102 protein-coding genes, 1 tRNA gene and 6 pseudogenes (1 of these 109 running past the window's edge) are annotated in these 115,343 nt (G+C 67.3%); 60 read left to right on the forward strand and 49 right to left on the reverse strand.

Annotated features, from left to right (window positions below):
* Positions 1-259: 259 nt before the first annotated feature.
* The 6 genes from E0504_RS31530 to E0504_RS31555 all read right to left on the reverse strand — a co-directional run bounded on the left by E0504_RS31530 (position 260) and on the right by E0504_RS31555 (position 8,235).
* Entirely contained in the window at positions 260-1,381 is a 1,122-nt protein-coding gene (locus E0504_RS31530; protein ID WP_131626322.1) for an ABC transporter substrate-binding protein, read from the reverse strand.
* A 92-nt stretch (positions 1,382-1,473) separates the two neighbouring features.
* On the reverse strand, positions 1,474-2,604 hold the full coding sequence (locus E0504_RS31535) for an ABC transporter substrate-binding protein (RefSeq protein WP_131626323.1): 1,131 nt from the start codon (positions 2,602-2,604) through the stop codon (positions 1,474-1,476).
* Between the two features lie 90 nt (positions 2,605-2,694).
* Entirely contained in the window at positions 2,695-3,567 is an 873-nt protein-coding gene (locus E0504_RS31540; protein WP_131626324.1) for an ABC transporter permease, read from the reverse strand.
* Positions 3,564-4,406 (reverse strand): ABC transporter ATP-binding protein, encoded by an 843-nt coding sequence (locus tag E0504_RS31545; RefSeq protein ID WP_131626325.1) that lies wholly within the window; start codon positions 4,404-4,406, stop codon positions 3,564-3,566. Before E0504_RS31545 ends, E0504_RS31540 begins: the two co-directional genes overlap by 4 nt.
* Before the next feature lie 1,699 nt (positions 4,407-6,105).
* Entirely contained in the window at positions 6,106-7,314 is a 1,209-nt protein-coding gene (locus tag E0504_RS31550; RefSeq protein WP_131626326.1) for an MFS transporter, read from the reverse strand.
* 3 nt (positions 7,315-7,317) lie between these two features.
* On the reverse strand, positions 7,318-8,235 hold the full coding sequence (locus E0504_RS31555; RefSeq protein ID WP_207974619.1) for an NAD(P)-dependent oxidoreductase: 918 nt from the start codon (positions 8,233-8,235) through the stop codon (positions 7,318-7,320).
* 157 nt (positions 8,236-8,392) lie between these two features.
* On the opposite strand from E0504_RS31555, the pseudogene E0504_RS54445 reads away from it, so the two are divergent.
* The 3 genes and pseudogenes from E0504_RS54445 to E0504_RS54455 form a co-directional block, all read left to right on the forward strand.
* Positions 8,393-8,653: pseudogene (locus E0504_RS54445) on the forward strand (IS3 family transposase); the annotation flags it as partial.
* Between the two features lie 95 nt (positions 8,654-8,748).
* Positions 8,749-8,805, forward strand: a pseudogene (locus tag E0504_RS54450) (hypothetical protein); the annotation flags it as partial.
* 62 nt (positions 8,806-8,867) lie between these two features.
* The gene (locus E0504_RS54455) at positions 8,868-9,041 is read left to right on the forward strand and encodes an IS3 family transposase (protein WP_131626329.1); all 174 of its coding nucleotides are present in this window, start codon (positions 8,868-8,870) and stop codon (positions 9,039-9,041) included.
* Between the two features lie 450 nt (positions 9,042-9,491).
* On the opposite strand, the gene E0504_RS31570 is transcribed toward E0504_RS54455, so the two are convergent.
* The 3 genes from E0504_RS31570 to E0504_RS31580 form a co-directional block, all read right to left on the reverse strand.
* On the reverse strand, positions 9,492-10,010 hold the full coding sequence (locus E0504_RS31570) for a transposase family protein (protein WP_131626330.1): 519 nt from the start codon (positions 10,008-10,010) through the stop codon (positions 9,492-9,494).
* Positions 10,011-10,074: 64 nt separating this feature from the next.
* On the reverse strand, positions 10,075-10,476 hold the full coding sequence (locus E0504_RS31575; RefSeq protein WP_131626331.1) for a tautomerase family protein: 402 nt from the start codon (positions 10,474-10,476) through the stop codon (positions 10,075-10,077).
* Between the two features lie 158 nt (positions 10,477-10,634).
* Positions 10,635-11,465, reverse strand: a complete 831-nt coding sequence (locus E0504_RS31580; RefSeq protein WP_207974620.1) for an enoyl-CoA hydratase/isomerase family protein — start codon at positions 11,463-11,465, stop codon at positions 10,635-10,637.
* A gap of 288 nt (positions 11,466-11,753) precedes the next feature.
* On the opposite strand from E0504_RS31580, the gene E0504_RS31585 reads away from it, so the two are divergent.
* Together E0504_RS31585 and E0504_RS31590 are read left to right on the forward strand one after the other, a co-directional pair.
* Positions 11,754-12,719: a dihydrodipicolinate synthase family protein gene (locus tag E0504_RS31585; RefSeq protein WP_131626332.1), complete on the forward strand. Its 966-nt coding sequence runs from the start codon at positions 11,754-11,756 to the stop codon at positions 12,717-12,719.
* A 196-nt stretch (positions 12,720-12,915) separates the two neighbouring features.
* Positions 12,916-13,689, forward strand: a complete 774-nt coding sequence (locus E0504_RS31590) for a FadR/GntR family transcriptional regulator (protein ID WP_131626333.1) — start codon at positions 12,916-12,918, stop codon at positions 13,687-13,689.
* 59 nt (positions 13,690-13,748) lie between these two features.
* Here E0504_RS31590 and E0504_RS31595 read toward each other — a convergent pair whose 3' ends face one another.
* Positions 13,749-13,901, reverse strand: a complete 153-nt coding sequence (locus E0504_RS31595) for a hypothetical protein (protein ID WP_373693960.1) — start codon at positions 13,899-13,901, stop codon at positions 13,749-13,751.
* Positions 13,902-14,164: 263 nt separating this feature from the next.
* On the opposite strand from E0504_RS31595, the gene E0504_RS31600 reads away from it, so the two are divergent.
* From E0504_RS31600 to E0504_RS54460, 4 genes and pseudogenes are all read left to right on the forward strand, one after another.
* Complete coding sequence (locus E0504_RS31600; protein WP_165938663.1) at positions 14,165-14,932, forward strand: transposase; 768 nt, start codon at positions 14,165-14,167, stop codon at positions 14,930-14,932.
* A gap of 35 nt (positions 14,933-14,967) precedes the next feature.
* Positions 14,968-16,034: pseudogene (locus E0504_RS31605) on the forward strand (integrase core domain-containing protein).
* Between the two features lie 122 nt (positions 16,035-16,156).
* Positions 16,157-16,849, forward strand: a complete 693-nt coding sequence (locus tag E0504_RS31610; RefSeq protein ID WP_131626335.1) for an ATP-binding protein — start codon at positions 16,157-16,159, stop codon at positions 16,847-16,849.
* A 703-nt stretch (positions 16,850-17,552) separates the two neighbouring features.
* A pseudogene (locus E0504_RS54460) lies at positions 17,553-17,612 on the forward strand (hypothetical protein); the annotation flags it as partial.
* Positions 17,613-17,663: 51 nt separating this feature from the next.
* On the opposite strand, the gene E0504_RS31625 reads toward E0504_RS54460, so the two are convergent.
* Together E0504_RS31625 and E0504_RS31630 are read right to left on the reverse strand one after the other, a co-directional pair.
* Complete coding sequence (locus tag E0504_RS31625; protein ID WP_131626336.1) at positions 17,664-18,218, reverse strand: GNAT family N-acetyltransferase; 555 nt, start codon at positions 18,216-18,218, stop codon at positions 17,664-17,666.
* Complete coding sequence (locus E0504_RS31630) at positions 18,215-19,528, reverse strand: hypothetical protein (RefSeq protein ID WP_243657694.1); 1,314 nt, start codon at positions 19,526-19,528, stop codon at positions 18,215-18,217. The genes E0504_RS31625 and E0504_RS31630 overlap by 4 nt, the downstream gene beginning before the upstream one ends.
* A gap of 162 nt (positions 19,529-19,690) precedes the next feature.
* Here E0504_RS31630 and E0504_RS31635 point away from each other — a divergent pair, with 162 nt between their 5' ends.
* From E0504_RS31635 to fxlM (E0504_RS31670), 7 genes are all read left to right on the forward strand, one after another.
* Positions 19,691-20,044 (forward strand): hypothetical protein, encoded by a 354-nt coding sequence (locus E0504_RS31635; RefSeq protein ID WP_131626338.1) that lies wholly within the window; start codon positions 19,691-19,693, stop codon positions 20,042-20,044.
* Positions 20,045-20,487: 443 nt separating this feature from the next.
* The gene (gene fxlM, locus E0504_RS31645) at positions 20,488-21,741 is read left to right on the forward strand and encodes a methyltransferase, FxLD system (RefSeq protein WP_131626340.1); all 1,254 of its coding nucleotides are present in this window, start codon (positions 20,488-20,490) and stop codon (positions 21,739-21,741) included.
* Positions 21,741-21,878 (forward strand): FxLD family lanthipeptide, encoded by a 138-nt coding sequence (gene fxlA, locus E0504_RS31650; protein ID WP_131626341.1) that lies wholly within the window; start codon positions 21,741-21,743, stop codon positions 21,876-21,878. The genes fxlM (E0504_RS31645) and fxlA overlap by 1 nt, the downstream gene beginning before the upstream one ends.
* Positions 21,879-21,959: 81 nt before the next feature.
* Positions 21,960-24,707: a lantibiotic dehydratase gene (locus tag E0504_RS31655; RefSeq protein WP_131626342.1), complete on the forward strand. Its 2,748-nt coding sequence runs from the start codon at positions 21,960-21,962 to the stop codon at positions 24,705-24,707.
* Positions 24,704-25,774, forward strand: a complete 1,071-nt coding sequence (locus E0504_RS31660; RefSeq protein ID WP_131626343.1) for a lanthionine synthetase C family protein — start codon at positions 24,704-24,706, stop codon at positions 25,772-25,774. The genes E0504_RS31655 and E0504_RS31660 overlap by 4 nt, the downstream gene beginning before the upstream one ends.
* Positions 25,775-25,790: 16 nt before the next feature.
* Positions 25,791-26,573, forward strand: a complete 783-nt coding sequence (locus tag E0504_RS31665; protein ID WP_131626344.1) for a thiopeptide-type bacteriocin biosynthesis protein — start codon at positions 25,791-25,793, stop codon at positions 26,571-26,573.
* Between the two features lie 143 nt (positions 26,574-26,716).
* A complete protein-coding gene (gene fxlM, locus E0504_RS31670; RefSeq protein ID WP_131626345.1) occupies positions 26,717-27,925 on the forward strand; it encodes a methyltransferase, FxLD system in 1,209 nt (402 codons plus the stop codon).
* Between the two features lie 705 nt (positions 27,926-28,630).
* On the opposite strand, the gene E0504_RS50605 is transcribed toward fxlM (E0504_RS31670), so the two are convergent.
* From E0504_RS50605 to E0504_RS31680, 3 genes are read right to left on the reverse strand one after another with little or no spacing between them, the layout of a single operon-like run.
* On the reverse strand, positions 28,631-28,798 hold the full coding sequence (locus E0504_RS50605) for a hypothetical protein (protein WP_165938664.1): 168 nt from the start codon (positions 28,796-28,798) through the stop codon (positions 28,631-28,633).
* Positions 28,795-29,781, reverse strand: coding sequence for a replication-relaxation family protein (locus tag E0504_RS31675; protein ID WP_131626346.1), 987 nt, complete (start codon positions 29,779-29,781; stop codon positions 28,795-28,797). The genes E0504_RS50605 and E0504_RS31675 overlap by 4 nt, the downstream gene beginning before the upstream one ends.
* The gene (locus E0504_RS31680; protein WP_131626347.1) at positions 29,778-30,368 is read right to left on the reverse strand and encodes a hypothetical protein; all 591 of its coding nucleotides are present in this window, start codon (positions 30,366-30,368) and stop codon (positions 29,778-29,780) included. Before E0504_RS31680 ends, E0504_RS31675 begins: the two co-directional genes overlap by 4 nt.
* Before the next feature lie 1,611 nt (positions 30,369-31,979).
* Here E0504_RS31680 and E0504_RS31685 point away from each other — a divergent pair.
* Positions 31,980-33,746, forward strand: a complete 1,767-nt coding sequence (locus E0504_RS31685) for a recombinase family protein (RefSeq protein WP_131626348.1) — start codon at positions 31,980-31,982, stop codon at positions 33,744-33,746.
* 377 nt (positions 33,747-34,123) lie between these two features.
* Here E0504_RS31685 and E0504_RS31690 read toward each other — a convergent pair whose 3' ends face one another.
* The 3 genes from E0504_RS31690 to E0504_RS31700 form a co-directional block, all read right to left on the reverse strand.
* The gene (locus E0504_RS31690; RefSeq protein WP_131626349.1) at positions 34,124-35,872 is read right to left on the reverse strand and encodes an AIPR family protein; all 1,749 of its coding nucleotides are present in this window, start codon (positions 35,870-35,872) and stop codon (positions 34,124-34,126) included.
* 114 nt (positions 35,873-35,986) lie between these two features.
* Positions 35,987-36,961: a hypothetical protein gene (locus tag E0504_RS31695; RefSeq protein WP_373693961.1), complete on the reverse strand. Its 975-nt coding sequence runs from the start codon at positions 36,959-36,961 to the stop codon at positions 35,987-35,989.
* Positions 36,962-37,134: 173 nt separating this feature from the next.
* Positions 37,135-38,466, reverse strand: a complete 1,332-nt coding sequence (locus tag E0504_RS31700) for a DNA cytosine methyltransferase (protein ID WP_131626351.1) — start codon at positions 38,464-38,466, stop codon at positions 37,135-37,137.
* Between the two features lie 75 nt (positions 38,467-38,541).
* On the opposite strand from E0504_RS31700, the gene E0504_RS31705 reads away from it, so the two are divergent.
* A complete protein-coding gene (locus tag E0504_RS31705) occupies positions 38,542-38,958 on the forward strand; it encodes a very short patch repair endonuclease (protein WP_131626352.1) in 417 nt (138 codons plus the stop codon).
* A 32-nt stretch (positions 38,959-38,990) separates the two neighbouring features.
* Here the strand turns inward: E0504_RS31705 and E0504_RS31710 are convergent, their stop codons facing one another.
* On the reverse strand, positions 38,991-39,221 hold the full coding sequence (locus E0504_RS31710) for an AlpA family transcriptional regulator (RefSeq protein WP_131626353.1): 231 nt from the start codon (positions 39,219-39,221) through the stop codon (positions 38,991-38,993).
* 290 nt (positions 39,222-39,511) lie between these two features.
* On the opposite strand from E0504_RS31710, the gene E0504_RS52430 reads away from it, so the two are divergent.
* The 3 genes from E0504_RS52430 (at position 39,512) to E0504_RS31725 (ending at position 41,186) form a co-directional block, all read left to right on the forward strand.
* On the forward strand, positions 39,512-39,763 hold the full coding sequence (locus tag E0504_RS52430) for a hypothetical protein (protein WP_243657696.1): 252 nt from the start codon (positions 39,512-39,514) through the stop codon (positions 39,761-39,763).
* On the forward strand, positions 39,760-40,005 hold the full coding sequence (locus tag E0504_RS31720; protein ID WP_131626354.1) for a hypothetical protein: 246 nt from the start codon (positions 39,760-39,762) through the stop codon (positions 40,003-40,005). Before E0504_RS52430 ends, E0504_RS31720 begins: the two co-directional genes overlap by 4 nt.
* A 209-nt stretch (positions 40,006-40,214) precedes the next feature.
* The gene (locus tag E0504_RS31725; RefSeq protein ID WP_131626355.1) at positions 40,215-41,186 is read left to right on the forward strand and encodes a hypothetical protein; all 972 of its coding nucleotides are present in this window, start codon (positions 40,215-40,217) and stop codon (positions 41,184-41,186) included.
* Positions 41,187-41,353: 167 nt separating this feature from the next.
* Here E0504_RS31725 and E0504_RS31730 read toward each other — a convergent pair whose 3' ends face one another.
* The 8 genes from E0504_RS31730 to E0504_RS31760 all read right to left on the reverse strand — a co-directional run bounded on the left by E0504_RS31730 (position 41,354) and on the right by E0504_RS31760 (position 47,360).
* Positions 41,354-41,641 carry a hypothetical protein gene (locus E0504_RS31730; protein ID WP_131626356.1) on the reverse strand — a complete coding sequence of 96 codons (288 nt, stop codon included), beginning with the start codon at positions 41,639-41,641 and terminating at the stop codon, positions 41,354-41,356.
* Between the two features lie 55 nt (positions 41,642-41,696).
* On the reverse strand, positions 41,697-42,545 hold the full coding sequence (locus E0504_RS31735; RefSeq protein ID WP_131626357.1) for a DUF2637 domain-containing protein: 849 nt from the start codon (positions 42,543-42,545) through the stop codon (positions 41,697-41,699).
* 23 nt (positions 42,546-42,568) lie between these two features.
* Positions 42,569-43,441 carry a DNA cytosine methyltransferase gene (locus E0504_RS31740; protein ID WP_131626358.1) on the reverse strand — a complete coding sequence of 291 codons (873 nt, stop codon included), beginning with the start codon at positions 43,439-43,441 and terminating at the stop codon, positions 42,569-42,571.
* 370 nt (positions 43,442-43,811) lie between these two features.
* Complete coding sequence (locus tag E0504_RS31745) at positions 43,812-46,010, reverse strand: cell division protein FtsK (protein WP_131626359.1); 2,199 nt, start codon at positions 46,008-46,010, stop codon at positions 43,812-43,814.
* 82 nt (positions 46,011-46,092) lie between these two features.
* Complete coding sequence (locus E0504_RS50610) at positions 46,093-46,260, reverse strand: hypothetical protein (protein ID WP_165938668.1); 168 nt, start codon at positions 46,258-46,260, stop codon at positions 46,093-46,095.
* A 19-nt stretch (positions 46,261-46,279) separates the two neighbouring features.
* Entirely contained in the window at positions 46,280-46,471 is a 192-nt protein-coding gene (locus E0504_RS31750) for a hypothetical protein (RefSeq protein ID WP_131626360.1), read from the reverse strand.
* A gap of 37 nt (positions 46,472-46,508) precedes the next feature.
* Entirely contained in the window at positions 46,509-46,889 is a 381-nt protein-coding gene (locus E0504_RS31755; RefSeq protein ID WP_131626361.1) for a hypothetical protein, read from the reverse strand.
* A gap of 273 nt (positions 46,890-47,162) precedes the next feature.
* Positions 47,163-47,360: a hypothetical protein gene (locus E0504_RS31760; RefSeq protein WP_131626362.1), complete on the reverse strand. Its 198-nt coding sequence runs from the start codon at positions 47,358-47,360 to the stop codon at positions 47,163-47,165.
* A 513-nt stretch (positions 47,361-47,873) separates the two neighbouring features.
* Here E0504_RS31760 and E0504_RS31765 point away from each other — a divergent pair.
* From E0504_RS31765 to E0504_RS31790, 6 genes are all read left to right on the forward strand, one after another.
* Positions 47,874-48,269 (forward strand): hypothetical protein, encoded by a 396-nt coding sequence (locus E0504_RS31765; protein WP_131626363.1) that lies wholly within the window; start codon positions 47,874-47,876, stop codon positions 48,267-48,269.
* 423 nt (positions 48,270-48,692) lie between these two features.
* The gene (locus E0504_RS31770) at positions 48,693-49,391 is read left to right on the forward strand and encodes a trans-aconitate 2-methyltransferase (protein ID WP_207974621.1); all 699 of its coding nucleotides are present in this window, start codon (positions 48,693-48,695) and stop codon (positions 49,389-49,391) included.
* On the forward strand, positions 49,388-52,078 hold the full coding sequence (locus E0504_RS31775; RefSeq protein WP_131626364.1) for an SUMF1/EgtB/PvdO family nonheme iron enzyme: 2,691 nt from the start codon (positions 49,388-49,390) through the stop codon (positions 52,076-52,078). Before E0504_RS31770 ends, E0504_RS31775 begins: the two co-directional genes overlap by 4 nt.
* Positions 52,075-52,353 (forward strand): hypothetical protein, encoded by a 279-nt coding sequence (locus tag E0504_RS31780; protein ID WP_131626365.1) that lies wholly within the window; start codon positions 52,075-52,077, stop codon positions 52,351-52,353. The genes E0504_RS31775 and E0504_RS31780 overlap by 4 nt, the downstream gene beginning before the upstream one ends.
* Positions 52,354-52,562: 209 nt before the next feature.
* Entirely contained in the window at positions 52,563-53,567 is a 1,005-nt protein-coding gene (locus E0504_RS31785; protein WP_131626366.1) for a hypothetical protein, read from the forward strand.
* Positions 53,568-53,886: 319 nt separating this feature from the next.
* Positions 53,887-55,002: a hypothetical protein gene (locus E0504_RS31790; protein ID WP_165938669.1), complete on the forward strand. Its 1,116-nt coding sequence runs from the start codon at positions 53,887-53,889 to the stop codon at positions 55,000-55,002.
* 818 nt (positions 55,003-55,820) lie between these two features.
* Here E0504_RS31790 and E0504_RS31795 read toward each other — a convergent pair.
* From E0504_RS31795 to E0504_RS50615, 3 genes are all read right to left on the reverse strand, one after another.
* The gene (locus E0504_RS31795; protein ID WP_131626368.1) at positions 55,821-57,803 is read right to left on the reverse strand and encodes an ATP-binding protein; all 1,983 of its coding nucleotides are present in this window, start codon (positions 57,801-57,803) and stop codon (positions 55,821-55,823) included.
* Between the two features lie 438 nt (positions 57,804-58,241).
* Entirely contained in the window at positions 58,242-59,189 is a 948-nt protein-coding gene (locus tag E0504_RS31800; RefSeq protein WP_131626369.1) for a tyrosine-type recombinase/integrase, read from the reverse strand.
* An 82-nt stretch (positions 59,190-59,271) separates the two neighbouring features.
* A tRNA-Phe gene (locus E0504_RS50615) sits at positions 59,272-59,385 on the reverse strand.
* A 426-nt stretch (positions 59,386-59,811) separates the two neighbouring features.
* Here E0504_RS50615 and E0504_RS31810 point away from each other — a divergent pair.
* Complete coding sequence (locus tag E0504_RS31810; protein WP_243657719.1) at positions 59,812-60,546, forward strand: hypothetical protein; 735 nt, start codon at positions 59,812-59,814, stop codon at positions 60,544-60,546.
* A gap of 33 nt (positions 60,547-60,579) precedes the next feature.
* Here E0504_RS31810 and E0504_RS31815 read toward each other — a convergent pair whose 3' ends face one another.
* Positions 60,580-60,834: a hypothetical protein gene (locus tag E0504_RS31815; protein ID WP_131626370.1), complete on the reverse strand. Its 255-nt coding sequence runs from the start codon at positions 60,832-60,834 to the stop codon at positions 60,580-60,582.
* Positions 60,835-60,954: 120 nt separating this feature from the next.
* Between E0504_RS31815 and E0504_RS31820 the strand changes: the two genes are divergently transcribed.
* The 9 genes from E0504_RS31820 to E0504_RS31860 all read left to right on the forward strand — a co-directional run bounded on the left by E0504_RS31820 (position 60,955) and on the right by E0504_RS31860 (position 71,100).
* A complete protein-coding gene (locus E0504_RS31820) occupies positions 60,955-61,143 on the forward strand; it encodes a streptamidine-related RiPP repeat protein (protein WP_131626371.1) in 189 nt (62 codons plus the stop codon).
* 78 nt (positions 61,144-61,221) lie between these two features.
* Positions 61,222-62,106 (forward strand): hypothetical protein, encoded by an 885-nt coding sequence (locus E0504_RS50620; protein WP_165938660.1) that lies wholly within the window; start codon positions 61,222-61,224, stop codon positions 62,104-62,106.
* Complete coding sequence (locus E0504_RS31830; RefSeq protein WP_131626373.1) at positions 62,103-63,869, forward strand: CocE/NonD family hydrolase; 1,767 nt, start codon at positions 62,103-62,105, stop codon at positions 63,867-63,869. Before E0504_RS50620 ends, E0504_RS31830 begins: the two co-directional genes overlap by 4 nt.
* The gene (locus tag E0504_RS31835) at positions 63,866-65,236 is read left to right on the forward strand and encodes a YcaO-like family protein (RefSeq protein ID WP_131626374.1); all 1,371 of its coding nucleotides are present in this window, start codon (positions 63,866-63,868) and stop codon (positions 65,234-65,236) included. Before E0504_RS31830 ends, E0504_RS31835 begins: the two co-directional genes overlap by 4 nt.
* 64 nt (positions 65,237-65,300) lie before the next feature.
* Complete coding sequence (locus tag E0504_RS31840) at positions 65,301-66,686, forward strand: YcaO-like family protein (RefSeq protein ID WP_131626375.1); 1,386 nt, start codon at positions 65,301-65,303, stop codon at positions 66,684-66,686.
* 229 nt (positions 66,687-66,915) lie between these two features.
* On the forward strand, positions 66,916-67,935 hold the full coding sequence (locus E0504_RS31845) for an iron ABC transporter permease (RefSeq protein ID WP_131626376.1): 1,020 nt from the start codon (positions 66,916-66,918) through the stop codon (positions 67,933-67,935).
* Positions 67,932-68,804: an ABC transporter ATP-binding protein gene (locus tag E0504_RS31850; RefSeq protein ID WP_131626377.1), complete on the forward strand. Its 873-nt coding sequence runs from the start codon at positions 67,932-67,934 to the stop codon at positions 68,802-68,804. The genes E0504_RS31845 and E0504_RS31850 overlap by 4 nt, the downstream gene beginning before the upstream one ends.
* Positions 68,801-69,808, forward strand: a complete 1,008-nt coding sequence (locus E0504_RS31855) for an ABC transporter substrate-binding protein (RefSeq protein WP_243657697.1) — start codon at positions 68,801-68,803, stop codon at positions 69,806-69,808. Before E0504_RS31850 ends, E0504_RS31855 begins: the two co-directional genes overlap by 4 nt.
* Positions 69,805-71,100 (forward strand): MFS transporter, encoded by a 1,296-nt coding sequence (locus E0504_RS31860; RefSeq protein WP_131626378.1) that lies wholly within the window; start codon positions 69,805-69,807, stop codon positions 71,098-71,100. The genes E0504_RS31855 and E0504_RS31860 overlap by 4 nt, the downstream gene beginning before the upstream one ends.
* Before the next feature lie 341 nt (positions 71,101-71,441).
* Here the strand turns inward: E0504_RS31860 and E0504_RS31865 are convergent, their stop codons facing one another.
* The gene (locus E0504_RS31865; protein ID WP_131626379.1) at positions 71,442-72,158 is read right to left on the reverse strand and encodes a cation transporter; all 717 of its coding nucleotides are present in this window, start codon (positions 72,156-72,158) and stop codon (positions 71,442-71,444) included.
* Between the two features lies 1 nt (position 72,159).
* On the reverse strand, positions 72,160-72,474 hold the full coding sequence (locus E0504_RS31870; protein ID WP_131626480.1) for a helix-turn-helix transcriptional regulator: 315 nt from the start codon (positions 72,472-72,474) through the stop codon (positions 72,160-72,162).
* 178 nt (positions 72,475-72,652) lie between these two features.
* Between E0504_RS31870 and E0504_RS31875 the strand changes: the two genes are divergently transcribed.
* The 3 genes from E0504_RS31875 to E0504_RS31885 are packed head-to-tail and all read left to right on the forward strand — an operon-like array spanning position 72,653 to position 75,350.
* On the forward strand, positions 72,653-73,573 hold the full coding sequence (locus E0504_RS31875) for a metal ABC transporter solute-binding protein, Zn/Mn family (protein ID WP_131626380.1): 921 nt from the start codon (positions 72,653-72,655) through the stop codon (positions 73,571-73,573).
* Positions 73,570-74,370 (forward strand): metal ABC transporter ATP-binding protein, encoded by an 801-nt coding sequence (locus tag E0504_RS31880; RefSeq protein WP_131626381.1) that lies wholly within the window; start codon positions 73,570-73,572, stop codon positions 74,368-74,370. Before E0504_RS31875 ends, E0504_RS31880 begins: the two co-directional genes overlap by 4 nt.
* Positions 74,367-75,350 (forward strand): metal ABC transporter permease, encoded by a 984-nt coding sequence (locus tag E0504_RS31885; RefSeq protein WP_131626382.1) that lies wholly within the window; start codon positions 74,367-74,369, stop codon positions 75,348-75,350. Before E0504_RS31880 ends, E0504_RS31885 begins: the two co-directional genes overlap by 4 nt.
* Positions 75,351-75,452: 102 nt before the next feature.
* Here the strand turns inward: E0504_RS31885 and E0504_RS31890 are convergent, their stop codons facing one another.
* From E0504_RS31890 to E0504_RS31900, 3 genes are all read right to left on the reverse strand, one after another.
* Complete coding sequence (locus E0504_RS31890) at positions 75,453-75,845, reverse strand: SCO5389 family protein (protein WP_131626383.1); 393 nt, start codon at positions 75,843-75,845, stop codon at positions 75,453-75,455.
* A gap of 262 nt (positions 75,846-76,107) precedes the next feature.
* Complete coding sequence (locus tag E0504_RS31895) at positions 76,108-77,076, reverse strand: AAA family ATPase (RefSeq protein ID WP_131626384.1); 969 nt, start codon at positions 77,074-77,076, stop codon at positions 76,108-76,110.
* A gap of 573 nt (positions 77,077-77,649) precedes the next feature.
* The gene (locus E0504_RS31900) at positions 77,650-78,561 is read right to left on the reverse strand and encodes a hypothetical protein (RefSeq protein ID WP_131626385.1); all 912 of its coding nucleotides are present in this window, start codon (positions 78,559-78,561) and stop codon (positions 77,650-77,652) included.
* Between the two features lie 566 nt (positions 78,562-79,127).
* On the opposite strand from E0504_RS31900, the gene E0504_RS31905 reads away from it, so the two are divergent.
* The 4 genes and pseudogenes from E0504_RS31905 to E0504_RS52435 form a co-directional block, all read left to right on the forward strand.
* Positions 79,128-82,538 carry a helicase-related protein gene (locus E0504_RS31905; RefSeq protein ID WP_131626386.1) on the forward strand — a complete coding sequence of 1,137 codons (3,411 nt, stop codon included), beginning with the start codon at positions 79,128-79,130 and terminating at the stop codon, positions 82,536-82,538.
* A 104-nt stretch (positions 82,539-82,642) separates the two neighbouring features.
* Positions 82,643-85,405 carry a DUF1156 domain-containing protein gene (locus E0504_RS31910; protein ID WP_131626481.1) on the forward strand — a complete coding sequence of 921 codons (2,763 nt, stop codon included), beginning with the start codon at positions 82,643-82,645 and terminating at the stop codon, positions 85,403-85,405.
* Between the two features lies 1 nt (position 85,406).
* Complete coding sequence (locus E0504_RS31915) at positions 85,407-88,757, forward strand: Swt1 family HEPN domain-containing protein (RefSeq protein ID WP_131626387.1); 3,351 nt, start codon at positions 85,407-85,409, stop codon at positions 88,755-88,757.
* 381 nt (positions 88,758-89,138) lie between these two features.
* A pseudogene (locus tag E0504_RS52435) lies at positions 89,139-89,357 on the forward strand (hypothetical protein); the annotation flags it as partial.
* Between the two features lie 310 nt (positions 89,358-89,667).
* On the opposite strand, the gene E0504_RS31925 reads toward E0504_RS52435, so the two are convergent.
* Genes E0504_RS31925 through E0504_RS31935 form a run of 3 tightly spaced genes read right to left on the reverse strand, consistent with a single transcriptional unit; the run spans position 89,668 to position 91,750 of the window.
* On the reverse strand, positions 89,668-91,134 hold the full coding sequence (locus tag E0504_RS31925) for a ThiF family adenylyltransferase (protein WP_165938671.1): 1,467 nt from the start codon (positions 91,132-91,134) through the stop codon (positions 89,668-89,670).
* Complete coding sequence (locus E0504_RS31930; RefSeq protein WP_131626389.1) at positions 91,131-91,493, reverse strand: hypothetical protein; 363 nt, start codon at positions 91,491-91,493, stop codon at positions 91,131-91,133. Before E0504_RS31930 ends, E0504_RS31925 begins: the two co-directional genes overlap by 4 nt.
* A complete protein-coding gene (locus tag E0504_RS31935) occupies positions 91,493-91,750 on the reverse strand; it encodes a hypothetical protein (RefSeq protein ID WP_131626390.1) in 258 nt (85 codons plus the stop codon). The genes E0504_RS31930 and E0504_RS31935 overlap by 1 nt, the downstream gene beginning before the upstream one ends.
* Positions 91,751-91,915: 165 nt before the next feature.
* On the opposite strand from E0504_RS31935, the gene E0504_RS31940 reads away from it, so the two are divergent.
* From E0504_RS31940 to E0504_RS31950, 3 genes and pseudogenes are all read left to right on the forward strand, one after another.
* Complete coding sequence (locus E0504_RS31940) at positions 91,916-92,422, forward strand: helix-turn-helix domain-containing protein (protein ID WP_131626391.1); 507 nt, start codon at positions 91,916-91,918, stop codon at positions 92,420-92,422.
* A complete protein-coding gene (locus E0504_RS31945) occupies positions 92,419-92,985 on the forward strand; it encodes an ImmA/IrrE family metallo-endopeptidase (protein WP_131626392.1) in 567 nt (188 codons plus the stop codon). The genes E0504_RS31940 and E0504_RS31945 overlap by 4 nt, the downstream gene beginning before the upstream one ends.
* 184 nt (positions 92,986-93,169) lie before the next feature.
* A pseudogene (locus E0504_RS31950) lies at positions 93,170-93,376 on the forward strand (hypothetical protein); the annotation flags it as partial.
* A gap of 162 nt (positions 93,377-93,538) precedes the next feature.
* Here E0504_RS31950 and E0504_RS31955 read toward each other — a convergent pair.
* The 5 genes from E0504_RS31955 to E0504_RS31975 all read right to left on the reverse strand — a co-directional run bounded on the left by E0504_RS31955 (position 93,539) and on the right by E0504_RS31975 (position 99,622).
* Positions 93,539-94,483, reverse strand: coding sequence for a Shedu anti-phage system protein SduA domain-containing protein (locus tag E0504_RS31955; RefSeq protein WP_165938672.1), 945 nt, complete (start codon positions 94,481-94,483; stop codon positions 93,539-93,541).
* A gap of 150 nt (positions 94,484-94,633) precedes the next feature.
* Positions 94,634-95,929, reverse strand: coding sequence for a hypothetical protein (locus E0504_RS31960; RefSeq protein ID WP_207974622.1), 1,296 nt, complete (start codon positions 95,927-95,929; stop codon positions 94,634-94,636).
* Positions 95,930-96,042: 113 nt separating this feature from the next.
* Positions 96,043-96,468 carry a GIY-YIG nuclease family protein gene (locus E0504_RS50630; protein WP_165938673.1) on the reverse strand — a complete coding sequence of 142 codons (426 nt, stop codon included), beginning with the start codon at positions 96,466-96,468 and terminating at the stop codon, positions 96,043-96,045.
* Between the two features lie 989 nt (positions 96,469-97,457).
* Positions 97,458-98,279, reverse strand: coding sequence for a TIGR02391 family protein (locus tag E0504_RS31970; RefSeq protein WP_131626396.1), 822 nt, complete (start codon positions 98,277-98,279; stop codon positions 97,458-97,460).
* 305 nt (positions 98,280-98,584) lie between these two features.
* Positions 98,585-99,622: a hypothetical protein gene (locus E0504_RS31975; protein WP_207974623.1), complete on the reverse strand. Its 1,038-nt coding sequence runs from the start codon at positions 99,620-99,622 to the stop codon at positions 98,585-98,587.
* Positions 99,623-99,849: 227 nt separating this feature from the next.
* Between E0504_RS31975 and E0504_RS31980 the strand changes: the two genes are divergently transcribed.
* The 3 genes from E0504_RS31980 (at position 99,850) to E0504_RS31990 (ending at position 102,444) form a co-directional block, all read left to right on the forward strand.
* Positions 99,850-100,752 (forward strand): NYN domain-containing protein, encoded by a 903-nt coding sequence (locus tag E0504_RS31980; protein ID WP_131626397.1) that lies wholly within the window; start codon positions 99,850-99,852, stop codon positions 100,750-100,752.
* 83 nt (positions 100,753-100,835) lie between these two features.
* A complete protein-coding gene (locus E0504_RS31985; RefSeq protein ID WP_131626398.1) occupies positions 100,836-101,663 on the forward strand; it encodes an aminoglycoside phosphotransferase in 828 nt (275 codons plus the stop codon).
* A 214-nt stretch (positions 101,664-101,877) separates the two neighbouring features.
* On the forward strand, positions 101,878-102,444 hold the full coding sequence (locus E0504_RS31990) for a putative immunity protein (protein WP_131626482.1): 567 nt from the start codon (positions 101,878-101,880) through the stop codon (positions 102,442-102,444).
* Positions 102,445-102,683: 239 nt separating this feature from the next.
* On the opposite strand, the gene E0504_RS31995 is transcribed toward E0504_RS31990, so the two are convergent.
* On the reverse strand, positions 102,684-104,078 hold the full coding sequence (locus tag E0504_RS31995) for a hypothetical protein (protein ID WP_243657699.1): 1,395 nt from the start codon (positions 104,076-104,078) through the stop codon (positions 102,684-102,686).
* 358 nt (positions 104,079-104,436) lie between these two features.
* Here E0504_RS31995 and E0504_RS32000 point away from each other — a divergent pair, with 358 nt between their 5' ends.
* A complete protein-coding gene (locus tag E0504_RS32000) occupies positions 104,437-105,276 on the forward strand; it encodes a hypothetical protein (protein ID WP_207974625.1) in 840 nt (279 codons plus the stop codon).
* A 183-nt stretch (positions 105,277-105,459) separates the two neighbouring features.
* Here E0504_RS32000 and E0504_RS32005 read toward each other — a convergent pair whose 3' ends face one another.
* Both E0504_RS32005 and E0504_RS32010 read right to left on the reverse strand, forming a co-directional pair.
* A complete protein-coding gene (locus E0504_RS32005; RefSeq protein ID WP_131626401.1) occupies positions 105,460-105,837 on the reverse strand; it encodes a hypothetical protein in 378 nt (125 codons plus the stop codon).
* Positions 105,834-106,199, reverse strand: a complete 366-nt coding sequence (locus E0504_RS32010) for a hypothetical protein (RefSeq protein WP_131626402.1) — start codon at positions 106,197-106,199, stop codon at positions 105,834-105,836. Before E0504_RS32010 ends, E0504_RS32005 begins: the two co-directional genes overlap by 4 nt.
* 287 nt (positions 106,200-106,486) lie before the next feature.
* Between E0504_RS32010 and E0504_RS32015 the strand changes: the two genes are divergently transcribed.
* Entirely contained in the window at positions 106,487-107,056 is a 570-nt protein-coding gene (locus E0504_RS32015; RefSeq protein WP_131626403.1) for a kinase, read from the forward strand.
* 154 nt (positions 107,057-107,210) lie between these two features.
* On the opposite strand, the gene E0504_RS51470 is transcribed toward E0504_RS32015, so the two are convergent.
* Positions 107,211-108,425, reverse strand: a complete 1,215-nt coding sequence (locus tag E0504_RS51470) for a hypothetical protein (protein ID WP_207974629.1) — start codon at positions 108,423-108,425, stop codon at positions 107,211-107,213.
* Here E0504_RS51470 and E0504_RS52440 point away from each other — a divergent pair.
* The 4 genes from E0504_RS52440 to E0504_RS32035 all read left to right on the forward strand — a co-directional run bounded on the left by E0504_RS52440 (position 108,417) and on the right by E0504_RS32035 (position 111,001).
* Entirely contained in the window at positions 108,417-108,608 is a 192-nt protein-coding gene (locus E0504_RS52440; RefSeq protein ID WP_243657700.1) for a hypothetical protein, read from the forward strand. The genes E0504_RS51470 and E0504_RS52440 overlap by 9 nt on opposite strands.
* A 572-nt stretch (positions 108,609-109,180) precedes the next feature.
* The gene (locus E0504_RS32025) at positions 109,181-110,050 is read left to right on the forward strand and encodes an ATP-binding protein (RefSeq protein WP_243657701.1); all 870 of its coding nucleotides are present in this window, start codon (positions 109,181-109,183) and stop codon (positions 110,048-110,050) included.
* A gap of 15 nt (positions 110,051-110,065) precedes the next feature.
* A complete protein-coding gene (locus E0504_RS32030; protein ID WP_131626404.1) occupies positions 110,066-110,422 on the forward strand; it encodes a hypothetical protein in 357 nt (118 codons plus the stop codon).
* Between the two features lie 177 nt (positions 110,423-110,599).
* On the forward strand, positions 110,600-111,001 hold the full coding sequence (locus tag E0504_RS32035) for a hypothetical protein (protein WP_131626405.1): 402 nt from the start codon (positions 110,600-110,602) through the stop codon (positions 110,999-111,001).
* 246 nt (positions 111,002-111,247) lie between these two features.
* Here the strand turns inward: E0504_RS32035 and E0504_RS32040 are convergent, their stop codons facing one another.
* A complete protein-coding gene (locus E0504_RS32040; protein WP_131626406.1) occupies positions 111,248-111,475 on the reverse strand; it encodes a hypothetical protein in 228 nt (75 codons plus the stop codon).
* Between E0504_RS32040 and E0504_RS32045 the strand changes: the two genes are divergently transcribed.
* The 4 genes from E0504_RS32045 to fxlM (E0504_RS32060) form a co-directional block, all read left to right on the forward strand.
* Entirely contained in the window at positions 111,474-111,680 is a 207-nt protein-coding gene (locus E0504_RS32045; protein WP_131626407.1) for a hypothetical protein, read from the forward strand. The two genes, E0504_RS32040 and E0504_RS32045, sit on opposite strands and share 2 nt — an antisense overlap.
* A 342-nt stretch (positions 111,681-112,022) precedes the next feature.
* Positions 112,023-112,904, forward strand: a complete 882-nt coding sequence (locus tag E0504_RS32050; protein WP_306769284.1) for a methyltransferase domain-containing protein — start codon at positions 112,023-112,025, stop codon at positions 112,902-112,904.
* 83 nt (positions 112,905-112,987) lie between these two features.
* On the forward strand, positions 112,988-113,782 hold the full coding sequence (locus E0504_RS32055; protein ID WP_131626409.1) for an SAM-dependent methyltransferase: 795 nt from the start codon (positions 112,988-112,990) through the stop codon (positions 113,780-113,782).
* A gap of 342 nt (positions 113,783-114,124) precedes the next feature.
* A protein-coding gene (gene fxlM, locus E0504_RS32060; protein ID WP_131626410.1) for a methyltransferase, FxLD system crosses the window boundary here: on the forward strand, positions 114,125-115,343 show its 5' portion. 47 nt of this gene lie beyond the right edge of the window; 1,219 of the gene's 1,266 nt are visible here — the first part of the coding sequence; the start codon lies at positions 114,125-114,127; its stop codon lies off the right edge, out of view.

Below are 115,343 nucleotides of genomic sequence, written 5' to 3' on the forward strand. Positions count from 1 at the left end.
GCCGGCGATCACTTAAAGCATGACCATTGGGCTCGCGGGGTGTGGCCATCGGGCACCTCCCACCGGAACAGCCCCAGCCAGATCCACAACCGTACGTCCAGCTTCCCCAACCTGACCAACCAGCGCTAAAACCCCAGGTCACCACCGGTGGCCGAGTTCTGACACCCCACAGGGCCCGCTCAGCTCGGCGGCCTCCGCGTCGCCGAGTTCCTCGAGCGGCCCCTCACCGATCCCAGGAGGGAGCCGCCGCCATTGAGGGTCAGTTCCCGGTCACCGACTCGAGGCTGGGCCGGAGCGGGAGACCTAGCGCCTTCTGCGCTCTCCAAAGGGGCAGCAGGTCGGTGAAGTCCTTCCAATCCGTGCCCTCAGGTGCGGTTTCGAACCGGATACTGTCCTCGATGAACTGGTCCATGTCGGCGACCTCGAATCCGCCGTCGAGCGTGTGGTAATCGGGAGCGTTCTCCTCCTCGTAGGCGGCGACGTACTCCGCCGGCATGTTGAAGTCCTTGGCATTCATGAGGTCGACGACCTCATCTTTGTGCGTGGGGTCATCGACGTACGCGCGGCCTTTGAGAACGGCTGCGAGGAACGCGGCAGCCGTCTCCGGGCTCTCGTTCAGGATGCCCGCGGCCGCCCAGCCGCTCTGCGGAACCTGCCTGAGCGTTTCGAGGAGGATCCTCCCGCCCTCGTTCTCGATCATCTCTCGGTGCCGAATTTGGATGTTCCCGGCGTCGATCGTTCCCGAGAGGATGGCGGTGAGGCGCTCGTTTGAGCCTCCACCGGTCGACACGATATTGACGTCCTTCTCGGGGTCGATGCCGTTGCTCCGCAGCAGCTCGCGGAGGTTGGCATCGTTACGGGAGTTGAACTCCCCTCCACTGATCGTCTTACCGTCGAGGTCTGAGACGGACTCGATGCCCTCACGCACGCCGAGTCCGACGAACTCTCCTCCGAAGGTGACTCCGAGAAATCGGATGCCGGACTCACTCTGCTTGGCAGCGGCCATGATGCTGTCCGTGTCGTAGTTGATGAAGTCGAGCGATCCGCCGATAAGTGCAGGAATCGGGTCGTCGAGGATCTTGATGTCAACCGAGTCGATACCGACCTCCTTGAAGTAGCCCTTCTCGAGGGCGATGAGGATGTCGTTGTGGAACACGTAGTGCGGGTTCAGGACGCCGACGGTGAGATTTTTCTTCACTTTCGATGTGTCGATCGATGTGTCGAGGTCGTCCGCGCTGGCGGGGACCGAGGACGACACGCTGTCCAAGGCCCCTCCGCCGCCGGCCGACGAGGTGCCGCACCCCGCGACGACCATGGCGAGGACTGCCGCAAGCGCCGGGAGGGCCCGGCGGCTCGTTGATGCGCTTGTCAGGTTGAGCATGACAGTTTTCTCTCTTCGTGCCGCTAGCGGGAGCGATCAGCTGGTGAATGGAGCACGGCCGGCGTTGTCGCCCGCCGGCTTCGGCTCGGCGGCTAGAGGTCCGATGGGGCCGGGCGGAGGGGAATTCCGAGCTCCTTCTGTGCCTGCCACAGCGGAAGCAGGTCGGTGAGCTCTCGCCATTTGGTGCCGACCGGCGCGGTCTCGAACTTGATGGAGTCCGCCACGAACGTGTCCATGTCGCCGACCTCGAAGCCCGCATCGACTGTGTGGTAGTCGGGCGCGTTCTCGTCGGCGTAGGCCGCGACGTACTCGGCAGGGATTTCGTAGTCCGCCGCCTCCATCAGTTCGATGACCTCGTCCTGGTGGCTGGGGTTGACGATGTAGGCCCTGGCCTTGAGGACAGCCGCCAGGAACGCCGCGACCGTCTCTGGGCTGTCCACGAGGAGCTGGTCGGCCGCCCAGCCGCTCTGCGGCACGGCCTGGGTCTTCTCCAGCAGGAACTTGCCGCCGACGTCCTCCAGGAACTTGCGGTGACGAATCTGAAGGCTGGCGCCGTCCATGGTCCCTGCGAGGACGGCGGCGAGGCGGTCATTGGCCGTGCCGCCGCTATTCACCACCTTCAGGTCGTCCAGGTCGACACCGTTCTCGGTGAGCAGCTGACGCAGGTTGAAGTCGGTGCGACTGTTGGCCTGGCCGGCTCCGATTTTGGTGCCCACCAGGTCGTCGGTCGTGTCGATGCCTGCCATTACCCCGAGGCCGATGAACTCCTTGCCGAAGTTGACACCGAGGTAGCGCAGATTCGAGCGAGACTGCTGAGCTGCGGAGAAGATCGCGTCGGTGTCGGCGGCCACGAGGTCAAGCGAGCCACCGATGAGCCCTGGAATCGGTTCGTCGAGCACCTTGATGGTGACGTCCTCGATGCCGACTTCGTCGAAGTACCCCTTTTCCTCAGCCACGACGACGTCTTCACTGAAGATATAGTGCGGATTGTCCACACCCACGACCAGAGACTTCTTGACCTTGGCGGGGTCCACAGGAGTGAGGCCCGACTCTAATCGCAGCTGTCCCGATGCGACATTGTTGCCACCACCCTCGGAACCATTCGTCGTAGCGCAGGCCCCAGTCGCGAGAACCAGCGCAACTGTCAGCGCTTGCACAATCGACAACGATCTCTTCACATCCGCCTCCTCGTCGGTTTGGTAGTGGTCTGGTATTCCGGTCATGGGCGCGATGGATCGGTCCCTGAGCCGACGTGGTTCCCGAGAGAGGTCACATCGGACTGGGCTGGTGGGTTTACTGGGACTATCCGAGCCTCACATCTTCGGTATGGCTCTCCATGGAGCAGCACGTCGCTCGAGCACGTTCATGGACTGCACCAGACCCACCGACATCACGGCGAGGATGATCAGGATCGCGTACATCGTGGGCGAGTCGAAGTTGTCTCCAGCCTTGTTCAGCAGGAAGCCGAGGCCTTCGCCCGAGCCACCGAGCAGCTCACCGATGAGCATGCCGACCAGTCCGCGCGCGATGCCTTGGTTAACGCCCGAGATCACGAAGGGAAGCGTGAAGGGAAGGATGATCTTTCTGTACAGCTGCAACCGGCTCGCACCGAATACGTTGCCTGCCCTGATGAGCGACGGATCGACCGTCTTCACCCCTGCCATGCAGTTCACCGTGATCGGGAAGACGGCCGACAGAACGATGATCGTCAGCTGCATGGAGTTACCGAAGCCCAGGATCAGGATCAGCAGAGGGATCAAGGCGACTCGCGGCAGGGAGACCATCGCCCAGACGTACGGGCTGAGGATGAGGTCGGCGCTCCGGCTCGCGCCCATCAGCAGTCCGATGGGAATCCCGATCACGGCCGAGATGACCAGGCCGATCAGCAGATTGGACAGGCTGTGCCACAGCTCCGGAGGGATGGTCCCGTCCACGAGGCCCGTCCACATCGCGGAAAAGATGTCCGACGCCCTCGGGAAGAAGAGCGGGTTGAGCAGCTCAGTGCGTGCCACTAACTCCCAGAGGACGAAGAACGTAGTGAGATTCGCGATCGTGATCGCCGTCGACTTGAACGACGCAAGCCGGCTGACCTCAATGGATTCGGTCTGGGCGGCCTTGGAGATCCCCGGCCCTGTGCCCTTCGTCGAGCCGCCGACACCGGATGCCGTCGTCGTCATGCTCTTCATACTTCATCTCCCTTCGCACCCAGCGCCTCGTCGGCCAGGAGGTTCCACAGGTGCTGGCGAATCTCCTGGAACCGAGGGTGCGACTTCAGATCCTGGTGGGCGAAGCGGGGCCTGGGGAGCTCGACGTCCACGACCTCTCGAATGCTTCCGGGCCGGTTGGACACCACGACCACCCGGTCCCCGAGCATGACCGCCTCATCGATTGAATGCGTGATGAAGACTACGGTCTGCTTTGTCTCCGAGATGATCGACTCGAGCTCGGCCTGCATCGCCTCCCGCGTCATCGCGTCGACGGCACCGAACGGCTCGTCCATCAAGAGGATCTCTGGCTTCGTGACCAGGGCTCGAGCGATGCCGACCCGCTGCTGCATGCCGCCGGAGAGCTCGTGCGGATAGCTCTTCTCGAATCCTCTGAGGCCAACCAGCTCGAGCACCTCGGCGATTCTGTCGCCGCGCTCAGCGTTCGGGACCCGACCACGCCGGTTCTCCATGGCGAAGGCGATGTTGCCTTCGACAGTCCTCCAGGGCAGGAGTGCGTAGTTCTGGAACACCATTGCCCGGTCGGCGCCGGGTCCGGTCACCTTGAGTCCACGAACCTTGACCGACCCGCTGACCGGCTTGACGAATCCGGCAATCATGTTGATGAACGTGGTCTTGCCGCAGCCCGAAGGACCGACGATGGCGAGGAACTCGCCCTTGCGTACGCTCAGCGTGACATCGCGGAGGGCGATGAGTCGCGTCTTCGCACGACGGTTCTCGTACGCAGCCGTTGCGCCGGCCGCTTCGATGAGACCCTCCGCTGGCGCCTCGCCCTCTCGATGTCCCTGATTGATGATCATCCTTCGGGGCGGGTCTTGCACGTTCACCATTGTTGTCCTATCTGGCGAGAGCTGTCTGTGCGCCTCACGAGGGTCAGCGCAGTGGGTAAGCCGAAGGTGCCACCGAGGAAGCGCGGCACCGAGGCATCGGTCCCGCGACCACTCGACGCGCGTCCGCAAGCGTGGACCGAGGTCGCCTGGCCATCGCTCACGAAACACCTCAAGATTGGCCTTGCGGCTATGCCACTTTAGGATGGTGTGAGCGTGGCCACATGTCAAGACCCAGGCCGAACTTCCTCAGGGTCGACGCCATCAGAGACCGATCACAGCCGCTGAAGGTATTCCGGTTGGGTGGCTGCATCTCGGCGGTGTCGCCCTGGGGGTGCTCGGATCGACGCGCGACGGGTCTCGACCGCGTGCCCAAGTTGCCAGGCCACCGCGAAGACCCAATGGTGGAATCCGAGCAGTCGTGCGGCCCCTGGCGGGGCTGAGACACATCCACGAGATCACGAACGCACCTCAGCCGACGGCGCGCCTGCTGTCCGGTCGTTGCGGTCGCTCGTGAACGCCGATCGTTCGACAGCGGATCCCACCGGCCCTTCGAGGCCGGGGGCCGGCTATCGCCGAGCTCACCACCGCGGTGCGACTACGGTCAGCGTGCTCGACCGGCTACTGAGCCACCCGCTGGCACATTGTCGTCACCCACTGGTGCTGCCGACAACGTCAAAACTGAAAGTGATGATGACCAGGGCACCATCCGGCGGGTTCAGGGTCTGACTCGAGATTGACGGGCGCGAGCGGCTACCTTGAATGGGATCCGTCGACCCATCGGCTGGTGTCCGTGGCCATGAAAACGCCACGCCCGACCCGGTCGCGTGCCGCCCATCCCCGGTCAGGAGGACCGGACTGTCATCGCCACCATGTCGCACCAAGACATGGAACGAGAAGTCTTCGCCGGCGTCGATACTCACGCTGACACCCATCACGCCGCGGTCATCGATGCCCTCGGTCGGCGGCTCGCAACCATTAGTTCGCAGCAACCCCGATGGCTACCGTCGGCTGCTGGGCTGGATCCGCACCTTGGGGGCTGTCCAGGCGGTCGGCGTTGCGGGCACGGGTGCCTACGGCGCCGAGCTGGCCCGGGTGTTGCGTGCGGCCGGGGTCACCGTGCTCGAGGTCGACCGACCAGACCGATCCAGCCGCCGGTTCCACGCCAAGGCCGACCCCTCGATGCCTATGTCGCAGCCGCTGCGGTCGCCTCGGGTCGAGCCGCGGGGATCCCGAAGTCACGCGACGGGATCGTGGAGTCGATCCGCTGCCTGCGGGTCGCGCGACGCTCAACGGTCAAGGCCAGAACCCAGTGCACCAACCAGATCCGCGGGCTGCTGGTTCCGGACCGGCCGACCTGCGGGAACTGAGGTGGGCCCCGTCGAGGGCCGAACAATGAGGAACCGGCGCTGGGCCTCACCACCTGGGAGTCGCCGCATCGACTTCGTCGGGAGGGCGGATTGCGTTACGTCGGATGGGACTGGGCAAGCCGAACCCACGACGTCACGGTGCTCGAGGACGATGGCAGCGTGGTGGACCGGGGGCGTTCGGCCATACCGAAGCAGGGTGGACGTCGACATTGCACCGGCTGCTAGGGTGGGAGGATTGAGGAGTCAAGCCGATGGGTACCGGCGCCTCCCGGACGAACCGGGTCGTCCCCTGGGAGCCCCAATCAGGAGGACAACAAGCCACGCTCCCATGCGCGGCGCACGAAGAACCCCACGACCGCGACGACCGCGAGCATGGCCGAGCAGAACAGGAACTGCAGTCCCAGCAGTCCCCGGCTCACGAGTGCGCCACCCGTCGCGGTGGACGCGGCATTCCCAGCGAAGAGGCACGTCGCGAAAAGCGCAACGAACATGGCCCGCTCGGCGGGAAGCACCTGGGTCGCCCACGTCTGCAGCGACGAATGACTCATCCCCCACGTCAAGCCAAGAAGCCCCGCCGCGATCACGCCCGCGAGCAGGGAACCGAGCAGGCCGATCACGGCGGCTCCGCATGCACCGGCCGCGGCACCCACGGCGAGGAACACCGACGCAGGCGTGCGCGTCGAGAGCCGACCGACCACGGTGGCAGTGACCACGACGGCAAGACCGAAGAACATGATCGAGGCCGAGGACACCACCATACTGAGTCCTGTGAACTCCAGGGCGGTCGGAAGGAACGTGAGACATCCGTGGACGCCCGCACCTTCGGCGAAGACCAGCGCGAGAAGCACGAGCGCATACCTGCACCGCAGTGTCCTGGCCAGCGAGACGACCGCAGACGCGCGGCGCGCGGCGGCTGGTGAGGGGTCCCTCAACCGGTACATCATCGTCGCCGCTGCGAGGACGAGGAGAAGGCTGACCACCAAGGCCCATCGCCACCCCATCAGCGTCCCGACCACGCCCGACGCCGCCGTCGCGGTCGTGGTGCCCAGGGCGTTCGCCGTCATCAACGCTGTTAGCCCACGCTGACGCGAAGCATCCGGAAGCGCACTCCCCGTGTAAATAAGGGACGCGGGCACCAGCGCGCTGAGGAGACCGCCACCGACCGCGCGGCTTGCGACGAGCGCGCCCAAGGACGGCGACAGGACCGCCAGCAGGGTCGCGACCACGCCGGCCGTCGCACAGAAGCGCAGGACATGGGCTGGGCCGTACCGGCTCGAGGCGACGCCCCACAGTGGCTGCATCAGCCCGTAGGCGAGGAAGTACGCGCTGACCGCGAAGCTGACCTGGGCCATCGAAGCGTCGAAGTCCGTCGCGATCGCGAGCATCATCGCCGGCATCGTGTAGCGGTCGTAGACACTGGCGAAGTTGCCCAGGCGAAGGATGCGCAGGGCTCGCACATACGGGTCGTCGGGCTCAGCCCCGAGCATGTCGTCCGGATCCTCCTGCGTCAAGGGTCAGTCCTTGAGCTCCAGGCCGGCGCTGCGGGCCTGCTGGACGTAGAGGGAGAGGAAGTCGAGGTCCCGCAGACCGATGCCGATCGCGGACTGGATGAGCTGGTGGACCGACGAGCCGACCGGCATGGGCACCTCCAGCGACCGGGCCTGCGCCAGCCCCAGGTCGAAGTCCTTGCGGAGGAGCTCAGTCGTGAACGTAGGGGTCCAGTCCAGCTCCACCAGGTCCTTGGTGCGCTTGCGCACCCAGTCCGACCCGAGCACGGTTCCGTTGAGGAACGCCAAGAAGGCGGCCCGGTCGGTACCGCCCTTCTCCGCGAGCGCTGTGACCTCGACCAGCGTCTGGACCATCATGCCCAGGTAGAGGTTGTGACAGAGTTTGACGAGCCTGCTCTGCTCCCCGGTACCTGCGTACACCGCCGCCCTGGCGATCTGAGCAAGGTAGGGCTCCGCGGCCCTGAACGTGGCCTCGGGGCCTGAGGCGACGATCGAGGCGCCACCCTCGGCGACGACATGCGGGTTGCCGCTGACCGGCGCGGCCAGGAACTCCACGTCCGCGTCGACCACGAGGCGCCTTACTCTTGCCGAGGTCTCGCTGGACACCGTCGAACAGTCAACGATCATGTTCGGCCGGCTGCCGCCACAAAGCAGCCCGCGAGGGCCCGCGACCACCTCTTCGAGGTCCTTGGGCGTGGAGACCATGACGAAGACGATGTCGGCCTCGCCGAGGTCCGCGATCTCGCCGACTGCAGTGGCACCACTCGCCTCGAGCGGCGCGGTCTTCTCCTTGGTGCGGTTCCACACCATTACGTCGTTCCTGGCGTCGACCAGACGCTGCGCCGTCGCGGCGCCCATGCGTCCGGTGCCCAGCCAACCAAGCTTGTGCATGTCGAGCGGCTCCTTGCCTCGGTTCTGTGTCATGAAATGCTCGTCTGTCGGACCAGCACCGAGAACGCGGAGCTGGCCGCGGCCCGTGCCAGAATCGCCGAACTCGAGACGGAGCTGGCGATCCACCGACGGACGACGGAGCTGCTCGGCACGGTGGTGCCCCAGAAGACGGTTCGAGGCCATCAAAGTGATGGCAGCAGAGGGCCTGCCCGCCCAGAAAGCCACCCGGGTCCTGGGAGTGTCGGAGTCGGGCTACTGCTTCTGGCGCGATCGGCCGCCGTCGGCACGCGCGGTCCGCCACGCCTGGCTGACCGAGCAGATCGAAGCCGTGCACACCATGTCCAACGGCGTCTACGGTGCCCGCCGCGCCCACGCCGAGCTCACCCTCGGCCTGGGTATCAGTGTCGGGCACGGAGCGGTGGAACTGCTGATGCGCAACGCTGGGTTGAAGGGCCTGCCCGGCAACCGCCGCCGACGACCCCGCCATCAGACCCCGACCGCCGGCGACCTGGTGGACCGGCGGTTCACCCGGGAGCGGCCAACTGGTTGTGGGTCACCGACATCACCGAGCATCCAACCCGGGAAGGCGAGGTCTACTGCGCCGTCGTCCTCGACGTCCACTCCCGCCGCGTCGCCGGCTGGTCGATCGATCGTTCTGGGGACGGATGCAGATCGAGTTGCTCAACCGGCGCCGTTGGAAGACCCGGATCGAGCTCGCCAACGCGATCTTTGAATATTTGGAGATCTTCCATAACCGGCAGCGGCGTCACTCGTCGCTCTGCATGCTCACGCCTGTCCAGTTCGAGCTCCAAGCCCAGCCTATCGAACCCGTAGCATGACCACGAACCCTAGCAGCCTGACTCCACGGAACTCGGGGCACATCAGGGTCTCCGGACACGCCGGGGGGCTTCAGAATGCCTGCAGCGCCAGTCGTGTCGGCGCGCCTGGGCGGTCGTACGCCGTCGCTACCAAGCGGTCGCCGTTGGCACGCCTTGAAGCTATTCAGAAACTCTTTTGATTCTCTCGAAGCTCAGCACCCGCTCGGATTGCCGTTCGTTGATTTTCTGGAGTCCGACAGCGGCCTGGATATCGGTGTCGATACGGCTGAGGTCGCTGTGGTAGCGGGTGGTGAGGATCCGCCAGTTCTTCGTGTGGGTGACCCCCCATCAGCGGCGACCCGGACGGATGCGAACTCGGTGTTGAGCTGTCTCTGCCAGCCGGCCAGCGGTATTCCCGGCTTCTTTTCACCGGGGTGTGGAGGGCGGGTTCGCCTTCGTAGCCGAGGTCGGTCATGCAGCCACTGGCACGTCGCACCAGCTGCACCCAGCCGGCCTCGCGGAAGCAGTGCACGTCGTGCCAGCTGCCCGGGAAGGCACGGCTGGCCCGAGGATCCGCCCGTGTAGGTCGACGGCGAGCTGGACGTTGACGCCGTGGCGGCGGTGCTTGCCAGACAGAAGATCTTTGCGGTGGTGCCAGGCGAATGTTGGGATCAGCGTTCCATCGATCAGGCAGACCAGGCCCTTCACCTGCCCGGACAGGGCTTTGGTGGTGGCGCCAAGAGCATCGGCGAGGAAAATGGCCATGATCTGGTGGTAGGTCCAGGCGGTGCTGATCCCGATCCCGAAGTCCTCGGCGAGCTCCTGGTAGGTGGCGTTGCGGCGTAGCCGGCACAGGGCCAGGCGCAGGGCGGAGACCAGGTCCAGATCGCGGGGACGGCCCTGGTGGCGGTGCCAGTCGGGGAAGTGCTGCTCGGCCATCGCGACGACGACGTCGGCAGCTTTCATGCTCAGACCGGGAAGTCGATACACTGGAAGCACCCTCTTCGTGGTCGACGTGTTTTCGACAAAACTCACGTTCCACGAAGAGGGCCTGTCATACCGGGGACGGGTGAAGATTCCCGAAACGTTGTACGGAACGAGGGAAGACTCCCGGTTCGTCGCTGGTCGGGACGTTCTGGCCGGGTTGCCCGCTCTCCTCGACGGCGGGGCTCGGCGCGGGTTCCGATCGAACCGGCCGGTTATCTGCTTTGAAATCTACTATGACGAGTTTCGGAAAAACTTCCTTGTAGCTCTGCGGTGTTCTGTCGACGTACCGTTCCGCGAACGTCTTGCCGCTCTTCATCTTTTCGGTCCACTTGGCCTCGATGATCTGTACGGTGACGACATCCGGGGGACAGTCGAGGTTCTCGACCACGGCCGTGGTGATGGCTTGCATCATGCCCCTCTTCTGGGCGCCGGTACGGCCCTCGGCCATGAACACGTGAACTTCCGGCATACGCGTCTCCTTCCATGCTCCGCCGCGGCCTCGGTAGGCAAGCGACGGGTGGACGCCCTGACGCGGGGGTCAGAGATACTCGCCCCGCGCCGGGGAGATCATCGGGGCGGGCACTGGGCCCGACCGTTCAGTCCTTGTCGAAGTTGTTCCGCCGGCCGTCACGGACGTACCTCACCGTCTCGGAGATCGTGTCCCGGTTGTGGATCGACCTCTGCTTGGCGACGTGGCCAAACATCTGGATGCCGAAGCCGCCGTCCAGGTCGTCGACGATGCGCTTCTTCCACGGACGCCGGACGATCTGAGTCGTGAGCCGGCGAGTGACACGAGGCTGGCTCATGATGTGCTCGGCGATCGCCACCGCTCGGTCCAGAAGCTGCTCGCGGCAGCACCTCGTTGACCATCCCCCACTCGAGCCCCTTCCGAGCCGTGATCGCCTCACCGGTGAGCAGTGCGTACGCCGCCCGCTTCACTCCGAGCAGCTCCTGGAAGCAGCTGTGGATTCCGTCGCCCGGGACCGAGCCGATGTCATAGTGGAGGTCGAAGATGGTCGCGTCTTCGGCACAGAGAGTGATGTCACACATCAGCACGATCTCACTGTGGAACCCGGGGCCGTTGAAGATGCCGATAGTAGGGATCTCGAGGTCGTTGATGAGCGAACTGATGTTGATCCGGCCGTCCTTGTAGGCGTATTCGTACGCCCAGTTCGGCAGGTCCTGCTCTTCCAGTTCGAAACCCTCGGGATCGGAGTCCATCATGAACTCCTCGCCGCTGCCGGTCAGGATCAGGACCTCGTTCTCGGGATCTGCGCCAAGGGTCTTGAGTATCTGGCCAAGGGCGCGGTGGTTCTGGACACTCAACTGGATCGGGCCGCCGACAGTGTGCGCGGCGGCGGCGACCACACCGTCGTCGCGCTGCAGGTCGAAGAAGTCGCGGAACGACTCGCGGTAGTCCTCGAACGTGGGGGTGGGGATGAACTCCTGCAACGACATCTGCCTGGTCCTCGGCTGGTCGGTCCGGCGCTTGCCACGAGCCGGTAGCTGAGGCACTCCGCGCGAGACGGAGTGAATAAGTGGCTTTGCCAGTATGCATCAGAAGGGTGCGCCGCTGTCAAGCGAGGAGGAGCGCAGGCTTCGACCGAAGCACCCATTGGAACTTCTTGAACGTCGACACCGCAGGCCTTCCGCGCTGGTTGCGCACGGGCCCCCGTTGACAGACGCCATCTCAGAGTCCACACTTAATTGGACTAGCCAGATGGCCACTGACAGCTGGGGAGCTAGATGAAGTACGCGCGGGCAGACGCCAAGCAGGCCGCTCGTGAGCAGTTCACGGGACTATGGGCGGCCGTCACGACACCGTTCACGGCCGCCGGCCAGGTGGACGCCGACGCGACGGCCAGCGACATCGGCCACGTTGCGGACCGCCTGGGTGTGGGCGGCATCTTCTGCACCGGCGTGATGGCAGAGTTCTGGTGCCTGACAACGGAGGAGCGCAAGCGCGCAGTCGAGACGGTGGTCGAGGCCGCGACCGGGAAGGTCCCCGTGCTCGCGCACACCGGACACCACTCCGCACGCGAGACCGTCGAGCTGACCCGGCATGCCGAGCAGGCTGGAGCGGACTTCGCGGTGGTGATCACCCCCTACTACCCGGTGAGCTCCTATCAGGGTCTGCGGGCCTGGTTCCACGAGGTGCTGTCCGCGGTCGACATCGGCGTTTGGCTCTTCGACACCAGCTACTCCGGCGTGACGCTGCCCATGGACCTCATCGACGAACTCGCTGACCTCGAGAATGTCTGCGGGATCAAGGTGGGTCACGACCACGACCGGTACCTCGAGACCCTACAGCGGGTGGGTGACCGGATGCTGGTGTGCGAGGCCAACGAGGCAATGTGGCTCGAGAACATGCGCGACCACGGCCAGACCGTCTACATGTCCTCCGCCATCCCGTTCCTCTTCCAAACACCGAGTCAACAACCCATGCGCCGGTACACCGAGCTCGCTCTCGCTGGCGAGTTCGAGAAGGCCGCGGAGGTGGCGGCGACGCTGGAGCCACTTCGCACCCTCGGCTCCAAGTGGCTCCACGGACAGTGGCTGCGGGACCGGACCGTGCCCGTGCCGTTCATCAAGGCATGGGCAGGGCTCCTCGGCATGTCCGGCGGTGACCCGCGAGCGCCTCTGACCCGCCTGACAACAGAACAGCGCACCGAACTCGAAGCGGATCTGGCCGCGGTCGGTCTGCTCGAGTAGCGATCGAGCGGGGGTCGGGTTTCCGTCGTGCCTAGCACCCGGGCGATGCGGCCGGTCGCGCGGGTAACCGCAAGGACCGAACCGACACGCGCCCCTCGAGCCAGCCCTGGGTGTTAAGTCACTTAGCCGTTTGACCAATAGGACCTGGATGCGAAACCATCGAGCCGACCAGAATCTCCACTGAAGAGGTGCTTGGATGACCCGGGAGCTGCGAGCCACCGGCGAGACGAACGAGATCGACTTCGGCGAGTTCAAGCCGGTCCCCACGCCACCCCGGCTCTCCGACACCATCGCCGAACGTATCCGGGACTTCATCATCCGCCAGAACCTTGTGGAAGGCACCCGGCTGCCTTCCGAGCGCGCCCTTGCGGAACGGTTCGGCACAAGCCGGCCAACGGTGAGCCAATCGATCAGGACCCTGTCGCTGATGGGGCTTGTGGAGAGCCGCCGCGGGTCCGGTGCATACGTCCTGCGGCGGCCTGACATGGCCGTGGGCACTCAAGCCGGGTCGCTGCTGTCCCCCACCGCCGGCAACCTCGAGCACCTGGTGAACCTGCGGCTGGGGCTGGAAGGCCTCGGGGTTCAAGGTGCCATCGGTCGCGGAGCCGAAGCTGGCCTCGAACAGGCCAGATCCGCTCTGGCCCGACTCGTTGACAGCGTCGGCGAGACCTCGACCTGGATCGCGGCCGACACCGTGTTCCACGCCACGGTGGTGGGGCTCGCCGGTAACCCGGTGCTGACAGCCCTCTACGAGCAGGTCCACACCTCCCTGCTGGAGTACGAGTACGAGCACTGGGTGGAGGCCGACCGGGTTCCGCGTTGGCTCGCCCCCAGGGAGGCGGAGTCCCAGCTGGCCCTGCACGCCCCCATTATTGAGGCCTTGGAGCGCTCCGACCTGGAGGCCACCATCGCCGCAGTACGCCGACACAATGACGTGATGCGGGAGCATCTGCTGAGCCGCGAGGACTGAGTAACTGGCTGGTCAGGTATTTCTTTGATCTTTGGTTGGGGTCAGGCTGGTATGGGCGTTCAGGGGCTGCCCTCGGCCAGGTAGACCAGGGCGGGGAACAGGCCGATGCCGTGTTTGGCGGCGGTGGACAGGTAGCTTCGGATCGCGCAGAACTGACGGGCACCGGTCAGGGTGCGGAGACACCCGGATACTTTCTGCCGTAGCTTGATCATGCGGATGTCGCGTTCAGACCTAGATCGGCCAGTAGGGCATCGGACCTGCGGGTCTGCGGCGCGTCGAACGTGAGCAGGTGCCTGTCACGCAAGGAGAATCGGGGTTGCGAAGCCAACCGAAGCTCAGCGCGAAAGGCACCTGCCGGGTGAGCAGATTACGCGCGACGAAAGCGAGACGGAAGCAGCGCTGCCCGCCGGGCCGGCCGCGGTTACGGTTCGGCCTGCCGGATGCGTCCCTGACGGACCGTTCGGGGCTGGCGGCGGTGACCGCCCTGGTCGACCGGCTGGGGTTTATCGAGGCGTTGGACCTGCAGGTCGGTGAGGTCAAGCAGCGGGCGCGGGGCCTGTCGGCCGGCGAGTTCCTGGTTGGGCTGGCGTGTGCGCAGCTTGCGGGGCAGGCCACCCTGTCCGGGTTGGACCGGTTGCGGTTGGACGAGGCCGGCGGGCAGTTGGCGCCGGCGCCGTTCGCGCCGCCGCGGACCGCGGGGCGCACCGCGGCCCTGTTCGCCCAGGCCCACCTGTCCGGCGTCGAGGCGGCCGTCGCCGAGGTGACCGGTCGGTGGCTGGCGCGGCTGCCGGCGCAGCGGCGCTGCGAGCTGTCGCGGCGCCGGCCCACGATCGACCTGGACTCCACCGATGTGGAGGTCTACGGCCGGACGAAGCGGGGGGTGGCCCGCACCTACGAGGGAAACTGGCTGGCCGGCCGCATCTGGCGAGCTGGGCAGAAGCCGGGGCTGGTGCTGGCCGGTGACCTGCTCTCGGGTGACGAGGATACGCGGCCCCGCTGCGTGGATCTGCTGCGCTGGGCGTTGGCCGCCCTGCCCGCGGCGGTGTGCGCACCTCCGGTCGTGCGCGCCGACGCCGGCTTCTTCACCGGCGAACTCGCGCACGCCGCCGTCACCGCGGGCTGTGACTTCGCGATCGCGGCGAAACGCAACACCGCGCTGTGGAGGTCCTACGCCGCCGTCCCCGAGAACGCCTGGAGTCCTGTGGGGTGCCAGAAGTCGGCTTGGGCCTGTGACCTGGGATGATGCGGCGGAGCGGGCTGCCGGCATGATGGTCAGCTATGTCCATCCGCCTGCTCTATCTGATCTTCGTTCGGATGTGCGGCTGGCTGGTCCTCTTCGGTCGTTCGTCGGCGTCGAAGGACATCGAGCTGCTCGTGTTACGGCACGAGGTCGCGCTGCTGCGCCGTACCCAGCCCAAGTCCCAGTGGGACTGGCAGACCAGGCGATTCTCGCCGCACTGATCCGACTCCTGCCCAAGACGTTGCGAGCCCACCGGCTGATCACCCCTGGCACCGTCCTGCGGTGGCACCGCCGTCTGATCACAAAGAAGTGGACCTACCCGCAGCGGACGGGCCGACCTCCGACCAGCACGGAGATCGCCATCCTCATCGAGCGGCTCGCGACCGAGAACACGACATGGGGCTACCGGCAGATCCAAGGGGAGCCCCTCACACTCGGCCACCAGGTCAGCGCGTCCACGATCCGCCGGATCCTGAAGACCCTCGGGCTCCCCCCGGCGCCCCAGCGGCAGACCGACACGACGCGGCGGCAATTCCTGCGCACCCAGGCCTCGACCATGCTGGCCGTCGACTTCTTCCACGTGGACTGCGCCGTGACGCTGCGACGTCTGTACTGCTTCTTCGTCCTGGAAGTCGGCTCCCGCACCGTCCACATCCTCGGGGTCACCGCCCACCCGGACGGACCGTGGACCACCCAACAAGCCCGGAACCTCCTCATGGACCTCGGCGACCGGATGGCCGACTTCCAATTTCTGGTTCGTGACCGGGCCGGCCAGTTCACCGCCTCCTTCAACGCGGTCCTCGCCGACGCCGGCATCACCACCGTCACGATCCCACCCCGGACGCCCCGCGCGAACGCCTACGCCGAACGGTTCGTCCGAACAGTCCGGACCGAGGTCACCGACCGGATGCTGATCTTCGGCGAGCGGCACCTGCCCACCGTCCTGACCGCGTACGCCGCCCACTACAACGGACGACGACCCCACCGCGGCCGCAACCTTCAGCCACCACCGCCCGAGCACCCCATCGCCGACCTGACGAAGAAACGGATCAAGCGCCGACCCATCCTCGGCGGCCTGATCAACGAATACGAACGAGCCGCCTAAAACCCCAGGTCAACACCGGTGACCGAATTCTGGCACCCCACACGCAGGCTCGTCTCCGTACCGCCCGCGTCCCCGCTGCGCGAAGGCGAGCCCAGACCCGATCCCCTCAGCCGGAGAGCCGAATGACCACTGCCCTCGCCGCCACCCCACCCACAACCCCCGAACCGCCTGACCACCCGCTGCCGCACCGCGTCTGGCACTACCCGGCCGCCCCGCGTTCCGCCTCCGACGTTCGCCACGACGTCGCCGCCCAACTCCAATGCTGGGGCCTCGGCAGGTTGACCGACACGGTCACGATCGTGGCCTCGGAGCTGGTCACCAACGCGCTCGCCGCCAGTCACCGCGCACGCCAGGACGGGGACGAGGACCTGACGTCCCGGATCGCGATGCGCCTGACCTACAGCCACCGGGATGTGATCGTCGAAGTGTGGGACGGGGGTACGGGCCGCCCGACCCGCCGGGCCGCCGCCCCCGACGCCGAGGACGGCCGCGGCCTGCTCCTGGTCGCCACGCTGACCCGCGACGCCGGCCACTACCAGGCCCGCGTCCGCACCGCCTCCGGATACCGGACGAAAGGCAAGGTCGTCTGGGCGGCCCTGCCTCACAACACCCCACCCGTCCGCCTCGCCCCGGACCCCTCGACCGAGGATCTCCCGCGACGTGACCCGTCCCCCGCCCGTGAGGAGACCACGCAGACCCCGGACGTCTTCGACCTCGCGCTGCTGCAACGGGTGCGCGACGGCCTGCGCAACCTGGACGACTGGACGTCCCCCACCACGCCGACCCACTCCGACCGCCACGCCCTACCGACCTAGAACAGGAGGCAGCCCATGACCGCCCCCGTTGACCGTTCCTGCCCACCGTGGTGCGAGCAGCCCGCCGGCCACCTGTTCGTCGAACCTGCGGGCCCCGGCGATTACCACATCTCCGCATTCACCGTCATCGACCTGCCGCAACTCCCCGGCCTGCGCGACACAACCGCGATCCAGGTCGCAATCGAGCAGTACATCACCGCGAGAAATAGTCAAGACTGGGAGGGTATGACCGTGCGGCTCACCGGCTCTGGGGCAAGACCGACACCCTCGACGCCGAGGCCGCCGCCCGCGCAGTGCTGGCTGGGCAAGCCACCACAACCGCGAAGACCGGCAACGGATCGGTCGAGATGGCGCGAATTTTCCGGCTGGCCAGGCTCTCCGCGGTCAAGGCCCACACCCACGCCTTTCATCAACTACACGCCGTCCTGCTCTGCGCTGACACCCAGGTACGGGAGTCCCTGGCCGGGGCTCGGCAGAGCCCGGCTGGTCCGCCACTGCGCCGCGCTCGACCCGCAGGATCCCACCGACTCCGCCAGCGCCGCGATCTACACGCTGCGCAGACTGGCCACACGGACCCTCACCCTCACCCTCACCGACGAGATCGACGATCTCAACCAGCAGCTGAAGGCCGTACTCACCCGCCACGCCCCCCGACCTTCTGGCGCAGCCCGGTCTTGGCCCGGACACCACCGCCGCGCTCCTCATCACCGCCGGCGACAACCCCGACCAGTTGGTCAGCGAGGCGTCCTTCGCCGCCCTGTGCGGCACCAGCCCCGTCGCGGCATCCTCCGGCAAAATCCAACGGCACCGCGGCTCAGCATCGGCTCGACCACTTGGTTCGGCTGATCGCGTAGATGTTCCGTGGTTCGCCGTCCCGATCTACCGGGCCTTCGGCGAGCGTGAGACCGAGTTTCTCGGCGACACGGATCGAACCTTTGTTCTCCGGGTGGATGATGCTGATGACCCGCTCGCGACCGGTCTCAGCGAACGCGAACTTTAGCGCGGCTGCGCCGCCCTCGGTCGCGATGCCCTGCCCCCACCGGTCCCGTCGGACAGTCCAGGCCACCTCGATGTCCGGCCAGCCGTACTCCTCGTACAGGCCGGCCCGCCCTAGGAACTCACCCGTCGTTCGATCCTCGATGATCCACATTCCGAACTGGTTCAGGGCCCAGTGGCCGATCTGAAACGCGGTCATGCTCCAGACCGACCCGATGCGGCTCGGCGAGCTGGTGTAGATCGACATGTCTGGATGCCGCGCCATGTCCAGGTACGGCTCGACATCCTCCAGCCGCCACGCGCGGAGCCTCAGGCGTTCGGTGAGGACAGACGGGATGGTGATGACGTCGGGCGGGCCGAACTCGAGAGTCATGCGGGGCTCCCAGGCAGAGCGAGGCGGGATTGCTGGACCAGCGTGCCGAGCGCGTGGACGTCAGGATCCGATGCCCATGGGCCGAGGTCCCTGACGACCTCGGTCATGGCAGAGACGACGCTGGCGGCGAGATGCCCGTCAGGTACCGCCGCGGCGGCCCGGCTCGCTGCAACCGCCGCTGCAGGATCCGGCCGGTCCTGAAGGAGTAGGCCGGACGCCAGGCAGAGGTAGGCGTGGCCGCGCTCCTCATGCGCTCGGGGGTCAATGAGATCGACTGCTTCGCGAGCACGGCGCCTGGCCTCGACGCCGTCTCCAAGCTCGATGGCGCACACCGCGCTGAACATCGCCGCGCTGCCGGCGGTGAACGGGGACGACCCGGGCCGGGGCATCATCGCCGCGCCAGCTGTTTCTCTCATCGCGACCAGGGCCCTCTCCGTCTCGCGGACCCGACCAAGGCGGGCTTGACTCCGCGCCTCATAGGCTGCGAGGCGGGCGGCTAGGTACGGCGGTGCGCCTTGCCGAGCGCGCGCCGCGGCGATGGCGGCCTCGTCCCATCGGTGCGTGTAATAGGCGATGCTGGACCGCAGCGCGGCGAGGGAACCAGTCAGAGTGTCGTCGCCAACCTGGTCCGCGTACCGGTCGGACAGATCGCAGAACCGGCGGGCGTCCCGGTAGTGACCGCCGGCGAACGCAAGCCGGCCAAGGTAGTAGGTCAGCTGGCCGCCGAGGCGAGTAGTCCGCAGACTGTCGGTCACGCTCAAGCGGCGGTCGAGCATGCCCTCGACTTGACGCCATCGGTTTGCGATCTCAGCGATGAGTACCCGGTGTGAGGTGGCGTCGTAGCCGGCGGCGATGTCGTCCAGGTCGTCCTCGAGCTCGCCGAGGGTAGGTGCCGCGCTGGAGGTGTCGATCCGGCGAGTCGTCTCGATCGCAAGAGCGGACAACGCTGCGATCGCGACGAGCTGGCGTCGGTCCGTCCCGTTCACCTCCTCGTCTGACTCTGCGGGCTGCGGCTCGGGTGTGTCTACCCCCGCCGCGGCGCTCAGGTTGCTTAGCCGTACCGCCTTCTGCGCTGCGCGGATCCGGTCACCCAGATCCGTCAGCTCGCTGCCGGTCCCGAACTCGTGGTCGTAGGCCCGGAGGATGTCGCGGGTGGGGAGCCGCCCGCCGTTACGAACGGCGGAAACGTTCTTCCGATCATGAGTAGTGCGTTTCTCTAGCTCCGTGCCCGACAGCGCGTGTTCATCCTGAAGCTGGCGGAAGCGTGCAGCCAGCTTCGCCTTCAGTGCCTCGACACCATCAGGTTGCACGACGTTTCCCCTCGACCGCCAGTGCGCCACGGGTGAGACATTTTTTCCCACCCCTGGGGCAGAAGATCTCACCCTCCCACGGAGGTGTCACGCGCTGTGTGATGGGTCCTGCACGGCGGGAAACACGCCGGCCACCGTCCCGGACCAGCAGAGGAGCGCATCGTGCATTTGTCCACGGAAGCGCCAGGCGGGTCCGTCGGCCGGACGCCCGCCGACATCGGCAGCACCGATCCCCCCGGGCCCGACAACGCACCCGGGCAGCTCGGCGCGGCCGAGGGAAGGGAGTCCGGACCGGCCGGCGACGTGGCTCCCTCCCCAATCCTCCCGCGCCGGACACCACACCCAGACTGGGCCGTGGTCGAGCTGGACCCGGACGGCAGGGTGGTCCGGGTCATCGTCGGCCAGCCCGAGTTTCGTAACCCTGCCGACGCCGATCTGTACGCCCGCGGCCGGGGGCTGCCTCATCACCGCGTCGCGCCGGTCGACCTCGGCCGCCGTGTGCCAACCGGGCCCTGAAACGGGGGCCGCCCTTCCCACAAGCGGCCCGTCCACCACCCCGCCCGCGTTGCCTGGCCGTGCCGCGGGCGGGGTGGCCATGACCGCCGCCTGCCCTGGTGCCGACCAGCTCCGCCAGGGCAGGCGGCCTTACCAGAAAGGACTCGTCGTGTGCGTCCCGCGCTCCGCCCCGGACTCCGTCTCGTCGTGGCAGCAGCCGTCGACGCCCCATCCGACGGCGGTGGACGCGGTCGAAGTCGCCCGGGGACCGAACCTCGTGCTGATCCGGTCGTCACTCGGCCGGGTGCCGGTCGGAGTGACCCCGGGAGCATGGGCTGCCTTCGTGGACGCGGTGAGGGCCGGCGAGTACGAGGCAGAACCGGTAGCTGATTACTGGCCTGTTGGAATGCCGGGGGCCGCCCGGACCGCGGCGGCCCGCACGCATCGGGAGAGGAATCTCAAGGATGAGCGTCGGCACCATGAGTAGCGAGAGCGAGCGCCTCCGTAACGCGATGGTCGACCGGCTCGCCGCCGATCATGCAGCGAAGGGCCTCACCTTGCGGCCCGAGGTGGAGGGGGCGCTGCGGACCGTTCCCCGCGAGCTTTACACGCCGGGCGTCCCGCTGAACGAGGCGTATGAGAACGCAGCGGTCCTGAAGAAGTGGCGCGGCGAGGAAGCGATCAGTTCGGTATCGGCGCCGTTCCTGATCGCGGAGATGCTTGGTCAGGCAGCGGATGCGCTCGGTGGTCTCGCAGGGCGTCATGTGCTGGAGATCGGCAGCGGTGGCTACAACGCTTCGTTGTTGCGGGAGCTCGTCGGCTCGTCGGGGTCGGTCACGACTATCGATATCGACCCCCAGGTGACGGGCCGGGCGGTCGCCTGCCTGGCGACAGCAGGCTATGACGACGTGACCGTGGTGTGCGCGGACGCCGAGCACCCGATCGCGCCGGGCCGCCGCTACGACCTGATCATCGTCACGGCTGGGGCGTGGGACATCCCGCCTGCGTGGCGTGATCAGCTCACCGATGACGGTGTGTTGGTGGTGCCGCTGCGCATGTTCGGGATCACCAAGTCCTACGCGCTGCGACGCCGCGGGGACCGACTGGTCAGTGAGAGCCACCGCCAGTGCGGGTTCGTCTCCGTGCAGGGCGACGGAGCCCACGAGGTGCGGTACGTCGACATCGCCGAGGGTGTCCACCTGCGGCTGGATGAGGGCCAGCAGGTCGACCCCACCGTTCTTGATGGCCTGCTGGCGCAGCCCCGCGAGGAGGCGTGGGCCGGGGTGAGCTTGCCGCCCCGCACCGCCTTGATCGACCTGAACCTGTGGCTGGCGTCCCGCCTCACCCACGAGGCGGGCGAGTTCGTGGTGTTGACGGCGCAGGAGACGGCCATCGAGGCCGGCGTCGTCGCGCCCTCCTGGCAGTTCGGTACTCCGGCCACCCTGCACGACGGCACGTTCGCCTACCGGTCGGCGCTGCGCTGGACCGACCGGCGATTCGACCTCGGCGCATACGCCCACGGGCCGGAGGCCGCCGCGGCGGCCGGGCGGATGGTCGAACACATGCGTGCGTGGGTGGACGCGGGCAGCCCGGCTCCGGTGCTGCACGTCCTTCCCTCGCACACCCCGGACGGCGACCTGCCGGACGGGGCGGTCCTGGACAAGCGGCACAGCCGCCTCGTCCTGGCCTTCACCCCCCACGAGAAGGGAACCCCCTGATGGACTACGAGGACGAGCTGAACCTGAACCTGGTCGACGCCGGGACCGCCGCGAGTGGCCACGCCACCAGCACCGACGACGAGTGCGGCTCGGGCGACACGAACTCGGACGCCTGCTCGAGCGGCAGCGGTCGCTGAACCTCGCCCACCCATCGGGCCCGGCCCTCGGGGGGCCGGGCCCGTCCTACCTTCCGCCCGCCCCGAAGCGGGGAGCGAGAGATGTTCCAAGCGGCAGAAGCGGCGTTGATCAGAGCTGCCTCCTACCCCCAAGGCCTACGGCTTCCCGCGTGGCCCGACCTGACCACTGACCAGCCCAGCGAGTGGCTGGAGTGGCTGCGGGAGGTGTGGGCGCTACCAGCGTTCGCGGCAGCCGTCAGGCACGCGGCACCGGACCTGGCCGCCCAGATCAGCCGCGTGCTGGCCGATGAAGCGGTCCAGACGCGCAGGCTTCGGCGTCTGGTGGAGGCGACGGTCCGGTATTTGCTGAGGTGGACGACCCGCGCGACCCCGTTCGGCAGGTTCGCTGGAGTCGCTCCGGTCACGATGGGCCCCCGCGCGGCGGTCCGCTGGGGCGAGCGGCATCACGAGGTGGCCCGTCCCGACGACCGCCATGTCGCCGAGTACACGGGCGTGGCCGAGCGGGATCTGGGGACGCTGCGCACGGTCACGGTCGTGACGAACGCGCTGGGGTATCGGCGTGGCGGGGTGTGGGTGCTGCCCTGCGCCCGCACCGAGGGCGACCAGGTCTGGGATGTCGAGATCGAGCTGACCGGCCCGGTGCGGGTGGCGGTCGAGACGGCCAGCGCCCCGATCCCGTTCCGGGAGCTGGCTGCGAAGGTGGCCGGCGCACATGCCACCGATACGGCGGCGGCCGAACGACTGGTCACCGCGCTGGTGAACGCCGGGGTGCTGCTGTCAGCGGTTCGGCCGCCGATGACCGTGACCGACCCGGCAGCGCACCTGGCGCGCCACATCACCCTCCCCGCCCCAGGCGGGCGGATCGCGGTCGATCTGCGGGTCGATTGCTCGGTGACGCTGCCCCCCGCTGTGGTCCGCGAGGCGCAGGAAGCCGCCTCCACGCTTGTCGCCGTCGCGCCGCACCTGCCCGGCTGGGCCGCCTACCACCGCGCATTCCTCGAACGGTGGGGTCCGGGCGCGGCGGTGCCGCTGCGCGATGTCCTACAGGCTCTCGGGTTTCCCGCCGGATACCGCGGCTCGCCCCGCCGTGACCCGGCAGCGTTCACCGCCCGCGACAGCCTGCTCACATCGCTCGCCCAGCAGTCCGCCCTGGACGGCTGCACCGAGGTGGTACTTGATGACGATCTGATCGGATCGCTGCGCGGCGGCGATGACCGGCCGCCGATCCCGCACACCGAGCTGCGGTTCACCCTCGCCGCCGAGACACCACACGACCTCGACCGCGGTGCGTTCACGTTGACGGTGGTGAGCGGGGCCCGCCATGCCGGAGTCGCGGCTGCCCGGTTCCTGCACCTGCTCACCCCGGCCGAGCTGGACCGGTTCCGCGGCGTCTACGCCGGCCTGCCGACCGCCTTACCTGGCGCGGCCACCGTGCAGGTGTCCGGGCCTCCGCTGGACGCCCGACTGGCCGCCGTCGCCCGTACGCCCGAGCTCCTGCCCGTGCTGCCCGTCGGAGACTTCCACCCCGCCCCGCCGTGGACCCTGGACGATCTGGCGGTGGCCGGCGACGGCCAGCGGCTGTGGCTGGTCTCGCGCACCACCGGGCGGCCGGTCGAGCCGCTGCTGGTCAACTGCGTACTTCTGCCGACCGCCCAGCAGCCACTCATCCGGTTCCTCACGGAGATCTGGACGGCCTGGACAGCTCCGTGCGCCCGGTTCGACTGGGGACACGCCCGCGGTCTGCCGTTCCTGCCGCGGATCCGGCGGGGCCGCTCGATCCTGCACCCGGCCCGCTGGACCATCCCCGCCACCGCGCTCCCCGCACGCACCGCACCATGGCCGCAGTGGCGGGCGGCCTGGCAGCGACACCGCGAACGCCACCGGCTGCCGCGCGAGGTGCTGATCGGCGACGACGATGTGCGGCTGCGCCTCGACCTGGACGAGAACGCCCACCTCACGATGCTGCGCAGCCACCTCGACCGACACGGACGCGTCGCCCTCACCGAGGCCGGCGGGCGAGCGAAGTGGATCGACGGCAGACCAGCCGAACTCCTGCTCACCCTGACCCGCAGGCCACCGGACCACCACCCGACCAGCCGGCCGGTCCGTCCCGCCAGCACCCTCCAGCACCGGCCCGGCAGGTCACGTTGGCTGGACACCCGCCTCTACGGACACGCCGATCACATCCTCACCCGCCTGGCCCTACTCCCCGAACTCCACGCGGGCTGGTGGTTCCTGCGCTACCCGCACCCCGAGCCTCACCTGCGGCTCCGAATCCCGCTGCGGGATACCGCCCAGTTCGCCGACACCGCCCACGACCTTGCCCAGTGGGCGCAGCGGCTGCACGACGACGGCCTGCTGGCCGACTACACCCTGGCCACCTACCGGCCCGAGACCCGCTACGGCCGCGGACCGACCCTCGCCGCGGCCGAAGCGGTGTTCGCCGCCGACTCCCACGCCGTCCTCGGACGGCTGGCCGGCGACCGGCAGGCCACCACCGCCGCAGGAATGATCACCATTGCCCACGGGTTCACCGGCGACGGCGCACGCTGGCTTGTCGACCACGCGCCCCACCGCAGCGGCCCCCGGCTGGAGCCCGCCCAGCTCGCGGGCGCCCGCCGTCCCTACGGAGACGACAGCCTAGCCACGGCGCTGGCCGCCTACCGGACCCTCGCCGACCAGGCCGGGCTCGATGTCGACCAGCTCCTGGCAGATCTGCTGCACCTGCACCACGCCCGCATGATCGGAGCCGACACCGCATCGGAGCAGTACTGCCTGCGTCTGGCCCGCGCCACAGCCCAGACCGAACTCGCCGGGAGGATCCCGTGACGGCGGGACAGTCGCTCGCCGACGGAGCGGCAGGCATCGCCCTCCTCCACCTGGAAACCGGCAACTGGCCAGCGGCGCACGCGGAGCTGGAGCGGGCCGTCGCGGGCGGAGTCAGCGTCGCCGAGGGCGCCAGCCTCTACTATGGCGCTCCCGCCCTCGCGGTCGTTCTCGCCGCATCCGACCAGCCAGGACTCCTCCGAGCGAAAGCCACCGCCGCCGCCGGAACCACGATGGTGACCCGCCACCGTCTGGAGGCAGCCCACCGTCGCATCGACCAACGCCAACGCCCGCAGTACGCCGAGTACGACCTGATCCGCGGACTGACCGGACTCGGTGTCGCGCTGCGCCGCACCGGCGATCGCGATCTGCTCCGCGACGTGCTGACCTACCTGGTGCGTCTCACCGACCCGATCGACGGCCTCCCCGGCTGGTGGTGCTCACACGGCCCGCACCGCGACCAGCCCGTCCCGGGCGGGCACGGAAACCACGGGGTCGCCCACGGCATCACCGGACCGCTCGCTCTCCTGGCCCTCACGCTGATCGACGGGGTCACGGTCGACGGACATGCGGGGGCGATCAGCCGGATCTGCCGGTGGCTGGACACCTGGGAGCGGCAGACCAGCGCAGGTTCGTGGTGGCCGGAGTTCGTCACGCTCGACGCCGTGGACCAGGGCGAACCGCGCCAACCCGGTCCACTCCGGCCGTCGTGGTGCTACGGCACCCCCGGCATCGCCCGCGCCCAGCAACTCGCCGCCCGTGCCTTGGGTGACACCACCCGCCAGCACCACGCCGAAACCGCCTTCACCGCCTGCATCGCCGACGCGACGCAGCTCGGCCGCCTCATCGACCGCAGCCTGTGCCACGGAACCGCCGGACTCCTCACCGCCGCACGCCGGATCACCGCCGACGCACTCACCCCGATCCCGATCGGACTACTGGCGCGCCTGCACCAGCAGACCACCGCCGCAGCCAACGAACCCTCCGGCTTCCTCACCGGCTCGGCCGGCGCCGATCTGGCCGCCGCCGGGACCACGACCTCGTGGGACGCCTGCCTCCTACTCTGCTGATCGAAAGGCCCAACCGATGGACGAGATCCCCTGGACGCAGGTGAACATCTCCTGGCCCGGCCCCGACCGTCATCAGCGTGAACGCCAGGCCGTCGACCACCTCGCCCGCGTCCTGCCCGCCGCCGAAGCCGACGGCCTCATCACCTCCTGGTTCTTCATCCGCAAGGGCCCCTGGCGCGTCCGCTACCTGATCGCCGACGGCGCGACCGGCCGCGACGCCAGGAACTGCGATCCCTTCCATGCCCTGCTCACCAACGGGGTTCGCTGGACCGGCGACATCTACGAGCCAGAGGTCCACGCCTTCGGCGGCCCCAGCAGCATGAACACCGCGCACAGGCTGTTCCACCAGGACAGCCGCCGCCTCCTTGCCTTCCTCGGCAACGGCCCCGGCGACCGGCGGGGACACTCACTCGTGCTGTGCACCGCGCTCATGCGAAGCGCTGGACTGGACTTCAGCGAGCAAGGCGACGTGTGGGCACGGGTCGCCGAGCAGCGCCCCGGCCTGGCCGACACAGCACCCGACCCGCAGGTATCGGCATCGTCCACCAGCAGCGTCCGCCACCTTCTCCTCGGCGATGCCCGTGCGGACCTCATCGGCCGCGACTGGCTCGCCGCGTTCGAGGAAGCGGGCAGAGCACTCCGAACCCTGCGGGAAAGCGGCGACCTCACGCGCGGGATACGCGCGGTCATCGCGCTACACGTGATCTTTCACTGGAACCGGCTCGGGCTCCCAGTAGCCACACAGGCCACCCTCGCGCAGGCAGCGAAGGAGGCCGTCTTCAGCAACGCATCCGCGTAGCCGATCAAGAAGACACCGGCCTGTAGCGACTGAAATACCGGGGCGCGGTGTCCCGAATGCCCACAGGTGCCGGCTGTCGGGCACACACGTCCGGCCTCCTTTGGCCTCCTTCGACCGCACCACACCTATCGGAAGGATCATCGTTGAACACCGCGACCTCGACCCCCGATGCCACCCCCGACGAACTGCGCGCTGCCATGGTCGACCGGCTCGCCATCTCGGGAGCCGTCCTCACCGGCGCGGTCGAGGACGCGATGCGCACCGTGCCCCGCCACCTGTTCGTGCCCGACGCCACCCCCGGCAAGGCCTACGCCGAGCAGGCCGTCATCACCAAACGCGCCCCGGACGGCACGTCCCTCAGCTGCGCCTCCGGGCCGGGGATCGTGGCGATGATGCTGGAGGCGCTCATCGTCCTGCCCGGCCAGCGGATCCTTGAGATCGGGGCCGGCACCGGCTACAACTCCGCCCTCCTCGCGCACCTGACCGGGCCCGGCGGGCACGTCACCACCATCGACATCGACCCCGACGTCACCAGCGGCGCGAGCGCCGCCCTCGCCGCAGCCGGCGTCGAGGCGGTCACGGTCCTCACCGGGGACGGTGTCTTCGGTGACCCGGACGGCCACGTGCACGATCGGCTGATCGCCACAGTGGGAGTCTGGGACATCTCCAGCGCCTGGTGGGACCAGCTCACCCCCGGCGGCCGGCTCGTCCTGCCCCTGCGCTGGCGGGGCCAGACCCGCGCGGTGGCCTTCCGCCGCGACAGCGACCGGATGATCAGCGAGTCGGTGGAGCTCTGCGGCTTTGTCCCCATGATCGGACAGGAAGGCGAGCGGACCGCCCCGATCCACCCCGGCGACCTCGTCGCGCTGCACTGGGATCAGGACCAGGCCATCAACCCCGACGCCCTCACCGGCGTACTCACCCGGAAGCGGACGATCGCCTTGTCCGGCATCGAGGTCGGACCCTACGACCCCTTCGACGGGATCTGGCTACGCCTGACCGCCACCGAGCCGGGATGCTGCCGCATCGCGGCCACCCCCGAGGCAGTGAAGTCCGCCCTGTGCGCGCCCGCGATACCCCAGCGCAGCCCGGCCCTCATCGAGGGCGACTCACTCGCCTACCTCAGCCTCGCCCGCAACCACGCCGCGCCCGGCCGTCACATGCTCGGCGTCATCGGCCACGGCCCGAACCGCCACGACCTAGCCGACCGGCTGATCGAAGGCATCCACACCTGGAACAGCGACCGGGCAGCGATCCCCACCGTGACGGCCTACCGCGGCCTCGCCGGTCTCACGCCCCAGGCGTCCGGACTGATCCGCAAACCAGACAGCCCGCTCACGATCACATTCTGATACGCGGCGGGCCAAAACTCAGCCGCCCAGCCGCCGGCGCCGCAGAACACTCCGACGACGCGAGCGCATATCCACGCACGCGACGCGGACTGACATCGCCCGGCCGGCGGGACGCCGGGTCCAGGGCGGATAGCCGCCCGGAGGCGGAAAACCGTGAGGTGGGCCGGTGTCCGCCTCCCGGGCGGGCGCCGGGCCGCCGCACGTGTTTTCCTGCCTCCGGGCGGCGTAGCCTGGCCGACCATCGGAGGGGGCCGCAGGCCGCTGACCTGGGATTTTACCGACCGACTCCCCCTCCACCCTTAATCGGAGGGAATACTGGAGGGAATATCCGTGGGAATAATGGAGGGTATAACGGAGGGTGGGGGTTTCGATTTAGCCTGCATGGCAGGAGGGGTTCCGGTGCATGCGGCTCGCCGGGTGGCCCGAGGCGAGGACGGTTTCTTGCGCGGCGGCGGAATGGGTAGCCTCGCGACAGGCGGTTTTGGCTTAAATTTCCACGCTAGGACTTTTCTCGCCCCACATTAAATTATTCCACGCTACCAATGTAAATTTCGGCATGGGTAATGTCAATGGCCTACGGACCATAGAACGCGAGTATCCGATTTCCGGGGTTGTCCCTGGGGAGAGCCTATGGCCGGTCTCGACTTCGCCAACGGCGGCCAGCACGGTACGCGGCAACCCCGGCCAGGTCGCCGCCGCCGCGACCTACAGCCACTGGTAGTCGGTGGGAATCTCCTGCGCGGCGGGCCTGCGATGCTGACGGCAGCTGCCGCCGCAGTCGGCCCCGCCGCCGAGGAACCCGGCCGCGACACCGCCAGCGAGGATCCGCAGGGCGAGCGGCAGCGCGCACAGTCCGACGACCAGCCGGCTCACGCGGGGCCGAGGGGGGATCGCGGCCCGAACTGCGGCGTGGGTGGGCGGGGTGTCGGTGCCGGGTCCGTCTCGTCGTGGTTGTTGTGGTGGTCGTGCGGGTCGGGGTTGTCGGCTGGGGGGCGGGTGCGGATCGGGGTGCCGTAGCGGGTGGTGAGTCCGTCGAGGTCGGTGCGGGTGGTGGTGTGCAGGGGCAGCCACACTTGCCGGGCGGGGGCGAGGTCGGGCGGGTCGGCCGCGGTCGTCGGGGCGGTCAGGGGGGCGGGGGCGGCGGTGACGAGGACGACGCCGGCCGGGGTGGCGGCGAGCCGGGCGCGTAGTTCCCGTTCCCGGTAGGCGGACGGCAGCCAGATCAGGACGGGGCTGGTCAGGCCGCTGGAGGCAGCGAGCCTCGTGTAGCCCGGGATCTTGCGGACGATCTGAGAGAGGGATTCGGTGCCGGTGTCGAATTCGACGAAGAAGTCGAGCCGGCGCTGGCCGGCCTGCCAGGTGCCGTAGCCGTCCGGACGGATCCACTGCCGCCACAGGGCGGCGGCACGCCGTTCGGACCACCAGACAGTCAGTCCTTCGTTGTCGGGACGGGTGCGGCTGGCATACACCCAGGCGGTGAAGACCGCGTTGACCCCGACAAGGTGACCAAGGCGGGGCGAGCTCACCCACGCGTGCAGTTTGTCGCGGCGGTAGCCGAGGTCGGCGGCACTCTGGCCGCGCCCGGCGGCGAGAATCGCCGCGCCGACCGGCCCGAGCATGTAATGGTAGGGGCCGGTACCGCGGCCTTGGCCGTAGTAGGGGCGCATCCGGTCGACGGTCTGCAGCCGGTGCAGGGTCGCGAGCCGCATCCGGGCCATCCGGTCGCCGTCGAACGCGAGGCGGGTCAGCTGGTGGCTGGTCAGGACCCGGTGCTCGTGCAGCATCGCGAACATCCACCGGTCCCGGCTGGTCATCCGCCCGGCCACTTCCAGCAGTCTCTGCTCGGCGCCGCTCACTGGCCGCCTCCCACCAGGGCGGGTCGGAGATCGCGCCCGGCTTCGAGCGCGGAGGTGTACTGGCCTGCGGCGACCCGCAACGCGGCGGTGTCGGCCTGATCGATCACGAGGCGGGCCGCCGCCGTCCACGCCGTGTCCTGCTCCGGAGCCCTTTCGGAGCCCTTGGGGGAGGGGCCGCCGGAGGGAGCGCGCGCATCCCCGCCGGAGGGGGACGGCACAGATGCGGACGGCTGGGCCAACTTCACGCCCTGCAGACGGTTCACCTGCAGCAGATGGGCGTCCTCCGGGATGGTCGCCTCTCGTCCGGTCGCCTGTGCCAGCAACCGCTGGGCTTCCATCCACGGCCACGGCGTCAGCACTGCCAGCACCGGCAGGTCCATCGCAGAGCTGCGGTAGGAGGCCGCCTGCACCAGGCCCGCCCGGTGCCCGCCGAGCACCAATAGGGCCCCGACTCCCCGCACCCCGGCCGGCAGCCCGACAAAAACATCGATAAAACCGGGCAGCGCCTCCGCGTCGAGATCGGCGATATCCCCGCGGTAGACAGGGGCCAGCGCTGCGGCGCGATGACGCAGCACCAGCGTCGCCATCCTCACTGCCGCGGCATTCCACGTGTCCGACTCCCGCGGACGCGGAAGAGACGCCCGCACAGCGTGCCGGGCCGCCAACGGTGTCTGCGGCCCAGTCACCTCCATCCGCAACTCCCGCAGGCTGAACCACCGGTCGGCCTGCCTCGGGACATCAGCGCCATTCACCCCCAACCCACCCGGGGATTCCATCAGCGTCAGGAAGATCTCGGACCGATTCAACGATGATTCCGCAGCGTTATCAGAGTCGCGCAGCACGATGGATGTCTCCCGTCCCTGGAGCCAGCGTTCCGTCGGCTCCAAGGACGCCACACCACATCTGACGGTGATCTGACACTCGTCCACGCCCAGGTAGATGAGGCGCAGGGGCGTCCGGAAGCGACCTGACGGTGATCTGACGGTGATCTGACACATCGCCTCGGAGGACGGGAATGATCAGGTGTCAGATCTGTGTCAGATCACCGTCAGACACCCTGGAGTTCACTCGGACCCGAACAGCTACCTCGGCTGCCAACTGCCGTTCGCCAAGCGGTATCCGCCGAGATCCTGTTGCGGAGAAACCGAGCTCCCCGGCCTCCGTCCCGCCCGACCCGAGGTGCTGTGGGATCAATCCATTCACCGTCCAGCCCGCAACCACCCCGAAACCCAAGGGCCCTACCCAGAAGCCACGGCCCGCCCGCACCGTTGCCCACCTCCGTCAAGATCGAAAATCTCGCTATCTGCCCAACGATAGTGAAATTCCCACCAACGCTACCGGGGGCCTCAACCGCTCTATATCGCGGTCCACCGCACTCCATGGTCAGCCGCCGCCTCGGTGTTCCCGCGCTACCGGAACACGACGCCGGAGTCATCATCGACCATCCGCCCTACCATCACGCCGCGCACGTTTCTCCGCAATCTCAGTGCGCTCGCGGGGCAACTGCCGCCCCGGGCGGGGGGCCTCCTCGCTGTCCATTTCCACCGGTGCGGCGGACGACCTGCTCGTGGACACCGTCATCGCCGGCCGCGCCGCCGCCCGCATCGTCGGCCTGGGCGGCAACCGTCTGATCCCCCTCTCGGCTCGTCGCCCTGCACAGCGCTCGCGCTACCCAAGCGTCCGGTGCTCCCTCCACGTCACCGCCCCCGTAGGCATCCTTCTTCGCGCGCCCACGACGTAGCCCACCCGCCCCCTGCCTGCGCTCGGCCAGTAGGCCCGACAACGGGCCTGAGCTGGGAGAACGTGATCTGACGGTGATCTGACACAAGTTGCAGACGCAACAACAGTCAGATCACTGTCAGGTTCCTTCGCTCACCATGGGAGCGCAGCGCGGACCCGGTAGATCTCTCCGAGGAGTTCGGAACGGAACCCACCCAGCCCTGTAGGTCCACCCGTCGCGCGGCGCAGGTCCGCCAGGACCCCGCTCCGCACCAACCGGCGGCGCCCAGTACACCGCCGCAGTCAAAAGCGGGCAGGTCGATCTCTGGGCTACCTCCCCTGCGCCCGGCTCTCTTCACCACGATGACTCCCCAGCAATTCGCCGATGCCGTTCAAGCGCTCGCCGACCTCATCGCACTGCATTTCCCTCCCGACGGGCCCATTCCTCATCAGGGAAGCCCTCCGGAATTTGAGACAATTTGACACCACCGATACGGAGAGCGACAATCGCCGTCGCCGATCCGACGGCGTCAATCCACAGAATGGGACCGAGAGAAGCCGATGTTTCACATACTCCCCCTGCAACTGGCGAGGGAACGCCGCCCACAGGACACCCCCGCAGCCGGCGACAGCCGGGGCGACGAATGACCACGCCGAGCTCCGGCACCCTCTGGGGATCGACCATTCCGCAACCGACCGTCCGGGTGGCGCTTTCTCTTCGGGCCTCGACCGATGAGGAAAACCAGCCCTACTCCCTGGACGGGCAGGAAGCTGGACTGAAGAAGTTCGTCGCGAGTCAACCAGGCTGGACTATCGTCAAGATTTATCGCGACCGCAAGTCTGGCGCCACCATGGACCGCCCTGGGCTGCTCCAGGCCATATCAGATGCCCGAGCCCACCGCTACGACGTACTTCTCGTCTATCGGGTCGACCGCATCGCCCGCTCCCTACGGGTCCTCTGCCAGATCGTCGACGAACTCGACAAGACCGGCGTCACCTTCAGATCGGCCACCGAGCCGTTCGACACATCCACCCACATCGGGCGCATGCTGATGCAGATCCTGGGCATGTTCGCCGAATTCGAACGTGCCGCCATGATCGACCGCATCCGCAAGGCACTGCGCGCGAAGTCCGCCAAGGGCGGATGGCACGCCGGCAGGACCCCATACGGCTACACCGTGGACGAGAACAAACTCTTCCTCGTCCCCGTACCCGATCAAGCGCTCGTCATCGAGGAGATCTTCCACCTGTACACCCGACGCCATCTCGGCAGCAAGGCAATCGCGAACCACCTCAACGAGAAGGGACTGCGGACCCGCGACGGAGGACTCTGGTCCGACCGCTACATCACGACCCTGCTCCGGAACCGCGTCTACACCGGGGAGATCTACTACGACGATTCCTGGCACCCAGCCCCGCACACACCTCTGGTCGACAGCGACACCTTCGCCAAGGCCACGAAGATCCTCGATGCCCGATCCAGAGATCACAGCTTGCGCGCCTCGAACCCCGCAGAGTACGAACTCACCGGCCGCATCGTCTGCGACCGCTGCAACGCCGCCTACACCGGAGCCCTCGCCCACGGACGATCCCGCGAGTACCGCTACTACATCTGCCACAACCGGCAACGCTTCGGCAAGAACCGCTGCGACAACGACCGGCTACCCGCAGACGCCCTCGAGGACGCCGTCATCAACGCCCTCATCAAGGCCTACAGCACTTCGACGATCTTCGACGCCGCCATCGCCGCCCACCAGACCAGAACCGCGGAACCCCAGCAAGACCACAGCGAACACCTCGCCCGGCTGGAAAACCAGATCAACTCGATCCGCGGCAAGATCCGCAAATACCAGACCGCGTTCGAAGAGGGCACCATGCCCGAGGACGCCTGCGGAGAACGCATCCGGGACCTCGCGACACAGCTCACCCAGGTCCAGGACGAACACGACAAGATCAAAATCGAGATGGTGGAGGAGCCGCCCGATCCCGTGCCACTCGCGAAGATCGGCGACGTCCAAGGTCTCATCTTGACCTTGCTGACGGAAGCTCCGGCGAAAGAGGGCAGCAAGCCCCTGCGCAGGGCAGTCCTACACACACTGACCGAAGAAATCCGCGTAAGATCAAGGTCGGACATCACGCCGACGTTCCGCATTCCCGACCAGGACGCGGTTCGGGTTGTCCCAGATCCTGTGGGCAGGGGCGGGGTCGAACCGCCGACCTTCCGCTTTTCAGGTCTAAGCGCCTAAGCGCTGTGCTGACCTGCGTTTTCCCACGACCTCGACGAGCGTAACCGCGACAGGCGGATTGTCTTCAAATCACAGTAGCATCCGACCCGCCGGGCAGGCGAGGCCTCGGGCCACGCCGCCTCGGACGGGAGTTTTCGATCATGGAACAGGGTCGGTGGTCGAACACTCCCAAGCGTGTGCCCGACGCACGAACCGTTCAGGGTGCGCGCTGCGGGGGCACGGTCAAGGCCGGCCTGACGGTCGGTCTGGAGCTGCTCGGCGGTGCTGAAGCGAACCGAGGCGAGTGTGGAAACCGATCACGAAGTGACGAAAGTCATTATTGTAGGCGGGAAGAACAACAGCTCGGCTCTCCCATTTTGACCATCGGACCCTTCAATTCAATTTGCCCTTTTTTCTGCGGCACACCGAAGAAGATATTCCGTAAATCGATGCGTCTTCGCAGCCCGCTCCAGAGTCTCCACGTTCTCGGCCGCAAGATAACTCGAAGCCCATCTCTTCAGTTGTTCAAAGAGAGTCGCCAGATCGCCACTATCTATGATTAGATCTTGACCTGCGATGAACCGTAGACCGTGGGGACTCCTTACCGGTCCACCATTCAAAGCCTCCACAACCAGCATCGCGAGATGGTACTTAAGGTTACTCTTCTCCATGACCGTCGCCGCAGCAGTTTCCGAAACGATGAAGGTGTCGATCATCCGCTGAGTCTTAGCGGCCCAAAAATATACTTCAAGTGGAATCGAACGGTCGAAAACGGGCCTATAGTCTTCATTCTTCTTCAAGAGCGAAGAGGGCTTGCCTCGTGCCTTGTCGGGCCGAGCGAGCCCCATTGCCGTGATGGCGGCACCCAGGAGCGGTATGCCTACGATCTTCGAGGAATCCTTGCCCTCATTTTTGTAGTAGTTTTTACGTCGATCATAGTACCAGCCTTGCGTCAGAAAGAAATTTTCTATGTTGCGTTGTACCTCATCTGTGGCACGCAGCGATGCGTCGTCAATATTAGTCTGGCGATTTGTTGCTCTAATTACCTGGTCGCGAGTCTCGGCGTCGTCGGTGACAATGATACGAACAAGAATCATACGGGTCTCGTCGTCCAACGTTGGACTATCCCTAAGGGCATCATAAATTTCATGACTTGTCTGAAGCCCGTTGACGATCTGAATATCCGATAGCGAGTATGTTTTTCCCGCACTAGTCGCCTCACCGCATAGGATAGTCACACCATTATTTAGCCACCAGAATTCGGGGCCATCCGGCGTGGTAAGCGACCTACGAATGTCCTGATTTACGGCAACGTTGCCTTGATAATCACGAACGTTCCACTCAAAAAGATGCCGACGAAGTCGTCCGTTCTCGTCGACGATTAGATCGTAGTAGTCTTTCAAGCGCACCAAAGCGACATGGGACTGCCCACTGGTCGCACTTTCTTGGTACCGCATCGGCAATGTGTAAGACGGGCGATCATTGTACCGGGCCAACAATTCCTTATCGCCCATAGTTGCGACTTCAACATTGCCGGCGTCCGGAACCGAACCTTGGATTACACTGCGCAGCAGTGCAATCTTAGACTCGACCTGCGGAGTAATATTTCGGACGTCTCCCGGTGTTGCGTAGATCACGTGCACGCGGATCCGAGGCCGGCGTACGAGGAGTTTTTCCCAAGCAGTACGGAAGATCCGAACTCTGTTGAGTACCGTACTATTGTAGAGAGCGGACAGCTCATCCAAATCCTGCGAGAGATCTAGAAGGCGCCTCAGAGAGTTTTCCAGCTTGTCGATCGCTTCTTCGGCGAACCCAGGCGTACGCTTGGCCTGTATGATCCAAAGATCCAAGGATCGATTCTGGCCGAACTCAGATGGCTTCCTGCTTGGCGAAAGTACCTCCGAATCTTCATCCAATAGAACATCATCAAAAATTGTGTAGACCGAGTCAATGGCGCCGTCTTGTCCGCCGCCGACTACGCCGGCTTCGACTTCATCCAGCTGTAGGCCGTAGGATCGCATAACCAGCTCAGACACAAAGACTTCGAAGGCGAAACTTTCTGGGGCATCCGGAAATTTCTCGATTCGCCATGATTCAAAAATTCGCATAAGCAGTGTCTGTGCATTCGTCCTCGGCTGCCTCGCCACGACCCATCCCCCAACACATTGGCGCACTAGACAGTCGACATTCTATCCAACATCACCCATAAAGCGCGATACAGGTACACACGGGTCGACCTACCGACCGATCCCACCTTAAATCTAGAGCAAATGGAATGGATCGACCGCGGATTCTATAAGGAGGCCAGGTAGAATTTTACGGAGCCTACCGTGTAGAGAGGCGAGAACAACGTCGCGACCGGACGAGTTCTCGATGGCCTTCGCAGGGGCAACATCCAGCGCTGCCCGGCTTAGGGTCGCTGCATCGGTGCCGATGACAAGTTTGATCTCAATCGGCGCAGGCCCACCATCAGCCACAGGATTCTCTGCGATATCGAAGACATAGATCCAGTCGGCCGGATCCGTATTTTGGTCGTCGAGAAGGCGCCAAGTTCCGTCGGCCTGCCGATGCAGATCAGGTCTTCCTAGGAAGGGTTGCCAAGAGTCCCAGACGGGCTGCGGAATGGCGAGCACGCATCCGACTGAGGTTTCTCTTTTTGTCACCTGGAACTTGAAGGCAACCTGGTAGAAAGTCCGCTTGAACACGTTGGAGATGTTCGGGCCTTCGACCTTTCGGCCTGACCACTCCTGATTTGCGGCAACCTGGGCCGGGAAGTCGTCTGGATGTAGGTCGAGCGCGCCCCGCAATGCGGATACTGCGTGCCTGTAGCTGCCATGGGTGTCAGTGGTCTGAAGCTCGATCACGCCGTAGCGTCCGAGACAAAGCCGTGTGCCATCGTCGGATAGCAGCAGCTCGACGAGCGTTATATCAAATGACAGCTCGGGCGAAGCAGGCGTCCGGGAAAGGCCGATCTCGCCGCCGAGCTTCTCCTGAAAGTAACAGAAGACCCGCGTCCCGCTGCCATCCCCGAGTGTTCCCTTGACACGCTCGCCGGTGAGGGTCGGAACCGGGATTATAGCGACTGGTTCGTCATCTGCGACAGAGAACAGGCGCCGCGTCATGGTCGCAACTAACGTGTCATCCAGAGCCCTGTACGGGCACACGAGCCAGTCCTGCCGACGACCGTTACTCTCCGCACTAATCGAGCAGACGCCCTGGCTGTTGTCTGCCTTCACGCAAGTCTTCAGGCTTCCCAGGATCTCAGATAGGAAAGGGCATCGGCGTTGCCTCTGGTCCTGGAGAGCAGTCGGGTGTGCGGCCACAATCGGGAAAACTCGGTGGCCGTGCCATTCGGCGAGGTGAGGGCGTCGGTTTGGCTCGGACGTCAGCGGGTGATAAAGATCGTTAGTCACGCGGCACTGTCCGCCAGTGTTGGAAGCAGATCGCCATGCGGGCCGAGGAAGGCGACGGGACGCCGTCGGAATGGACTGTCGAGCCGGTGCGTGGGCCTGCCGTCGAGACAGCGGTGAATCTCTTCGGCAATGGTCTTGGCCAACTGGACCGGGACAGCATTACCGACCTGGTCGTACTGGCTGGATCGGTTGCCGTGGAACACAAAGCTGTCGGGGAAGCCCTGAATCCTCGCCGCCTCTCGGATGCTGATGGTACGGTCCTGTTCCGGATGAGTGTATTCGCCGGTCTTTGGATCTCTGAAGCGAGTCACGATGGTGCGGGGAACACCGTTCCACGACATCCGTCGGTATCGGCGGGTGTGGTCCTTGCGCAACGCTCGTTGCATACCTGCTGGGAGCAATTCAAACGGCAGATCGCGCCAGTCTTGGCCAGGCTTGAGGTGGGCAATCCTGACGAGGTTAGAATCAGACAGCTTTGCGGCGTAGTGGTTCCACAGCTCGTCGGTCAGACCAGCGCGCATCTCGCGCTGGTACGCGGTCGTTGCGGGCCCGACATACCGGTCGTTCTGCTTGCCAGCCTCGACGGAGGGCAGGTCGCCAATGGCGTCGTAGGTGGTCAGAAATCCGGCTGACTGCGATGCGGTGATGGTGCAGTTCGGCAGCAGGTCGCCGATTTCTCCACCATGGGTAGGGGTAGGAAAGCCGTAGCCAGCAGGAATATCGAGATCCTTACGCCACGCGATGATGACAAGCCGCCAGCGCATCTGCGGCGCACCGTACTGGGCCGCCAGCAACTCAGCACATGCTCCTGCGTACCCCGTCTCGGACAGGCCCTGCAAGATCGATTGGAGGTAGGCTCCGTTGCCAAGGGTGACTAGGCCAGGGACGTTCTCGATCACGACGCACTTCGGACGCAGATCCTTCGCAGTCCGTAGGACCTCTCGGAAGAGGTTGTTGCGCTCGTCCCACACGACCCGGGACCCCATGACAGAGAAACCCTGGCATGGTGGGCCAGCGAACAGTAGGGACAGCTCGCCGGGTGCAATGCCAGCCGCACGGGCGATCTTCTCACTGTCGATGTCACGCAGGTCGCCAACCAGCACGTCAGCCGGCAGGTTGGCCTGGTGGGTCGATGCATACTCAAGGTCGATCTCGGCGGCGAGCCGCAGATCCGCGCCAGCGGCTACCAAGCCGGCAGACGCACCGCCCGCGCCAGCAAACAGATCGATAGCGCTGAACGATCTGTTCGCCGCAGCGCCGTGACTGGTGCCAGCCAGGACGTCCGGCTGTGCTGCCCTGGCCGGGGCAGCGCCCTCCGTGCTCTCCATCGCGACCTCCTCTGAGGAGGAACGTAGCGGATGGGGCCGACAGGACAGCCCACATGGCTCGTGGAGGATCACTGCATGCCCGAAAGGTGGGTCTCGACACCGGCAGCTGCTGGCCTCCGTGGCCGGCGCAACAGCGACACCGAGCCGGAGCTGCTGCTACGCCGCGCCCTACACGCCGCCGGCGCCCGGTTCCGGCTCCACCGCGCCCTCGACGCCGGCTGCAACCCCGACCTCGTACTCCCGGGCCGGAAGATCGCAGTCTGGGTCGATGGCGACTTCTGGCACGGCTGCCCGGTTCACGGCCGGAGCGCGTTCAGCGGCCCGAACGCACCGCTCTGGGCCATGAAGATGCAGCGCAACCGAGAGCGAGACGCTCGCGCCTCGGAGCTCGCCCGCCAGGCTGGCTGGACAGTCGTACGGCTCTGGGAGTGCGAGATCCGAGCAAGCCCCACCGACGCGGCCCGCCGAGTCCTTGGCGCTGGCGATGCCTAGAGTGGGCAGATTTTCCCGATCGGCAGTAGAGCCTATGCCTCCTCCCGCCACCCGGGGCGGTGTTGGTCCATCCACGCTTCGATGTCGACGCGGAGCCACAGCCGTTCCTTCTCGCCGGTGTACCAGGGCGCCGGGAAGTCGCGGTCGCGGGAGATGGTGTGCGCCCGAGAGCGGGCGACGCCCAGCAGGGCGCGGAGCTCGGCGAAGCCGACCAGGTCGGCGGGCGTCGCCGGTCGGGTCTCAGGTTCGTCGCTGCTGGCCACGGATCCGAATACTGGTTGCGGATCCGGATCCTCTTCTCGGGCTCTTCCTTCGAATCCGCTAACGCGCTACCGTGCCTGAGTGATCGCGTGTCGTACCCGACGCGCGGGAATGAGTGAGCCCCACCGGTTGACGGACCGATGGGGCTCGGTGGCCGACCTGGCTGGAGGTACGACCGATGACTTCATTCTGCCCTGACGCAAACGACACACCCCCATCCGTTACCGCAGAGGGTGAGGCCGCTCCGACGACCGTGCATGTCCGCGAGACGGGCACAGGGCCCTACCGGTGTGTGGTGGTCGATGTGCCGGCCGGTGTGCATCCGGCAAGCCTGGCCACGGCGTTGCGCAGTCTGCCGATCGCTTGTGAGTTCGTGGGCATGGAAGATCTGGCCGGCACTCGCGGCGGTGGTGAGCTGCGGTTCAGGGTCCACGATCAGCATCCGCGTCTGACCAGCAAGCCCGGCGGCCGGGTGCTCCGGTTGGCCGATGACAGCCCGCTCGCCGAGTTCCTGAGTGCCTGCGGCGAGGGTGAGCAGCGGTGAGCGCGCGCATGGTGCTTCCGGTGACAGGCGCCCATCGTGCGCTGGTGGCGCGGCGGCGTGTGGCTGCGGCCGTCGAGCGGCGCCCGCTGATCTACGGCCTTGCTGTGTTCGACGACGCGGGGGCCTTGGTGGAGGTGGTGAGTCCGTTCGGGAGTGAGACTGCGGCGCGGCAGTGGGCTGACCTGTACGGCGTCGAGGCGTATCAGGTTTTGCCGGCCCGGATTGCGGGTGGGAGGCACTGAACCCGCCCCGGATGATCGGCCCTCTGCCCTGTCGGGTGGAGGGCCGTTCGCGTGTTCGGGGCGCAGCGGTGTTCCGCCTGGTCGGAAAGGTGTTGCCGGTGCGGGTGTGCCAGGTCTGCTGGCCGCTCGACGTCGCGGACGCCCTGCGGACCAGTTACCGGCACGATCGTCATGTGACGATCGTGCCGGGTTGGCCTAGCATGCCTGTCATGGGCGATCGTCACGTGATGAACGGTCCGGCTTCGACCCAGGGGGTGTGCGGGTGTGGCTGCGGGCGGACGTGTCCGGCTGCGCCGGCCGGTGGGGGCCGGGTACCGCGGTACGCCTCTCACGGTTGTCAGCAGCGCGCCTACCGAGCCCGCCAGGCCGCCCGCACCGTTCCCCCGGCGGACCCGGCGAGCGTCGCCGGGCTGCTCGACGCGATTCGTGCTCTGGCCGGGGTGCTGGACGCTGGTGGCCGGCCCGACGATGCGTTGCTCGCCGTGGTGCGGGACGGCATGACGGCGCTGCTTTCCCGCGCCACCCCCGCGCCGGAGGCGCCTGCGCCGGCTGCCGACCGTGTCGCGGCCCTGTCACCGGCGGCACCGTCGTCCGGCACGTCACCCGATCTCCGGACGCCACGTGATGATCGCTCGGGGAGGGCCGGTCACGCTCTGGCGGCTGCCGTGCCGGTGCTTCCCGACGATCGTCACGTGGCGGCCGCGCAGGCGGTGCCGGTAGCGGGTCCGGACGAGGCCGTGCCACGGCCGGCGGGTTCCCGTCGGCGGCGGGAGCGGCCGGTGGTGATTCGGACGGACCGTGGGGACAAGGCGCTGTCTCCTGAGCTGTCCGCGGCGGTCCGCGCCGTCGTCAACTCCGCGGAAGGGGACACGCCCGTGGTCCGCCGGGTGGACTCCGATGTCAGTGGCACGCAGGACGTCCACGTGGGCGGTGTGCTTCTCGGGACGGTGCGTCCCGCTTACGGTCCTCATGGCGGGAAGGCGTGGCAGGCCCGTGATGTGGCGGGCAGCGTGGCCCAGGTCTGGCGGAAGGGTCGGATGTGTGAGACCCATCCCCGCCGTGGTGAGGCGGTCGACGCTCTTGTCTACCACCTTGCTTTCCTCGCTGAGCGGGCACGCCGCGCCTCCCTGCGTCCCCGGGCCGTTGCCTCGACCGACCCAGCTCCCACGATCGTCACGTGATGATCGATGGCCGCGTGGGTGGTGTCCCCTCCCGCGCTCGGGCGTGGTCAGGCCGCTGAGCGGCCCTCCGCCCGCATGGGTGGAGGGCCGCTGGCGTGTCCGGGCCGCCTGCGCCTCGTGCGGCCGGTCACGATGCGCAGGCGGTGGTTCCCGGGCTTCCCGGTCGGTCAGGGGCGGGGTGGGGTGTCCTGCTTCGGTTTGGCGCGGTTCTTGCGTCGTGCCTGCGCGGAGCGCAGTGCCAGTGCGGAGAAGTAGGAGCGTCGGGCGTTCTCGGCGCGGCGGGCGCGTTCGGCGGGTGGGAGGGTGCCGTCCGGGTCGACCTGGCGGTCGAAGCGGTCCAGGAACGTCGCGCGTCCGCGTGCGGTACGCGCGGCGCGGTCGGGGGTGGTCGCCCACGATGCGTGGGCGGCGATGCGGGCGATGAGAGACCTGTCCTCGGGGCGGGTAGCGGCCATGGCTGACTCCTGAACGATCCTGTGACGGTCCTGGGCGAGGCGGGATGGGCGGGGGCTAGTGAACGGTGGGCCCGGCCGCGGGGAGTTGTGGCGGCTCGCGGGACGGTCCGCGGACTGCGGTGAGCAGGACCGCGGCCCGGTCGGTGGAGCAGCGGTGCCCGCGCTGGCGGACACCGCGGGCGAGCGCGGTCCGGGTGACCGGTCGGCCCTGGCGGGTCAGCTCGGCGGCGACCGCGCGCCCGGCCGTGAGGAGATCGGCTGGCAGGGATGCCGGTGGCGGGCGGGTGTCGTCGAGGGGGGTGGTCCGGTCGGCGGGCGGGCCGTCGCCCGGCGGCCGGTCATCGCCCGGTGGTGGCGGGCTGCTGGTGGGGATCGTGCTCTTCGTGGGTGCCGGGTGCGCGGGCCGGGTGGCTTTGAGCCCGGCGACCAGGCCGAACGCGGCGACGGGCCAGAGGGCCATCGTGGGCACCCAGACACCGGGAGCGCCGGTGAGCGCGTCGGGTCCGGCGGCGGTGAGGTTCGCCACGCCGGACATGCCGACCCCCGCTACGAGGGTGCTGATGGGCCAGCGGAGTGGGGTGCCGGTGCGGCGCCGGTGGCGGATTTCGATGATGGACGCCAGCGCCATCAGCTCGACGGACATGGCGATGAGCCAGGCGGCCCAGTCGGGTTGCCCGGCCCACGCTGCGACGTCGTGGACGTGGACGAACGCGACGCAGAACACGCCCACCGCGAGCACCACCGGCAGCGCCGCACCGAGAAGGCGTTCCGCGCGCCCCTGCCGGGCGGGTACCGGGGCGGGTCCGGCCCGTGCCTGGCCGTGGTCGCGTCGGGCCGCGGTGGGGGCTGTGGGGACGGCCGTGGCCGGGTCCGGGGTGTCCTGCCTGGCGGGAGCGGGAGTCATGTCGGGGTTCTCCATTCCTGGGGCTATGCGGCGCGAGTGAGGGATTCGGGGAATGCGAGGCAGGAGAGAACGGCGGTGGCGAGAGCGGGAGGGACGGCGTTCCCGGCCTGAACGAACCGGCTGGTGAGAGTGCCCTGCCACGGATAGTCGGCGGGAAAGGACTGCAAGACGCCGAACTCGGTTGGGGTGAAATGGTCCTCGGGGCCGACCCATCGGCCATTTTCCGTGGCAGCTCGGAAGGTTTTCCGGACGCTGGCACCGCCCCAGGCGTTTCCGCGGGTGGTCACGGTGAACGCCGGCCGGTCGACCAGACCCCGGCCGAGAGCGTCGGCCATGCTGCGCCAGGGCCTGAGCGGCGGGGCGAATCGTGCGGCGTTCGGGCGGTAGCGGGTGTGCGTGGGTTGCGGCGGGCCGACCGTGTCCCGGGTGCGGGAGGCGAGGAGGAAAGCACGGCGGCGGGTCTGTGGTACGCCGTATTCCTCGGCGGACAGAAGCCCGGTCCAGGTGGCGTATCCGCTGCGGCGTAGTTCGTAGGCGAACCGTTCCCAGATCGGCAGCACGGCGGGAACCTCTTCCATCGCGATCCAGGCTGGCCGCAGTGCCCGGGCGAAACGCATGGGCTGGTGAATGAGCCGTCCGCGTGGGTCTGCGAGCCACATCCGGTTGCCGGCCACACTGAATGGCTGGCAGGGCGGGGACGCGATCAGCCCGGCTATCCCGGTGTAGTCGCCGGGCCGAAGTACCTCGACGTCGCTTTCGATGGTGGTCAGTTCGGCGGCGCGGCGGGTTTCGCAGGTCAACCGGTCCCACTCGACACCGATTTCACTGAGGCCGAGTTGTGCGCAGGCCAGAGACCATCCGCCGGGACCGGCGAAGAGGTCGAGCACGGTCGACATGTCTACCGTCTCCTGTTCGGAAAACAAGCACGGCTAATAAAGGAATGAGGTAAGGTGAATTGCGGCATGAGGAACCCGGGAGAAACATCACCGGATCTGCGGGATGGTGCGACAGGAATGTGTTCGCGGGTCTCCCGGCCGCGTGGGCGACTCGCGGGATGGTCACGGTGCGTGGCTGTTGCTGGCGCGGTCCGCGGGGAGGGGTTAGCGGACCGGGAGGGGGCCGCAGACCCCCGATTCCAGGGGCTTCGCAGGGTCTGCGCCCCGCGCCGCTAACACGCATCTTCGCTGATCAGATGGCCTATCGGACGCTAACGGGGGTGCTAACAGTTAGCGGGAGGGCCGCTAACCGTTAGCACCCCACACGGGGTCAGGAACCCCGCTGGCGGTCACGTTCGGCCACCACGGCGGCGACGTGACGGCGTTCGATCCCGCGCCGGTTGACGACTTTCCCGCCGCTACGCCGGCCGATCTGCACGGTCTCGATCCCGTACGGTTTCACCACGACCGCGATCTGATCCGGCCCCCACTCGCCGTACAGGTCCGGCCGTAGCTCGGCGAGCCGGCGGGCGAGGGTCTCCGACCATATCCGCTTCTCCCCCTCCGGGATCACCGTGAGGATGTCGTCCAGGAGCGACGTCACCATCGGTGCGATTTCCCCGACGGGTGGGGAGAGCCTGCCCGCGGCGATCCGCGCGGCCCGCGCCCGGTCCGCGATCTGCTCGGCGGTCGGGGTGTCGATGTAGGCGGCGCGGACAATCATCGGCTCATCGGTAGCGCCGACCAGATAGCCGATTCCCTTGTCCGACGGCCGTAGCGTGGTGGCCTGGATGCCGTTCTTGTACATCGACGTGCCGAGAATCATGTCGTTCTCCACCTGCCCCATCACCCGCAGGCAGAACCGGATGGACGCATTCGACGACACCCCGGTCGGCAGCGACGCCGCGTCCGGCCGCTGCGTGGCCAGGATAAGGATGATCCCGAGGGCGCGGCCGAGTTTGATGACGTCGACCGCGAGTTCCCCGGCCTCCTTCCCGTAGACGGGGTGGGAGAACAGGTTCTGGCATTCGTCGACGATGGCCACCAGCGGGTGCAGCCCCTGGGAACGCAGCCCGGCGATCTGCCGGGTCACTTTCCCGTCCGGGCACAGATCCTTCGGCAACCGGCGGATAGCCTCGGCGCGGCGGGCTATATCGGCCCGCAGGTCCCGCAGCGCTGCCAGTGTGGTTTCGGCGGTGGCGTCGTCGAGGCCGGTGGCGTAGCGGGTCGCGAACTTCTCCGCCGCGTCCAGGTCGGCGGTGCCTTTCAGGTTGAACACCCACAGCTCGCAGGTGGGATCCAGGCCGCAGCCGAGCATGAGCACCCGCACCGCCGACGTCTTCCCCGCCCCGGGAAGTGACCCGACCAGCACATTGTTTTCCACCAGCGAGATGGACACCGCCCGGCCGCGCGGGTCGGACCCGAACGGCAGCGGGGCGAACACGTCGGCCAGGCCCCGTTGCGCCAGCGGCCAGGGTGCGGCCGGGGCCTGGGACATGTCCTGGTCACCCACCCACAGGATGAGCCGGCCGGCGTGCGCGTCGTGCCCGGCTTCCGGCCACACACAGCCCAGCGGGCGGCGCAGCCCGGACGCGAGCCGTTCCCGGCGTTCCAGGATGTCCGAGACGGTCACCCCATAGGGGAGATCGATCTCGGCGCGCCAGCCGGGGCCGTCGCGCATGACCGGGGACGGGAAGGTGATCCCGCCGCCTTCGCGGCGCGCCCGGTTGATCTCCGCGATCCCCAGGGCGCCGAGTGCGCGGGTGACGACGTCGGCGGTCAGCCGGCCCACCCGGGTCGGCACCACAGCCGGGCTCATCAGCGGCCGGTCCGCCGGCGCCCCCACGACCCCCAGCGCCGCCACCGCGGCCGCGAGGAGGGGCAGATGCACGCCGGTCGGGACGGCGACCCACCACCACACCGCCAGCACCAGCGCGGGAAGGCCGACCAGACCGGCCAGGATCGCCCGGGTCCGGGTGCGGCTGTCATGCAGACGGGCGAGCCGCAGATACGTGCTGGCGTCTTCCTGGCGGATCGCAGCGGTGATCACCGGCCGGGCGTCGCGGTCGGCCAGCCAGCCCACCGCTCCGGCGGCGAGCCGGCCCGCCCCCCGCGGCGCGCGGACGGCCAACCGGCCGGCGTAGAGCGGCACGCGCACGCCGTGGTAGGCGGCGGTGTAGGAGTAGTGCCCGGCCGCCCACCGGACCGCGACACGCAACGCAGCCCAGGACCGCAGCCACGACGGGACGATCGGCCGCCGGGTACCCGGCCGGGGCTCCAACAGCCTGCGGCGCGGTGCGGCAGGCGGGTCCACCGGCACCAGCACGTCGCCGGCGACCTCGACACCCTCGACGGGCACGGTCAACACCGGCGGTACGGGTGCGGGCAGGGGGACGGGGCGCCGGTCAGCGGGCAGGTAGGGGGCCAGCTCGGCGCGGACCGCGTCGAGGTCGGGCACCCACCCGCCCGGCGGGGGCGGCGGGGGCGGGTCGGTGGGTTCGTCGGGCGGCGGGGGGCTGTGGTCGGTCATGATGGGGGTTCCCTTCCTGTGGGTGGGGAGCCCGGGGCGCGGTGTCTGTCTTGGCGGTCAGGAACCGCGCCCCGGGGCGAACTCAACGACCCGGCGGAATCCGGCCGTGGATGCGTTGCATGTCCTGCAGGCGGCGGGCATCACCGATATCGCGGTGCTCTTCGGCGAGGCGGACCAGCAACACCACCAGCAGACTTCCGTTCGCAAGCACCAGTGCCGCGAGCGTCAGGACCAGAAAAAGCGTCATCATCGGATCGGGTTCCTTTCGGTTACACGCCGATGGAGGAGACGACGCCGATCACCTGGTTGATGATCTGCTGGATCATCGGGGCCAGCCCGGACGCGGCGAGGTAGAAGCCGAGCACGATGCACAGCAATGCCGACGCCAGGCTGAGCCGGTAGGAACGGACCAGGACCACCACCGCGAACGACAACAGCACAATGATCGAAATACTCATCATGGGGGCGGGTTTTCCTTTCCTTCGATGCGAGCAGGATTCAGGCGATCGGGTCGTTGTCGAGCGGGAATTCGTCGGGCTCGTCGACGGTCGAGATAACCTCGCCGTCCACCACGGTGGAGTCGGCGGGTACGGGGTCCATGCCGGCGGGAATGGCCCAGGCGTTGTACGCCGCCCGCCACGCCTCCCGCGTCCGCACGCGCTGCATGTCGAGCCGCGAGAAGAGCAGGTCCAGGGCCGCCTGCAGTTCTTCGTCTCCGAAGGCTTCGGCCATGTAGAGGCGGTGCAGCACCGTGCTGGCCGTGTAGCCCTGCAGGTGCTCGGCGTGCGCCTTCTCCGCCCTGTTGGCCAGGTCTTCCAGGGTCAGCGGCCCGAGGCCGCCGTCCGCCGAACCGTGCGCGGGGGTGGTGGGGGTGGACATAGGTGTTCCTCCTCGGATAGTTAGAGCCGGTGAACATTCCTGCTCACGGCAGGAGCGAAAGAGATAGACGGACACGTTTCATCGACAGAAGGGGGCGGCGGGGCGCGCCCGCGCGGACCGTGGGATTTCACGGTTCTCCGCTCACCGGCGGCTGATGTGCCGGCGGCTCGGTTTCCGAGGCCGGGAACAGAAGACCGATCCCGACACCGACCGCGAACCAGCAATACACCCACACCACCACGGCCAGGCAGATCACAGCCACTCGCCGCCGGCTCATTCCCGACCCCGGCCGATCACCCAGAAGACAGCCAGCCCCAGCGCGAACACCACGAACACGGCGAGCATCGCGGGCGCCATACTCGTCAGCGCCCACTGCACCGCCGTCGCGCACACGGCCAGGACCGTGAACCCGAGGAACCAGCGGACCACCGTTCCCAGCAACGATCGGCGAACGACGTAGTACCGTGCCATCAGACACCAGCCAATCTGCCCGGGACGGCTACCAGCCATCCCTGGCCGACGTTCCCAGGAGCATTACCTGCTCTCCGGGAAGGCGGGGCGCTCTGCCGCCGCTGGTTTCCATTATCCGAAAGTAAGATGGCAGAAAACTGCCCCCGAAACCGGCCAGGATTTAGGCAGGGAAACAGGCAGCAGATAGGCCACGGAAACGGGCAGCAAACATGGCAGGCCGGCGGTTACACAGCCGGACGCTGCCCAGGTCACACCGGCCCCAGCCACACCCCCCGGGGGCTCGTCGCCCGGACGGCCAACGCTAGCTCACCAGCAAACAGCTAGAGGATGGTGTCAGCGTCCGTGAACGGCAGTCGTCTGCGGCTAGTGGACGCAAACATGGCGATCACGCGGCAAACCTGGCATAGTGGTCCGCGTTGCCCGTTACTCCCCGCACCAGGGCGACCCCAGACCAGGAAGGAGGTCTACGGCGGGGGAAAGCGGGGGCCAACGAAGGCCCCTGCCGGACCCGACATGTCCACCACCCGCAGGCCGGACATCGACACGGTAGAGACGCTCCTACGCAAGGCCCGGCGCCGCGGTGCCCGCGGCCCCGAACTCGCGCAGCACGTACCCGACCTGGTTGACCTCCTCGTCCTCCCGGACGGCACCAGCCCGAAGGACAGGGCAGCACACGCAGAGCAGATCATCAGGAAGGCCATCGACACCGCACTCGACGATCCCGCCAAGACCGCCATGAAGATCCTGTTCGGCCTCGCCGCCGGCACCCGACGCACCAGCGTCGACCACCGCCGCGAACACGCCGCCAGCCTCATGCGCATCACCCCCGGCGCCTTCCGCCGACCCAACCAGGAAGGCGCCCTGATCCTCGAAATCGCCTTCGAGATCGCCACCGCCCCCGCCGGGTAACCGGCGGGGGGGGCGAACAGGGATAGGGCCGCGCGGGCCAAGCACCCCGCGCGGCCACTCCCGCCGCTCCACACCGTCCCCCGAGGGAGAGGCCAGCGCCTCCCGCCAGGACCGGGCTGTGAACCTGCAGGTCATCGGCGCAGACTGCCGTTCGGGTACCAGGGCGCCGGAGACACAGGAGGGACGTGTGTCGACGCGCTATCCCGAGCGTGATGCCCTCGGGCGCGTTCTCCTGGCGGCGGGTCGGCATGTCCAAGTCTGGCGCTGTTGGTAGGGGATCGGTTACGATCCGCCTGGGTTTCCTGACGGGGGTGGTCCAGTTTGGCGGGTCCTGAGACGTCGGCGCACTACGAGCGACTGGCCGGGAGCTATGACCAGAACTGGACGTACAACGACGCCTTCCTTGACTGGATGGCCGGGGAGATGGCCGACGCGCTCGTCCTGACCTCCCACGACCGGATTGCCGACGTCGGATGCGGCACTGGGCTCTACACGCGCCGCATCCTCGACCGCGTCCGCCCTACTGTCCCGATCCTGTGCGTCGACCCGTCCGAGGCCATGCTCAGCCAGCTTCCTGCGGACCCGGCGCTGCGCCCCATCCATGCCTCGGCCGAGCAACTCGCGAAGGGCACCGGGGGCCACAGCGGGCAGCAGGGGCCTGCCATCCCCCGGGGTTCGCTCGACGCGATTGCGATCAAGGAAGCGATCCATCATGTCGCCACTGACGACCGTCCGCCGGTCATCGCCGGTCTCGCCGACCTGCTCGGGCCGGACGGCCGCCTCCTCATCGTGATGTTGCCGACCAGGATCGCCTATCCCCTCTTCGACGCGGCGATCCGACGGTTCGAGGAATTGCAGCCGGACCCCGAGGACATCGCCGCTCACATGCGGGCCGCGGGATTGACTGTCAGCCTGGGCTACCGTGATTTCCCGTTGGAGATCCCGAAGGATCGCTATCTAGGGATGGTTCGCAACCGGTACATGTCGCTGCTTGCGATGTTCGACGACGACGAGATCCGCGACGGCGTGGCCGAAATCGACGCCCGTCATTCCGAGCCGGTGTTCTCGTTCCCTGACCGATTCGCGTTCGTTCTCGGGACCCGAAGAGGAGCCGTGACGTGACCGAAACCGTCGACGAGCGACTACGCCGACTGAAAACCGAGCTGGACGGCCACGCGCGGATCGCGAGGCATCTCGGTCTGGACTTCGAGCGGCCGGTACGATCTCTCGGGGATGGCTACCCTGAGAACACCATCGCGCTGATCGGGAAGATCGCCGAACGTCTCCTGAAACAACTCTGGGCCCATCACGAGGTACCCGGCGACCCGTCCGGGAAAGCACTCAACGACCTGATCAAGGGATGCCGGCCGCACATCCGCAGCACGAACGTCATCAATGCACTGACCGATATCCAGCGATTGCGGAACAGGTCGACGCACGACGGGTACGACATCGCCGAAGAAGACGGGCTTCTCGCGGTCCGCCGGCTCCTCGATATCCTGGCCTGGTTCACGAGCACAGGCGTCAGCGCGATCACAGGGGACGCGCCGCAGCTCAGCCCCCTCGTGGAAAAGAAGGCGGAGTTCCTCGCCGGTCTCTACACCACCCTCGGCTACCGGCCGATCAAACGATTCGAGCTTTCCGAGAGCACGGTCTACCAGCTCTTCTGCCGGCAAGCAGGACTGCAGGTCGAGTATGTAGAGATCATGCTCAGTCGCAATCTCGACGAACTGAACCAGCTCATCGCCGCGACGAGCGGGGAACTGCTGCAGACGCAGCTCCCGAAGCTCACCCGGTTCCTGATCGTCGAGGACGATCCGCCGGCCGACACGGCGCCTTTCGCCGACGGAGAGATCCGTATCGTCGCCTACGAGCGGTTCGTCGAGAGAATCATTGACGTCCCGGCTCACTTGGCCGCGCTCACCCTCACCTACCCGGAGCCTTCCCCGGAAGGCGTCCAGCCCATCATCATCGCCGGAGATATTCTGGAAACAGACCCCCACTCCGGCGACCTGGTCGTGTCCGAGAGCAGCGATGCGGCGGCGATCCTGCGGCGCCTCGCGGCAACGTCCGCGAACGTTCTGGTCATCGGCGGGCCGGGGAGCGGAAAGACCACACTGCTCAAGCAGCTCGCGTCGGTCGGGTCGGACCCGCCGACGCACCACTACCGTTTCTACCTCGATATGAGCCTCAAGGAAGCCGGCGAGGACTTCGCGGACTTCGTCACCCGGATACTCAACCCGTACGTAAATGTTCCGCGGAACCGGGTCTTCGACGTCTTTCTTTACCTGATCCGCGCCGGGTCCGTGCTGTGCGTGCTCGACGCGATCGACGAAGCCGTCCACAACACGAGCCTGAGCGGATTCCTCGACCTGTTCTCCGACGTCGCGCAGGCACTGTCCGCAGAGTCCACGGTCGTCATGTCCTCCCGCTACTCGTTTCTCGCCGACTCCCCGCAGGTACGGCGGCTGTTGAACAGCTCGACGCTCATCTCCGAGCAGCTCGTCCAACAGCTCCACGCGAACGGCGTCGACCCGCTGGAACTGCCACGGTTCAGCGTGGTCCGCCTCGAAGACCTGCGGCTGCACCGCGACGAGCAGGTCCACACCACCTCGCCACTGGAACTACGTCTCGCCGTACAGACCGGCGGGGTCGGTCCTGACCACTTCGACGCCGATCCGGTGAGCCGGCTCGTCACGCTGGTCACCGCGCGCGTCGAGCAGGTCCTCTCCGACACCGGGCTCGCCCACGTGCATCCCAAGCTCGATGCCTACCTGGGCGCGGCGTTCCTCGCGGACCAGTCGGTGTTTTCCCTCGCGGAAATCTGCACCGACGTCGGCATCGACTGCTTCACCGACGGCCGGGTGACCCAGGAGACCTTCCTGCTCGCCCCCCTGTTCCGACCGGCCGGCCCCGGCCTGGTCGCCCCGGTGCACACGGTGTTCCAGGAGTACTTCGCCGCCCGGCTCCTGCGCACCGTCGAGGGCCGCGAGGCTGCCGCCGCCTACCGCGAGCCGATCATCACCGAGCAGGTCCGGCGCTTCCTCCACCACCTCGCACCCGCCCCCACCGCCACCGCTCCCCAGCTCCTTCCCGCCGGGACCTACCTCGTCGGCCCGAGCCACCGCCTCCTGCTCAGGAGGATCGAGAAGCCGGTGGTCTTCGACGAGTTCGCCGTGACGGTCGGCCGGTACAAGCGCTTCCTCGCCGCAGTGGAGCGGGAGGGCTGCGCGGCCTGGGACCATACCGACGTCCCTGCCGAGCACACCCACGAGCCGTGGCAGGAACGGCTACGGAACCCGGACTACTTCACCGACCCCCGCTACGAGGATCACCCTGTCTCGTGCGTCAGTTGGTGGAGCGCCTACGCCTTCGCCCGCTTCGAGGGTAAGCGCCTGCCCACCTGTGTCGAGTGGGAAGCCGCCGCCCGCGGCACCGACGGCCGGCTCTTCCCCTGGGGCGATGACCTCGACCTCGACGCGGTCAACTGCGCGGACTCCTGGAGCGGACGCCCCCTGGTGACCTACGAGGTCTGGAAGGAAGAGATCGACGGCGGACGGCTCCGCGACTGCGCCCCGACCGCGGTCACCGCCCACCCCACCAACATCTCCTCCTTCGGCGTCCGCGGCATGGCCGGCAACGTCTGGGAATGGACCGAAACCCTCTTCCCAGACATCAACTCCGCTGTCATCTGCGGTGGCTCCTACGACAACCCCTACCGCGCCGTACAGACCTCCTCCAAGGCCCTGTACGTACGCCGAGGCTGCAGCAACGCCGTCGGGTTCCGCTGCGTCCAGGAGGTCCAATGACCATCGACAACAGCCTCGACGCAGGACAGAGGTTCGGACGCATCGTCGACCGCCAACCACTCGGCAGCGGACCCCACCGCGTCACCGCAACCTACTACGTCCGTGAAGACACCACCGGCGAGACCTACGGCTTCGACTACAGCAACATCGTCACCGAAGGATTCCGGACCATCATCCTCGGAGAACGCGTCCGCTTCGAGATCGACCCCTCAACGCAGCTCGCGCACTTCGTCATCCGACTCGACTTGCCGGAGGTCGACGAATTCTACCGCTAACCCCGACGGGACGGCATTCGCTCGCCATAGTCTGCCCCGCGCTCGTCACCGGCCAACCCGATTGGCCGGAAGGGCCTCTACCCCTACATTATCGCGATGCAGAGGCGACGGTAACGGCCCGCGAAACCTACTTCAGCGCCGCATGTTCCCGCATTCTCTACGGCACACCTGAACGTCCCGCCCGATGGCACCGCCACACATCCATTACCGTGTCTAACGCCGTCATATTCGGCGTTGAGATCCTCGCCCCGAACCCAAGCCGTAGGATCGACCAATCCTTAGCTATCTTCCACCTGACGACCGACGCACCTGATCTACTTAACCTGCTCCGCGCTGTCGCCGGACGGAGGAACAGCCCGATCCCGCAGCCCGATATCGGCAACGCGCTCCCAGCGTGGGCGGCTTTGGATGCTCGCGGCAAGGCATTCACCGTTGCCTTCCTGAGCAGCACCGACAACGGCTTTCTGCCGCTGCCAGACGCCGCTTCGATCGCATCCTGGTCGAACACCGATCAATGGCTGTGGCACCTTGCCTCCCGCACGGCCCGGGCAGACTTCCCACCCGACCCTGACCACGCCGACAAGTTGCTTGCAGGAACGGTCGTCCTGTCGGCTGATTGGCGCGGCCTCGTCACACGCGACGGCGCAGCATTCGTCGGTCTGCGACCCGACCAAGGCACCGACGACCCTTTCTTCGGTTTTGCTCATCTTTACGCTCACACCGCCTACCTCGACGCACTAATCATCGGCACGGTCCAGAACGCGACTATCACAAGAATGATGGACGAGGCATCGCGTGCCTTCGATGCGAAGGACCTACCCCGCCATCTCTCAGCCTTAGAGGAACGCACCGCCCGCTTCCGCAACATCTACTGGCTTCGCGACGCCAGCGCGCATGGACCAGCCAACGACATTCTAACTGCTTACCAAAACCAACATCACCTACCGGAGAAGTTCGACGCTGTCCTCAACGAGATCGCTGATCTAAACCGCATAGTACAGAACCAGGAAAGCCAGCGCGTCAACGCAGCACTCGGAATAATCACTGTAATCGGATTGCCTTTCGGAACCAGCTTCGCAGTGCTCCAGACACTCAGCGCCAACAGTCCGCGTGATCTTCTTATCGGGGCGCTCGCCGCACTCGCAGGCTCCGGAGCACTTCTCCTCACCAGCTTCGGCCGCCTACTCATCCGTACGCTCCAGCGTCTCGATTAGTGCTCTGACCACGAGCCTTCTCCGGTTCCTCGCATGGCCATGCCCGAATTCTCCGCCCAAGCTTGCATACTTCGGTCAAGCTTGACCCCCGAGACGACGGACCTTGTCGCGATAGCAGATCCTCTGCCCGACTTGGTACACTGATCGGCTCGCCATCCCCTCAGATGATGAGCAGAAGGGATGGGAAATGATAAATCGATATTTTGTTAAATGCGTCGGTTGCGATTCAGATATCCTGGCTAGGATATCTGTTTTTCCGACCGACAGAATCCATTTTTACGCCCTGTGTCCCGTATGTAGGACCCCAATTCGCGGCCACATGGAGGGTTATGAATACGACAGTCATCGGGTAGTTATCGAGGGAGGGTTCAGCGAGCCAACGCCTGGCAATCTTCCAACCGTAACGGTCGATCCCTCGGTGCCATTGAGTATTGATGCAAAGAGTCTACGGGAGGAGTGGAGCGGGCCAAGCATGACAATAATGCGGCTCACGGGACCAAATGTAGAGGGCCTGATGGCGGCGCTAGCTAGAGCAGATGGCGCGCTCCAAGAATCCCATAAGGTCGTGCGGGCGCTGCACTACTACTTTGACGGATCACCGGACGACTATTGGCGATATCTCCAACGAGAATTCAAGTTGCTGGCAGACAGGGTCCCGCGACACGTCGCCGCCATGCATGGCAGCGCGCACCATCTGTGGCAATCTTGGTTGCTGCCGTTCACCGCGGGCCCCTGGACCCTGGGCGTCGAGACGGAGGCATTGCAGGCAACTATCGACTTTCACATCAAGGCCATGGAAATAGACAAATACGGAAAGACGTTGAAGCTATTCGAAAAGCAGGGAAAATTGGAGGAGATCGATCGTTTGCTGTTTGGTGCGACGCGGACTCTAGTGGATGCTGCGCCAGCTTGGCGCTCAGGCGCCATACGCCTGGCGCTCGATCCTTCTATGGAGCCCGCACTAGATAGTCTAATCCTCCAACAAGACGAGTTCCCGAGACTCCGAGATGCCTATCAGCAAACCTTTGAGGCAGTTTGCAAAGCACTGTGGCTTATAGTCCTGGCCGTTAATGCCGCCAAACGGGGAGATCCAGAAGATTTCTCAACCATACATTACACCGATTCCGGAAAGATCAAAAAAGTATCTTCGCTGTCGACATTCAATAGGCTTTCAAATGCAAACAAGTTGAACGTTATTCGCGAGATAGATCCATTCAGGGTCCTACTTGACCCGCTTAATAACCGAGTGCGCAATGCGATCGGCCACGCGAGTTCACGCCATGATTTGATATCAGGCCAGATCCTCAATGATCGCGGCGGCCGGGAGCGTTACTTTGATTTCGTCGCAAAAGTTTACAGGTTGATGCTTCCTCTACAGATGAGCGTTTGTCTACTGAGAGGTAGCCGCGTGCTAAGCTCCACCATCGAAGACTAGAAGCAACGCGCCATATTGTGCTGCTGGAATCTCGCGGGCAAACTGGGAGCGGTGGGGCCGTCTACTGTAGCGGTGCGGCCCTATACAGCGCGACTCGATCTCAAGTCAGCCGTTTCGGCAACAGGCGGCCTCCACTACGTGTTCGACTCGCGCCACTGGCACCACCACGGCGGCTTTGTCGCTGCGCCGAGAGATCCTTTGGTAGTTGCTGTTCGCGGTCATGGGTTGGCGGCACATCACGCGCTCCAGGGCGAGCCGCCTACCGGTGAAAGCATCTTCAACTATGCCCGACCGTGTGGTACGGCGGAGCAGACACAGCGCCGCCCGGGGGTCATCGATGATCTGCGTGCGAGTCTTCCCCTCACCAGTCCGATCACGAGAGCCTGGCGGACGCGCTGCGGTGCCTCGGGCAGACGCAGCGGTCCGCCTCGGCGACGCCGTCAGGTCTCCACGCTCGTTCCGGAACCGGCCATGAATCTCGCCCTCGATAGGACGATCGGTGTACGACTTGCCGTCGCGGCCGGAAATAATCGACGCATTGCCGGGGCCCCGGAGGCCCTCACCCTAATCGTCCAAGCAGTGCCGTGACAGATGTGTGTGGCGTCGTCTCGTCGCTACCCCACCTTCTCAGCGCCTGGCTGGTCATCAGACGGAAAGAGGCGGCAGAGCATCAGAGTCCGTCTATGATGCGCGGCGCAGCAGCCAAATCCCCGTCTAGTGCCAGCGGGGGTAAGACGCTCCCGTGCCGCTTCCGCTCGTCGGCGCCAGAGACGCCTAAAGATGGTAAGGGTTCCTCGCAATATCGGGCACTAACGCCGCTAAGCTATCCTTAGCCGCTCTCCAGGAGCCCGCCGTAGGAGGTCGTCACGGATATCCTCTGGAATGTACTTTGAATAAGACTCACGCAGATACTGCGTAACACGCTCTTCTGTTGCTTCATAACTTAGCTGATCACGGAAGAATGAGAGTTTCTTTTCCGCCGTATGGAAAATCTCCCCCCATGTCTTCACCCAAACCTCATACTCTTCCTGATTATCCGCCAGCCCCGGGGGGCGCCCATGCTGTCGTATAGAGCGCTTAATTTCCGGATGCGTGTCATAGGTAACCAAAATAAACTTCCACTTCACATCAACGCCGCGAAATTGTGGATCATCGACAATGGCGGAAGCGTAGTCTCGAACCTGTTCAAGTTCCTTGCGGCCAACCTTAATCGAGGGCCGTTTAAGCTCTACGACCAGTCTCTCGCTGTAGTTTTCGCCGCCGATCCCCCTGTAGAGAAGAATATCAACACGACCCGCTCGACCATCATCCCTTACTACTCTGTCCAGTTTCCCTTCAAGCGCGGTATCCCCGCCAAGGAGGTGTAGGTGAGACTCAAGGACGGACGTCAGGCCAACTTCGGTCCGAGCAAGGTCCCACTCCTCTCCGAATAGCCAAAGATTCTGTGCCACCATCGGATGTAGCTGGTCGACCTCTCGCAGCTTCAGCCGAAGTTCTTTATCGGAGAGAATCTTTCTTAAGCCGCCAATGAAGTTCAACCTATTAGTCACCGTCGTTGCAGCAGAGATAACACTTGATAGTTCAGTCTGCGCCAGCAGCTTGGAGAGATGCTCGCGCTCCTCATCGGTGATGTTCAGGACCTGATCTAGAATTTCTCGCAGGCCACTCGGTTCGTTCTCAAGTGCAGACTGGAGGAGCCGCACAGATAGCTTTCTCGGAGCGCCCTTTGGAGGAAGTGCAGTTCGGGCTACTGTCACGACAAGATCAAATGTTTGCCGTTCAACGAGCCGCGTCGGACCTGTATCCCCGTCGTCGTAGGGATAGATGCCCTCCTCCCTTAGCTCCCGGACGATCTGTCCAGAGATCTCCTGCTGGCGCTCGCGTACGTACGAACGTATAGCTTTGTCCGCGGCATGCAAGAGTGCAGAATGATCCATTTGGAGCATGTGAAGTTCATCGGACGTGAGTTTTTTGAACCGTGGCGAACGAAGGTAGGGGGTGAAATATACGATTGGATCGCTCCACTCCTGACCGTATTCAGCCAGCGCGATACCCGCAGAATCGCAAAGCAGCATCTTCTGGCTTGGGGTACGTTCCTTCCACTCCACGATCGACACGACCGGGACAACTGGATCGGACTGGTACTCCTCTGGAAGATCGAGAGAGACGTTCACCACGTCCGAGATCAGAGCGTCTGGGTCGAGTAGTCGGCCGTCATACTCTATGGAGACGTCAGGGTAGGCGCGTAGATAGAAGGCTAGCAAAGCGGTTAGCTTTGTTCTTGCGCTGGATGCTTCGAGCGCTCCGAGCTTTTTCCCCTGAGGCACAGAGATTCTTACAGTGGTCCCAGTTTCAGCGGTAGTCTCCGCGGGAGGACTTACGCTCCAAACCGTTGGTTTCGCGCGATCCACGGAAATTCTTGTGCGAAACTTATTTCCATCTACTTCAGCTACAGAATCCCAAACTATGTTGTCGCCGAGAGCAAATGCGAATAGGCGACCTTCGCCGTGACTACCGTGCAGGATTCTCTGATTATTGGCCGTGTGCCCCCGGCCTGACTTCCAAGTATCACCGTAGGTTTTGAAAGACTCTTCGGCGGTGCGTGGACTTATACCCTCACCATCATCTCTAACCAGAAGGCTTTCAATTGCGCCCAGCGGCGAGCGTTCGAACTCGACACTTACCTTGGTCGCGTTGGCATCGAGAGCGTTCCAGATAAGCTCTGCGATCGCAGAGATTGATTTCCGCCTCGCAAACTGGAGGATTTTCGCCTCGCCTACCTCCAGAAAAATTTCAACCATTTCTCCCCCGATTTTACATTCATTCGTGCAGTCTGGCGCAAGAGTGCTTAATGGTACGCACACTCATTCGGCTCACGCATACCGTAGCAGGATCGATAGGATACGTGAGGCTCGTCCTGCAACCTCAGCGAGTGTCGAAGCTAGCGGCCGTGCTACATCGGAGGGAGGAAGACGGGTCTGGCTGCAGAGATGGCCTGGTCAGACGGTGGCAGCCCGCCGCACCGGTCTAGTGACGGGGCCGGCGCCAATCCGCCAGCCGATCTTGCATGCCTTCTCGCCCGCTGCTCATCGGGCGACACCACGCCCGACTCCGGCAGATCGTTTACATGACGCTCGTACTGGGAATACGCGATGACCATCCTCTACACGATGGCCTCGGAATACAAGGATGGGTGGAAGGATCAAGATCCTTCCACCCATCCTCTCGCAGGCGCCCTTCTACTCGCCGTTCATGATCCGGTCGTAGGTTCGGCGGGCCCGGACGTTGCGGGCGCTGGCGCCGTAGCGGCGGAGCATCTGCGGGGAGGTCCAGCCGTTCAGCTCCATGAGGTCGCCCTCGTTGCCGCCCTTGTCGAGCCACGAGTGGGAGAAGTGGTGCCGGAACTTGTGCGGGTGGACGACCACGCCGGCTTCGTCGCCGCGCCGGGAGATCATCTGGTAGATGCCGTTCGCGGTCATCGGCTGGCGGTTGTTGATCCCGAGCCACAGCTTCGGACTGTGCGCGTAGGCGTGCTTGCCGCGCAGCCGTAGGTACCGGTCGACGGCTCGCGCGGCGTTGTAGCCGAACTTGACCATCCGCTCCTTGCGGCCCTTGCCCGTGACGCGCAGCTCGCGGCGCTCCAGGTCGATGTCACCGCGTTCGGGATGCTCCGGGTCGTAGCAGATGCCGGCCATCTCCGAGAGACGGATCCCGGTGGCCTTGAACAGCTCGATGATCGCCTGGTCCCGGCGGTCGACGAACGTCTTGCCCTTGCAGGTCTTCGACAGGAGGTTCAGCTCCTCCTCGGTGAAGACGGGAACGATCTTCTCGGCGACCTTGGGCGGCTTGAGCCGGCCCATCGGGTTGCCGACCTCTTCCTCGTCCGCGTACCACTTGAAGAACTGCTGCAGCGCCCGGTACTGGTTGTTCGCGTAGCTGTCCGAGTACTGATCAAGAAGGTAGACCAGCCACGCGCGGACGTCGTCCGCGGTGACGTCCGACCAGTCGGTATGGTCGGTGTGCGCGAGCAGGTGCGCGGCGGCGAACCACTGCGCGGCCTCGACGTAGGTCCGGATGGTCTTCGGGGACTTGCCTTCGGCGCTCAGATGGAGGCGGAAAGAGTTGATCACCGGCTGGAACGGGCCAGCGATCAAGGATTTGGGCTGCCGGGGCCGGGAAGCCGTCATCGAAAGTTTTCCTCTGTTCCAGCGCTGTGCGACGGACGGTTGAACCGGTCTGTCGACGTTTCCGCTGGTCAGATGGGGTGAGTGGGCAGGGGCGGGGTCGAACCGCCGACCTTCCGCTTTTCAGGCCGAACTGACCGTCATTTCGGTGTCCGTAGACGTACGTTTTCGGCCGTGGAAGGCCGCTGACGTACGTGCCGGTTCACCGACGTTGCTACACCCGTTGCTACACCTCGCCAGCCCCACGACCGAGATGTCGCCGGCGCTATCTCGCCGCCGCGCGGGCCGGGTCAATCCGCGGTGGCATGCGCCGAGCACCGCCGAGGTCCGCCGGTGGCCGTGGCCGTTGCTACACCTCCACAAGGCAACCAGCGGAGGCTCCCGGCCGCTGCGGCAGCCCCCTTCGCTTACCCCAGCTCGCCGGACGGGGCTCAGCAGCGACCCAGCACGCCGCCTCGGCGGCTCTTCCGCATCCCGCACGTGGCCGCGGACTCGCGGGGCTCACTCCGGCACCCACCGGCTGGGGTGGTAAAAGGTGAACCCCACCATGACAAGGTCGACCAAGCCGAATATCGCCTCTGCAACTCCCACCGCAGCGGCAGCGGTCGTAAAGCTCGTCACCGCGATGATGGCCGCCGTCGTCGGCCTAACATTCCTTTTCGGGTTCGGCAATGTCCTCTCGCTCGGGCTACGACTCGGCGTCCCAGTCTGGGTCGCGCCGCTGGTCGCCCCCGCCGTCGACATCTCTGTCGTTGGGCTCCTCCTAGGGACCCGGCACCTCGCCCTACACGGTGGCCCGGCCGATGTGCTGAAGTCAGCGCGACGTCTCCTCATCTTTTCCAGCATGGTAACCCTGGCCCTGAACATCGCGGAACCTCTCATCGTCGGCGACTACGGCAAAGCCGCCTTCGACGCCGTCGGCCCCCTCCTCCTTATCGGATGGAGTGAAGTCGGCCCCAGCCTCCTTCGAGCCATGCACGCCACCGGCCCCAACCAGGAACCAGCAGTCAACAAGATCGATCAACGTTTCGGACGGAAGGACGAATACGTCGAGTCGGCGAAGTTGGCCGAGCCGGAAAGATCGAATCGTCAGAACCGGGATGAAGGCAAGTTCCGCGGGCACCAGCAACGCTCTTTCGAACAAGATCTGCTTCACCGTGCACGCGCAGAAGACACCCTGCACTGGACAACGCACAGCCGGCCGATCTCCGCCGAAACGCTCCGCAAACGACTCCGCATCGGTGCGCCCGCTGCCCGCGCACTCGTCACCCAGCTACGCAACGACACAAGCGCCGGGCTCCAGCCCGCAACCACCGTCGATACCGCTTCACCGCCCGTGGAACCGGCGGATGGTCCGTAGAACATCAGCGTGTGCGGTCGAATCGGCGATTGTTCAACCGCACACCACGTTGGCAGGACCGCGAACGGCTGACCGAGGCCGCGGCGCTGAGGTGTGCACGCACGCCGACCTTGACTGGTGGAACCGGGCCGAGCCAAAGAATGATGCCACCGCGACCGCGACGCCGGTGAGCAGGGAGGTGACGACGAGCAGCTCGCCGCGCAGCCGGTGGACGCCGACCCCGGCCGGCGGCCGTGTCGTCGCCGACGACCAGCGCGTCGAGGCCAGGGAGCGGCGCTCGCCTGTCATCCACAACCTCGGATCATGACGGAAAGTAGTTCTCCGACCTGGTTGCGTCCATCCTCCCCAGCACCTACCGTTCCCTTGACGGAAATGGTTTCCGTTTTCATTACAGGTGAGGAGGTGGCCGTGAGCGAGTTCCGAGTCGAGCCGGTCGCGGTGGAGGCCCCGGTGACGGCGCCCCAGGGTCCGGGTACCAACGCGCTGGTCCACAGCCCGTTCGTGGTCGAGCCGGTCGTGGCGGTGGCCCCGGTGACGGCGCCCCAGGGTCCGGGTACCAACGCGCTGGTCCACAGCCCGTTCGTGGTCGCTCGCTGAGTCGGCGGGGGCCGGGTCGCGCCCAAGCGGCCCGGCTCCCGCGCGGGTTGCCGCTGCGGCGGTGAGGAGGGGTTGTCGGTGAAGCTGGCTGAGGGGCATCACCTGTACGAGTTTCCGGACGGCAGCTGGCGTGTGCTGGGGCCGGGGGATGCGTTTCTGCGGGTGACGGGCCCGTCGGCGGTGGTTGCCCAGCTGCGGGAGCGGCTGTCCGGCACCCCGTCGGAGAAGGCGGAGCCGGAGCGGCCAGCCGCCGACAGCGGCGGCGGCGAGGGGTCCGACGCGGTACTCGGGCAGCTGGTCGAGGCGCTTCGTGGACGGGGCGTCGTGGTCGATTCCGGGCCGTCGGTTGGAACGCGATCGGGACCGTCGTTGCTGCATGTGGCAGGTGAGGGCCCGGTCGCACGGCTCGTCGCGGACCTCGCCGTGGGGTGGGCGGGGCGGGTTCAGTGTGGGCCGGTCGACGAGGCCGCTGTGCGCGGCGCGGACGTGCTGGTGGACTGCGCGGGCTGGTTGCCGGACACGCACTGGCGGCGGGTCGGGCGGTGGTGCCGGCAGCACGCGACCGCGTGGACGCGTATGCACGTGGAAGGGCTGTCGCTGTTCACCGGCCCGCTGACCGTGCCTGGCCGCAGCGCCGGCTACGAGGACGTGCGGGGTCGTCGGCTCGCCGCTGCCGCAGCGCCCGAGGAGTTGCTGGCGCACTGGTCCTGGCTGGACGCGCCGGCGTCGGAGCCTTCGGCGGTGCCATGGCCGGGGCGCGGTGTCGTGGCGGTCGCGGCCGGGCTGTTGTTGGGCGAGGTGGAGCGCTGGTGGGCACATGGCCAGCTGCCGCAGGTCGACGTCCAGGTCGAGGTCGGTCCCGACGGTGAGGTGCGCCGTCACCCGGTCCTGCCGTTGCCGGTCGTGGCGGAACCAGCCGCGTCGCACAGCGGTGCGCCTACCGCCGGGCTGGTGCGGGCGTGACGGCGGATCAGGGTGAGATGTGGACGAACCTGCGGGTCGCCGGTGCGGACGGAACCCTGCTCGCGGTCGACGTGCATCTGCCACCGTCGGCGGTCTGGCCGGTTCCGGTGGTCGTGACGCGTACTCCCTACGGGCGCAGCGCCCATCTGGCCGAGGGGCAGGGCTGGGCGGCGCGGGGGTTCGGCTACGTCGTGCAGGACGTGCGTGGCCGCTACGACTCGGACGGGCAGTGGCGGCCATACCGCGACGAGCGCGCCGACGGTGCCGCGCTGGCCGACTGGGTTCTTGGCGAGCAGTGGTGTGACGGGCGGCTGGTGGCCTACGGGGGCTCGTATTCCGGGTTCACAGCCTGGGCGTTGGCCGTGGAGCGACCTGAGGCTGTGCGGGCGGTGGTGAGCCTCGGCCCGTCGATGGGCCTGCACCGGACCAAGTTCGAGCCAAGCGGCATCCTGCGGCTCGCCGAGCACGCCTACTGGTGGCTGGAACGAGCGGATGGACGGACCAGCCGGGATGGGCTGGTCCGGCTGGTGCACGCCCGCCGACCCGACGTGCTCGACCACCTGCCCGTCTGCGAACTGCCCGCGCGGATGGGTGCGTCCCTGCCGCACTGGGGCGACCTTCTGCGCACCGGGCACGAACCCGGTCCGGAGGTGCTGACCGACGACGAGCTGGCCGGGGTGCGGGCGGCGGTCTTCCATGTCGGCGGCTGGTACGACCTGCTGGTCACCGAGACCCTCACGCAGTGGGAGCTCGTCGGCGCCGCGGTGACCCCCCGGCTGCCGCGGCGCCTGCTGGTCGGCGCGTGGGGGCACGACCTCGCGTTCGCCCCGACCAGCAGGGTCGGCGACCGCGACCACGGTCCGGCGTCGCGCTACGACTTCGGGGCGCACTGCGTCGACTGGCTGCGCGCCGTGCTGCGGCCCGCGCTCAACGCCTCAGCCCTGCCCGCGGCGTCGCCCACGACGTCCGCACCGCAGGTGCCGACGCCACCGGCCTCGGCCGTGCCGCCCGAGGCGCTGTCGGGAGCGGAGGTCTTCGTCCGCGGTGCCGACCAGTGGATCGCGTGCGCTGACTGGCCGCCGACCGCGGCGACCGACACCGTCTGGTACGCCAGGGCCGATAGCACACTGTCCGTCGAGGACTCCGGACCAGCGGGCATGCTGCGTTTCCGCCACGACCCGGCGGACCCGTTTCCCTCCACGGTCCCCGGCGCGAATCGCCGGGGACTGCTCGACCGCCCGGACGCCGTCCGATTCGTCTCCGACCCGCTTCCCGGCCCCGTCACGGTCCTCGGCTCCGGCCGGGTCGAGCTGACAGCCGCCACGAACGGACCGGCGGCCGACTGGATCGTGCGGGTGCTCGTCTGGCAGGTAGACGGCGCCCTGTTCGAGATCGCGTTCGGTAGCGCCACCTGGACCGGTCCGTCCGGCACCAGCGGGACCGTCACCGTCATGCTGGCGGGTGCGGTGGAGCAGCTGCCGGCCGGGGCTCGACTCGTCCTGGAGATCACCGGCAGTGATCATCCGAATCTGGCGCGGAACCTGGGCACCGGGCAGGACCGCTACATCACCACCGCGACACGGCCGTGCGAACAGACCGTGCTGTGCGGACCCGCTCACGCAGGAACCCGCCTCGTCCTCTCCACGATGGGCGTCGGCACCACGGCAGAGCCGGAACGGGCTGGGCCCACCGATCGTGCCCCCGTTCCGGGAACCGACCCGCTGCTCGCGACCGTGGGCACGGACGACGGGTCACGTCCATGAACAGCGAACTGCTCGTGGACACCCGGCTGGGGCTGTTGACGGGCGTGGTCGACCAGCCTCCCCCGCCCGGCATGCCGTCGGGCTGGCTGGGGCGCAGCGCGCGGGTGGCGCGCGCCGACCGGTTCACCTGGTGGCGGGCCGACGGGTTCGGCTTCGGCGCGGCTCTCGGCGATCCGCAGCGGGCACGGGCCGCGGCGATCGGTGAGGCGGTGGAGCGTTACTGCGGCAACGCCGTGCCCGCCAGCCTGCCGACCGCGAGCTGGGACGCGCTGGCTGCGCAGGGCGTCGACGCGGTCGACCCGGACCTCCTGGCGCTCTACTCGGACCGGCAGTACTCGACAGCCGGTTTCCCGTTCGTCCGGTTCACCCGGGACCTGGAGGTCGCCTGGGTACCCGGTACCGACCCGGCCTCCGGCGGGCCCGTCCTCGTCCCGGCGTCGCTGGCCTACCTGGACTACTTCCACGGCCCGCACCGCTGCGAGCCGCCGACGCATGCGCTCATGTATTCCGGCATCGCCGCGGGGACGAGCCGGGCCGCGGCCGAGGCGGCGGCGTTGGAGGAGCTGTTCGAGCGGGACGCGACGACGATCTGGTGGGCGTCCGGCGCCCAGGCCCGCACGGTCCTCGACGACGGCAGGGTCACCGGCCAGCTGGGCCGGCCCGACCCTGACCGTCCGCTAGCCGTGCGGCTGTTGGCGGTGCCCTCCGAGTTCGGCGTTCCGGTCCTTGCCGCATTCCTCGCCGACGAGGCGGCGGGCCTGGTCGCGTTCGGCAGCGCCTGCCGCGCGGACCCGTCAGCCGCCGCGGTCAAGGCGCTGGTGGAGGCGCTGCAACTGCTGACCCTGACCCGTCAGCTGGCCACCCCCGACAGCGACGTGTGGCGCGCGGTTGCCGCCGGCGACATCGAGGACCACGTCTTCCTGCCGTTCCGCGCCGACCGCCGCTACGGCACCTCAGTCAGCGAGGACTACCGGGAGCTGGTCGACCTGCCGGCCGTCGCCCAGCTCTACCTCGATCCCGACATCCAACGCAGCGCCCTGGGCCGGCTGCGCCCCAACGAGACCGTCCCTCTCGACGACCTGCCCCGAACCGAGACAACTTCCCCTGACGCCACTCGCGCCGCCTACCTGGAGCGCCTGCGCCGGCGCGGGCTGCGGGCGGTGTCGGTCGACCTCACCACCCCCGACGTCGCCCGCACAGGGCTGCATGTGGTCCGGGTCGTGGTGCCCGGCCTGGTCGGCAACGGGCCACCGGCCTACCCCCTGCGCGGCGGCCAGCGGCTCTACGACGTGCCGACCGTCCTGGGTTGGAGCAGCCGTCCGCTGACCGAGGACGACCTCGTCCACCGCCCCCTGCCCCTCGCCTGACCGCCCGGGATCTACGCCCTCGCGGCAGGCGGCACTTCTCCATGACGAACGAGGCCGACTTCTCATGAATCTCACGACAGCCGGGCTGGTGACTGAGCCGGTCGCCAGGGACCTGCCATACCCGCTGCTGTACGACGAGCGGACGGGTGTCGTCCGCCGGCTGGTGCCCCGGCGGATCCCGGCCTGGTTCCCACCGTCGTTCAGCCTGACCCACGCATGGCTGTGCGACACGACATGGTTCGGGCCGTGGCCGGCGGACGCCACCGGTGCCGGCTACGCCTTCGCGGATGCGCGGCGCACCCTCGCCGCGGCGTTGGGCGAGGCCGCGGAACGGTACTGCGGCAACCTCGTCCCGGCAGGAATGATCACTGCCAGCCATCGGAAGCTCGCCGACGCCGGTGTTGACGCGCTCGATCCGGACGAGCTCGCGCTGTACTCACCCGCGCAGTACGCGACACCGGGGTTCCCCCTGGCCCCGATGAGCCGGGACCTCGAACAACAGTGGGCGGCGGGCCGGGACCTGCGCACCGGCACCGCCGTCCTCGTGCCGGCGTCGCTGGTGTGGGTGTCCTGGAACGCGCCGGCCGCCGCCCATCCGGTACCCCGGACCAATCCGATCATCCAGGCCGGCCTCGCCGCCGGCCCGGACCGCGCGAGCGCCGAGTGGGGCGCGCTGCTGGAAGTCGTCGAACGGGACGCGATGACCATGTCCTGGTTCGGCGGGCGAGGCCTGCGCGAAGCGGTGCCGCCACGCTGGCTGCGGGACTTCTGCCGGGGACCGCAGGGTGTGCTGGACGTCCGTTTCCTCGCCTTCGACGACGAGTTCGGCGTGCCTGTCGTCGGAGCGCTGGTCACCGACGACCGCACCGGCTACCTCACGTTGGGCATGGGGGTGCACCCCGACCCGGTGGACGCCGCGGTGAAAGCGTACGGCGAGGCGTTGCAGCTCCAGCTGTTCGTGGCCGACTACGACGACCCCGACGGGCCCTACGCCCAGGTGGCGGCCAACCCGACCAGCCCGCTGCGCCCGTGGCGGGCCGACCGGGCCTACCGCCGCTCCTACCGCGACGACCTGTCCGACGTCGTGGACTACGGCTGCCATCTTCAGCTCTACCTCGACCCGACCATGCGGGAGCAGTTCCGCCGAATCCTCCCGGACACGATCGTCGGAACCATCGACCTGACGGATCTCGGCTCCGCCCCGGTGCGCACACCCGACTCGGCGGCGGCCGATCTGGTCGACCGGCTCGCCGCCGGTCACCGGACGGTGGCTGTCGACGTGACCACTCCGGATGTGCGCCGCACCGGGCTGCACGTCACGCGGGTCATCGTCCCAGGCCTCTACAGCAACACAGCCGTCGGACTGCCGTTCCTCGGCGGACGCCGACTGCCCACGGCCCGTACCGCGCCACGGGTCGCGTCGCTGCCGTCGATACCGCTGCCGCACTGACCGACGCCCGCGTGCGGGACCGCCGCGTCCACGAACGCGAGGCGACCCCGCCGGCCCCACCCGGGGCCGGGGCCCGCACCCGTTCTTCCTGGGGGAGATCCTGTCCACCGCATCCACGACCGCGTCGCAGGTCGCCCGACCGCCGCGCCCGCCGCGACGGTGCACGCCGCTGCCGCGCCTGGCGGCGCGGTCGCAGGCCGCCGGTCAGGGCCGGTTCCTGGTCGTCCTCGTGGCGCTGGTCGCCGCGACACCTGTCGTCCTCGCGCTCGCTGTCAGCCTCGGCGCGGTCCGTCTCCCCCTGGGTGAGGTGTGGTCGAGCGTGCTCGCGCACACCGTCGGCGGCCTCGGCCTCGGCCTCGGCCGCGGCGAGCCGTCGGCCAGGGTGGACGACCAGATCATCTGGCAGGTCCGGGTCCCCCGGGTCCTGCTGGCGTTCATCGTCGGCGCGGGCCTCGCGGTCGCCGGCGCGACTTTGCAAGCCGTCATCCGCAACCCTCTCGCCGACCCCTACGTGCTGGGGGTCTCCTCCGGCGCGTCGCTGGCCGCCGTCGCCGCCCTGACCCTCGGCGGCGTCGGCTGGCTGGCCCACCTCGGCGTGTCCGGAGCGGCGTTCGCCGGCGGTCTGCTCACCCTCGGCGCGGTGCTCCTACTCGGCCGGCGCGCAGGCCGCATCGAGCCGGGCCGGCTGCTGCTGGCGGGGGTGGCGCTCGGCTACCTGTTGCAGGCCGCGACGAGCTACCTGCAACTGCGTGTCAGCAGCAACCAGCTGGCGCACCTGCTGTTCTGGCTGCTCGGGACGGTGTCAGGGGCGGACTGGCGGAAACTCGGCCTGCCCGCCGCCATCGTCGCCGCGTGCACCATCTGGCTGGTCCTGCGCGGGCGGGCGCTCAACGCCCTGCTGCTCGGCGACGACCTCGCCGCGTCCGCGGGCGTCGCCGTCAGCAGGCTGCGCACCGAACTGCTCGTCATTGCCGCCCTGCTGACCGGCACCGTCATCGCCGTCGCGGGCGGGGTGCAGTTCGTAGGCCTCGTCGCCCCGCACTGTGTGCGTCTGCTCGTCGGCGCCGACCACCGGCGGCTGCTGCCCCTGTCGGCCCTGCTCGGCGGGAACTTCCTGGTCCTGGCCGACCTCGCCGCCCGCACCGTCAGCGAACCGCTCGAACTGCCCCTCACCATCGTGACCGCCGTCGTCGGGGTCCCGTTCTTCCTGGTCCTGCTGCGCCGCGGCACCCCGACGGGCACGCCATGACCGGCCTGCGCCTCAACGCCGTAGAGATCCACCTGGACAGCACACCGATCGTGCGGAACCTGACCGTGGACTGCCCGCCAGGCACGTTCGTCGGCCTGCTCGGACCGAACGGCAGCGGCAAATCCACCGTCCTGCGCGCCGTCTACCACGCCCTGCGGCCCCGGGCCGGGGCCGTGCTCCTCGACGGCGTCGACGTGCACCGCGACCTCGGCCCGCGCGCCACCGCACGCCAGATCGCCGCGCTCACCCAGGAGCACGCCGGAGAGGTCCACCTGCGGGTACGCGACGTCGTCGCCACCGGTCGCCTCCCGCACCAGAGCAGCTTCAGCCCGGTCTCCCACGACGACCGGGCGGTCGTCACCGACGCGCTGCGCACCGTCGGCATGACCGCGCTGGCCCAGCGGCCCTTCGCGGACCTGTCCGGTGGGGAGAAACAGCGCGTCCTGCTCGCCCGCGCGCTCGCCCAGCAGCCGCGGGTACTCGTCCTCGACGAGCCCACGAACCACCTCGACATCGGCGCGCGGCTCGACCTGCTCGAGCTGATCCGTTCCCTCGGCATCACCGTCCTGGCCGCGTTGCACGACCTCGACCTCGCCGCCGCCTACTGCGACCTCGTCCACGTCCTCGCCGACGGACAGCTCCTCGCGGCCGGCCCGCCCGCCGATGTCCTCACCCCCGACCTGCTCCGCCAGGTGTTCAAGGTCGCCGCCCACCGGACCGTCCATCCCCTCACCGGCCGGCCCCACTTCGCCTTCGCCTCCCTCGCCGCGCCGCCGGCGGCCCGGCCGGGCGAGCCATCCGACTGCCCGTCGCCCACCCCCGTCGGCGCACCGCCGCCCTCGCCCCTACTCCTCGAAGGAACCCCGTGAACGACCGCGCCTCTCGCCCGCACCGGCTGCGCCGCACCGTGCCTGCACTCGCCCTGGCGTTCCTGCTATCCGGCGCCCTGCTCGCCGCCTGCGGCGACTCGCCCGGCCCGGCAGTAGCCGCCGCCGACGGCCGGCAGGAAGGCTTCCCGGTCACCGTCACCAACTGTGGACGCACCCTGCACTTCGACCGGGCACCTGGCCGGGTCGTCTCGGGCTGGCCCACCAACACCGACCTGCTCGCCGCCCTCGGCCTCGCCGACCGGGTCGTCGGCCAGTACAACACCAGCAACGGCACCGCCGCCCCCGCCTACACCGCGGCCGTCGCCGACATCCCCGTCCTCAGCGACGCCGCCCCGAGCCGCGAGCAGCTTCTCGCCGACCGGCCCGACCTGATCTGGGCCGATGGCTCCTACCTGTTCGACGGCCAGCAGCTACCCACCATCGACGAGCTCGCCGCCCAGGGCACCCAGGTGATGATCCTCAGCGGGTTCTGCACCGACGACGCCACCCGCGCCCGGGTCACCGACGTCAGGACCGACCTGGCCGCCCTCGGCCGAATCTTCGGCGTCGAAACAAAGGCACAGGAACTGGTCGGCCAGGTCGACACCCGCCTCAGCGCGGTGGCCGCGAAGGTAAACGCCACCCAACCGGTGCCCGTCGCGATGATCAGCAGCTTTGGTGGGGCGATCTACACCTACGAAGGCGTCTACAGCGACATCGCCACCCGCGCCGGCGCCACCAACATCTACGCCGGGACCCTGCCCGCCGGGCAGTACTACGGCGAGCTGTCGAAGGAGAGCCTCCTCCAGAAGGACCCGGACGCCCTCGTCTACCTACTCAGCGGCGGCGAGACCGAAGCGACGGCACGAACGGTGCTCGCCGAGACCCTGCCCACGGTGACCGCGGTCCGCACCGGCAAGGTCGTCTTCCTTCCCCAGTGGAACTCGACCAACCTCGCCGGCGTCGAGGGCGTCGAAACCCTCGCCGCCGCCCTGCACCCATGAGCACCACACCCACCGCCGACGCGGCCCCACCGGAGGACACCCCCACCGATCAGGCAGGAGGTGGCTACCGGCTGTTCCTGACCGCGCGCTCGATCTCCTGGACCGGCTCCGCGATCAGCCTCGTCGCCCTACCCCTGCTGATCTACCAACGCAGCGGCAGCCCCGCCCTCACCGGACTGCTCACCGCCCTCGAAGCGATCCCCTATCTCCTGCTCGGCCTTCCCGCCGGAGCCTGGGCCGACCGCCTCGACCCACGCCGCGTCCTCGGCCGGTCCGCACTGGCCAGCTGCGCGCTGCTGGCCAGCATCCCGCTCGCCGACGCCGCCGGCCTGCTGACCACCGCCCACCTGCTGGTCGCCGCCGCAGGGAGCGCGACCGCGCTGACCTTCTCCGACGCCGCAGGGTTCCGCGCCCTGGCAGCCCTCGTGCCCCCCGGCCGGATGGGCCAGGCCACCGGACACCTCAGCGCCGTCAGCACCATCATCGGCCTGGCCGGCCCCGCAGCCGGCGGCCTGCTCGCCGCCACCCTCGGTGCGAGCACCGCGATCGCCGTGGACGCCGCAAGCTTCGCCATGTCCGCCGTACTCATGGCCCGCCTGCCACTGGCACCCGCGCCTTGCGCGCCACCGGCGGGGCGGTCGCTGCGAGCGGAGATCGGCGAAGGGCTGCGCTGGGTGTGGAACCACCGGCTGGTCCGCACCCTCACCCTCCTCGGCATCGGCAACAGCCTCACCGCCGGCTTCATCACCGGCCTAGTCGTCGTCGTCGCGGTCCGCCAGCTCGACCTGCCCAGCGACGACGGAAGAATCGGCCTACTCTACGCCGCCGCCGGCGCCGGCAGCCTGCTCGCCAGCCTCCTGCTCGCGCCCCTGCAGCGACATCTACCCGTCGGATGGATCACCCTCGGCGGGCTTGCCACCGGCCTGCTCTTCCTCGCCGGCTGGTCAGCCAGCCGCACTCTCGCCCTCGGCGCGGTCACACTGCTCGGCTGGCAGGCCACCAATACCCTCGTCAGCCTCAACGGCATCGTCGTCCGCCAGACCCTCGCACCCCTCGAACTCCAGGCCCGCGTCAACACCACCGCACGGATCATCGCCTGGGGCGGCCAACCCGCCGGCGCCCTACTCGGCGGACTGGCCGCCGAGCACACCGGACTCGGCCCCGCCCTCACCCTCGGAGGCAGCGGACTCGCCCTCTCCCTGCTCGCCGGAACACCCACCCGCCTGCGTCGCCGCGACCATCTCGCCGCGCTCGCGCCCCCCGCGCCCCAGCCAACCGGAACACCGGCATGAGCACACCACATCAGCACGCACGATCCGCCTGTCCAACCCCGTCGGCGCCCTTTCCGACGAGAACGCGGGCCAACCGTCACGCCGCCGGCAGAGGCAGCGAAGATGTCGGGCACGCTCCAGATCGACCGCAGCCCAGCGCGGGAGACCTCGCTGTTCCATGTACGGGCCAGCCCCACCCGAGCGGCGAGCTCCCCCTGCGCCGGGACGCGCCACAGGGGCCCTCCCACAGGCAGAGCATCTGCGCGTCACCACCAGCTGCTGACCGCCGACGACAGGCGCCTAGCTGCGCTGGAGCGCCCACACCTCCGACGCCCACTGACCGGCCTGGCGGCCCAGGAACATCAGGTGCAGCACGCGCATCCGGTGGCAAATTCACATCCGGCCGGCTGCCCGTCGACCGCAGGCGAGGAGGACAGGGCAGGAGTCGGGCAGCAGACATCGCCGCGCCAGGCATCACGGCCTTCCTTCACCGCGATCACCGCGATCGCCAAAGCGGCAACGGGGTCCGCCCAGGACCAGCCGAGGGTGGCGTTGAGGAGCAGACCCGCGAGCAGGACCGCGGACAGATAGGTACACAGCAGGGTCTGCTTGGAGTCCGCCACCGCGGACGCGGAACCGAGTTCGCGGCCTGCGCGGCGCTGGGCGGTGGACAGGACCGGCATCACCGCCAGCGACATCGCGGCAAGGACGATCCCGGGCACCGAGCGGTCCGCGTCGTCCCCGCCGGTCAAGGCCCGCACGGCGTCGACCGTGACATAGACGGCGAGCGCGACGAACGACGCCGCGATGATCCGCAGAGTACGACGTTCCCGAGCCTCCCGCACGGCGTGATCGGCGGCGGAGAACTGCCAGGCGACCGCGGCGGCGGACGAGATCTCGATGACCGAGTCCAGACCGAAACCAACCAGCGCGGTGGACGACGCTGCCGCGCCAAGCGTCAGCGCAGCAGCAGCCTCAACCACGTTGTAGCCGATCGTGACCCCGACCAGGAGCCGGATCCGGCGCGCGAGCAGGTCACGGCGGCCCGGCGACGGCCCCAACGACAGCGAGACGGCCATCTCAGCAGCAGCCCTTCTCCGCCACGTCCGGACAACCGGGATCCTGCGCCAAGACTGTGACCGCAGCCCGCAACTCGTCGAGCGCACGACCGAGACGGGCATCCGCAAGCTCATAGCGGGTCCGCCGACCGACCGGAACCGCGACCACCAGACCACAGCCCCGCAGACACGCCAGATGGTTCGACAGCCGGCTGCGGGAGATCCCCATCGACTCCGCCAGGTCAGCCGGATGCGCAGGGCTGTCTCGGAGGGCCAGTAGCAGCCGGGCTCTGATCGGATCGGCCAGCGCCCGGCCGACGCGTGCCAGAACCTCGATGTCCTAAGCGATTGTCACCACGACCCGACAGTACAGAAAATCCTGAACTCAGGAAATATTGAACTGAGGCAGCTGGCCCGCACAACCCCGAGCTCACCGCCCTTTCGGTCCGCCCGGCACCGGAGTATCGTCCCTTGACGAAAATGGTTTCCGATTTCATGTTGCCGGGAGTGAGTCGATGCGCGCGCGGACAGTCGTCGCTCTGATCGCCATGGTGGGAGTCACGTCGGGGGTGGCGGCCTGCGGTTCGTCAGACGACGGGGACGCAGGCCGGGAGTCGGCGAGTGGTAGCTCGGTGTCCGTGGTGGCGTCGACGAACGTCTGGGGTGACGTTGCCCGGCAGATAGCCGGCGATCACGCGAAGATCACCTCGATCATCAATGACCCCAGCGCGGACCCGCACTCCTACGAAGCGGACGTCCGCGTCCAGCGCGAGCTGATACAGGCACGGATCGTGATCGCGAACGGCGGCGGCTACGACGACTTCGTCGACACGATGCTGACCGCGGCGGACACCAAGGCCACCGTCCTCAACGCCGTCGACATCTCCGGCAAGGAGTCTGCGGCGGGCGAGGAGCTCAACGAACACGTCTGGTACGACTTCCCCACCGTGGCCGCCGTCGCGGCCCGGGTCTCCGACGCCCTGGCGAGTGCCGACCCCGCGCACGCGTCGGAGTTCGAGGCCAACGAGAAGGCCTTCACCGAGAAGCTGACAACGCTGGAGGGCACCGAAGCCTCGATCAAGGAGACCGCGGCCGGCGCAGGGGTCGCGGTCACCGAGCCGGTCCCGCTCTACCTGCTGGAAGCGTGCGGGCTGACGAACGAGACACCCGAGGAGTTCAGCGAGGCGATCGAGGAAGGCGAGGGCGTCCCGCCCGCTGCCCTCGCGGATACCCTCGCCCTGTTCAGCGACGGGAAGGTCAAGCTGCTCGCCTACAACGAGCAGACGACCGGGGTGGAGACCGAGAAGGTACTGGACGCCGCAAAGGCCGCGAACGTACCAGTGGTGCCGGTGACCGAGACCCTGCCCACCGGCAAGGACTATGTGACCTGGATGACCGAGAACCTGAACGCGGTGGCCGGAGCGTTGAAGGCATGAGATCACCCGACCCGGTGCTGCGGATCCGAGGCGGCTCGGTCGGGTACGACGCCCGCACCCTGTGGTCGGGGCTCGACCTGGATCTGGCCGCGGGCGAGTTCCTGGCGGTGCTGGGGCCGAACGGGGCCGGCAAGACCACGCTGCTGCGGGCCGCCCTCGGGCTCCACCCGCTACGCACCGGGGTGATCACGGTGGACGGCGAGCCGCCGCGGCGGGGCAGCGGCCGGATCGGCTACGTGCCCCAGCAGCGGGCCACCGCGCCACTGGCCCCGGTGCTGGTGCGTGAGCTGGTGCGTTTCGGTCTGGACGGGAGACGGTGGGGGCCGGGCTGGCCCTCCCGCGCCCGCCGGCACCGGGTCGACGAGGCGCTCGCCGCGGTCGAGGCCACCGCCCTGGCCGACCGGGCCGTGGCCGGGCTCTCCGGCGGCGAGCTGCAGCGGATCAGGGTGGCCCAGGCGTTGGCGACTGATCCGGTGCTGCTGCTGTGCGACGAGCCGCTGGCCTCGCTGGACGCGCCGCGCCGCGCCGCCCTGTCGGCCCTGATCGACCGGCGGCGGCGCACCCACGGCACCACCATCGTCTTCGTCACGCACGACATCAACCCGATCCTCCCGTACGTCGACCGTGTCCTCTACCTCGCCGGTGGCGGGTTCGGGTTGGGGCCGGCCGCCGACGTTTTGGCGTCGGAGAGCCTGTCCGCGCTGCACGACACCGACGTCACGGTGGACAGGTCGGGGGGACGGATCTTCATCAGCGGCGTTCCGGACAGCCCGTGCGACCTGGAGGCGGTCCGATGAGCCTGTGGGAGCGCATGTTCGTCTTCGACGACTACGGCGAGCTGCTCTCCCTGCTCCACAACTCGATCATCGCCGGCGCTGTCCTCGGTGTCGTGTGCGGTGTCATCAGCGTCTTCGTGACCTACCGGGACCTGGCCTTCGCGGTGCACGGCGTGAGCGAGCTGTCCTTCGCCGGCGCGGCGGGCTTCCTCCTGCTGGGCGCCAACGTCGTCACCGGCTCGCTCATCGGTGCGCTACTCGCCGCGCTGCTGATCGGGTTGCTGGGCGAACGGGCCCGGGACCGCAACTCGGTGATCGGCGTGCTCATGCCCTTCGGCCTGGGCCTCGGCGTCCTGTTCCTCGCCCTGTACAAGGGCCGGGCAGCGAACAAGTTCGGCCTTCTCACCGGCCAGATCGTGGCGGTGGACGCCTCCCGGCTCGCCGTGCTCTCCGCCATCGCCGCGGTCGTGCTCGCCGCCCTGGCGGTGCTGTGGCGACCGTTGACCTTCGCCAGCCTCGACCCGGAGGTCGCCACCGCCCGGGGAGTTCCCCTCCGCCTGCTCGGGCCGACGTTCATGCTGCTTCTTGGTGCGACGGTAGCCGCCGCGATCCAGGTCGTCGGCGCCCTGCTCGTGCTGTCAGTGGTCTGCACGCCGGGCGTGGCCGCGACGATGGTGACCGCGCGCCGCGGCTTGGCCACGGCGCTGTCGGTGCTGTTCGCCACCGTGTCCACCGTCGGCGGGATCCTGCTCGCCCTCGGCGGCACGCTTCCGATCAGCCCCTACATCACCACCCTGTCCTTCGCCATCTACCTCGGATGCCGGGTCTTCGCCGCCGTCCGGGGCGTCCGATCTCGCCGAGGGCACCGTTCGGACCGCCACGGGCCGTCCAGCAGCCTGGAAGATCGGCTGCCGCTGACGGGGTCTGTCACCGGACCGCGGCTACACCCGTCCGTCGTCGGCTTCTACGCACCGCCCGAGGCCGTGAGCCGCACGGAGTGACGGCTCGGCGAGAGCATCACCGGATGATCGACGGGGCTCGGGAGCAGCCGGCAACCGATGCCGCTCCCGAGCCCCGTCATTTTTTCCCAGCGGTCGACGAACTCAGCAGTCGACGAATTCCGGCTGCTGGTTGAGCACCTGACTTTCCGGCGAGATGAACCGCCGGTACTGCTCACCGCCCGCGGACTCCGGGTGAAAGACAGCCACCCGGTGGCAGTTCTGGAATGCCAGCTTCACCGCGAAGTGCCGCTCCAGGGCCTCGCGTATCGCGGTACTCGCCATCGCCCGCAGAAGCTGGCCCTGCTCACCAGGGTCCGCCGGTGGAATCTGGTTGTCGGCGAAGTCGCGGGCCTGGTCCGGCAGCTCGTGAGCGAGCCGTTCCACCAGCCCGTAGGCGTACGGCAGGGACGAGCGGACGCAGGCGAGAAAATCCACCTCGCTGACGGAGCCCTCGCTCGCCTGCTGGAGAAGTTCGGGTGACACGGTCAGAGACATCACGTACCTCCACAGGGAGTAATCGTGGCCATTCTCAGGATAAGTGCCGCTGAGATCACCGGCGGGGCTTTCAGGCGAACAAGTGGGACGTCGCGTGCGGGAAGTCGAGATCGGGTTCGGGAGCCGCACGCTGTTCACACGATTTCGACCGGAACACCCGACCCGGTTTTTCGCCCGGACCGACGCCGCGGCCTGGGGCGGCGATCATCCGGTCGGGTTGTCCGTGGGAGCGGCCGTCCCGGTCATCGGGTGACGCTGGCGCTCAGAGGGCCGCCGTCAGTGCGGCGCGGGTGTCCAGCCTGAAGTCGGGGTCGACCTGGTGGGAGAGGTCGGTGCCGACTGCGTCGTTCGCCCAGGAGCGGGCGTTCTTCACATGGAACTCGATCATCTGCCGGTGCAGACGGTCCCAGTCGCGCTCGGTGCCCTCAATGGCGGCGACGATGCGGTCCAGGGCCGCCAGGTTGGCGGGTTCCAGGACGACCGCGCCGGCCGGGCTGCCCTGTTCCTGAGCCCGGACCGCGGCCGACTGTTCCAGGTGGACGAGCAGGTCGTCGCCGACGTGGTCGCGCAGGAACGCGACGTCCCGCTCGTCGTGGACCTTGTTGCCGATGACGGAGATCGGGATGCCGTGATCGGCGGCGTAGCGGCGGTACTGCTCGTGGACGGCGACGCCTTTGCGGGTTGGCTCGGCGACGAGGAAGGTCCGGTCGAAGCGGGTGAACAGCCCGGAGGCGAACGCGTCCGCGCCGGCGGTCATGTCGACGACGACGTGCTCACTGGGCCCGTCGACCAGATGGTTGAGCAGGAGCTCGACCGCACCGACCTTGGAGTGGTAGCACGCCACACCGAGGTCCTCCTCGGTGAACGCGCCGGTGACCATGAGGCGGACCCCGGCCGCGTCGACGCAGAGCCGCTCATGGATCGGGCTGGGCCCGGTGATGGTCAGCAGCCGTGAGCCGTGGCCGGGCGGGGTCGTCTTGACCATCTCGCGGGCGGACGGGATGCGCGGGTTGTCACCGCGCAGATAGTCCTTGATCAGGTCGAGATGGTCGCCGAGTGTGGGTATCGATGCCGCAAGGTGCTCGTCGAGGCCGAGGGCGACCGCCAGATGCTGGTTGATGTCGGCGTCCAGGGCCAGCACGGTGTGGCCCTGGCCGGCGAGGTGGCGGGCGACGAGCGAGGACAGCGTGGTCTTTCCGCTGCCACCCTTGCCGACGAACGCGATCTTCATGGTGATGTTCCTCGATGTCGTGGCGGCGCTGCCGCGAATCAGGTCGGACGAACACGTGGTCGGGCCCGCCGGCGGGCCGGCCCGAGGTGCACGACCGCCCCGGCCGCCCGCAGGCCACGGCACCGGGGACACGGCGGTCACCAGCGCGGAGTCGCACACCCACCGCAAGGATAACGGTATTCATTTCCGATAGCCCGTAAGGCACGCAGCCTCGCCGCTGCAAGGGGACATCCAGGACACCCAACCGATGCCGTTACACACCGCGAGCAGCATGGACAACCACTCACCGACGGCGGGTGAGGGGTTGAGTGTCGGCATCGACGTAACCCACCGGCCGGGAACCGGGCGGTGGATTCGCCAGGCCATGCCCGCCACTGTTCCCCGACCCCGGCGGACGACACCAGCAACGCGCCTTCCGTGACGCACTCGCCGACCTCGTTCCTCCCCAGCACGGCTGGCTACCCACCGTACGCATCGCCGACTTCCAGATCCCGGCCGCCGGCCAGGACGACGAACTGATCGCCGCTGTCCGCAGGCTCCTGCAACGCCCCGGCGGGCCCCCGACCCAGTTCCTCACATAAGCGCGTAAGGACCGTCCTCGGCCCTGCCGAATGGGGCCCCGATCATCCGGTCGCCATCGAGGTGCTTGATGGCGACCGCACCGCTCGCCGGGACGTGTGCGTAGGCGATCTTCACGTTCGGGTGGGTGGCGTCGACGAGGGACTCGACCTCAGCCTTCCCCGTCGCTGCGGCCAGCCGAGTGAAGTGCACAACGTAGCCGTAAGGCACCTCGCTCTCGACAAGGCCCGCGAGGTCCTGGGCGAGATGGGCGTGCCCGTAGTCGAGCCCCAGTTCGATGGCGACAGGTGGGACGATCCGCCCCTGCCGGAACTGATCAAGGCTGGCTACGGCCAGCTGGCCAGGTGTGAGTAGCGCCAGATCGAACAACCCACGGCGATCACCGTCGACCGCTGGCATGGGCCACTCTTTGTGGATCAGACCGGTCCTGAAGCTTGACGTGCCGATCTGGATGAGGGCGTCAAGCTCGGCGTGCGCGACGAGCGCACGGAACAGTTGAAGGTGCAGGGAATGCTCAACCCGATGCCGGTAGGGATGCGTGACAAAGTCGTCGACCAGCCCATCAATCGCCCGCTCCACCAACGGGATCGCCCCGGTGAGCCACGGGCCCACCGCCGTCGTCGCCGGCACGCTCGGCAGGGGAATCGGAGCGCCTGACGGGCTTTCCGCCTGGGCGCTGCGGGCGCTGAGCAACCAGTCCTCCAACGCCGCCAGGCTCGCAAGCTCCGGCAGGTCCTCAGCGGCGATCCGCGCCACGGCCGGCAGACGGTACCGCACCTCATACTCACCGCGCCTGTTCGCTGGATAGCACACGTTGATGGTCTGCGTCTTCGGGCCCGTGATCACGAAGACCCGCCGGCCGGCAACCTCGAAGCTCGACAAGGACGAGATGACCATACCGTTCACCGTAAGTCCCCCTTCGGCCACTCGCGTCGCCCAGCCCTCGCAGCGTTCGTGGAATGCAATGCGCTGGGGTGCGGCCACCTCCGCGGATGACCGTAGCTTCCATGCCCCGTTCCGCAGCCGGGCGGCAGCGGAGGCCTCCCAGCTGGAGCCGCCACGCCGGGCGTTGGGCTCGGCGCGAACGAACCTGTTGCTCGCCGACAACGTCTGCCTGGACTAGGCCGTCGAGGTCGGGCCGATCTTCCAAGGGCTGCTGCGCCCCGGGAACCGCACTATGGTCGTGGCGGCCCGCCGAGCCTGGCGCTGGAGTGGGCCGACGAGAGGTGCGACAAGTTCGGCCTGGAGCTCACTGTCATCAGCGGTGAGCGGCTGCGGGAGGTCCGCCGGCCCTACAGCTGCACGCGACCCGTTCCGTTCCAGCGGGCGGTCGTGAGCATGGAGTGGCGGCAAGGGGTGCGGGCGCAGCTCGCCCTGGTCCGCCAGCGTCGGTGGCCGGTTTCCAGGTGCCCCGCACCGGATTGTCGGCCCGATCCAGTAGCGTTGGACGGCTGTCTATCAGGAGGTCAGTCGTGCTGCTTGAGGAACTCAAGCCAGGGCTACGCATTGACGGGCTTATCCCCGCCGAGGTCATCACGGTCATTGCTGCGCGATGGCACGGTCCTGACGCGCTCGAACTGACCTACAAGACCATCGCCGGCGGTCTCGGCCAGCAGGTCGTGTTCCGCAAGGACCAGGACCGGCTCAGCTTCACCCAGACCGGCAGCCGCGCCTTCGACGCCAACGCCAGCGACTTCAAACTCGTGGCCGAGGCGCAGCGCATCTCGCTGGCCGGGCTGTTCGACCCGATGCTCGCCGTCGCCACCAGCGACGTGCAGCCCCTCCCACACCAGATCCGCGCAGTGTACGGCGAGCTGCTCCCGCGTACCCCGCTGCGCTTCCTGCTCGCCGACGACCCCGGCGCCGGCAAGACAATCATGGCCGGCCTCTACATCAAGGAGCTGCTACTGCGCGATGACGTGAAGCAGTGCCTCATCGTCGCTCCCGGCGGCCTCGTGGAGCAGTGGCAGGACGAGCTCTTCTTCAAGTTCGGGCTCCGCTTCGATCTGCTGACCAGCCAGCTCATCGACTCCCAGGTCAACCTCAACATCTTCGAGACCAACCCGCTCCTCATCGCACGGATGGATCAGCTCTCCCGCAACGAGCAGCTCCAGGCCCAGCTCAAAGAGACCGACTGGGATCTGATCGTCGTCGACGAGGCCCACCGCATGGGCGCCCACTACTTCGGTGGCAAGCTGCAGAAGACCAAGCGCTTCCAGCTCGGGGAGCTCCTCGGCGAACTCACCCGCCACCTGCTGCTGATGACCGCGACCCCACACTCGGGCAAGGAGGAGGATTTCCAGCTCTTCCTCACCCTCCTGGACCGTGACCGGTTCGAGGGCAGGCAGAAGAAGACCACCGACACCAGCGGGATCATGCGCCGCATGGTCAAGGAGGACCTACTCACCTTCGAGGGCAAGAAACTCTTCCCCGAACGCATCGCCGAGACCGTTCCCTACGAGCTGACCGCGTTGGAGTATGCCCTCTACGAGGACGTCACCCACTACGTCCGCGAGGGAATGAACCGGGCCGATCGACTTGGTGGCAAGCGCAAGAACACCGTCGGTTTCGCCCTCACCGTTCTCCAGCGGCGGCTCGCGTCCAGCCCGGAGGCGATCTACAAGAGCCTCGTACGCCGTTCCGAGCGGCTGGAGCGCAAACGGCAGGAGATCCTCGACGGCACCTACCGCGAGCCGGACGCGGCTGTCGAGTGGAGTGCGATCGACACCGACGAGTTCAACGCCGGAGAGATCGAGGAGCTGGAGGAGGAACTGCTCGACGCCGCCACCGCGGCGCAGACAGTGAAGGAACTCAACGCCGAGCTGATCGAGCTGGCCGAGCTGGTTAGGACCGCCAAGGTCGTCCGCGACGCCGGCACCGATCGCAAGTGGACCGAGCTGTCGAACATTCTCCAGGATAATGCGCTGACCACCGACGCGAACGGCTGGCCGCGGAAGTTCATCATCTTTACCGAGCACCGCGACACCCTCGACTACCTCCGGGTCAAGATCGGATCGCTGCTCGGCAAGCCTGACACGGTCAAGGCCATTCACGGTGGCGTACGTCGCGGCGAGCGTCGCCAGATCACCGAGGAGTTCACCAAGAACCACGACGTCCAGATCCTGGTAGCGACCGACGCGGCCGGGGAGGGCCTCAACCTCCAGGCTGCCCACCTGATGGTCAACTACGACCTGCCTTGGAACCCCAACCGCATCGAGCAGCGCTTCGGCCGCGTCCACCGCATCGGCCAGGAGGAGGTCTGCCGACTGTGGAACCTCGTGGCCTCCAACACACGTGAGGGTGAGGTCTTCACCCGCCTGCTGGCGAAACTCGACCAGATGCGCCAGGACTACGGCGGCAAGGTCTTCGACGTCCTCGGCGAGGCATTCAGCGAGACCCCGCTGCGCACGCTCCTGCTCGACGCCATCCAGTACGGCGAGCGTCCTGAGGTGAAGGCAACGATGCATGAGGTCATCGACTCCAGCGTCGGCGAGGGCCTCAGGGATCTACTCGATGAGCGGGCGCTCGCCTCCGAGCACCTCGCCGAGGCCGACCTTCAGCGGCTCCGCGCGGCGATGGACGAGGCTCGCGCCCGGCGGCTCCAGCCGCACTACATAGAGCTGGCGTTCAAAGCGGCCTTCACCCGTCTCGGTGGCCGGATCGCCAGGCGTGAGCAGGGGCGCTACGAGATCGCGAACGTGCCCCAGCACCTCCGCTCGGCCGGCAGGGGACCGATCGCGACGAGGTACGACCGGGTCACCTTCGACCTTGCCCACGTCCAGCCCGACGGGCTCGCTCGGGCGGACCTGCTCGCGCCCGGCCACCCGATCCATGACGCGGTCATGGACGAGACAGTCCGGCGGTTCGGCGGCGCGCTGAACCATGGCACCGTGCTTGTGTCCTCGACCCTCGAAGAGCCACACCTGCTCGTTGGCGTTGTCGAGGAGGTCGCCGACGCCACCGGCCAATCCGTGGCGCGTCGTTTCGGCTACGCCTATGTCGACAGCGACTGCACCGTCAGCCCCGCTGGTCCTGCGCCGTATCTCGACTGCGTCGCCGCTCCCGAAGGCCCGGCGACCGACGCCGCACGCGCCCTACCGTGGCTTGCCGAGGCCGAGGACAGGGCCACGAGCTGGATCATCGCCAACCGTCTGCCCGAGTACTTGGCCGAGGTGCAGCCCCGCCGGCTGGCGGAGCTGACGAAAGCCCGTGACCTGGTCGCCAAGCGCCTCACCTCGGAAAGTGAGCGCCTCCTGTTCGAGGCGGCGATCGCCTCGGAGAGCGAGCAGAAGGGCGAGAAGCCCAAGGAGTCGCCGGAGAGCCTCAATCGCAAGGCGGTCGAGCTCGACCTCCGACTCCGCAAGCGCCTGGAGCTGCTTGACCAGCAGCAGCTCATGTCGACCAAGCCCCCCCGCCTCGTCACCGCCGCCCTCGTGCTGCCCGTCAGCCTGTTTGAAGACGAACTGCCGCCGTCCGCGCCGATGCACGCCAAGGAGACCAAGGCGGTCGAGCGCCGCGGCGTCGACCTCGTCATGGCACGCGAGCGAGAACTCGGCCGCCAGCCCGTCGAACAGGCGTTCAACAACCCCGGCTTCGACATCCTGTCGACCGACGCCAAGGGCGACACCTACCGCATCGAGGTCAAGGCCCGCCTCGACGGTGCCACCGACTTCTTCGTCACCCACAACGAGGTGATGACCGGCAAGAACGCCACCCCGCGCTACCGGCTCGCCCTCGTCAAGGTCGACCCTCGCGGGGCGGAGCACGACGAGGTCCGCTACCTCGACGACCCCTTCGCCACCACCAACCTCGGCGACTTCGACGCCACCGGCGTCCGCGGCAACTGGACTAGGACGTGGGCCAAGGGGGGCACTCCGTTCTGACATAGATGCACCCGTTAACCCCGAACAGGTTCGGACAGCCCATTATGTTCATTTACGACACTGGGTGCTCACCCGGGTCGGGAGCGTAGGGGGACGGGGTCGTGGTGCGAGCGCGGAAGCTGATCGAGGTGGCGCTCCCGCTGGAGGCGATCAACCGGGAGTCGGCCCGGGAGAAGTCCATCCGGCACGGGCACCCCTCCACGCTGCACCTGTGGTGGGCGCGGCGCCCGCTCGCGGCGGCCCGAGCGGTCCTCTTCGCCCAGCTCGTCGACGACCCGAGCGCGCGGCCGGAGGAGTTCCCCACCGAGGAGCTGCAACGCAAGGAGCGGGACCGCCTGCACCACCTCATCGAGCGACTCGTGGTCTGGGAGAACACCCGGGACGAGAAGCTCCTGCGGGAGGCCCACGAGGAGATTCTGAAGTCCACGAACGGCAACCCGCCGCCGATCCTGGACCCCTTCGCCGGCGGCGGCACCATCCCCCTGGAGGCTCAGCGGCTCGGCCTGGAGGCCCACGCCTCGGATCTCAATCCGGTCGCCGTCCTCATCAACAAGGCGCTCATCGAGATCCCCCCGAAGTTCCGCGACCAGCCCCCCGCCTACCCCGGCCTGGCCAACTCCGAGATCCGCACTTGGAAGGGCGCCGAGGGCCTGGCCGCCGACGTCCGCGCCTACGGCGCCTGGATGCGGGACGAGGCTGAGAAGCGCATCGGCCATCTCTACCCTAAGGCCACCCTCCCCGACGGCACCAAGGCCACGGTCATCGCCTGGATCTGGGCCCGTACCGTCACCTGCCCCAACCCCGCCTGCGGCGCCGAGGTGCCACTGGTCAGCAGCCTGAATCTTTCCAAAAAAAAGGGTCGAGAAACCTGGCTTCTTCCAGAGATAAGAAATGGTCAAGTGGAGTTTCGTATAGCGACTTCCGGCACTCCAGCGAGGAGTAACAAATTTGGACAGGGCGCCAAGTTTGAGTGCTGGGTCTGCAAGGCGACTCTAACTCCAAACGAAGTTCACTCACAGCTAGACACGAATGAGAAGTCGAAGCCTCGACTTCTGTGCATGGCGACCGAAGGAAGACGTAGAAGAATATATGTAGAGGCAACGGATGAGCAGGTAAATATCGCCACCTCAGCCAACAAGATCGCCGCCCCTATCAGAGAAAGTGACCGCGGATTGCGCGCGCCAGCGCGAGGAACGTTCGGCGGGAACGCCCAGGGGCGACGCTACGGATTTTTTGAGTTCTCCGACTATTTTACAGATCGTCAATTGGTGGCGCTGACCACTTTCAGCGAGCTGGTCTCCGACGCCCGCGAGAGGGTCCTCGCCGACGGCGGCACCGAGATTTACGCCGATGCGGTCGCCACCTACCTCGGCTTCTCGGTGAGCAGACTCGCTGACTACGGATCGATGGTCTCGACGTGGATGCCGGACCCGAAGAACGAGGGAATCCGCAACACGTTCGCTCGCCAAGCAATTCCGATGGCCTGGGACTTCGCGGAAGCTAACGCCTTCAGCGAAGCGTCTGGAAATTACAGTTTCATGATCCGTGGCATTGCACGGGTACTCGACTCCTTGACTGGAACTGGCACTGGCGAGGCTTCCCAAGCAGACGCGGTAGATTCAATTTCGCGGCCGTTCCTGATTAGTACGGACCCACCGTATTACGATAACATCGTCTACTCCGACCTGTCCGATTTTTTTTATGTTTGGCTGCGCCGTTCCCTGCGGTCGGTCCATCAGGATTTACTCGCGACGATGCTAGTACCGAAGGCTGAAGAATTGGTTGCCAACCCGTACCGGCACGGTGGCAAGGACGGAGCCCGAACCTTCTTCGAGGACGGATTTCGTACGGTCTTCGCCAATGCGCGTACTAGCGCGCGGACCGATCTGCCGATTACGGTCTGGTATGCGTTTAAGCAGAGCGAGACCGACGCCAGTGGTGAAGCATCGACCGGCTGGGAGACGTTGCTGGAGGGCATGATTCGTTCAGGCTGGGAGATCACCTCGACCTGGCCCAGTCGCAGCGAGCGGGGTGGACGCATGATCAGTCTCGGTACCAACGCCCTCGCCTCCTCGATTGTTCTCTCCCTCCGTCCGCGCCCCGAGGAGGCCCCGTCGACTGACCGGCGCGGGTTCATCGCGATGCTTGAGGCGGAGCTGCCGGAGGCGTTGCGGAAGTTGCAGCAGGGGCAGATCGCGCCGGTGGACCTGCCGCAGGCGGCGATCGGGCCGGGGATGGCGGTGTTCAGCCGGTACAGCGGGGTCCTTGAGCCCGACGGGAAGAAGATGACCGTGCGTTCGGCGCTGGCGCGGATCAACGAGATCCTCGACACGGTGCTGGCCGAGCAGGAGGGCGATTTCGACTCGACCGCCCGGTTCGCGATCGCGTGGTATCGGCAGCACGGCTACGGCGTCGGCAAGTTCGGCGACGCCGACAACCTCGCTCGGGCCCGCAACACCAGCGTCGACGTGATGGGCCGCGAGGAGATTCTGACGAGCCGGGCCGGCAACGTGCAGCTCGTCAAGCCCGCCGATCTGTCGTGGGACTACGACGTGCTGAAGGACAGCCACACCAGCAACTGGGAAGCGCTCCACCATCTGATCAAGGTTCTGGAGCGGGACGGCATCGCCCGGGCAGGCGGCTTCCTCCAGGCAGCGTTGGGCCGTCCGGACGGCGCAGTTGACGCTGATCTGATCAAGGAGCTCGCTCACCTTCTCTTCCGCATCGCGGAGGGCAATGGCTGGACGAAGGACGCGCTGAGCTTCAACAGCCTGGTGACGAGCTGGCCGGAGATTCTGGAGGTCGCGCGCACCCAGAAGAAGCCCGTCAGGACGCAGTTCGCGATCGACTTCGACGAGGACGAGTGACATGGCGCTGAGCAACCGTGACCGCATCGACCGGATGTTCCAGATCCTCGCCCCGGCGCTGGACGATTACATCTCATCGGTGATCGGCCAGGCCGACCAGGCGCTGGGGGCCGAGTGGACGAAGCTCGTCCAGGCAAAAGACCTCAAGAACGGGGCCCCGGCCGGGAAGAGCTACGATCCGCGCGACCCGCAGATCCAGTTCCGGATGCTCACCGAAGGCAACATCACCGGCGGTTACAAGCCTGGCTGGTACCCGTTCAACCAGACCGTCGGGCGTGCTGGTGAGACGTTCGCCAGCGAGCTCCGCGAGGTGCGCAACGACTGGGCGCACAACGGCTCGTTCTCCGACGACGACGCCTACCGCGCACTGGACACGGGCGAACGCCTGCTCAGGCTCGTCGGCGCCGGGGCCGATGCCGACGAGGTCCGTGGCATCCGGCTCAACCTGCGTCGGATGACCGCCGACAAGGACGACAAGAAGGTCCTGAAGGCCGCGGTCGACAACCCCGAGGCCACTGGGCTCAAGCCGTGGCGCGAAGTGCTCCTGCCCCACGACGATGTCGCCACCGGCAACTTCCACGCCTCGGAGTTCGCGGCTGACCTCTACAAGGTGGCCATCGGTGGCGAGGTCGACTCCGACTACGCCGACCCGGTCGAGTTCTTTCGGCGGACCTACCTCACCGAGGGCCTGCGCGACCTGATCGGCCGCGCCGTGCGACGTCTCTCGGGTGACGACAACACCTCGCCGGTGATCAACCTGCAGACGAACTTCGGTGGCGGCAAAACCCACTCGATGCTGTCACTGTGGCACGTGGCGGCCGGACTTCCCGTGGGCGAGTTCCCGCAGGAGACCCAGGATCTTCTCACCGCCAACGGCTACACCGGCACCGAGGTGAACCGGGTCGCGATCGTGGGCAACCACCTCAGCCCGTCCGGTGTCACCAAGGATGACGGCACCCACGTCAACACGATCTGGGGTGAGCTGGCCTGGCAACTCGGCGGTGCCGAGGGGTACGCCATCGTCGCCCTCGCCGACAGCAACCGCACCCACCCCGGCGAGGCCCTTCACACGTTGTTGGCGAAGTACGCGCCCGCCGTCATCCTGATCGACGAGTGGGTCGCCTACGCCCGTTCGCTCGTCGGCCGCGACGACCTCGCGGGCGGTACGTTCGACGACCAGTTCACCTTCGCGCAGTCGCTGACCGAGGCCGCCAAGGGCACGTCAGGCGTCCTGCTGGCGGTCTCGATCCCCGCCTCCGAGACCGGGGACGACTCCGAGATCGTGGCCGGGAACGCCGAGGAGGTCGGCGGCACCAACGGCCTTGAAGCGTTGAAGCGGCTCCAGAACGTCGTGCGTCGGGTGGCTGACCAGTGGCGCCCGGCGTCGTCGGACGAGGCCTACCACATCGTCAAGCAGCGGCTGTTCAAGCAGCCTGACGCCGCCGCGCTCGCCTCGATCGGAGCGACCGCCAAGGCGTACATGGAGATGTACCGCAAGTACACCGACGACTTCCCGCGTGAGGCCCGCGACACGGCGTACGAGTACCGCATCAAGCGGACCTACCCGATCCACCCCGAGCTGTTCGACACCCTCTACGAGGAATGGTCCTCGCTGGAGCGCTTCCAGCGCACCCGCGGTGTGCTGCGGCTGATGAGCACGGTGATCCACGCACTCTGGGCGGGCGAGGACGCCTCACCGTTGATCATGCCGGGTTCGATCCCGCTCGCCACCGCGAACGTGAACGCCGAGCTGACACAGTACCTCCAGGACTCCTGGAAAACGATCATCGACGCCGATGTCGACGGCCCGAACTCCGAACCGGCACGCATCGACACGGGGAAGCCGCTGTTCGGCCAGCGAGCACTGACCAAGCGGCTCGCCCGCACAGTGTTCTTCGGCGCCGCACCGACCATCGCACCCGGTTCGGTACACAAGGGCATCGGTACCCAGCGGGTGTTCCTCGGCACCGCGATCCCCGGCGACGTCCCGGGCAACTTCCACGCCGCGCTGACCCAGCTCGGCGACCGGGCGACGTACTTCTACTCCGGCTCTGGCAAGCACTGGTATGATCTTCAGCCCAACATCACCCGCACCGCCAAGGACCAGGCCGAGCGCCTCCACAAAGAAGACGTCTGGAAGGAGATCGTCACACGGCTACTCGGCCAGGGCCGCCTCAAAGGTGACTTCGCCGGCGTCCACGTCTGCCCGGAGAGCAACGCCGACCTCCCCGACACCAACGAGGCGCGCCTCGTCATTCTCCACCCGAAGTTCGCCCACAAGCGGGGCACCGAGTCGGCCGCCAAGGACTTCGCACAGAAGGCGACCGAGCACCGCGGCAGCTCCAACCGGACCCACCGCAACATGCTCGTCTACCTCGCCGCGGACGAGGCCCGGCTGGAGGAGCTCGACACCGCCACCCGCGATTATCTCGGCTGGAAGCACGTTCTCGACGATGAAGCCGACCTCGACCTGACTCAGAACCAGAAAAACCAAGCCGACCAGCGGCAGAGGCAGGCCGACCAGACCGTCACGGCCAGGCTCCTGCAGACCTTCACGTGGGCCCTCGTCCCGGCCCAGCCGGAACCGAACGCGCCGTTCCTCCTCCGCGAGACCAAGGTCGAAGGACAGTCCACCTCGCTCGCCGAGCGGGTGGCCCGCCGCCTTGGCAACGACGGCGATCTCTCGACGCGGCAGGCCGCGGCGACGATCCGCCTGGCGATCCTCAAGGTCCCGCAGATCTGGAAGGACGGCCACGTCTCGCTCGGCGCTCTGTGGGGTCTCTACACCCAGTACCCCTACATGCCTCGCCTGCGCGACAGGACGGTCCTCAACGAGGGCATCGTCGACCTGCCGATGATCTGGCAGACCGATGCCTTCGCGCTCGCCACCGGCTATGACGACTCGGCCGGCCGCTACATCGGACTTTGGACGCCCGACGACAAGGGCGCCGCACCGGCGGCCACCGACTCGCTGCTACTGGTGCGCCCCGACGTCGCCGCCAAGCAGCGCGCCGCCGAAGTCCCACCGGAGCCGGACCCGACGAAGACAACGGACGACGACGACCCTAAGAAGCACTTCAAGCCGGACCCAAACAACCCTGGCGTCCATCAGCGCAAGGTCAGGACGCGGTTCTACGGTGTGAAGACCCTGAACCCCGACAGGATCGCCCTTGATTTCAAGACCGTCGCCGACGAGATCATCACCAACCTCCGCCAGAACGGCACCGAACTCGTCGTGAAGATCGAAATCGAAGCCACGACGAGCGCCGGCTTCGAGGAAGGCCGGGTCCGCACCGTCTCCGAGAACGCGCAGACCTTGAAGTTCGACCAGTCGGGCTTCGAGGAGAGCTGAGCGACCTACGGTGATAACGATGCAGCCCGGTCGACTAATTGAAGCCTGCGACGCTCGGCTCTCTGCGTGGCTCGTTCGGTGCCTACTCCTCGGGCGGCAAGTCGAGTCGATCGCGATCGAGGACCTTGGACGCGCACCTGAGCTATTCGGGTTGCGCTCGCCCTCAGCTCCTTCGAGATCATCGACAGGAGTCTGTATGCACACCGTGGGTGTTGCCGGAACGGTTTTGGCGCTCAACAGGTGAACAGGAAATGCGATGCGCATCTTTGCGCTGTCCTGTTGAGCCCACCGCTCACTTCAGGCGTTCTGAAGCTGCCCCGGTTTCGTTCACAGGTAGGGCTTTGAACGGTTAAGCGATGAGAAGGGAAGTCCGATCGACGCCGGATTGACAGGATGGCGCGGGAGCAAGACCTGCTCCACCGGGCTCGCGCCGAGGATGTATTGCACTGGCAGCATCACCAGCGTCCGATCTCAGCAGAAACGTTGCGAAAGCGGCTCCATGTGGGTGCCCCCGCCGCTCGCAGACTCGTCGCGCAACTCCGCAGCGACACCCATATGCAGATCGAAGGCTCGGGGGATCGACCACCCAACGTTAGCTGAAAATCCCCCGAAACGATACTTAGTCGTTTTCCCGGCCATGTGGGTTGATTTCGCGGGAGCCGAATATCGGTGGAAGCACTGCACGGAAAATTGGCTACTGGAATTCTGGGGCAGGCACAGGGAGACCCCGCCGTCCGGCGTCGCCTTCATCAGCGGTTCCTCGACTCCTCATAACCGCACTCGTGCAATGCCGTTCCCGCAAGAGCGGGGTTGAAGCTCATCGCGATGGTGAGGTTTTCGCGACGCCGAGATACCTGGCCCGCCGGGAGCCTCCTTAGCGTCCGAAGTCCGCGCGCCGATGAAGGGCGGGTTAGTAGTAGCGTTGAGCCCCCCGTGAGAGCGCCCGTCGGAGCCGAGTGACGGGGCGGGCCTGTTGCGCGCGGCGTCCGGCTTGGATATGCCGAGCGGCAGCGTGTTCGCCCGTCAGAACGAGGCGGTCGTCGCCAGCTGCGACGGCAGCCTCGAAGGCACAGCCCTTCTTCATCGGAAAATGGAGGTGGTCAAGTGTGTGGATGGACAGGGCGTAGCTGAGTGGGCCGGGGACACCGAAGCCGCTAGGGGCCACGGTCAGACTGACGAACTGGGCCAGGATGCTCGCGCTGACGCCCGCGGCGAGGGCAGCGACGTTCTGCCGCTTGGGTAGTGCCTCGGGGCCTGCGCCGCTCATGTAGGCGGGATCGTCGAGCAGGCCCAGCTTGTCTGTCTGAATCTCGCCTGCGTCCAATTGTCTGTTGCAGCAGAGACAGGGTTGTCCTGGCAGCAGGACGTGGGTACGCCACGTCGCGTTCCTCATGGTGCCGTCGTCGAAGGTGTCAATACCGATGCCGCCGTCGATGACGGGTATCAGGTCGGCGTACGCGAGGGTGTTGAGCACGCCGCGAGGCCAAGGCCGGTCGACGCAGCTGATCACGATGTCGTAGTCCAAAGCCGCGGCGAGTCCGGCTGGGTCGCAGATGCTGGCATCGAGCTCGACAATCTGGGGGTTCGTGGCGGTGGCTGCTCGGACCATTAACCGTCTGGCGACCTCGACCTTGCTTCGGGCCAGCCGAACGTCTGTGGCGGTCGCGCCTACCAGCCGGTCGAGGTTGACGATCTCCACGCTGTCGAAGTCCATCACGCCGACCTGCACGAGGCCGGTGGCGGCGAGCCTCAGCCCAACATCCAGCCCTACACTGCCGACCCCGACCACGAGTACCCGGGTGCGAACGAGGCTGGCGTGGGTCTCCTCGCCCCAGGCTGAGACGGTGCGGTCCTGCCTACCGTTTATCTTCGGTGCCGGCCGGAGCTGGTCGTTCCAGGTGACCCGGAAGTGGTCACCCACGACCCGGACCGACTCACCGTGCGTCGGGACTCCCGCGGCATCCCACACACGACACGACCAGTCCCCGTTCCCGGCAAGAGTCATTCCGACCAGCGGCTTGCCGGTCACCTGCTGAACGAGGTGGGCGTAGGACCGCTCGGCGTCATGGTCCGGACGGGACATCAGCTGCCATCCCCGGCTCCCGGGGTGGGAGTGCAGCGCCACGACACCTCGACCGCGCGAAGCAGCCTGGGCTGCCGCCCGGACGAAGTAGTCGCCGGTGAACGACGCGTTGCCATGGACAGCTCGCTCGCCGCGCTCCGGTAGCAGCGCGGCGTTTACCAAGGCGGTAGTTCTGGTCGAGCCGGTGGAGGTCGCGTACGTCGCCAGGCACACGTCCTCCTGGCCGTCGGCTCGGAGGAGATGCCGGCTGAGCTCGTTGTCGATCGTGCCGGGCATCGCTACGGAGAAGGTCATGCCGCTTCCTGAAGAACGCTCCGGACGTGCGCCAGCCATGCCTGTGCCGGCTCCTCGGCGTCTCCCCAACCGGCGACCTGGCGGGAGTGCCGCACCCACCCGGGCAACGTCTCATCCATGTTGATGTTGGTGTTCGTCAGCGCCACCGTCGTGGGGAGGTGGATCCAGTGAGGCGGCACGGCAGGCCATGCTCCGAGTTCGGATACAGCTACTCCGGTCTCCACGTCGGTTGCCCCTGACTGGGTCGCCGCCGCGACTGTGAAGACGACGACCGAGGCTGTCACCGTCGTCTGGATGTCGCACCGGTGTAGACCGGCGATGAAGGCGTCGGCGCCCACGGTCGCGACGGCGGAGGTCATCAGGCGACCTCGGCTCGCTGCCGGATCGACACGAACTTCTCCCGCGGGTGCACCTCGACAGGGTCCGTGTCCTTGAACCGGTGGACGTCGCCGTGCCCGCGGACGACGGCGAGGTCGTACCCGTTCGGGTTCAGGCCGGCAAGGCGGAGCAGGTCCCCTGCCGTTCTGTGCCGATCGGGATCGACGTCGAACGGGCGGCCGTCGATCGTGATCTGCACGGTCCGGTGCCGCTCGTCTCGTGCTGCGTCGCTCGTCATGAGCGCCTCCTTGTCTCAGCAAAGCGACATCGCTTCGCTGTGGACGTGATCCTGGCACACCGATGCGGCGCTGCGCAACATCGGGGTGACGGGGCAGCCGAGCGCCGTTCGTCGGCTACCATCGCTTGTATGGGACAGCCCGGATCTCCTGCGGCCTCGGGTGCCATGCCTGAGGAGGAGGCTGGACAGTCGCGCCCGGCGGAGCGGCTCGACGCAGCGAAGCTCGGTGCGCTCATTCGCGATCACCGTGGTCGAAGATCGCTGAGGCAGGCTGCGGCCGAGGCCGGTGTCAGCGTGAGCACCATGTCGCGCGTGGAGGCGGGTGCACAGCCAGATCTCGCGTCGTTCACGGCTCTCTGTGCCTGGGTGGGCGTCTCACCGAGCCGCTTCTTCACCCCGATCGCCGAGCGATTGGATACCCCGGTGGAAGTCGCGATCGCGCACCTCAGCGCTGATCCACGGCTGGCACCGGAGCACGCGTCGAGCATTGCATCGGTAATTCGCCAGATGTACGACGCCCTGGCTGCCCAGGTCGAACCAAAGCGAAGTCTTGTAGCGTGCCACCTCCGCGCCGCGTCGACAATGCGACCAGGAGTCCCCGAAAGGCTCGGATCCATACTCGTCGACATCCACCACGAGCTAGAGAAGCGAGTCGAAAGCGGCCAGCTATGAGCCTACCGCGCGGATTCAAAGCCAACGCCGAACGCGAAGCGCTTCGCCTCCGAGCGGAAATGGGGCTGCGGCAGACCGACGCCCTTGACGTCAATACTCTCGCTACCCATCTCGGCGTCAAGATTGTAAGCGCTGGCGACCTAATAGAGATGTCGCGGCTAGAAGAGATCGAGCGTATTCAGACCTACTCGTTCTCCGGAGCCACGTTCGAGATCGGCGGTCGTCAATTCGTGATCACTAGCCCGCTGCGGACACCTGGCCGACGTGCCAGTGATATCGCGCACGAGCTCTCACACATCCTTCTCAAGCATGAACTTTCTGAGATGCGCGAGATTGACGGAATCCCGTTTCGTACGTGCCGGCCAGAGGAAGAGGAACAGGCCACAAACTTCGGTGGCACGCTCCTGCTCCCAAGGCCGCTGCTAGTTTCGGCGGCCCGGCAAGGCCTGACACACGCCGAGATCGCCGATCGGTACCAGGTGACTATCGAGATGGCACGGTTCCGGTACAATTCGACCGGCGTAGGACGTCAGGTCGGCCAGTTTCAAAGAGCGGCTGGTTAGCCACCGCTTCCGAGAGGCCGACACCACGCCCGTTCAACACAGCCAGGAAGCCGCACTCAGCGCCGTGTCGTCAGGTCCATCAATGAAGGACTGGGGAGCCACCGTCCCGAAACACGAAACACTGGAGAACTCGTCCCCGATAGTTGGGGCAGGAGAAGAAAGGTCGGACCGGCGGCGGATTGACAAGAAGGCGCGTGAGCAAGACTTGCTCCATCGAGCTCGCGCCGAGGATGTGCTGCACTGGCAGCATCATCAGCGTCCGATCTCGGCAGACACCTTGCGAAAGCGGCTCCACGTCGGTGCCCCCACCACTCTCAAGCTCGTCGCGCAGCTACGCAGCGCCACTCACACCCGGATCGAAGGCGATCAAGCGCCCGGCGTCGTCAGCTGAATTCCCTATATAGCTTCGCGGGCAGCTTGCCCACCAACCCGCGCCGGGCGGCCGGGCCAGCCGGACACAAACGCGCCGATCGGGAAATCTGAGGTTCCTTTCGCGCCTGGCGGGGCCGTGGAAAGCCTCGCCAGGCGCGGTGCCCATTGGCCTCGGGTGCGCTTAGAGCCATTTGGGCTGGCGGACACGGAGACCTCCTCTTGACTCGACATATGCGTCTGGGTTTCGGGTGAGAAGGTCGAACTGCTCCTTCAAGTAGGCACGCCGACCGGGCGCCATGTCGGCACAGTCATCGAGAGCACTAGGCCAACCAGAGATGCAACTATAGTCGTCGCCGGTGTTAATAAGGGTGAGGCTAGGCGGGACAGCAATGACCTGATAGCCGTCTTGCCTTTTGCGGACAGTGGAGTACAAGACGCTGTTCTTGGCTGGAGTGAGCCGGTCGAAGGACATCAGTCGCTCGTCCGGTCTAGCGAGTTCGGCGCGCTTCTCGCGCCTACGCGGGATATGATCGAAATTACTGCGACGACCATGAATAAGAACATAGCGGGGGGCGAGTTGGCGGCGAGCCAACATCGGCGGGACGTCATAGTATTCCAAGAAAGCAGTACGGTTGTGCCCCTTACTGAACCATGCTCTCCACTCCGCCAGCTGGCCATGCGCGTGTGTGAGATCACTATGGATCTCTGCGCGTTCGCCGTAGAACCAGGTCTTGTGCGGAGTTTCTATCTCGATCAGTATCGGGTACAGTGACGCGCTGTCAGTAGCGAGCCACATGAAATCCGGTTCCCGGTCGCTGAGGCCGGGAAGCTTCGGCTTGGCGATCACGGCCATCGGGTACGGAGGGTGTCCCGAGTCGCCATCCACGCTATGCGAACCGGGCAGCAACGATGGATGCCGTTCCAGGAATTCCTGGAGCAGACTCTCCTCGCGAGATTCCTCACTGTCGATCAAATCTTGCCAGCGCCGCGCGAGTGACTGGTTGTAGGAGATCCCATCGGGCCTGCCCGGTGATGTCCGTTCGTTCTCGGCAAGGTAGCCGGGCAGATAGCCGGCAAACGACCCGCGGAAGCCGGCAGCTGTGTCATCAAAGGTTGATTCGGCCACGCATGAACGGTACTCGTTGGTACTCGTCGACAACCCGCGATGGCGAGGAAGCTGTGCCCGCGCGGGCATGGCCGACTCCACGACCTGGAACGGTGCTCGCCTTGCCAAGGACAGCCCATGCTGATGGCCTCTCATCGGCGTCGCATGGGCTTAGGTTGGCCAGAGCCGCCAGATGATGTCATCGCGAAGCAGTTCCTTGAGGCCTGCCGGGTCCTCGGTCTGCTCGCTGGAGATACGGATGGTGTGGACACCGCACCGTTCCCAATGCCGGTCGCGGGTGTGGTCGTCGGCTCTGCGGGTGGTGCCGTAGTGCGCCCGGCCGTCGACCTCGACGATCGTGGCGCGGCCGTTGCCGATGACGACGAAGTCCGGCGTCCGTACGCCCGAGTCACGGAGCTTGGTGCCCGGCGACGGAAGCACAGCGAAGGTCCTTCGAGGCTGGGTGTTGCGCTGGAGCTCCATGAGGATCTGGTAGACCACGTGTTCGGCGCGACTGCCGAAGACGAGGCCGTCTTCCTCGGGGTAACCGCCCTCAGCACGTTCGCGCCTGGCCTGGTTACTTGGCGCTCGCTGCGCGTTCGTGGCGGCTTGGTGACGCCAGTCGGCCATGGGCGCGGGCATCGGCGACGGCGCGGGTTCGACGACGAACGACACAACATCGTCGCGGCCGTGGTGCGCGAGCACGGTCTTCAACACTGACCAGATTCGATTGTTGACGTCGCTGCTGAACTCGGCCATGAGGCGGGGGTCTACGGTCAGGACGGCTTCCGAGCTGGCTTCCGTCCAGTTGTCTCCGGGTGTTGGGTGGTAGTAGCCGCCATCAGGGCGCAGGGTCAGGGTCGCGGCCATGAGTAGGTTGTGGGCGCGGGTGTCGCCGCTGTCGCTGAGCAGGTGGACTACCTGGCCAAGGACGAGATCGAGCTTGCCGGCGTCATCGTTCTCGATCTTCAGGCGAAGCATGCGTCCCGGCCCGGCCAGCGTGCGGGTCGCGATGTAGACGGGCCTGCCGGAGATGAACCTGCTAGTCCGTAGTTGCCAGCCATCGGGGGCTAACAGCGTGTTCAGACGTGTGATGAGCTTCGCCGCCTGCTCGGTGTCTGGCTGGACCAGGGGGTGTGCCATCTCCGCCAGGAAGGCGAGCAGCACCTGATCCGGTCCATCAGCAAGTTGGAACCGTGGATCGTGGAAGACCCAGTCATCTTCCCAGTCGAGGTTGCCGAGCCGGTGCTGGCCGATGTCCCCAGCAGCGGTGGCATGGCGACGATCGTTCGAGGGCATCGCGTCGAGGTCGTAGAGCCGTCCCAGGAAGGTGATCTCGTCGAGACGTCCCCACCACGGCCCGGCCTCGTCCCGGAGGAAGTCAAAGAGGTCCCGGCGGGTGACCATGGTGATCTCGGAGGTCTGGGCCGTTCCAGGGGCCCCGGCAGCACCGGCCAGTTGTGGCATCTACCCAGGATGACACCGGCCACAGACATTCGCGGATCGGGGTTGCAGCGCGAACGCCGGTGCGGGGCAGGACCACCGCGCCGTACCCCGCCCTTGTGTGCGGCACAGTGGGGCTACAAGGGGTTCCCGTCGAGGGTACGCGCAATGTCGACGGCGACCATGAAATCCACCCCTCGGAAATATTCTTTTCTGATCTGCTCTGCGATCTTGCTGCATGCCGCGATGAGCATCCGTTCGCTGTTCGCATAGCCTTCATGAGGCTGCGAGATCCACACTTCCTCGATCTCGACACCGAAAGGTCGGCAAGCGCGGTCATGTTCAGAGACTCTCCTAGAAGGGCGGGATGTACGCCCAACCTTGACAGCGCCGGTATCGAATTTGATGACGTATATGTAGCCTGCTTTACCCCCAGGTAAAGAGCCGTGCTTCGCAACGATCGATCGCCAAGCTCGCACCAGAGGCGGAGGGTCATTGGCCTTCGCTTCGCCGTGCTTGGCATCGTAGATGGTGCGTCTGCGCTGTGCGGCTTCCCATGTCAATTGCTCGTGGGCGTCCTCATAGCCTCCGTACCAGCCTTCGCACAGGATACGAGCGAAGCCGGTGAGGATGGTGATTGCGCCCAGCGAGGCAGCGAGGCAGCGAGGCAGCGAGGCAGCGAGGCAGCGAGAACATAGTGGTCCACAAGCAGGAGGCCGGCAGCAAGAACTGCGGAAGTCAGCGACGCCGTCTGGTAGCCGAGGATAATTCCTTCCATCTTCTGCGGTGTGATGTGCCAGCCGGCATGGTCGGACGGCGAGTTATCCGACATCCAGCAGTCGTGGCAGCGCTCGCCCCACACTTTCAATCCACAGCGTGGGCAGTCACGGAGTTTGCTAGTCATCTATTCTGCTGCCATGACTGACGGCGAGGCGTGCAGGGGAATCGTGCTGCCGCGGACTGCGACATATGACCGTGGCGAAAATCAGTGTTCCAGCCAAAGACATGATTCCGAGCGCAGTGCCATGTAGTACTGAATTCGCGTCTTCCCTTTCGGCTAGCCATCCCACCGCGAACCAACTATACGAGCCGTGAAGGATGAGAACGAGCAGTCGGATGCGAATAGGAACGCGATTTTCTGCTAGCGCATCGAGCTTGAAGGTTGCGACAAGCGCTGTCGGCAACAGAGTGAACACTCCAACAAAAATGATTTTTCCGACCACGTCTCCGGTAAGTGAACCGATCCGGACGGCATAGACGCCTGTGACCGCCGTGGCGAGCCCCCATCCTAGCCAGGGCACAGGACGTGCCCAAATTGGCAACCGAACTTGGTCGCGCCTCTCTTCCATGTTGCTTGCCTCCGCACAATGTATGTGATCGTCACATTAAGGCCCCTCGTGAGCCGCACGACATCCGGATCGGGTCGCACCGTGCCGAAGCTCGGGATCGGATCGTCGAAGTTGGGGGCAAGACGGGGATCGGAGAAGTCGGCCAGGATCTCATCGAACTGCCGGTCGTTGATCCCCCCGAGGTCTCCCGGTGAGAGGTTCGGTTACGGTCGTGGTACCGCCGTGGCGCTGTCCAGCCGGCGGTGCAGGAACGACAGCGTCGAGAACAGGTCTAGGGCATCGGGCTCGGTGATGGTCCAGCCCGCTGTGGCTCGTGGAGTGTGGGCCGGTGGGTTCCGGAAAGTTCCGAACACTCCCTTGAGTAGGTTCGCGAACCCCTTGTGCTCACTGATCTCCGTTTCGGTACGGAATCCGTTGATCCGCAGGGGACCAGTCTTGACAGCGAAGCAGAAGTCGACGAGCTCGGCGCCGTCGAGGGGCGACCCGCTGAGCTGCCGCAGTCGCTCCGCGAGGCCCTTCGTGGCTTCGAAGACCGCGTGGAACAGCGACTTCCGGAGGATCTCCTCCTCGCAGTACCGGGTGACCTGCGGATGCACGCCACGGCGGGTGAGCTCGGTCCGTAGTCGCCCCGCCAGCGCGGCCACCTCGTCCAGCGTGGTCGCGGTCCGCGCGGGCGCCACCTTACCCGCGTCGCTGACCCGGCATCCGACCAGTGCAAGGGGTTCAGCCAGTCCATCGCGCAGAGCCTCGAACCTGGCTGGATCTTGTAGATAACGGCCAGGTGCCATCGCCTCGGTGATGAACCGGATGACGCAGTTGCTTGCCTGGTTTGCCTGCTGCTTGCTCATCAGCGCGGTCCACAGCCGGTCCCGTTTGCTGGCGCCCGGCTGGACGTCCGCGATACCGAGCATGGTGAGAAGCCGATCGATCTCTCTGCCCGTCAGTCCTGGCCAGTCCGTGCGGCCGAGGATGTCACAGATCCCCTCGACGACCGCCGGCGGCCACATCGGGTACCGGGTTCTCATCGTGCGCCCCCCGCGAACGTCAGCGTTCAGGGATCATCTTCGCAGATGCCTGGGACTAATTCCCTGACAGCCTGCACCAGCACCGCCGCCTACTGCACTTGACCTCGATGGTTCGGCCATCCTCTCGGGCCGCTGTCGGACCCGTTGTTGCGTCGACCTCGCTCGGGCGCTGCGCTTTGCCACTGGACACCCCGAGAGGAGCGGCCGTGCTATGCACTTCGCCATCGCGGAGAAGCTGCAACGGGTAGATGCGGCCCGCTGACCGCGTGTTGAAAGGGCACACACGGCGATGGGGCAGGGTGTGGTCAGGTCGGCGTTCCTAGACTGCGCCTCCGCGCAGGTTTGGCGGGCAGATCCAACTGGATCTCGCCGGCGGGCGGGATCTCCGGGGACGGCTCGTGCCTGCCGATGCGGGTCCAGTAGGCGGGCAGCTCCTCCCGCAGGACGTCGCGGAACGCGGCGCGCGCGTCGGGCAGGGCGATCGGGTGGCCGGCAAGTTCGGCGCACAGGCCGACCAGCGGCCAGGTGATCAGCGTGCCGTAGCGGGCGAGGTAGTAGCCGACCGAGTGCAGGGCATACTCGTCGGGGTAGTCGAGCAGGGCGTAGCCGAGCAGCTGGTCGAGGTCGATGCGGGACAGACTCATAGCCCGTGTGCCGTCCTTGCGGGGGCTGCCACCTTGGCCGGCCTTGATGTCCAGCAGAAGCCCGTCGACGATCAGGTCGGCGTCGGCGTGAAGGTCCTCGCTCCCGGCGAACGTGGGCCCGGATTCGCCTGGTTGGCCTGCCAGCGCGGGTAGCAGGGTTTCGCAGGCCAGGTCTCGCATGGCGATCAGGTCGGTGACCTCGTCAGCGGTGGCCAGTGCCGCCAGGTCGCGGGGGCCGGCGCCCTCCGTGAGCTGTATGAGCCGTGATCCGAGCAGCGCGGCGGGGTTGCGCAGGGGCTCGACGAGCAGCGCCAGTGCGTAACAGAGCCGGGCCATCCACGGGTCGGGACGGTCTCGCCATACCGCAGGGTCGATCGCGTGCAGGGTGAGTTGGTCGTCGACCCCACCCAGTGCGTACAGCATCTGCATCCCGGCGCGGGCCCACGGGGTCGGCCCGGCCCTCAGGCAGCTCCACACCGCCAGGTCTGGCGAGGGCTCCGGGTCGATCAGGAATCGGAGCCACCAGTCGATTGCTGCACCCTGTGTCCCGCCTGCCGCCCCGGAGGGTGGAAGCAGCCGGGCCGTTCCTGCCTGCGCCCGGTAGACGGCCTGGATCGGCTTGTGATGGGGGAACGTCTCCCGCAGATACCTCGTGACCGGGCTGTCAGAATCCCGGAGTTCTCCTACCAACGATGACATCCGTCATCACCTCCATGGCACAGGATGAACGCGAGGTGTGACAGAATTTGCCCGGACCGGCACAGACGGTCGGCAGCGTGATCCGGAGGGCGCCCTCAGGGAGGTCGTTGGCGAGGTCTGGGGGATCCGCTGATGCTGCGGTCCACGGACCGGGACGCGTGTCATCCTGTGAGCGGTCAGCCTTCATCCGTAGCCACGGGTGCCGGGTGCCGAGCGGGAGGACCAGCGTGGTGATCAGCGTCGAGTCGGCCCGGCTCGCGGTGCTCATCGACGCGGAGAACGCGCCGCTGTGGGCCGTCGAGCCGCTGCTGACCGACGTCGCCCGGTACGGGAAGGTGCAGATCAAGCGCGCCTACGGTGACTGGTCGGCGGGCTCGCTGAGCAGCTGGAAGAGGACCCTGCTGGAGCTGTCGATCCGGCCGGTGCAGGTGTTCGCCGCGGTCAAGAGGAAGAACGCGGCAGACCTGGCGTTGACGATCGACGCGATGGATCTGCTGCACTCCGGCTCCGTCGACGGGATCTGCCTGGTCTCCTCGGACAGCGACTTCACCCGCCTGGCCGAGCGAATCCGTGAGGGCGGTCTGGCCGTCCACGGGTTCGGCGAGGAGAAGAAGACGAACCCGGGTCTGCCCGCCGCCTGCGACACCTTCATCTTCGTCGAGACCCTCGCAGCGGCAGCGTTACCCACGCCTGCCTCGATGCCTGACCTGGCGCCCGTCCCCGCCCAGGGCGCCCCGCCGGCGCAGACCTCACCTCAGGCGGCGCGCGTTTCCGAGACGTCCGGGTCGAGCCCGGCTGCCGAAACACCGCGGCCCGCTGCCACCAGCCCGCCGACAAAGAAGAAGGCGAAGACCGCCCCCGTCGCGCTTCCCGTCCGGGCGACGACCGCCGAACTGCGTGCGGATACCGCGCTGGTCAGCCGGCTCGGTGAGGCGGTCACGACGAACCCCGGCCCCGACGGGTGGACTCATCTGGCAGCTGTCGGGTCAGCCATCCGCAAGCACCCCGCCATCGTCCTGAAGACCTACGGATACCGCCGGCTCAAGGACCTGATGGTCACCACCGACCTGTTCGAGCTTCGACAGGACGGCCCAGGCAAATCCGGCGCCGTGTACGCACGCGTCAAGTAGGCACGCGAGACCGCGCGACGGCAACCCGCCAGAGCCGCCACTGTAGGCGCGGACCGCCCTTGCTCCCGATGGGGAGGATCTGTATGTCCTTGTCCCGGATGAAATGGGAGGACCTGCCCATGACCGTCCGGCGGGCGGTGGAGGCCCATACGGGGCCTGTCACGGCAGCCTCGACGACCTCGGGCGGCTTCAACTCGGCCATCGCCGCCACCCTGCACACGCGGTCCGGACCGGTGTTCTGCAAGGGCCTCCCGATGGATCATCGGCAGATCGTCACGCAACGTCGAGAGCGTGAGATCAACCCTCACGTGGTCGGGCTGTCTCCTCGGCTGCTGTGGCATGTCGAGGTGGACGGGTGGGATCTGTCCGGTTTCGAGCACATCAACGGCCGGCACGCAGACTACCGACCGGGCTCCGACGACCTTCGCCTGATCGTCGAGTGCCTGCAGCGACTTCAGCAAGTCGAATGCCCGGACCTGCCGCTCAAACAAGCTGAGCAGCGCCTCCGTGGATATGTCACCGAGCCGGCCGAAGCAGAGATGTTCGCGGGCGACGCGTTGCTCCACACTGACTGGAACTGCGCGAACCTCCTGATCAAGGGCCGTGCCTACCTGGTGGACTGGGCGTGGGCGACCCGGGGCGCGGCCTGGCTGGACCCAGCGGGCTGGCTTGTCTGGCTCATGGCCGAAGGCGGGCACACCGCCGCCCAGGCCGAAGCGTGGGCAGGACGGATCCCGTCCTGGCCGGCCGCGCCCGCCGATGCCGTCGCCGCGTATGCCAAAGCCAACGCACGCCTGTGGGCCGAGATCGCCCAGGGCCGCCCGGATGAGTGGACCTCACGCACAGCCTCGGCTGCGGGCGCATGGGCGCTCTACCGTGCGCAACAGGACCAAGCGCGAGTGGGATGTTGAAGAATCATTGCCGGAAGGCAGGTAAGGACAGGACAGGCCGTGCGGGTTGCTAGCCTTCCAGCGTGTGGGTGGCCACCAGGATCTGCCCACTGGCGGCCACCGCGGACGGCCCGCTGGCGGCCCACTTCCTCACTCCGGGTGGCGGCTGCCGCCAAGGCGCTCGCGCTGGGAGATGACGCTCGGCGCCTCTGATCAGCTATGTAAAGTTCGCGTGGTGGGATCTCCGCAGACGCTCAGCGAAGCCGACCGACGTCTTGTCGCCGCATGGGCCGCCGATTGCGCAGAGCGGGTTCTGGGCCTGTTCGAGGCCGAAGCTCCACAGGATGACCGCCCTCGCGCTGCCATCGCCCGGACCCGGGCGTTCGCCCGGGGAGAGCTGAACACTGCCGAGGAAATCCGCCGTCGATTCGTGGGTGGCGTCGCTGCCGGTGATGTGAAGGCTCCCGCAGCAGCTGCCGCTGCCCGAGCCGCCGGTCAAGCCGTAGCCATCTGCCACATGGGCGCGCACGCACTGGGCACCGCCGCGTATGCAGCCAAAGCAGCCGGCCTGGCGGCCCCCGGCCGGCCAGGAGCCGTCAAGGACGAGATCCGCTGGCAGCTCAATCACATGACGGCAGAGGTCCGGGCCGCCCTGCGAGCCCTCCCGCCTGTCGGCGAGAATCGGTCAGGTCCTCTCGGGCCCGGACTCCTCACATCAGGCCAACTCGGCACGATCATTCGCGACCTCCAAGCCGGTCTTGCCCTGCCCGACCAGGACTGCCCGAAAATACGGTCGTTGTAAACGTAGTGCGATCGGCGGCCTTCAACCCCGTCGCACCATCACTCAGCGTGGCCGTCGCCGACGACTTGGCCACCTGCAGGCAGTTTCCGCTGGCCACCGACACCAGCGCCCGACAGCCGCTTTCCACGGCTTCTGTGGCAGCGCTGGGCCCGTGGTGTCAACCACCCCGGCCATGACGATCAACGGAGAGCTATCCCGTGATCCCGCGCCCTGCGGGATCACGGGTCGGCGTGTGTGGATCAGCTGTCTGCTGGCGTCAGGACTCGCTCAAGGAAGGCGTCGTAGCTTTCGGCGTCGAGCGTGCCGTCCAGGGACAGCGCGGTACGGATCGACTCCTCGCTGACGGCGCGGGGAATGCCGCGTCGTTCTGCTTCGCCGATCACCGAGGCGATGGTGGCGGCGGCGAGGGCGGGGCGGTGGCGGATGAGCCAATCGAGCATCCCGGCGATCGGGCGGTTGATCCCGTAGAAGGTGGGCTTGTATATGTCGACGCGGCTGGCGGCGCTGGCGTCGAGCTCCCTGCCGGTCGTGAACTCGTCGAGGATCGCGTAGCGGATCGTGATCGACAGGTCGGCCATGGGGACCAGACGCTCACCGGTGAGGTCGGCCGCGACAGACCAGCCGAGGTCCTCGGCGATGTCACGCACGGCCGCCTCGCTACGCCAGCGCAGTGCCCAGCGCCGGCGCCGGTTCGGGTTCTCCCACAGGCCCGACATGAATATCCGGACGTAGCGGTTCCAGACATCGATGATCCCCGGGGGCTGCGTCGCGTCGCCCCGGGTCGCCTGGATGGTCTCCCTGACGCCGTCGTCCGAGCGGCGCCGCCGCTCTGCCCAGTCCTCGGCGACTGGTCGCGACCACACGCTGCGCCCGCCCACGGTGGCCTGGGGCAGCGGGACGTCGCCCTCGCCGCGGGCGATGTAGGCGCGCAGGGTCGATGCGGCGATCCCGCCGATCGTGGCGAGTTCGGCCTGGCTGACCAGCTGGTCGCCGGTGATCTCCGGTGCGGCGAGGCGGACCACGCACTCCGCCAACGGCCGGGCACCGCCACGGCGGTACCCGGCCCAGCAGGCGAGTTCGTTCAGCCACGGGGCGACGAGCCGCGCGGGATCGACGCGGCCGGTGTCCGCGTCGACGTCCGCCACGGCGAACACCTGCCCGCGGGCGGCATCCCCGCCACCGGCGAGTAGATCGGCCGCGCTGACGGTCGTGGCCCCGGGCACCGAGCGGCGCACGTAGGTCTCACCCGCCGCGTCCCACACCTGCGCCGGCCGGTACCAGCTGTCGCCGTCCCACCAGTAGCCGCCAGCGCGGTACAGCAGAGCCGGCCCCCAGTAGGTCATGTGCAGGGAGGAGGCGTCGTCGTCCCGGTAGAGCACCACCGACCGCCCGTGGTCAGGATGCCAGCGCACGATCCAGCACAGGTCATGACGGCCCGGGTCGGTCGTGAACGCCACCCACCCGCCCTCACGGACCCGGTCCTGGCGACCCCACGTCTCCCCGCCCGGATGACGGCCCACCGCCGAGATCCCCTTCGGGTCGTCCACAGGGATGTGTGCGTCGTCGACGAACGGCAGATCCGGGATCGGGTGATCCGTCCGCAGGCCGTTCGCCACCGCGTGATACCGATACATCTCCACTGCTGTACGCTCCCGCCCGTAGCGCTGTCTTATCTACAGCGTAAACGGCGGAGGTGCACAGCAAGTTCCCACTCGTCGGGGTCCATGCTGGATTCCTGAGCGTCAGAGCCGCGGCGCTGATCGACCTGCACGGGGTACCGGGCGCCGGGGCTGGGGGGCGTCGAGGCCTTCGCCACGGGCCAGCCGTGAGCTACGCCGGCATTGCGAAGGACCGCCGGACTGAGCCAAAGAGGGACACGCAAGACCACCTTCACCACTTTTGGTACATGTGATGCGACTATGTGTCGTATCTAGTTGATCTCGTCATCCGCCGGGAATCTGACGGCGTGCTGTTGGCCGATGTGGAGGTCTGGTGAGCCGGGGAGTGGACTCATCTGTACTGCGGCTGGTGCACTACACACCCGCCGGCGTCGCGTCGTACCAGGCGATGGATGCGGGACGGTCCGCGCTGGAGGCTCTGTCACGGGTGGTTCCTCGGCTGCTGACCCCCAAGACGTACACCGCTCGCATCATGGCTGCGGACACGGAGAAGCTCCCCGGCGTCGAGGCGCTGCTGTTCGGCCTGGCCGAGGCCCGGGAGGTGCACATCGTGGGGGGCAGCTGGCTGGCGCAGCAGATGCGCGACCTGCTGCGCGCCGGGAGGATCCCGGGCTGGAATCTGCACGAACTGCCGGAGACCACGACACCGGTGTTCGCGCTCTTCCCGCTCCTACCGGCGGTCACGGTCACCGCGTTGGAGAAGTGTCCGTTCGCCACGGTGGAGGAGGTCGCCGCAGCGCCGGACGAGGGTCTACGGGAGCTTCACCGTCTCGGGGCGAAGGGTGTGGCCGCGATCCGGGAAGCCTGTGCCCATCCGGCGGTGCGGGAGTTCACCGGCCGGCCGGCGGTGTTTCCCGATCTTGCCGATGCGCCGCCGCCGTTCGGGGATCGGATGAACGTCGCTCACCAGATCCGCTACCAGGGGTTTCTGGACGGTCTTCTGCACCGGTCGTTGCCGCAGGCCGCTGTCGACACGATCATCAGGTCGATCGACGGCGAGCCGCTGCCGTCCGCCGACCCGCTGGTGCTGATGCTCCTAGAGACCGCCGGCGCGACAGACCTTCTTGCCTACTACGCGAACACGCACGGCCCCGCGGCAGCCGAGACCAGCGCGCCGGGCCGCAACCCCGAGAAGCCCGCGCTCCCGGCGTGACCACGGACCGCGCAAAGTCGGCCTTGACCTGTACAGCTGGCCGCCCTCCTCCACACTCGTGTTCGGATCAAGCACCCGCACCTGGCCTCCATCTCGATCGCCTTGCTGCCGGCGGCGAGCGGGTGAGTGCCTGACCGAGCTCGGGGCCTGAAGTGCCGCATACCTGTCGCTGGGCCCAAAGGGTCAGGCCCGTTCGCCTGCAATGTCCTTCCGGTTTGGGCGCTGGAGGCAGGCTCCGGCATCGATGGTGGTCGCGGCCCGGATCAGCATCCAGGCGAGGGCCTGCGCTTCCTGCGCGGTGAGGCACTCGAAACCGCCGCGGGTGGGCGCACAGTCACCGAAGTCGGCGCTGATGATCGCCGGGTGGACGGTGGACGCCGTCACGTACTGTTCGACCCGCACGCGCAGGGGGCCGGTCACCGCGGACCGCAGCCCAGGTATCTCCGGGATGTCGATCTCCGCGATCTCCGCAATGTGATGGTCGCCGGGGCCACCGGGTTCGGGACGGAGATGGCCCTCTGGAAGCTGGCACCACGCGGGGCAGGAGTCGCTGGCGGTCACCGGATCACCCGCCGTGTCACGACGCCGCTGCCCGCGGAACGCATGCCGAGAGGGGTGTGCCAGACGAGGCGGAGGTTCCGTCCGGCCACTGCGAAGATCCTGACGGCGTCCTCCTCGTGGGAACACGACGCGTGAAGGGTCGCGCCACCCGCGATGACAAAGGCGTGGTCGTCGAACTGGAAGCCCCAGCCGAACACCGCGTCCTCCAACAGACCGACGTCCTGCTCGACGAGCGCGAACACGCGGGGTGCATGTCTGGCGATAAACGACTCCAGGACCCCGGGCACATCTTGGAAGTCTCCGAGCCAGGCAACGTCAGCCCGGAGTTGATCGTCGGGCTCGGCACTGAACTCAATGGTCATGCGGGTCGGTCCTTTCCATTTACGCGCCGGGCGGGCGAACGGAAACCGTCACACCATCGCCCGGACAGCGGCCGGCCGTCATTCCCTCCACGACGAACGATGTGCTCGCGCGGCATCGTTCACGTGACCTGGGCGAATGCGGAGACTGAGCGCCATCTCTTCGTGGGCGCTGCACACGCCGCGCGCACGTCTACAAAGCGAGCGCGGCCGGATGCGCCTATCACCTACCGCCGCGGACGTCCGGACCGGCTGCCGGCAGCGGTGTCCGTGCTGGCAGCATCGTGAAGGTGCCGGACGATGCGGTGGCAGGATCGGCGACGACCACGCTGGTGGTGATCCGCGGCAACTCGGGAGCGGGTAAGAGCTCGGTCGCGCGGGCGCTACGGGCACGAGCGGGGCGTGGTGTCGCGCTGGTGGAGCAGGACTATCTGCGCCGGGTGGTGCTGAGAGAACGGGACGATCCCGGCGGGTTCGCTCCGGCACTGATCGATCGGACCGTGCGATTCTGTCTTGATCACGGCTTTCACGTCGTGCTGGAGGGCATCCTCGCCGCGGCCCGCTACGCGACCATGATCAGAGGACTGCTTGGTGCGCATCGGGGGCGGAGCTTCGTCTTCTATCTCGACGCGTCACTGGAGGAGACGCTGCGACGTCATGCCACCCGGCCGCAGGCGGCTGAGTTCACAGGCGAGGACATGCGCAGCTGGTACCTACCCCGTGATCTTCTTGGGGTAGACGGCGAAGAGGTGGTCCCGGAAAGCTCCGCGCTCGAACAGACGGTCGCGTTCATCGGAGGCGCCGCTGGACTCGTACCCGCGTCTCCCAGCCGGTCGGCACCAGGCAGTTCTGCCCCATGAATCTCGCGGCGGGCGCGGGTGTTGCGGGATTTGTGGCGTGCCGCTCCAGACCAAGCACCGGATTGGCGCAGCCAATAATGCTTCCGCCGGTGGATGGTGTGTGGCTCGGCGGATCGCGACGTTCTCACCGTGCCGCCGACCGCAGGCGAGCCGGTCAGCTGGGTCGACGCGGGAGGCCTAGAAGATCGGCTTCGGATTCGTAGAGGTCCTCGAAGGCGCGGACCGCCGGATCGGCGCGAAACGCGGCGAGGCGAGCGCGCAGGTGTTGGACCCGGTCGGAGGTGCGTGCTGATCCTGCGCGTGCGTCGAGGCGGACGACGTGTGTGGCTTCCTCGACGGCGCGGTGGAGATCGCCTGTCTGCAGGTATGCCTCGGCGAGCCAGGAGCGGTAGAGGGCGGCTTCGCGGGCGTGGTCTTCGTCGCAGCGGGCGACCGCGTCGACCAGCAGCGGCTCGGCGCGTTGCGGGAGGCCGAGTTCGACGTAGCAGCGGCCGGCCATCACCTGGATCTCGTTGTCGTCGAGCCAGTACACCCAGGTCGGTTCGTCGTCGGGGCGCCGCTGATCGTAGTGCCGCTCCACTGCGGCGAGCGCTTTCTCCGTGGCGGACCGGTCGCCGGCTTTCGCGTGTGCCCAGGCGATCCGTTCGTACAACAGCGCCAGGGTGGCCGGCGTGGCGGAGTTCTCCGCTCCGTGCAGGGCGGTGCGGGCCAGCAGGACGGCGGTGCGTGGATCGTGCTGGTTGGCGAACTGGTAGCTCAACGTCGAGATCAGGTTGGCCGCGACCGGGCTGTTGCCCGCGGCGTGCGCGGCTTTCACTCCGTCGAGGTAGAAGCGGCGCGCGGCCTGGGTGTGGCCGGCGTCCATCGCGACCCAGCCGGCGAGCTGGCAGAGCTCCGCGATCGCGGACTGAAGCCGACGCCCGAGGTGCTCGTCGTAGGTCGCGTCGTCGAGCACGGCGGTCGTGGCGGCGAGTTCCCGCGCGACCAGCTCGTGCAGATCCCGGCCGCCGACGAAGTCGTCCAGGCGGCGCAACTGCGCGACCCGGCCTTCCACCGTGCGGGTGAACGCCTCGCCGATCCGCCTTCCCGTGCGGGTTTCCACGACCTGTGGTGGTTCGGTCACCAGCCACTCGTGCGCGCGGCGCAGCGCCGTGTCCGCGTCGATGTCCGCCATGGGGTCGCTGCCAGCGGGCGCGACGGAACCCGTCCGGACCGGAAGGGCGGGTACACGCGCGTGTTCGGCACGTACCGACTCGGGCTGCGGTCGCCGGCTGCTGATCGCGGTGGCGCTGTGTGCGGAGCCGTCCTGCGCCGGCGGTGGGAGGCCCTTGCGGATCTGCGCGATGAGGAGCAGGTCGTCATGGGGCATCTGTTCGCGGTCGTCGAGATCGATGAGGTTGTGGATGCTGGTGCCGTAGACCTCGGCGAGCAGCGCCAGGAGTTGGGACTGGGCCGGCGGCGCAGGGGCAGCGGCCAGTTCTCCAGCTCGCTGAGGCGCGGGCCGGTCATCGGGGCTTTGCCGTGCGGGTCAAGGCCGGCGCGGGCGGCGTGAGCGTTGATACGGCCTGCGGCCTGTTGCTGGGTCCAGCCGTGCGCGATCCGGTGCGCGGCGCGGGGACGGTAGTTGTAGCGGCGGGCGAACTCGATCGCGATCTCGTCGTGAGACATGCCCACCGCGCGCATCCGCGCCCGCAACTCGTCCTGCTCGACGCGATGGCTGGGCGTGGCCACGACGGTCGTGAGCCCCTTTCGTGACAGCGTGTGATCCCGCGATTCCGGCGGCATGTCCACGGTAGTCGATCGATCACGCCTCGGGGAGGCGAGGTCGGTACCGCTGCGAAGCGTTTGCTGCTCCCGTGAGTGTTTTCCCAGCTCGCATGGGGTCGGGAGAGACGAACGGCTTCTTCGTGTCCGGGGGAATGACCGTCTGCGCGGTCGGGGCGATGGTGTAACGGTTCCGCTTTACCTACTGTCAGTGAGGACCGTTCCCATGACGTGGATCGGCACCACGCGCCCCGGCCTTCCCCTTGGCCCCAACGCCACCTACGCCGACCGACCGGCAACGCGGCACCGGCCGAACAAGGGCTGCCTCGGGACGGCCCGATGGTCGCAAGGGCGTTCCTGATGAGAACGACGGACTTCGCCCTGAGGGGACCTGAGGATCCGGATGGGGCAGGGGTCAACGACATCGTCCTCAGCAGCGTTCACAACCTCGCGTTCGTGCACGACACCGCCCGCTCCCACCTGTCCCGCCCGCGCCCCCGCCACACGAGTGCGAGACCGGCCCCGCACCCCCAGCCGGAGAACCGTATGACCACCGCCCTCGCCACCACCCCACCCGCAACCCCCGAACCGCCTGACCCCCCGTTGCCGCACCGAATCTGGCACTACCCCGCCGACCCGCCATCCGCCCCCAAGGCCCGCCACCACGTGACGGCCCAACTCGGGCACTGGGGCCTCGGCAGCTTGGCCGACACTGCCGCCATCGTGACCTCCGAGCTGGTCACCAACGCGCTCGCTACCAGCCACCGCGCCTGCCAGGACGGGGACGACGACCTGACGTCGCAGATCGCGCTACGCCTGACCTACAGCCATCAGGATGTGATCGTCGAGGTGTGGGACGGGGGCACTGGTCGCCCGACCCGCCGGGCCACCGGCCCCGACGCGGAGGACGGCCGCGGCCTGCACCTGGTCGCCGCCTTGTCACGCGACACCGGCCACTACCAGGCCCGCGTCCGTACCGCCGTCGGCTACCGACCGAAAGGCAAGGTCGTCTGGGCGGCACTGTCCCACAACGCCCCACCCGTCGGCCTCGCCCCGACCGTCCTGGCCGGGGATCTCCCGCGACGTGCCCCGTCCTCCGGCCCTGCCGAGACCGCACAGGCCCCGGACGTCTTCGACCTGGCGCTGCTGCAACGAGTACGCGACGGCCTACGCAACCTGGACGACTGGACACACCACAGCCACGACGGCCACCGCATCCCACCGGCCTAGAACAGGAGGCAGCCCGTGACCGCCCCCGCAGACCGTTCCTGCCCATCTTGGTGCAAGCAGCCCGCCGACCACCTGTTCGTCGAACCCACCGGCCCCGGCGATTACCACATCTCCGAGTTCACGGTCATCGACCTGCCACAGATCCCGGGCCTGCGGGACACCACCGCGATCCAGGTGGCGGTCGAGCAGTACGTCACCGCCACGACCATCCATCAGCCCATGATCGCCATTGGGCTCGGCCCTGACGGCGCGGACAACGAAGCCCTCACCCCCGACGAAGTCGACGCCCTCACCGCCGCGCTCACCCGCGCGGTCACCCAGGTCCGCACCGTGCAGACACACCCGAACCGGACCAACCATGATCCCATATAGCACGCCTCCCGGCGCGCCCCGGCCCAGCGCTGTCGCAGGGCCGCTGGCGCCCCACGCCGACGCCCACAGATCACGCACCCACTCGGCGGCGGCGCTCCGATCGCCCGAACCACGGGACATCGGGCCCGGCGTCGTCCCGCCCCCACCAGGCCGGCACACGGCGCACGATCGGTACCGATGGCGGTCACCGCGCACCTGCTCCTGATCGACCAGACTGGAAGGATCTTGTTGCAGCAAACGGCGAATGGCCAGTGGGGCCTACCCGCGACCGTGCTGCGCTTCGAGGTCGCGCCCCAACGACACGTCATCACCTTCGCCGGAAGGGATCTGGGGATCGAGGTCGCCGAACGCGGCCTTCTGCTGGCTCACGTCAGCGCGCACAGAACCACCGAGCACGCCGCGGTACGCCTGGTCTTCAGCGTCGGCGTGTGGAACGGCGAGGCTGCCCGCAGCGCTCGCCGTCAATGGGCCTCCCCCGGCAAACCCCCTGAGCGGATGGCCTCGTGGGACGCCCAAGCATTGCCGATGCTCCTCACGGTCACGCCTTACACCGAAATCGGCTGGGACAGCCCAGACTGACCCGTCCTACCGTGACACTCCTTGATCATGATTGCCTGTCGAACTCCGCCGCGCCGGCCCGCAGGTCTGCGCCAGGAGGACGCGCCGCCCTCGTGGTCCTTCCTGATGAAGCGCTGCACGGCCTGGTAGTCGTGCCCGGCGCCATTCCGTCCCTCGACACCGAAACCGGCACCAATGACACCCCCTCACGCGGTCCCACCCGCGCTCCGTCCCATCGTCCTGCTCGCACGGATGCGCGATCTCCTCTCACCCGCCGAGCTGGCCGCCGTACTCGCCACGCTCACGCCACCCATCGACCCGGCCGGCGCGGCCTGGACCGACCTGTGCGCAGCCCTGGACACCTACGAGCGCGCAGCCGAGCACGGACTGGACCTTGACGAGGCCCGCTACCAGGTCGATATCGCCGCCATGATCCTCGACGGCAGGGCGACGACGGTCGTCCCAACAGCTGTTCAACGAAAGGAGCACCGGCATGCCCACCAGGACGGACGATCACCACGACCGCTCGGCCCCGGTCGACGAAGACCTCGAACCCGACGAGGAACAGCGACGCGATGAGCAGATGGGATCATCGCTGCCTTTCGGTGGCCGCCTGCCCTCCTGGGTGTTCCTGATCGCCGCCGCGCTCTCCCTGGCGCTCCTCGTCGCCCTACTGGTCACACCGCTCACCCGGACCTAGACAGCAGCACCCCCGGCGTTCCGGAAGCCGGCAGTCGAGCCATCCTCCCCGCGCCGACTCCAGGTGCGCGATCGGGCGCATCGACTGTTCCGGCTGTCCCAGGACCGTCGCCTCGTCACCGGGCCGGGCACTCGCTGGCCGCGGCGTGGCGCAAGGGCCGACGGTTTGCAGCCCTCGTGGACGAACGTCCGGCTCCGCGTCACGGTGAACGAGCAGCTCAGACCCGTGATTGCAGCGAGAAAAACGTTCCCTTTGCCGGGAATGACCATGTCCATCCATTCGGATGATCATCCTTTTGTTCTGCCTGCCGGCGAAAGGTAGGTACCGCCCTCGACTCCAGGAGTGACCTTGGCCGCGCAGCGCCTGTCCGAGGCAACGCACACGAGCCGCAGCGCCGTCCGCGCCCGCGGACACAGCGAGCCGGATCTGCTCGTCGTGCGCCGTTACTACCAGCCCGGCCCTCATCCCCGCCGAACCTCCGCGGTCGACACTGTCATACTCGCCGGCGCCCGCGTGCGACCTGGGCAAGACCTGATCGCCCTCAACCCAGCGCCGAGGCTGCTATCCGGTGCGCTGTCGGCGGTCTGCCCCGGTGGCAGCGTCACGCTCCTGGCCCCGGCCCCCGCAGCGCTGGCCCAGATCCGACCAACCCCGGAGAACCGCTACCGCTGGGGGTCCGTGTGGGACGCCACCGAGCTGCCTCTCCCCGGCGCCAGCGCCGACGCCGTGATCGGCCGCACCGTCCTGGCGCCCCTCGGCCATCCCCGCCGCGTGCTGATCGACATCGCCCGCGTCCTGCGACCGGGTGGACGGCTGTCACTGTGCGAACCGTTGCTCGGCCAGCGCAGTCCGATCGGCCTCGACGGGCTGAAGCAGCACGAGCTCACCCAGGCCGCGAAGGTCCTGGCAGGCGTCCAGCCCGCCGCCCATGCGTTCACCGTGCCCTACGCGGTCGGCAACGCCCGTCTCGCCGGCCTCACCCACATCGAGCACCTCACCGACACCGTCACCACCAGGCTCACGGGGGTGGCCGCCGCCGAGGCGGCACTGCACGCCCCGGGCCCGGCCGGCGAGTCCGTCTACCAGGCGATCAACCGCAGCCTGGGCGCCGCCTTTGCCCGCCGTTACGCCGACGCGTGGCGCGCAACCGCGCGCCGCCGCCCCATCGTCCTGACCACCCCGATCGTCTACCTCATCGCGGTCAAGCCAGACACCAGGACATGACCGCTGGACACCGCTCCGCCGTGCATTGCGCGTCCTCGTGGACCGCACCTTCACGCATCTGACACCCGTTCGGGAGCCCACCGATGTCCGATTTCCCGCCGCCCACCTTCGACACCACCAGGCCCCACCCGGCCAGGGTGCGGAACTACCTCCTCGGGGGCAAGGACCACTTCCCGGTCGACCGAGAGTACGCCGACGCCCTCACCACGATCTTCCCGAACATCGTGGACGTGGCCCATGCGTCCAGGGAATTCCTGGTCCGCGCGGTCACCTACCTGGCCGCCGACGCGAACGTGCGGCAGTTCCTCGACATCGGGCCGGGCCTGCCGGTGGAGAACAGCACCCACCAGATCGCCCAACAGGTCGCACCACAGTCACGCATTGTCTACGTCGACAACGACCCCCTCGTCCTGACTCACGCCCGCGCGTTGCTCGTCGGAGCCCCCGAGGGCGTCACCGCCTCCATCGATGCCGACCTCCACGAGCCGAAGGTGATCCTCGAACGCGCGGCCGAGACCCTCGACTTCACCGAACCCGTCGGCCTGATCCTGACGGCGGTCATGGGGCTGGTCGTCGACCTTGACGAGGCGTACACCATCACCCGCACCCTGCTGGACGCCCTGCCCTCGGGCAGTTACCTGGTCCTGGACGACGGCGCGGCTGACCCAGACAACGAGCAGATCCTGAACATGCAGACGTTGTCCGACGACTACGGATATCGATACACGTACCGGACAGAGCAGCAGATCGCCGGCTTCTTCGACGGCCTCGACCTCGTCGAACCAGGCATCGTGACCCCCACGCACTGGCGACATACCCCTGAACCGGACAGCCCCGCCGTGCCGTTCGAAGCGTGCGGAGTCGGACGCAGGCGCTGATCGCTTGACGAAGCAGCTCGCATGTCGCATTCAGGGAGAGACTGCGGGGTCTGAGCTTCCGTGCTGGAGGGACGACGGAACGTGGCGCCAAGGCTTGCCGATCCTGCCGAACGAACTGGCATGTTCGCGCCGAACAAACGCGACCAGCCACAACAGTTCTCGCAGGTCAGGTGCCTTGTAGAAGCCGAAGAAGATGTTCGCGGTGGGGGGAATGACTCACCTCGTGATGCCAGGCATCGTAGGGGCGCGCCGCACCAGATCCGCCCACACCAGAAAGATCGCCAGTGCCGTAGAGTCGACAGATCGTCACACAAGGTTGTCATTCGAGCGAGGAGAAGCCTGGTGTCCACCTCCACGAGCGAGACCCCCCAGGAACAGGCAGATGATGTCGCTCGCCTGCGCGAGGAACTCATCCGGGAACTGCATGAGCTGGAGGCGATCGTGACGCCGGAGGTGGAGCGGGCGGTACGGACGGTGCCACGGCATCTGTTCATCCCCGAGATGCGAGTGGAGGAGGCGTACGCCGCCGAGCGCCACTACGTGACGAAGAAGGACGAACTGGGGGTCAGCATCAGTTCGGTGTCCGCCGCGCGGATCCAGGCCATGATGCTGGAGCAGGCCCAGGTCCGCCCCGGGATGCGCGTTCTGGAGATCGGCTCGGGCGGCCTCAACGCCGCGATGCTCGCCGAACTGGTGGGCGAGACCGGCCAGGTCACCTCGATCGACATCGATCAGGACGTCATCGACCGGGCAGCCCGGCTCCTACCCGCGGCGGGCTACGACGCCATCAACCTGCTGCGCGCCGACGGCGAGTTCGGCGCACCGGAGCGCGCTCCCTTCGACAGGATCATCGTCACCGTCTGTGCGGCCGACCTGCCCCCAGCCTGGAGTGACCAGCTCGCCGAGGGCGGCCGGCTCGTCGTCCCGCTGCGGATGCGCGGCCTGACCCGCTCAGTGGCGTTCGAGCGGAAGAACAACCATCTGGCGGACCGTGGCTACGAGCTGTGCGGCTTCGTGCCCATGCAGGGCATCGGGGAACAACGCGAACGCCTCGTCCCGCTCCACGGCGACGAGGTGCGCCTGCGCCTGGACGACGACCAGCACGCCGACGGCGACGCCCTGGCCGCCGCGCTGACAACGCCGCGGAGGGAAGCATGGTCGGGAATCACGGTCGGGAAAGGCGTCAGGTTCGACGGCCTGTACCTGTGGATGGCCATGAAGCTGCCCGAGTTCGGGCTGCTCGCCGCGACGAAAGCCGCCGTGGATTCCGGCCTGGTCGCCCATTCCTGGGGGCTGGGAATCCCGACCCTTCTCGACGGAGACAGCTTCGCCTACCTGACCTACCGCCCCACCGATGAGGATCGCGAGCAGTTCGAGTTCGGCGCCTACGGGCACGGACCCCACGCCGAGATGACTGCCGAAAGGCTGGCCATCCTCATCAGATCCTGGGACGGCACCAGCCTGAACGCCCGCATCAGCGCCCACCCCGCAGACACTCCCGACGAGTCGCTGCCTCCCGACGCACTCGTGCTCGCCCGACGCCACAGCCGTATCGCGATCA

Source organism: Parafrankia sp. BMG5.11 (genome assembly GCF_004337455.1).

Bases quoted from the DNA above. Each gene is read 5' to 3' on its own strand.
- E0504_RS31535 (WP_131626323.1), bottom strand. From the start codon at position 2,604: ATGACCGGAATACCAGACCACTACCAAACCGACGAGGAGGCGGATGTG.
- E0504_RS31875 (WP_131626380.1), top strand. From the start codon at position 72,653: ATGCGCGCGCGGACAGTCGTCGCTCTGATCGCCATGGTGGGAGTCACG.
- E0504_RS31555 (WP_207974619.1), bottom strand. From the start codon at position 8,235: ATGACACAGAACCGAGGCAAGGAGCCGCTCGACATGCACAAGCTTGGT.
- E0504_RS31970 (WP_131626396.1), bottom strand. From the start codon at position 98,279: ATGAGAACCCGGTACCCGATGTGGCCGCCGGCGGTCGTCGAGGGGATC.
- E0504_RS31795 (WP_131626368.1), bottom strand. From the start codon at position 57,803: ATGGTTGAAATTTTTCTGGAGGTAGGCGAGGCGAAAATCCTCCAGTTT.
- E0504_RS51470 (WP_207974629.1), bottom strand. From the start codon at position 108,425: ATGCCCCATGACGACCTGCTCCTCATCGCGCAGATCCGCAAGGGCCTC.
- E0504_RS54455 (WP_131626329.1), top strand. From the start codon at position 8,868: ATGCAGATCGAGTTGCTCAACCGGCGCCGTTGGAAGACCCGGATCGAG.
- fxlM (WP_131626340.1), top strand. From the start codon at position 20,488: ATGAGCGTCGGCACCATGAGTAGCGAGAGCGAGCGCCTCCGTAACGCG.
- E0504_RS31750 (WP_131626360.1), bottom strand. From the start codon at position 46,471: ATGATGAGTATTTCGATCATTGTGCTGTTGTCGTTCGCGGTGGTGGTC.
- E0504_RS31890 (WP_131626383.1), bottom strand. From the start codon at position 75,845: ATGTCTCTGACCGTGTCACCCGAACTTCTCCAGCAGGCGAGCGAGGGC.
- E0504_RS31790 (WP_165938669.1), top strand. From the start codon at position 53,887: ATGGAGGGTTATGAATACGACAGTCATCGGGTAGTTATCGAGGGAGGG.
- E0504_RS31680 (WP_131626347.1), bottom strand. From the start codon at position 30,368: ATGGCGACGCTGGTGCTGCGTCATCGCGCCGCAGCGCTGGCCCCTGTC.
- E0504_RS31705 (WP_131626352.1), top strand. From the start codon at position 38,542: ATGCCCGAAAGGTGGGTCTCGACACCGGCAGCTGCTGGCCTCCGTGGC.
- E0504_RS31760 (WP_131626362.1), bottom strand. From the start codon at position 47,360: ATGGCACGGTACTACGTCGTTCGCCGATCGTTGCTGGGAACGGTGGTC.
- E0504_RS32045 (WP_131626407.1), top strand. From the start codon at position 111,474: ATGCCCACCAGGACGGACGATCACCACGACCGCTCGGCCCCGGTCGAC.
- E0504_RS31895 (WP_131626384.1), bottom strand. From the start codon at position 77,076: ATGAAGATCGCGTTCGTCGGCAAGGGTGGCAGCGGAAAGACCACGCTG.
- E0504_RS52440 (WP_243657700.1), top strand. From the start codon at position 108,417: ATGGGGCATCTGTTCGCGGTCGTCGAGATCGATGAGGTTGTGGATGCT.
- E0504_RS31840 (WP_131626375.1), top strand. From the start codon at position 65,301: ATGAATCTCACGACAGCCGGGCTGGTGACTGAGCCGGTCGCCAGGGAC.
- E0504_RS32025 (WP_243657701.1), top strand. From the start codon at position 109,181: ATGAGAACGACGGACTTCGCCCTGAGGGGACCTGAGGATCCGGATGGG.
- E0504_RS31725 (WP_131626355.1), top strand. From the start codon at position 40,215: ATGGGCGATCGTCACGTGATGAACGGTCCGGCTTCGACCCAGGGGGTG.
- E0504_RS31940 (WP_131626391.1), top strand. From the start codon at position 91,916: ATGCCTGAGGAGGAGGCTGGACAGTCGCGCCCGGCGGAGCGGCTCGAC.
- E0504_RS31915 (WP_131626387.1), top strand. From the start codon at position 85,407: ATGGCGCTGAGCAACCGTGACCGCATCGACCGGATGTTCCAGATCCTC.
- E0504_RS31815 (WP_131626370.1), bottom strand. From the start codon at position 60,834: ATGACAGGCGAGCGCCGCTCCCTGGCCTCGACGCGCTGGTCGTCGGCG.
- E0504_RS31575 (WP_131626331.1), bottom strand. From the start codon at position 10,476: ATGCCGGAAGTTCACGTGTTCATGGCCGAGGGCCGTACCGGCGCCCAG.
- E0504_RS32055 (WP_131626409.1), top strand. From the start codon at position 112,988: ATGTCCGATTTCCCGCCGCCCACCTTCGACACCACCAGGCCCCACCCG.
- E0504_RS31730 (WP_131626356.1), bottom strand. From the start codon at position 41,641: ATGGCCGCTACCCGCCCCGAGGACAGGTCTCTCATCGCCCGCATCGCC.
- E0504_RS31745 (WP_131626359.1), bottom strand. From the start codon at position 46,010: ATGACCGACCACAGCCCCCCGCCGCCCGACGAACCCACCGACCCGCCC.
- E0504_RS31800 (WP_131626369.1), bottom strand. From the start codon at position 59,189: ATGACGGCTTCCCGGCCCCGGCAGCCCAAATCCTTGATCGCTGGCCCG.
- E0504_RS31595 (WP_373693960.1), bottom strand. From the start codon at position 13,901: ATGATCAAGCTACGGCAGAAAGTATCCGGGTGTCTCCGCACCCTGACC.
- E0504_RS31850 (WP_131626377.1), top strand. From the start codon at position 67,932: ATGACCGGCCTGCGCCTCAACGCCGTAGAGATCCACCTGGACAGCACA.
- E0504_RS31540 (WP_131626324.1), bottom strand. From the start codon at position 3,567: ATGAAGAGCATGACGACGACGGCATCCGGTGTCGGCGGCTCGACGAAG.
- E0504_RS31930 (WP_131626389.1), bottom strand. From the start codon at position 91,493: ATGACCTCCGCCGTCGCGACCGTGGGCGCCGACGCCTTCATCGCCGGT.
- E0504_RS31590 (WP_131626333.1), top strand. From the start codon at position 12,916: ATGACCCGGGAGCTGCGAGCCACCGGCGAGACGAACGAGATCGACTTC.
- E0504_RS31625 (WP_131626336.1), bottom strand. From the start codon at position 18,218: ATGACTCTCGAGTTCGGCCCGCCCGACGTCATCACCATCCCGTCTGTC.
- E0504_RS31765 (WP_131626363.1), top strand. From the start codon at position 47,874: ATGTCCACCACCCGCAGGCCGGACATCGACACGGTAGAGACGCTCCTA.
- E0504_RS31865 (WP_131626379.1), bottom strand. From the start codon at position 72,158: ATGGCCGTCTCGCTGTCGTTGGGGCCGTCGCCGGGCCGCCGTGACCTG.
- fxlA (WP_131626341.1), top strand. From the start codon at position 21,741: ATGGACTACGAGGACGAGCTGAACCTGAACCTGGTCGACGCCGGGACC.
- E0504_RS31755 (WP_131626361.1), bottom strand. From the start codon at position 46,889: ATGTCCACCCCCACCACCCCCGCGCACGGTTCGGCGGACGGCGGCCTC.
- E0504_RS31770 (WP_207974621.1), top strand. From the start codon at position 48,693: ATGGCCGACGCGCTCGTCCTGACCTCCCACGACCGGATTGCCGACGTC.
- E0504_RS31975 (WP_207974623.1), bottom strand. From the start codon at position 99,622: ATGTCATCGTTGGTAGGAGAACTCCGGGATTCTGACAGCCCGGTCACG.
- E0504_RS31835 (WP_131626374.1), top strand. From the start codon at position 63,866: ATGAACAGCGAACTGCTCGTGGACACCCGGCTGGGGCTGTTGACGGGC.
- E0504_RS31780 (WP_131626365.1), top strand. From the start codon at position 52,075: ATGACCATCGACAACAGCCTCGACGCAGGACAGAGGTTCGGACGCATC.
- E0504_RS31860 (WP_131626378.1), top strand. From the start codon at position 69,805: ATGAGCACCACACCCACCGCCGACGCGGCCCCACCGGAGGACACCCCC.
- E0504_RS31735 (WP_131626357.1), bottom strand. From the start codon at position 42,545: ATGACTCCCGCTCCCGCCAGGCAGGACACCCCGGACCCGGCCACGGCC.
- E0504_RS31610 (WP_131626335.1), top strand. From the start codon at position 16,157: ATGACCACTGCCCTCGCCGCCACCCCACCCACAACCCCCGAACCGCCT.
- E0504_RS31985 (WP_131626398.1), top strand. From the start codon at position 100,836: ATGTCCTTGTCCCGGATGAAATGGGAGGACCTGCCCATGACCGTCCGG.
- E0504_RS31740 (WP_131626358.1), bottom strand. From the start codon at position 43,441: ATGTCGACCGTGCTCGACCTCTTCGCCGGTCCCGGCGGATGGTCTCTG.
- E0504_RS31810 (WP_243657719.1), top strand. From the start codon at position 59,812: ATGATGGCCGCCGTCGTCGGCCTAACATTCCTTTTCGGGTTCGGCAAT.
- E0504_RS31885 (WP_131626382.1), top strand. From the start codon at position 74,367: ATGAGCCTGTGGGAGCGCATGTTCGTCTTCGACGACTACGGCGAGCTG.
- E0504_RS32040 (WP_131626406.1), bottom strand. From the start codon at position 111,475: ATGCCGGTGCTCCTTTCGTTGAACAGCTGTTGGGACGACCGTCGTCGC.
- E0504_RS31880 (WP_131626381.1), top strand. From the start codon at position 73,570: ATGAGATCACCCGACCCGGTGCTGCGGATCCGAGGCGGCTCGGTCGGG.
- E0504_RS31665 (WP_131626344.1), top strand. From the start codon at position 25,791: ATGGACGAGATCCCCTGGACGCAGGTGAACATCTCCTGGCCCGGCCCC.
- E0504_RS31935 (WP_131626390.1), bottom strand. From the start codon at position 91,750: ATGACGAGCGACGCAGCACGAGACGAGCGGCACCGGACCGTGCAGATC.
- E0504_RS32010 (WP_131626402.1), bottom strand. From the start codon at position 106,199: ATGACCATTGAGTTCAGTGCCGAGCCCGACGATCAACTCCGGGCTGAC.
- E0504_RS32035 (WP_131626405.1), top strand. From the start codon at position 110,600: ATGGCGGTCACCGCGCACCTGCTCCTGATCGACCAGACTGGAAGGATC.
- E0504_RS31700 (WP_131626351.1), bottom strand. From the start codon at position 38,466: ATGGAGAGCACGGAGGGCGCTGCCCCGGCCAGGGCAGCACAGCCGGAC.
- E0504_RS31925 (WP_165938671.1), bottom strand. From the start codon at position 91,134: ATGACCTTCTCCGTAGCGATGCCCGGCACGATCGACAACGAGCTCAGC.
- E0504_RS31995 (WP_243657699.1), bottom strand. From the start codon at position 104,078: ATGTATCGGTATCACGCGGTGGCGAACGGCCTGCGGACGGATCACCCG.
- E0504_RS31960 (WP_207974622.1), bottom strand. From the start codon at position 95,929: ATGCCACAACTGGCCGGTGCTGCCGGGGCCCCTGGAACGGCCCAGACC.
- E0504_RS50610 (WP_165938668.1), bottom strand. From the start codon at position 46,260: ATGATGACGCTTTTTCTGGTCCTGACGCTCGCGGCACTGGTGCTTGCG.
- E0504_RS31530 (WP_131626322.1), bottom strand. From the start codon at position 1,381: ATGCTCAACCTGACAAGCGCATCAACGAGCCGCCGGGCCCTCCCGGCG.
- E0504_RS31545 (WP_131626325.1), bottom strand. From the start codon at position 4,406: ATGATCATCAATCAGGGACATCGAGAGGGCGAGGCGCCAGCGGAGGGT.
- E0504_RS31585 (WP_131626332.1), top strand. From the start codon at position 11,754: ATGAAGTACGCGCGGGCAGACGCCAAGCAGGCCGCTCGTGAGCAGTTC.
- E0504_RS31945 (WP_131626392.1), top strand. From the start codon at position 92,419: ATGAGCCTACCGCGCGGATTCAAAGCCAACGCCGAACGCGAAGCGCTT.
- E0504_RS31655 (WP_131626342.1), top strand. From the start codon at position 21,960: ATGTTCCAAGCGGCAGAAGCGGCGTTGATCAGAGCTGCCTCCTACCCC.
- E0504_RS31580 (WP_207974620.1), bottom strand. From the start codon at position 11,465: ATGTCGTTGCAGGAGTTCATCCCCACCCCCACGTTCGAGGACTACCGC.